Here is a 115,343-nt window from a genome sequence, read left to right as displayed (position 1 = left end):
CGACAGCCCAGCTCCAGAACCTGTTTGAGCTGCCGGGTGATATCCGGCTCGGGCACACCGGCGATTTCGTTCATTGCCCGTAGCGCCTGACGTTGGTGTTCCAGACGCTGAGCTGTGGTGCGCTCTTCCCGGTCCTTGACCAGCGCGTGAATCAGCTGGCCCAGGCTGCTCAGCAGGGGCGCGAGGAAAGCTGTGAGCTGCTCGTCGTAGCCACTGCTGCGGTTGGCCAGGGCAAGCATGCCTATCATTTCTTCGCCGAAGTAGATGGGCAGACCGGCAAAGGTTTCCAGCGGCGGATGGCCGGGCGGCAGCCGATTGTTATTGGGGTCTGACGCTGCGTCGTTGGACAGGTAGGCTTCACCGGTTACCAGAACCTGCCCGAACAGGGTGTCCAGCCGACGAAAGATCATGCCCTGGGGGCCTCTTCCGCGGAATATGGCGGCGCTGTCTTCATCCCAGGCAATGTTGGTAATGGCGTGGGTCTTCAGATAGGGCTCGCCATGTTCGTCGCGCAGTACCTGCCCGACAAAGCCGAACTGGCTTTCCGTCACTCTGAGGATCTGCTCCAGCAGATGATCGAAGCTCTGGTTGAGATTGTTCTCGTTGATGTAGGCCGATTGGGTGGCAACGATAATCTCCGAAAGCTTGCGGTTTGCCTCGCGCAGATCCGCCTCTTCCAGCAAGCTTTGCCGCCAGGCCTGCTCCTGACGTCGCACAACGAACCGGGTGCCCAACATCAACGCGCCCATCAACGCCAATGCAGCCAGGTAACCGAAGCCCCAGTACAGCGGCGACAGGCGCTTGCCGTTGAGGTAACTGTTCCAGAGGGGCGTGATATCGCGTGAGGCCAGCATGACCGCATGTGGCGGGGCGTCAGTGTCGGTATTGCTGAAATGCCGTAGCAGAATCGGCGTAAGCAGGTAATGACGGTCATCGACCTGGACGCGCTGCGCCTGGCCTTGCAGCGCATCGGCTGGCAGCTGGCCGGCCAGGAGCCAGGGCAGAATACGTGGTCGCGAGTAGCTATTGATGAGCCACTCGGTGCCCGCGAGCCGGAACGCACCCGCGCTGGGCTGATCAAGGACTACGTCCTTGATCGCCGATGAATTGACCAACACCGCCAGGCCAGATTCCAGCTCTTCATCGAGCTGATGCAGGCCCGAGCCGAGCCCGAAGCCAACCTCGATACTGGCAATGACCTCCTCGTCATCATAGTCAGTGGCGAACACCGGTACGATCGCACGGATGCCCGCGCCGTAATGTCCTGCACCCAGACCGCTAAGCGGTATGCCGGTGCGTTGCACCCGGTCAGCCATGGGTCGGATAGTTGCCATCGAATCGCCCCATGCGACCGGCTGATGCATGCGCAGCAGGCTGACCACGCCAGGGCTCAGGTGAATATTGAGCTGATCGGCACCGGATTCCTTGAGCACAACCCAGAAACGCCGCAGATCGCTCTCCAGCTGGGCGCGCAGGGTCAAGACTGCGGGGCTGTCCAGGCCGTCGCGCTCGGCGAGTACCTTGATGCGCCTGATCAGGCGCAGGGTATCGGGGTCTGCCGAAACACTGTTGGCTGCCATCAACGCCTTACGGCGGAGCGATTGCTGCGACTGTTGCACAGCCAGACGCTGCATCTGTGAATGGGTGGCGAGCTGCGCATCCCACGACTGGTCCCGTTTCTCCTGGCTGGACCAGGCGAAGAAGGCGAACAGCAATCCCAGCAAGGCTGCGCCGGTTATGCGCAGCAGGCATTCATTAGTGGGTAACAGCTTTGGCAGCATTCAAGAAGGTTTCCGTAATACGCGGCGCGGAAATGAATTCAGCGGAAGACTCGGATCAGAGACTGTTGGTCACATGGCCGCCGTCGACATTGATGATAGTGCCAGTCATGAATGCTCCGGCATCGCTGGCCAGCAGCAAAAGCGGCCCGCTGAGATCTTCCATATCGCCCAGGCGGCGCATGGGTACCTTGCGGCGAATATAGTCCTGGCCCTGATCGGTATCGAAGTAATCAGTGTTCATTTCAGTGCGGAAGTAGCCCGGCGCCAGCGCATTTACCCGGATATCATTGCGTGCGAGTTCCACCGCCATGGCCTTCGTCAGCTGCACTACCCCAGCCTTGGCCACCGCATAATGACTGAGCGCCGGACCCACCCGCAAACCCAGGATTGATGCGATATTGATCACGCTGCCGCCCTTGCCTGCCTTGGCCATCGCGACGGTTGCGCGATGCGCCACGCGCCAGGCACCGTCCAGGTTGGTGTCGAGCATGCTGCGCCAGTTGCCTTCGGTCAGGTCGAGAAAGGGCACCGGATTGCTGATGCCGGCATTGTTGACCAGGATGTCAGCCACGCCCCAGGCCTGCTCAGCCTGTTTGAAGCCGGCATCGACGCTGTCGGAATCGGTCACATCCATCGCAACGGCCAGCGCCTCCTGACCCTGCGCCTGCAGATCCGCCACCAGGGCTTGCAAACGTTCGACCCGGCGCGCGGCGACGATAACCCGCGCACCGGCGCCAGCCAATACCCGCGCGAAATGTTCGCCCAGCCCGCTGGAGGCACCCGTAATTAATGCGGTTTTGCCGGTCAGGTCGAAACGGTCTGCGCTCATGTGATGGGGTACTCCTGTAATCTGGTTGTTGGTAACGCCTGCCAGTATCGACCAAACGCAGCAACGTGGCCATGCGTTGCGCAGGGGAGTTTCGCTTTTATCCCAACGCCATATATTTACGCATTGGCGAAAATAATCATGACCGGACGGCCGATGAAGGCGTATTCGCCTACAATCTATCTATTCATATAGTTAATAATGCGCGTCATGGCACCTACTGGAACCGGAACCTACATGCAGGAACCCATACCAAGCCTGGATACCGACAAACTGCGCGCTGCGGCCGATCAGGCGCAGCGGCTGTTGAAAGCCATGGCAAACCCGGATCGTCTGGTGTTGCTGTGTCGGATTATCGAGGACGAACTCAGCGTAGGTGAGCTGGAGACGGAGCTGGGCATTCTGCAGCCGACCCTCTCGCAGCAGCTGGGCGTCCTGCGCCGGGAGGGGCTGGTTGAGACCCGGCGGGAGGGCAAGCAGATCTATTATCGTATAGCGAGTCCCCAGGCATTGGCAGTGATCGATACCCTGTATCGGTTGTATTGCTCAGCGGAGGCTGGATGAGCATAGCCCGCATGACGCCTTGCCCGACTCCCCTGCAGCAACGGTTGCTGGTATCTGATGCCCCCCAAGCGAGACGCCTATGTTGACCAATCCCAGGCTGCAGCCACCGGGCGGCGATGGTTATTTGGCGTGGCTGCGCAATTACCGTAAGGCCTGGCTGGGGGGCGACGTTACCGCCGGAATTATCGTCAGCATCATGATTATTCCGCAGAGCATGGCCTATGCGATGCTCGCGGGTTTGCCGGTGGAGATCGGTCTGTACGCCAGCATCCTCCCGCTGATCGCTTATGCCCTGTTTGGCAGCAGCATGAATCTGTCGGTCGGGCCCGTCGCCGTTACCGGCTTGATGACAGCGACGCTGCTGGCACCGGTGGCTACGATAGGCACCGAGCATTACCTGCAGATGGCGATCTGGCTTGCCTTGTTGTCAGGCGTCATGTTGTTTGCGCTCGGCCTGCTGCGCATGGGCTTTCTCGCCAATTTTTTGAGTCATCCGGTGATCAGCGGATTCATCAGCGGCGCCTCCATCTTGATCATCCTCAGCCAGTTGCCGCATCTGTTTGGCCTTGGCGGTATGCCCGCCAGCCCACAGGACCTGCTCGATAACTGGACGCCCATCAATTCGCTGATACTGGGCATGGGTTTGCTGGGGCTGCTGTGGCTGATCTACGCGCGCAGCCGCATGGCCGAGCATCTGCAGCAGCTCGGGATGAGAGCAGATATTTCCCGGTTGGCCTCCCGCCTTGCGCCGATACTGGTGGTGGTGCTGGGAATGGCCGTCACGCTCGGTTTTGACCTGGCGGTTCATGGGGTGCCCGTGGTGGGTGAGTTGCCCGCCGGTCTGCCGAGCCTGCAATGGGTGACGCCGGATTTTGCCAGCCTGCGTTCGCTGTTTCTGCCTGCCGCGCTGATCAGCCTGGTCAGCTTTGTCGAGAGCGTGTCACTGGCCCAATCGCTGGCGCGGCGCAAACGCCAACGTATTGATGCCGACCGCGAGCTACTCGGCCTGGGCGCAGCTAATCTGAGCGCCGGCTTGTCCGGTGGTTTTGCGGTATGTGGCGGTTTTTCGCGGTCGATCGTGAATGTCGAGGGCGGAGCTAACACGCCGCTGGCAGGCGTCATCGCTGCCAGCGTGATCGCGCTGATCCTGTTGACCATCGCGCCGCTCTTCGCAAGTCTGCCGCTGGTTGTGCTGGCGGTCATCATATTGGTCGCCGTGACGCCGCTTATTGATATCGCCGGGCTCCGGCGCGCCTGGTGCTATGACCGCGCAGAGGGGCTGACCCTGCTGAGTACCGCGCTGGGGGTGGTATTCATCGGTATCGAAGGCGGCATTGTGCTGGGCGTGAGCCTGTCGATTGCCTCCCAGTTATGGCGCGGCAGTCGCCCTCACGTAGCGGTCGTTGGTCGGGTGCCGGGCACCCAGTATTTCCGCAGTACCCGCCGCCATCTGGTGGAAATCGAGCCGCATCTGCTGGCGCTGCGGGTCGATGAAAGCATCTTCTTCGCCAACAGCAAGGCCATCGAACAGGGCGTGCTGCAGGCACTGGTCGAGTATCCCGATACCCGCCACATGCTATTGATCATGTCGGCGGTCAATCATATCGACGGTACCGGGCTGGATATGCTCAGCGAGCTTACCGAAGGATTGGCCGAGCGGGATATCACTGTGCACCTGGCGGAGGTTAAAGGGCCGGTGATGGATCAGCTGGCCAAGACCGACTGGGTGAGCGGGCAGGTGGGTGAGGTGTTCCCCAGTACTGACATCGCGTTCAACACCCTGGGTGGGCTGAACCGGCTCAATCGCGCCGCCAACGAAGCGCGTGCCGAAGAAGATTGATCCGTTGGGTCTGCGACACCGGGCCGCGCAGGCCTGCGCTGTCGGAGTTTTGTTTCGTATAGTCGTTATAATCCGTCCCGGTTCGGCCTCATCGGTGGTCGTACCGGTTCGTATGCACAGTAAAACCAGCCCTGAATAAGGAGTAAGGATGAAGATCGCAATCGCCGGCGCACTGTGCGCCGCTCTGCTGGCAGCCAGCGTGACTGCCCAAGCAGAGGTTTCACCGGAAGATCAGATCAAGTTGCGCAAGGCCGGTTACAGCTTCATGGGCTGGAACATGGGCAAGATCAAGGAGCAGGTGATTGATGAAACTGTTTCCTACAACCCGGACCAGGTGCTGGCGGCTGCCAATGCCATTTCCGCCATTTCCAAGTCGGGCATGGGTGCGCTATTTGGTCCGGGTACCGAGACGAATGTAGGCGACCAGGTCACCCGCGTGAAGCCTGAGATGTTCGAAAACACGCCTGACGTCATCAAGCTTTCCGGAGACCTGACCCGGGCCGCTGAGAATCTGGTTGCCGCGGCTGACGAAGGCGACCAAAGCAAGGTACGCACTGCCTTTGGCGAAGTCGGTCAGACCTGCAAGGCCTGCCACGACAAGTACCGCCAGAAGTAATCGGGTCCGTTACCAGGCCGGCGTGGCAGGCGCCGGCGCTGGTGCCGGAATCCAGGCGCCTGATGCCGCCCAGACTGCCAGTCCTGCGAGTATCAGCACGACCAGCAGCGCGATCCAGCTGCCACGGCGGGGGTCCGAGACGGGCTCGCTCACATCCTTTTTCCCGTGCAGCATCGCCCCGACCAGCTTTTTACCACGCAGCTGATAAACAGCGATCGCCAGAATGTGCAGCCCAATCACCACGTAGATCAACTCCTCGGTCCAGCGATGCCAGCTGCTCAGGGTGTTGCTGAAACTGGAGGACACCAGACTGCGCAGGGGACCGGTGAAGGCGATATCGTCGGTCGCCACCAGACCCGACAGCGCCTGAAAGCCGAACAGGCCCAGCATGGCGAGCACCGATAAACCGCCAACAGGGGTGTGCCCTGCGCTCTGCTGGTGCCCTCGGAAATGCGCAAGCAGAGCACGTGGTGTGGGGAAAAAATCACTGAAGCGGGCATGCGTCGAGCCAACCAGCCCCCAGAGCACCCGAAACACCAGCAAACCCAGTACAGCCAGGCCGAATCGCTCGTGCCAGACCATCCAGGTGCCGCCCAGGTAAATGGTGGCCAACGAGCCGGTAACGGCCACGACCAACAACCAGTGAAACAAACGCAACGGAAGATCCCACCCTCGAACCTGCATACCACGGACACTCCTGAAATCGACGATGCGAAAGGCTAACCGCGGGAACCTGGGTCGGCAAGCGAAGCGCCCGTCACGTGGCCCCAGGTTTGCTGCCAGTCACCGTTATGTTTGCTGAATTGTGCCCGCTTTGCCCTATAATCGCGGCACGTTCAACGCCAAAAGAAGATGGACCTCATGTCGTGTTTCAACCGCTGGGTTCGCGCCCTGTCAGTATCCCTGGTTGCCGCCCTGGCGACCGCCTGCTCGGACCAGACCACCGAGCCTGAGCAAGCTCCTCGTCCGGTCAAGATCTTCACTGTGGGCGATCCTGCAAGTAATCAGATTCGGGAATTTCCGGCCCGGCTGAAATCACCCGAGGAAGCCGAGCTGTCCTTTCGTATCGGAGGACAATTACACAACCTGGCTGTACGTGAAGGTCAGCGGATTGCCCAGGGCGAGCTGGTGGCCGAGCTGGACGACACCGATTACCGTTTGCGGCTCAATGACGCTCAGTCTTCCTACGATCTGTCCCGCTCGCAGCTGGAGAGGATGAAGCAGCTGGTTGACCGCAAGATGGTCTCGCAGGCGGAAGTCGACGAGCGCCAGGCGCAGTTCAATCAGGCCGAGGCGGCACTTGAACTGTCCCGCCAGCAACTGGCCTACACCCGCTTGCTGGCTCCCTTCGATGGCCTGGTGGCGCGCACCCATGTCGAACGTTATCAGGTGGTGCAGGCCAATCAGCCGATCGCCACCTTGTATGCCGGCGGCAGTATGGATGTGGTGTTCCAGGTGCCGGAAAATTTGCTGTCCTCGTTACGCCGGGATATGAACGTCACCAATTATCACCCTCGTGTGCGTATGGAGAACCTGCCGGATCTCGACCTCGATGCCCGCTACAAGGAGCATGCCAGTCAGCCGGATCCTAAAACCCTGACCTATCAGGTCACACTGAGCGTACAACCGCCCGAAGGTCTGATCCTGCTGCCGGGCATGAGCGCCAAGGTGATTATCGACTTCGCCAAGCTGCGCCACAGCGGTGAACTGTCGGTAACCGTCCCGGTCGAGGCTGTGTTCAGTCCGGATACGGGAACGGCCGATCAGCGCCGGGTCTGGGTGGTCACTGATAGCGAGGACGGACTGAAGGTCAGCGCTCGCGACGTGAAGGTGGGTGAACTGACCCGCAATGGCATCGAGATCCTGGAAGGGCTGCAACCTGGCGAGCAGATCGTCGCCGTCGGCAGTTCAGAGCTGTCGGAGGGTCGCAGCGTGCGGGCCTGGGAACGCGAGCGGGGACTGTAAATGGACGTTGCCGGTTATTTCATCAACCGCCGGGTCAGCAGCTGGCTGATCGCGTTGATTCTCGGTATTGGCGGCTTGATCGCCTTTCTCGGGCTGGGCCGTCTCGAGGATCCCGCCTTCACCCTGAAAATGGCCATGGTGGTGACGCCCTATCCCGGTGCCTCCCCGCAGCAGGTGGAAGAGGAAGTTACCTACCCGCTGGAAAATGCCATCCAGCAGCTGCCCTACATCGAAGAAATTACCTCCATCAGCAGCGCCGGGCTGTCGCAGATCACCATCGAAATCCAGAGCCAGTACGGCGCGGAGGAGCTGGCACAGATCTGGGACGAGATGCGCCGGCACGTCAACGATGCGCGACCCAATTTGCCGCCCGGGGTAGGTGATCCGCAGATAAACGATGACTTCGGCGATGTGTTTGGCACCTTCATGATGCTCAGCGGTGAAGGCTACAGTTTCACCGAGTTACGCGATTTCGCCGATTACCTGCGCCGCGAGCTGGTACTGGTGCCCGGCGTGGCCAAGGTATCGGTAGCCGGCGCGCCGCAGGAGGAGATCCATCTGGAGATTTCCCGCGCCCGTCTCGCCAGTCTGGGCATCGCGCCGCAGCGACTGCAGCAGGTACTCAGCAATCAGAACGTGGTCTCGGACGCAGGCCACATGCTGGTCGGCAGCGAATCGATTCGCTTGCATCCCACGGGCGAATTCCAGAGCGTCAGCGAGCTGGAACAACTGATCATCAGCGAGCCCGGCAGTGCCCAACGGATCTATCTGGGCGATATCGCCGATGTGCGTCGTGGCTTCACCGAGCGGCCGGGCAATCTCTATCGCTCCGCTGGTGAGCCGGCGCTGGGACTGGGCGTATCCTTCGCCGCCCACGTCAATGTTGTGGATGTGGGCGAGGCGGTAGCACAGCGCCTGGCGGAGCTGGATCAGGATCGTCCGGCGGGGATGCGCATGGCGGTTTTCTACAACCAGGCGGATGAAGTGCAGAGCTCGGTGCGCGGCTTTGTGCTCAATTTCCTCGCCTCGGTGGCCATCGTTATCTGTGTTCTGCTGGTGTTCATGGGGCTGCGCAGCGGATTGCTGATCGGCATGGTGCTGGCGCTGACGGTGCTGGGCACTTTTATCTTCATGAAGATACTGGGCATCGAACTGCAGCGCATCTCCCTCGGCGCGCTGGTGATTGCGCTGGGGATGCTTGTGGACAATGCCATCGTCGTGGTGGAAGGCATATTGGTGGGACGCCAACGCGGCGAGAGTACCTTGCAGGCTGCGCGCAATATCGTCAGCCAGACAATGATGCCGCTGCTGGGCGCCACGGTCATTGCGATCATTGCCTTCGCACCAATCGGCCTGTCCGACCACGCAACGGGCGAATACACCATCTCGCTGTTCCAGGTGCTGCTGATTTCGCTGTTTCTCAGCTGGGTCACCGCGATCACCCTCACCCCGTTTTTTGCCAGCCTGCTGTTCAAGAATGCTGCGCCTGGTGCGGACCAGCCTGAAGCGACGGATCCCTACCGCGGCATCATTTTTACTGCGTACCGCGCCATGCTCGGCCTGGCACTGCGTCAGCGCACAGTCACTCTGGTGGTATTGGCGGTCTTGATGGTCGGTTCGATCATCGGCTTCAGTCAGGTCCGCCAGAGCTTCTTTCCTCCGTCCAACACGCCGATGTTCTTCGTCGACCTGTGGTTTCCCAAGGGCAGCGATATTCGTCATACCGAGGAGATCGTTGCGCAGATCGATCGTTATGTCCTGCAGCAGGAAGGTGTGCAACAGGTCAGCACCACCATCGGCCAGGGAGCGCTGCGTTTTATCCTGACCTACTTCCCCCAGCGTAGGCACGCCAACTACGCGCAGCTATTGGTGCGCACCGAGAATCGTGATCAGATCCAGCCGCTGATCAGGCAGCTCGACAGCTATCTGCATGATGAACATCCCGGCGTGCAGGCCAAGATCAAGCAGTTGATGCTGGGGCCGGGAACGGACAGCAAGATCGAGGCGCGCTTTACCGGGCCCGACCCGATCGTGCTGCGCCAGCTGGGCGCCGAGGCGACCACTATCATGCGTGAGGATCCGGTTTCCGATGCGGTGATGCATGACTGGCGCGAGCGGACCAAGCTGGTCCGTCCGCAGTTCGTCGAGTCCCAGGCGCGTGAACTGGGCGTCGACAAGCGCGACATGGACAGCATGCTGAAAATGAATTTCAGTGGCTTGAATGTTGGTCTGTATCGGGACGGCACGCGGATGCTGCCCATCGTTGCCCGCACGCCGGCCGACGAGCGTCTGGATGCCTCCGGACTGGATGACTTGTTGGTATGGAGCAACGGACGCGCAACCTATGTACCGATCGAACAGGTGGTCAGCGGCTTTGTTACCGAGTGGGAAGACCCGCTGATCATGCGCCGGGATCGCAAGCGCACCCTGACCGTACAGGCCGACCCGGCAATCACCAGCGGCGAGACGGCCGCCCAGCTGTTCGAGCGGCTGAAACCCAGGATTGAAGCCATCGAGTTGCCAAGAGGCTACAACCTGGAATGGGGTGGTGAGTTTGAGAGTTCGACAAAAGCCAAGCGCGCCGTATTCGGTTCCTTGCCGCTGGGTTACCTGGTGATGTTCCTGATCACCATCCTGCTGTTCGACTCGTTCAAGCGCGCCATTGTGATCTGGTTGACCGTGCCCTTGGCAATCATCGGTGTCACCGTCGGCTTTTTGCTGACCGGTATCCCCTTCGGCTTCATGGCCCTGCTGGGCTTTCTCAGCCTGAGCGGCATGCTGGTGAAGAACGGCATCGTGCTGGTGGACGAAATCCGCCTGCAACTGGACAGCGGACGGGACCCTTACGATGCGCTGGTCGCCTCCGCCATCAGCCGGGTCCGCCCGGTGTCCATGGCCGCCCTGACCACCATCCTCGGCATGGCCCCGCTGCTCACGGACGGCTTTTTCCAGAGTATGGCGGTGGTAATCATGTTCGGCCTGGGCTTTGCCACGGTACTGACCCTGGTCGTACTGCCGGTGTTGTATAGCCTGTTTTACCGGATCGCGCCGGTCGCGCGCTGATTCGCCGGGACAGGAGCCGGTCAGCCGGCTCCTGTCTGCCCTGCTCCTTTCATCGATCCGTCACTATTCCTCCATTCTGGCACCTCGCGGGTGTCGTCAATGCAGTGCAGGCTCGGTTCTGCCACTTGCATCACTTGTTATAAAAGCTCACCGACCGGTTGCTCACATCTGAGCCCCTCCCTCTTCCGCTGCACCAAAGCCGGGCGGTATGACAGCTTGCGGTCCGCGCCTGCTCTCCTCCAGCGACTTTTCCGTTTCTTTTGTAAAACAGTCAGATAGCTACCGCGTGCAGGAAACTGGCACGCCCGGTGCAACGGTAATGACAGGCGTTATGACCTGTTAATACAAGTTGACCAACCGGCAAGGTGAAGACAATGACGAACCGAAAAGGCCTGATTGCTCTCGCACTAAGCAGTACGTTTCTGTTCGGTGAAATAGCGACGGCAAAGACTCTGGAGATCGGCATTGGCCACCAGAGCATGGTGACCAATACCGTTTCCGGTGGCGTGATTCTGGAGAAGCTCAACCTCATCGAAAAGCACTTGCCCACTACGGGGCAGTACGAAGATACGCAGTTCAAGATCGTTTTCCGGGATTACGACTCCGGCCCACCAATTACCAACCAGATGCTGGCGACCAAGCTCGACTTCGGCGTCATGGGTGATTACCCGCTCATCGTCAACGGCGCCAAATTCCAGGAAACCGGCAAGCAGCAGACCCGCTTCATTGCGGTGACCGGTTACAACCTCAAGGGCACCGGCAACGGCATTGTCGTTCCCTACGACTCCCCGGCCCAGTCGCTGGCCGACCTTGCTGGAAAGACTCTGTCCGTACCGGTGGGCAGCGCTGCCTGGGGCATGACGCTGAAGGCGCTGCGCGATGCTGACCTGTTCGACCAGGTACAGATCGCCAATCAGTCACCGCCGGTAGGCGCAGCCAGTATCGCCGCAGGCCGCATAGATGCCCACGCCGATTTCTGTCCTTGGTCGGAGATCATGGAATTTCGCGGTACTGCCCGCAAAATCTTCGATGGTAGCGAGGCCGGCGTGCCGACCTTCCACGGCACCGTTGTACGCGAGGCTTTTGCCAAGGAGCATCCCGAAATCGTTGAGGCCGTGCTGATGGCAACGCTGGAGGCCCAGCACTGGATTCAGTCCGACCCGGTCCTGGCGGCTACCAAGGTGTCCGAGTGGACCGGCGTCGAGAAGGAGGTGCTCTACCTCTACTTCAGCCAGGGTGGGATTTCCACCATGGAAGCCAGCATCAAGCCCCAGTGGATCGAGGCGCTGAAGTACGACCACGCGCTGCTGCAAAAAGAAATGCAGATCCCCGATCTGGATTTCAATGCCTGGATCGATGACAGCTATCTCAAACGTGCCTATGCCCGCGCCGGCCTGGATTACCCGGCTCTGGTGCAGAAGGTTGTTAGCCCGCAGCCGGGCAACCAGGGGCTGCCCGCCGCAGAGATGTGGGTCGAGGGCAAGGGCATCCAGAGTTTCCCCGCCATTGCCGACATGCTCGCCGCCGCCAAGACAGCGCAGGCCGCCGGGGAAAAGGTCAGCGCCACTTATGTATATGACAACACCACCGGGCTGAAGCTGTTCGGCAAGGCGGCCTACCTGGTACGCGACGATGCCGGCTCAGTGGTGGCCTTCATGAAGAAATCCGACTCCGAAACCCATATCGCCACCCACGGCGGGACTGCGCTGCTCAAAGGCAACACCGTAGCCATGCTGCCCTGACGTTGAAGGAGTAGAGACATGAATATGAAAGCGAACGCAGCCATGGCCACACCGGTGTCACACCCGGCGGACCTGGCCCCGGACTCCCACGCTGAAGCCACGGTTGAAGCCCATGCGCCGGATCAGACACAGGAGCAGGCCGACGATGTGGCACAGGCGGCCCACGCACGGATCGCAGCACGTCATGCCTTGATGGAGAAGAGCAAGCGTTACCTGGTACGCACCGCGGCATTGATCATGGCAGTAGTGTTCTGGCATCTGGCGACGACCCATGACGTCAACCTGTTCGTCAACTTCGAGCATGTGCCAGAGCCCCTGCAGGTAGGTGAAGCCTTCATGGGCGAGCTGGCAGGTAGCGAGTTCTACCTGCATATCGCGCACAGCCTGGAGCGTATCGCCGTCGCATACGGTCTGGCAGTCGTACTGGGCGTGACGCTGGGGGTGTTGATGGGGCGGTCGAAGTGGGCCGAAGACATCATCCTGCCCTATATCGAACTGCTGCGGCCCATCCCGGCGGTGGCCTGGATTCCGCTGGCGATCCTGATGCTCCCCACCGAGCAGTCGAGCATCGTGTTTATCACCTTCCTCGGCGCACTGTTCCCGGTGGTGCTCAACACCGTGCACGGCGTGGAGCAGACCAGCGGTGTGCTGGTGCGGGCGGCGCGCTGCCTGGGTGCCAGCAACCGCTCGATTCTCTGGCACGTGATCATCCCTGGCGCCATGCCGAGCATCGTCACCGGGCTGGCGGTGGCCATGGGCGTGGCCTGGTTCTCGCTGCTGGCCGGCGAGATCATCAGCGGCCAGTACGGCATCGGTTACTTCACCTGGACGTCCTACACGCTGATCCAGTATCCGCAGATCATCATCGGCATGCTCACCATCGGGCTGCTCGGTACGCTCAGCACGCTGCTGGTACGCAAGGCCTGCAGCCCGCTGCTGCGCTGGCAGCCCACAGGAGGTCGCGTATGAACGCAGTGTCCCCCGATAGCCGTCTCGCCGTGCTGGATCACAGCCGGCTCAAGGCGAAATCAACCCGGAACGTGGACGGCCGCGGCAACATCAAGGTCAGTGGCGTAGACATCGAGTTCGGCCACCAGGGCGCCCGCACCGTAGCGGTGAAGCAGGCGAACCTGGAGATCAACTCAGGCGAGTTCGTCTGTTTGCTGGGGCCTTCGGGCTGCGGCAAGTCAACCCTGCTCAACGCCATCGCCGGCTTCGTCAATCCCACCCGCGGCGAGCTGACCGTGGATGGCAAGACGGTCACTGAACCAGGCCCGGACCGCGGCATGGTATTCCAGCAGCACTCGCTGTTTCCCTGGAAGAGCGTGCAGGACAACGTCGCCTTCGGGCCGCTGATGGCTGGTGCCAGCCGCGCGGAGGCCAGTAGTGTGGCGCGCACCTTTCTTTCGCTGGTGGGTCTCGCGGCTTTCGCCGATGCCTACCCAGCCAATTTGTCCGGTGGCATGCAGCAGCGCGTGGGCATCGCCCGGGCGTTGGCCAACTATCCCAGCGTATTGCTGATGGACGAACCCTTCGGCGCACTGGATGCGCAGACGCGGATCATGATGCAGGAGAATCTGCTGGAGATCTGGCGCGAGTTCCGCAACACCGTGGTGTTCGTCACCCACGACATCGATGAGGCAGTGTTTCTCTCTGATCGCATCGTGGTGATGAGTGCCAGCCCCGGGCGGATCATTGCCGACATCAAGGTCTCGCTGCCGCGTCCGCGCGAACAGGCATTGCTCACCAGCCCCGAGTTCATGGTGCTCAAGCGCCAGTGCCTGGAGCTGATCCGCGAGCAGACCCTGAATGCCTTTCAGCAGCAAAACAAGGCGGGCTGATCATGCCTATTTGTGCTCAATCAGCCATGTTCGCGTTTTTCCCCGACATGACATGTCATGACAAGCGGGAGAGCAGCCATGCAGGGAGTTGATCAGCTTATGCCCGGCCAGTCGCCTTTGCCTTTGTATGTGCAGATCCGCGACAGCCTGCGGCGCAAGATCCTGGAGGGCAGTTACGCCATCCACGAGCGGTTGCCGTCCGAAAACGAAATGATGAATGCCTTTGGGGTCAGCCGCATCACCATCCGCCAGGCGCTGCGCGATCTGCACAACGAAGGGCTGGTGTTCAGCGCCCAGGGCAAGGGCACCTACGTCAGCAAACCCAAGGCCGTGCAGAACGTGCAGCGCCTGCAGGGTTTCGGCGAGGCGATGGCCGCCCAGGGTTACGAGGCGACCGCGCGGTTGCTGAGTATTCGCCAGTGCAAGCCGGCCAAGCCGGTCATTGCCGCGCTGCACCTGCCGGCCCACGAGGACGTGGTCGAGGTCAAGCGGGTGCGCTATCTGAACCGCGAGCCGGTGTGCCTGGAGAGCAGCTACTTCCCGCTGGATATAGGCCAGCCGCTGTTCTCCCGGGACCTGTCCGGCGACATCTTTCCCATGCTGGAAAACGCCTTCGGCATCCCCCTGGGCAGCGCCGATATCGGCCTCGATGCGGTGCTGGCCGATGACGAAACCCACGAGCTGCTCGGCGTTAAGACCGGCGAGGCGATCCTCCGTGTGGAGCGCCTTACCCACGACCGCAGCGGCCGCCCCGTTGATTTCGAATACCTGTGTTACCGCGGTGACTCATTCAAATACCAATTTCGCGTAGAGCGGAAATAGGAGATTAGCCATGACTACAACCATCAACGACATCCCCGTAATCGATACCGACGTGCTGGTGATCGGCGGTGGCACCGCTGGCCCGATGGCTGCGGTAACCGTCAAGGAGCAGGACCCATCGCTCAAGGTCATCCTGCTGGAAAAGGCCAACGTAAAACGCTCCGGTGCCATCTCCATGGGCATGGACGGCCTCAACAACGCCGTCGTCCCCGGCCACGCCACGCCCGAGCAATACGTCAAGGAAATCACCATCGCCAACGACGGCATCGTGCACCAGCCGGCGCTGATGGCTTATGCGCAGCGCTCGTTCCCGATGATCGAAAAGCTCGACTCCTGGGGCGTGCATTTCCAAAAGGACGAGACCGGCGACTACGACATGAAGAAGGTGCACCACCTGGGCACCTACGTGCTGCCGATGCCCGAGGGACACAACGTCAAGAAGATCCTCTACCGCCGCCTGCGCCGCGTGCGCGTGGAGATCGAGAACCGCTTCCAGGCGACCCGTCTGCTCAAGGACGCCGACGGCAATATCGCCGGCATGATCGGGGTGAATACCCGCACAGCCGAGCCGATCATCATCCGCGCCAAGGCAGTGATCATGGCTACCGGCGCCGCCGGCCGCATCGGCCTGCCGAACTCCGGTTACCTGTTCGGCACCTACGAGAACCCGGCCAACTGCGGTGACGGCCACGCCATGGCCTACCACGCGGGCGCCGATCTGGTGAATCTTGAGTGCTTCCAGGTCAACCCGCTGCTCAAGGACTACAACGGTCCGGCCTGCGCCTATGTCACCGGCCCGCTTGGTGGCTTCACCGCCAACGCCTACGGTGAGCGTTTCATCGAGTGCGACTACTGGTCCGGGCAGATGATGCTGGAGTTCTTCAAGGAGCTGGAATCCGGTACCGGCCCTGTGTTCCTCAAGCTCGACCACCTGGCCGAGGAAACCATCCAGGAAATCGAGACCGTACTGCATACCAACGAGCGTCCGACGCGTGGCCGCTTCCACGACGGCCGCAAGGTCGACTATCGCCAGCGCATGGTGGAAATGCACATCTCCGAGATCGGCTTCTGCTCCGGGCATTCCGCCTCCGGCGTGTGGACCGACGAGACTGGCGCCACCACCGTGCCCGGTCTGTATGGCGCCGGCGACATGGCCTCGGTTGCGCACAACTACATGCTCGGCGCCTTCGTCTACGGGCAGATCTGCGGTGAAAGCGCGGCTGAATTCGTCAAGGATCGCGCCGTGCCCCAGCTGGATGAAGCCTTTATCTCCGCAGAACTTGCGCGCATTCAGGCGCCCATGAAGGTCAAGGACGGAATCCCGCCCGAGCAGATGGAATACAAGGTGCGCCGCCTGGTGAACGATTACCTGCAGCCGCCAAAGGTCACCAAGAAGATGGAAATCGGCCTGGAGCGCATCCTCGCCGTGCGCGACGACCTGCCCATGCTCTCGGCCGCCGACCCGCACGAGCTGCTGCGCGCGCTGGAAGTGCAATCGATCATCGACTGCGCCGAGATGGCCGCCCGCGCCTCGCTGTACCGCACTGAATCACGTTGGGGCCTGTACCACTACCGCGTCGACTTCCCCGAGCAGGACAACGCCGAGTGGTTCTACCACAGCCGGCTGTTCAAGGACGCGGACGGCAACATGGCCAGCGGCAAGCGCCCGGTTGCCGAGTACATCGTGCCCCTCGGCGAAGAGAAGGACGCCTACAGCAAGATGCGGGTCAAGAAAGCCGCCAACGCCTGACCGACAAAACCTATTAGCTTTGACGAGGAAACAACCATGCCCATAGTCAACCACCACTCCAGCGTCCCGGTCGTCGTCGACGAAGACAAATGCATCGCCGACAAGGGCTGTCGCGTCTGCATCGACGTCTGTCCGCTCGATGTCCTGTGGATCAACGAAGCCACCGGCAAGGCGCACATGAAGTACGACGAATGCTGGTACTGCATGCCCTGTGAAACCGACTGCCCCACCGATGCGGTGAAGGTCAACATCCCCTATCTGCTTCGCTGAGGCCAACGCTATGAAAACCTATGACGATCCAGACCTGCAGGACATTGCCGAAAAACTCGCCTCCAGCGATCCGGGCATCCGCCGCGTGGCGGTGCTCGATCTGGTCGACAGCGGCGAGCCGGAAGCCGCCGAGCTGCTGATCCAGGCACTGAACGACCCGGATCCCTCCGTGCGTCAGGAGGCGGCCAAGGTGGTCGATGAATTCGATGCCGTGGATATCGCCGATGCGCTGATTGCCGCCCTGGGCGACAGCGACGAGGTGGTGCGCAATTCCGCCGCCCACGCCCTGGCCGACCTCAAGGACCCGGCGGCGGCCTACCCGCTGCTCGAAGCGCTGGAAAACAGCCATGACAACTTCGTGGTGGCGGGCATTCTCCGTGCGCTCAAACCCTTGCGTAATACCGCCGCCCAGGCGCCCGCACTGAAGCGACTGACCGACCCGGACCCGCTGGTACGCCGCGAAGCTGTCGGCGTCATTGGCTGGCTGAAGCAACCGGAGAACCTTCCAGCGCTGATGGAACGCACTCAGCAGGACGAGGATTCCGAGGTGCGGCGTGCCGCCACCGGTGCGCTGGTCTATGCCGAGCCCGCCCAGGTAGGGCCAATCCTTGTGCGCCTGCTGGGCGATGAGCACTGGCAGGTACGTATCGAGGCGGCCGTTAGCATCGGCAAGTTGGACTACCAGGACGCGCTATCCGAACTGCTTAAATCCACCCGCGACAGCTTCTGGCAGGTGCGCGAGAAGGCGGTCGATGCGCTCGGCAAGCTCGGCGCCATCGGCGCTATTCCAGTGCTGGGTGAATGTTCCCGCGACCCGATGAGCAACCTGCGCAAGGCCGCGATCGGCGCGCTGGGCAGCATCGGCCACGATGACGGCCGTCCTTTCGTCACCGCAGCCATGGATGATCCTGATCCGGACGTGCGCAAGCTCGCGCGTTGGGCCATGTCGAAACTGGACGCCGCTGCTGCCTGAGCAGCCGGTCCCGGCCACGTGCCGGGTCGGCTGGGGTTGCAGGCTGGCACCTGGAATATTGGAGATTGCGCCATGACATTCGTCGTTACTGAAAACTGTATCCGCTGCAAATACACCGACTGCGTCGAAGTCTGCCCGGTGGATTGCTTCCACGAAGGGCCCAACTTTCTGGTCATCAACCCGGAAACCTGCATCGACTGCAGCCTGTGCGTGCCGGAATGCCCGGCTGATGCCATCTTCGCCGACAAGGATGTGCCGCCGGATCAGGCGCACTTTACCGGGTTGAACGCCGAGCTGGCGTTGCTCTGGCCGGTCATCAGCCAGACAAACGAGCCCATGCTCGGGGCTGATGACTGGGTCGACCAGGGCGAAAAATTGCAGTTTCTGGAGCGCTGAGTCATGCCCGAACTTGTCATGACGAGTGCGCTGAAACAGACGCTGGTGGCCCTGCTGATCGCGGGCGCCGCCAGTGACAGCGCTCGCCCGGTCCTGCTGGAAGAACGGCTGGCCAAGCTGGCCGAAGGGCCCGCATTGGTAGTGCCCGATCGTACCGGGCCGACCACCTGAGGAGTAACGCTATGTCGATGCAAATGATTGTTGAGGCACCAAAGGAAGTGCGTCTGAGAAAGGCGCAGAAAGTGCTCGAAGTGCTGTGGCAGGACGGCGAGCGCAGCAGCTACAGCTGCCTGGCGCTGCGCAAGTCCTGCGCCTGTTCGGGTTGCGCCCGCGCACAACAGGTCGGTTCGCTGACACTGATCGATGCCGACGTCGGTATCGACAAGCTCGAGGTGTCGGGTGTCAGCGGGCTGCAGTTTTACTTCTCCGACGGGCATTACCGCGGGCTGTATCCCTGGGGCTACCTGCGTGAACTGGCGGGCCTGACTGACGGCCAGCCAAGCGAGCAAGTGGCATGACCGAGCGCGCCCAGCCCGGCGAGCTGATGCTGTGGATGGCCGCGCGCAGGCTGTATCCGGGCGTCGCGCTCTGCGTAGTGCTGGCGCTGGCGGGAAGCTTTCTGGCTGAACATTACGGAACACCGGCCCTGCTGCTGGTTCTGCTGTTGGGGTTCGGCTTTGCCAGCCAGGCAAGCGATGAGCGCGTGCATCCAGGAGTCACCTTCTGCAGTCGCCAGGTGCTGCGGATCGGCGTAGCGCTGCTGGGCGCGCGTATTGGTGTCGAGCAGCTGGTCGCCGTTGGCAGCCTGCCACTGCTGGTCGTACTCGGCTGCGTCCCGCTGACCATTGGCGCCGCGCTGGGCCTGGGACGCTGGCTGGGTCTGCCGAGCATGCAAAGTCTGGTGGCCGGCGTGGCGGTTGCGATCTGCGGGGTATCGGCAGCCATCGCCGTGGCCGCAGTGATTCCAGCAGGTCGACTTGAGGAGCGCCGCCTGCTGGCGGTGGTGGTCGGGGTCACTGCGCTGGGAACGCTTTCGATGCTGATATACCCACCGCTGCTGTCTGCGCTGGGCTACTCGGATAGTCAGGCCGGTCTGTTGCTGGGCGCGGCCATCCATGATGTCGCCCAGGCCGCCGGGGCGGGCTATCTGGTCTCGGACACCGCTGGCGATATTGCCACGCTGACCAAGTTGTTGCGTGTGGCGCTGCTGGCGCCGCTGGTAATCCTGCTGGGTTGTGTGCTGCAACGTGGAGAGGGCGGCAAGGCGGAGTTTCCCTGGTTCCTGCTTGGCTTTCTTGCACTGTTCTGCCTCAACAGCCTCGGCTGGCTGCCCGCCATGCTGAAGGACGTTCTGGTATCGGCTTCCACCGCCTGCCTGCTGGCGACCATGGCCGCGCTGGGTATGCGCACCAGCCTCGGCGCGCTGCTCGCCCAGGGCTGGAAGCCGATGTTCCTGTTACTGGTTACAAGCCTGCTGCTGCTGGCATTCGCCACCGGCTCGCTGGCGCTGTTTTCGCACTGATGTATTTCAATCGCTGGAGGATGCCGCTATGGCTGCAATAGGTACGGAAAGTGTTCTGAGTGTTCACCACTGGAATGACACGCTGTTCAGCTTCAAAACCACGCGGGACCAGAGCCTGCGCTTCGAAAACGGACATTTCGTGATGATAGGTCTGCCGGTGGAGGGCAAGCCGCTGATGCGCGCGTACAGCATCGTGAGCGCAAATCATGATGAGTATCTGGAGTTTCTCAGCATCAAGGTGCCGGATGGCCCGCTGACATCCCAGTTGCAGCACCTGCAGGAGGGCGACTCGCTGTTCATCAGCCGCAAGCCGGTCGGCACCCTGGTGATCCATGACCTGCGCCCCGGCAAGAATCTTTTCCTGTTCGGCACTGGCACGGGACTGGCGCCCTTTATGAGTATCATCCGCGACCCGGAGACCTACGAGCGCTTCGAGAAAGTGATATTGGTTCACTGCGTGCGCCAGGTCAGTGAACTGGCCTACCACGACTACCTTACCTACGAGCTTCCGGAACATGAATTCCTTGGCGAAGACGTACGAGAGAAGCTCATCTATTACCCCACCGTAACGCGCGAGCCGTTCCGCAATCAGGGCCGCATCACCACGCTGCTGGAGAGCGGTAAGCTGGCCAGCGACATCGGCTTGCCGCCAATCAATAGCGAAACCGACCGGATGATGATGTGCGGCAGCCCGGCGATGCTTGAGGAGCTGACCGCCATGCTCGACGGTATGGGCTTTCGCGCCTCGGCCCAGCAGGGTGAGCCCGGTGACTACGTGATCGAACGGGCCTTTGTTGAAAAGTGAACAGGGCAGAGTACATCAGGTTGGAAAACTATCAGCCGCCCGGCCGCTCTGGCCGGGCCAGGAGTACACCATGTCCAAACCCGCACTCAAGACAGTCGTAAACGAACTGGCCGTCCAGGCCGAACTTGCGCTGGCCGCTTGGGTCGATCCGGTCCTTGGTACCGATCTGATCAGTGCCGGTGCCATCCGCAAGCTGGAGGCCTTTACCTATCGAATCTATCTCGATATCGAGCTGGGCTTTCCGGCGCAGGGTTACCGCGACCAGCTGGCGCAAACGCTGGAAGCCCATCTGCTCAAACATACCCAGGCTCTGGCCGTGGAGGTTAATGTCAGCTGGCGCATCGAGCGCCCGCCACAAACCAGTCAATCTGTGCCGGGGGTCAAGCATCTCATCGCCGTAGCCTCTGGCAAGGGCGGGGTTGGCAAGTCCACCACCGCGACCAACCTGGCCCTGGCGCTGGCCGCTGATGGCGCTCGGGTAGGCATGCTGGATGCCGATCTTTACGGCCCCAGCCAGCCGCGCATGCTCGGACTGGCCGGGTTGCCGGAAGTGGCTGAAGGTCGCATGCAGCCGATGGTTGGTCATGACATCCAGACCATGTCCATTGGTTTTCTCATCGAAGAAGAATCGCCGGTGATCTGGCGCGGTCCGATGATCACGCAGGCGCTGTCGCGTTTACTCAACGAGACCGACTGGCAGGAGCTGGATTATCTGATCATCGACATGCCCCCCGGCACCGGTGACATCCACCTGACCATGGCCCAGCGCATGCCGGTCTCCGGTGCGGTAATCGTCACCACACCTCAGGATATCGCCCTGCTCGACGCCCGCAAGGGCCTAAAAATGTTCGAGAAAGTGAACATTCCGGTGCTGGGCATCATCGAGAACATGAGTACCCACATTTGCAGCCAATGTGGCCATGAAGAGCATATCTTCGGCGCGGGAGGGGCGCAGCGGATGGCGGAGCAATATGGCAGTGAACTGCTGGGTGAGCTGCCTCTGGATATCCACATTCGCCTGGGTGCCGATGAAGGGCGACCAGTACTGGCCAGTGATCCGCAGGGTACCCTCGCTCAGATGTATGTGAATATCGCACGCCGCATAGGGGCGAAATTAGCAAACCAGGCTACCAGGACGGCATCCCTGTCCCCCACTATCTTGATCGATTGATGGGTCTGTTCATTCCGTAGGCGCAGAACGTCGTTGTCGGGTTCGATTCAGCGTGCCCGTGGGGCGCGCCAGCCGAAGGGGATCGGTTGTGCCAGCGAACCCGATCTAGAGCCAAGATTCAGGATCTGGTTCCCTGATCCGGGTCCGTAAAGGTTGCGCTTGAGGGCCTCATCACAAATCGACACTTGCCTCGCAGGTGTCGATGGTGCAACGAAACAGCCCGCTTATACTGCCTCACTCTCGCCATCCCTTGGTTGGATGAGGAAGCTTTTACTTCCGAAATCTCCTGCATTACCAGGTTGCGCCCAGCCCGTCTGCGACGGGATGAACCAACAGGAGACCTCTCCATGTCAGCTACCCGAACCACGCCTTTTCGACGAACCCTCATTGCCGCGGCGCTACTCTGTGCAACTGCCGGTACAGCCCTCGCGGAGACCGGCAATCCGCGGGTCAACCAGCTTGGTTATATTCCGGTTGGACCGAAGATCGCCGTTTACGCCACGGGCAGTAATGCGCCCTTGGATTGGGAGCTTCGTCGCGGCAACACCGCCCTGGCTAGCGGTCAGACCATTCCCTTTGGGCATGATGGAGCCAGTGGCGAAAATCTCCACCACATCGACCTCAGCGACTTTGACGAATCCGCCGATAACCTCACACTGCACGTGGGCAGCGACCAGAGCCATCCCTTCGCGGTCGACGAGAACCTCTTCAGCGGTGTGCTCTACGACTCGCTGAAATACTTCTATCACAACCGTAGCGGCATTCCGATCGAGACCCGCTTTACCGGTGGCGGCAACTCCAGCTTCGCCGCGGACAGTCGCTGGGCCCGTCCGGCCGGGCATCTGAATCAGGGCGTAAATCAGGGCGATGAAAACGTTCAATGCTGGCCGGGGACCTGCAACTACTCGCTCAACGTAACCAAGGGCTGGTATGACGCGGGCGACCACGGCAAGTACGTAGTCAACGGCGGGATTTCCGTGTGGAAGCTGCTCAATATGTACGAGCGCGCGCTGCACCTGGGCAGCAATGCCGCTGCGTTCGCTGACGGCACGCTGAACATTCCGGAAAGCGGCAACGGCGTGCCGGATATCCTCGATGAAGTGCGCTGGCAGATGGATTTCATGCTGTCGATGCAGGTGCCGGAGGAGCAGCCGAAGGCTGGGATGGCGCATCACAAGGTGCATGATATTGGCTGGACCGGGCTGCCGCTGGCGCCGCATGAAGACGGTAACGAGCGCGCACTGGTGCCGCCGAGCACCACCGCAACGCTCAATCTGGCCGCGACGGGCGCACAGTGCGCGCGGCTCTGGAAGGATATCGACAGTGCCTATGCCAACCGCTGCCTGACTGCAGCGCAGACAGCCTGGGAAGCCGCGCAGCGTAACCCCAATGATCTGTATCACGGAGGCTACGACGATGGCGGCGGTGCCTATGGAGACGGCAACGCTGCGGACGAGTTCTATTGGGCCGCCGCCGAGCTGTATATCACCACCGGAGATGATCGGTACCTGCAGACCATCAACAACTATCAGGTCAATCGTATCGACTTCGGCTGGCCGAATACCGAGTTGCCGGGCCTGATATCTCTCGCCGTGGTACCGACGCCGCATACCACCAGCCTGCGCGCCAGCGCCCAGCGCAAGGTCGCTGAAATCGCCGATAACCACGTCAATACCATCAACAGCGTGGGCTATCTGGTGCCGACCAGCCAGCATGAATATTACTGGGGCTCCAACAACGTCATGGCCAACAAGCTGTTCCTGGTCGGTCTGGCGTACGACTTCACCGAGGATCGCCGCTATGGCGACGCTTTCGGCAAGGCGTTCGACTATCTGTTTGGCCGCAACACCCTGTCCTTCTCCTTTGTATCTAGCCATGGCGAGAACGCATTGAAGCAGCCACACCACCGTTTCTGGGCCGGTGCGCTGAACGGTAATTACCCATGGCTGCCGCCGGGTGCGCTGGCGGGCGGGCCCAATACCGGGCTGGAAGACGGCGTCTCCCAGGCCGCGCTGGGCGGCTGTGGCGCGCGACCGGCAACCTGCTACGTCGACAAGATCGACGCCTGGTCCACTAACGAAATCACCATCAACTGGAACGGCGCGCTGGCCTGGGTGTTGGCCTTCTACAACGATTACGCAGGCGCAGCCGAAGGTGGCCCGGTAAGCCCGCCACCGGATACCGACACGCCACCTGATAATGAAACGCCCACTGACCCGCCGCCGCCCACCGCCGGTGGTCCGGTGCGGTGCGAATACGTGGTGTCGAATGAATGGAACGTCGGCTTTACCGCGGCGGTACGCATCATCAATAACGGCAGCGAACCGGTCCAGGACTGGAGCCTGGAGTGGCGTTACGATGATGGTACCGAGATCACCAATATCTGGAATGCCAAACTATCAGGTAATGATCCCTACCGCGCGACCGATGTCGGCTGGAACGCTGTCGTGCAGCCAGGCCAGACCATGGAATTCGGTTTCCAGGCCAACAAGGGCAGCGGCCCGGCGCAGGTTCCGACTGTGAGTGGGGCGGTGTGTCAGTAGTGGCGAAACCTTCGTGCCGGAGCGCCAGGCGCTCTGGTATGAGCACACAGGTCCCGAAGATGGATGTCTCTCTGGCCCGATAGCCTTGGTTAACGCTTCTGCCGCCGCTCTGCCCGGGCCACTCGCTGACTCTCATCCAGCACGTCAGCCAGCACTTCCTGCACGTAGTGAATATGCTGGTCCGAGAGGTCCCGCGCAGCATCCGCTTCACCGGCCATGATTGCCCGATACAGTGCGTTGTGTTGTTTCATCAGCATATCGCGGGTTTCGGTACGCTGGGCATACATGCCGCCGATATTGGTCACCACGTTGCGCTTGAGCAAGTCGAAAAGGCCACGAATGGTGTGCAGCAGCACGGCGTTGTGACTGGCCTCGGCTATGGCCAGATGAAAGCCGGCATCCGCCGCGCCTTCGTCGGCCCGGCTGGCCTTGCCGGCCCCGGAATAACAGTCCTGTAGAGTCTCAAAGGCTTCGGTCAAACGCTGGCGATCCGGCTCGGTCGCCCGTTGCGCCGCGTAATAGGCACAGGCGCCCTCAAGGGTATGGCGAAATTCCAGCAGGTCGCGCTGTGCTTCGGGATTGTCTTCCAGCAAGGGCAGCAGGGGATCACTGAATGTCGAGCCCAGGGAATCGGCGATATAGTTGCCGCCGCCTTGACGGCTGACCAGCAAGCCCTTGGCCGCCAGCTTCTGGATCGCTTCGCGCAGCGATGGTCGCGAGACGCCGAGCTGCTCTGCCAGCACCCGCTCGGCGGGCAAGCGTTCACCGGCCTTGAGTGTACCTTCGAGGATCATGCCTTCCAGTTTGGCGACGATGTCATCCGACAACCGGCGCACCTTTATCTGACCGAACCCCATTTCTCTCTCCAACTGTGGCTGGCCCTTGCTTCGCGCTCGGTACCGCTGACGAATCAGTTTAACCAGCCGCTGAGGACCGGGCAACGACGCCGCGTAGCGTGCTTCTTCGACCAAAGGGGTATATCCCGCAGATTGACAGCCAAACCTCTGACTCTTAGTGTGAATCCCGTGCTTTGTAAATTGGTCTTACCAATTAATGCGGGGCTCGAGAATAAATCCAATAATGTGCTGAGGTTTTCCCGTGTCGAATCCCATTTTTCCTGATAATCGTGCTGTGGGCTGTATGTGCCACTGCATCCACGGCTAAGGGGAGCATCACCATGTCCACTGGTCTGCTCGCTCTCCTGGCATTTGCTCCCATTCTTCTGGCCGCCATATTGCTGGTTGGCCTCCGCTGGCCGGCGAAACGCGCCATGCCCCTGGTCTACCTGGTTACCGCAGCCGTTGGTCTGTTCGCCTGGGACATGAGTCTCAACCGGGTCCTGGCGTCAACCCTTCAGGGGTTGATCATTACCCTCGGGCTGCTGTGGATTATCTTTGGCGCGATACTGCTGCTCAATACGCTCAAGCATTCGGGCGGCATCACCGCGATCCGCGCTGGCTTCGCCACTATCAGTCCCGACCGCCGTATTCAGGCGATCATCATCGCCTGGCTATTCGGGTGCTTTATTGAAGGTGCCTCGGGTTTTGGCACGCCGGCGGCAATTGCTGCGCCCTTGCTGGTTGCCATCGGTTTTCCGGCCATGGCTGCGGTGCTGATGGGCATGCTGGTACAGAGCACGCCAGTGTCCTTTGGCGCCGTGGGTACGCCCATTGTCGTCGGGGTCAGCACCGGGCTGGATTCTGCCGTCATCGGTGCACAGCTGGTCGAACAGGGGGCATCCTGGGTTCAGTTCCTGCAGCTGGTCACCAGCGAAGTGGCCATCATCCATGCCGTCGTCGGTACCGTTATGCCGCTGATCATGGTGCTGATGCTGACGCGCTTCTTCGGAGCGGAGAAGAGCTGGAAGGCCGGCTTCGAAGTATTGCCTTTCGCTCTTTTTGCCGGCCTGGCGTTTACCCTGCCCTATGCCGCGACTGGCATCTTCCTCGGGCCGGAATTTCCGTCGCTCGGCGGCGGCTTGATCGGCCTGGCAATCATAACCACTGCCGCCCGCAAGGGTTTTCTGCTGCCCAGGACCACCTGGGACTTTGCCCCTGCCAGAGACTGGCCCACCGAGTGGCTGGGCACTGTGGAGATGAAGCTGGATCAGCTCACCGCCAAATCAATGAGCAGTCTGCGAGCCTGGCTCCCCTATGTCCTGGTCGGTGCGCTGCTGGTGATCAGCCGCGTAATGCCGGAGCTGAGCTTCGCTCTGAAAGCGGTGGTTGCCAACTTTCCCGATCTGCTGGGCGAGACCGGCGTGAGTGCCAACTTCATGCCGTTGTATCTGCCGGGCGGCATTCTGGTGGCGGTGGTCATCGCCACCTACTTCCTGCACGGCATGAAGGCACGGGAACTCGGCGCCGCCGTAAAGGAGTCTTCTGGCGTGCTGGTCAGCGCCGGCTTTGTGCTGCTGTTTACCGTGCCCATGGTGCGCATTCTGATCAATTCCGGCGTCAACGGCGCCGACCTGGACAGCATGCCGATTCTGATGGCACGTTGGGTCGCCGATAGCGTGGGTGGCATTTATCCACTGCTGGCGCCGAGTATCGGTGCGCTGGGTGCGTTTATCGCTGGTTCCAATACCATCAGCAACATGATGTTCAGCCAGTTCCAGTTCGGCGTAGCCAGTAGCCTGGGTATTTCCAGTGCGCTGATCGTCGCCGTGCAGGCCATTGGTGCCGCAGCCGGGAATATGATCGCCATTCACAACGTAGTCGCTGCGTCGGCCACCGTGGGGCTGCTCGGACGCGAGGGCAATATCCTGCGCAAGACCATATGGCCAACCTTTTACTATGTGCTATTCACCGGGTTGATTGCATTGTTCGCCGTTTACGTACTGGGTGCTAGCGACCCGTTGGCAGCAGGTTGACCTAAGGTGCGCCTGGCACGGCCGGAGCGCATGGACATTTTCTCGCCCGGAAACACGGGACGCCACTGACTATTCTGGCGTTCCGGTCTCCAGGCGTCTTTTTCCAGCTTTAGAGTAATGCTCATGATCATTTCAGCCTCTACGGATTACCGCGCCGCGGCACAACGCAAACTGCCAGCGTTTCTCTTCCATTACATAGATGGCGGCTCCTACGCGGAACGTACGCTCAGACGTAACGTCGAGGATCTGGCCGGGATCGCCCTGCGCCAGCGCGTGCTACGTGACATGTCCGAGCTGAGCCTGGAGACCCGCCTGTTCAACGAGACACTGTCGATGCCGGTGGCCCTGGCTCCCGTCGGGCTGACCGGCATGTACGCACGGCGAGGCGAAGTGCAGGCGGCGAAAGCGGCAGCGGACAAGGGCATCCCCTTTACCCTGTCCACCGTATCGGTGTGTCCGATCGAGGAAGTCGCGCCGGCTATCAAGCGGCCGATGTGGTTTCAGCTTTACGTGCTCAAGGACCGGGGCTTCATGAAGAATGCGCTGGAGCGGGCCAGGGCGGCTGGCGTCACTACCCTGGTATTCACCGTCGACATGCCGGTGCCGGGGGCGCGCTACCGTGATGCCCATTCCGGTATGAGCGGCGCGAACGCGCCCATGCGCCGAATACTGCAGGCCATGACGCATCCCGCCTGGGCCTGGGATGTTGGCCTGTTCGGCCGGCCCCACGATCTGGGCAACATCTCCACCTACCGTGGCAATCCCACCGGACTGGCGGACTACATCGGCTGGCTGGGCGAGAATTTTGATCCGTCCATATCCTGGAAGGATCTGGAGTGGATCCGCGAATTCTGGGACGGTCCTATGATCATCAAGGGCATCCTCGATCCCGACGATGCGCGTGACGCAGTGCGCTTCGGTGCTGACGGGATCGTGGTATCCAACCACGGCGGACGCCAGCTCGATGGGGTGCTGTCCAGTGCGCGCGCGCTGCCGTCGATTACCGATGCGGTGAAGGGCGATCTGACCATCCTGGCCGACTCCGGCGTTCGCACGGGCCTGGACGTGGTGCGTATGCTAGCGCTGGGCGCCGACACCGTGATGCTGGGACGCGCCTATGTCTACGCTCTGGCCGCGGCCGGTGGCGCCGGGGTGAGCAATCTGTTGGAGCTGATCGACAGGGAGATGCGCGTGGCCATGGTACTGACCGGCGCCCGAACTATTGCAGAGATCAGCGCCGATTCCCTGGTACGCGAGCTCGGCCGCTGAGCCCGGCACCCTTGATGACTACCGGAGCCTCCATGACTACCTCTAGCCTGCCAACAGCCTTTCTGATGGCCGTCGAACGCGTGATCCCGCGCGAGCGGCGCTTTGACGATCCGCTTTCCACGCTGGCCTTTGGCACGGATGCCAGCTTCTACCGGCTGATCCCGAAACTGGTGGTGAGGGTCGAGTCGGAGGCGGAAGTCGTGCAGCTGCTCAGGCTGGCGGGTAGTCATCAGGTACCGGTCACCTTCCGCGCCGCCGGCACCAGCCTGTCCGGCCAGGCGATCTCCGATTCGCTGCTGATCGTGTTGGGAGATCACTGGAACGGCCGCGAGGTACGTGATCAGGGCCGGCAGATCCGCCTGCAACCAGGGGTAATCGGCGCCCAGGCCAATACCGCGCTGGCGCCCTTTCTACGCAAGATCGGGCCCGATCCGGCCTCGATCAATGCGTGCAAGATCGGCGGGATCGTCGCCAACAATGCCAGTGGCATGTGCTGTGGTACCGCCCAGAACACCTACCACACCCTGGCCGGGATTCGCCTGGTGCTGGCCGATGGCAGCGTGTTCGACAGTGAAGATCCGCTGAGCGTCTCAGCCTTCGAGACCAGCCACGCCGAACTGCTTGGACACCTGGCCGAACTCGGCCGCCTGACCCGCGCCAATACCGCCCTGGCCGACAGAATCCGCCACAAGTACCGGCTGAAAAACACCACCGGACTGTCCCTAAACGCCCTGGTCGACTTCGATGCGCCGCTGGATATCCTCAGTCACCTGATGGTCGGCTCCGAGGGCACTCTGGGCTTTATCAGTTCGGTCACCTACCACACGGTGCCGGACCACCCGCACAAGGCCAGCGCGCTGCTGGTGTTCCCCGACGTGCACAGCTGCTGCCGCGCCGTGACGGTACTCAAGCCGCAGCCGGTGTCGGCGGTGGAGCTGCTGGATCGGCGTAGCCTGCGCTCGGTAGAGAACCAGCCGGGCATGCCTGACTGGGTGAAAGGTCTGTCGGCCAATGCCTGCGCCTTGTTGATCGAATCCCGCGCCGCCAGCCAATCGCTGCTGCATGAGCAGCTGGCGTTGATCATGGCGTCGATTGCCGACTTCACGCTGGAAAAGCGCGTCGACTTCAGCGAAGAGCCGGCTGTTTACAACCAGCTGTGGAAAATTCGCAAGGACACCTTCCCCGCCGTCGGCGCGGTGCGCCAGACCGGCACTACGGTGATTATCGAGGACGTGACCTTCCCCATCGAGCAACTGGCCGACGGGGTCAACCGGCTCATCGAGCTGTTCGAGCGCCACGGCTATGACGAGGCGATCATTTTCGGTCATGCGCTGGAAGGTAACCTGCATTTTGTGTTTACCCAGGGCTTTGACGACCCGCAGCAGGTAGCGCGTTACCAAGCCTTTATGCAGGACGTGGCGCAACTGGTGGCGGTGGAATTCGGCGGCTCGCTGAAAGCCGAGCACGGCACCGGACGCAACATGGCGCCCTTCGTGGAGCTCGAATGGGGGAACGACGCCTACCAGCTGATGTGGAAAATCAAACGTCTGCTCGATCCGCAGGGCATTCTCAACCCGGATGTGGTGCTCAGCGATGATCAACAGATTCACCTCAAGCACCTCAAGCCGCTGCCGGCGGCCGACGAGATCATCGACAAGTGCACCGAATGCGGCTTTTGCGAGCCGGTCTGTCCGTCACAGGGGCTGACCCTGAGCCCGCGCCAACGCATTGTTATCTGGCGCGATATCCAGGCGAACAAGCGCGCCGGCATCGATACCACCGTCATGGAACGCGCCTATCAATATCAAGGTGTTGATACCTGCGCCGCCACCGGGCTGTGCGCCCAGCGCTGCCCGGTGGGTATCAACACCGGCGACCTGGTGCGCACGTTGCGCGGCGGCGCTGCGAACAATACGAGGATCGCCGACTGGCTGACGGATCACTTTAGCGGCGCCATGGGCGCTACCCGCTTGATGCTATACGCCGCCAAGGGGGCACGCATGACCCTCGGCGCTCCGTTGCTGGCCAGCGCGACGGCAATGATGAGCAAGGTCAGCGGCGGACGAATACCGCAGTGGACGGCCGCCATGCCGCAACCGGTTCGCGGCATGCGCCTGCCCATCGCTGTCGCTGATTCCCGGCCACGGGTAGTCTATCTGGCCGCGTGCGTCTCCCGCGTCATGGGGCCAGCCGCCGGTGATACAGAGCAGATGCCGCTGCTGGACAAGACGCGGGCCCTGCTGGAAAAAGCCGGCTATCAGGTGGTATTCCCGGCACAACTGAGTGAGCTCTGTTGCGGACAGCCCTTTGCGTCCAAGGGCTACGCCGAGCAGGCCGAACGTAAGCGGCAGGAAATGATCGCGGCCTTGCTCGAAGCCAGTCGCGGCGGGCTGGACCCCATCTACTGCGACACCAGTCCCTGCACCCTGCGTCTGTTGCAGGATGGGGCGGACCCACGGCTGGATCTGTACGATCCGGTGCGTTTTATCCGCGAGCATTTGCTGCAGCGTCTGGAGTTTACTGCGCAGCAGGCTCCGGTCGCGGTGCACGTCACCTGCAGCACCCAGCATCTGGGCGAGGCCCAGGGGCTCATCGACATCGTCAAGCGCTGCACCACCCAGGTGGTCATTCCCGAGGGCATCCACTGCTGCGGCTTCGCCGGCGACAAGGGTTTTACCACGCCCGAGCTGAATGCCCATGCTCTGCGTCATCTCAAGGACGCCGTGCAATATTGCGCGGAGGGCATCAGCACCAGCCGCACCTGCGAGATTGGCCTGAGCCAGCATGGCGAGGTCGATTATCACGGGCTGGTGTATCTGGTGGACCGGGTCACGCGGGCGCGGGCGCGGGCGCAATAGGGCCCTCTGCCAGAACCTTGTGGCCGGGCCCTGACTGCCCGGCCTGATCTCTGGCGGCGGTGCCATCCTCCGCCAGAACCTCCTGCTTTGAAATCCCGAACGCCAGCTGCACCTGCTTACCTGTGCATAAAACGCTCTGGCATGAGGGTTTTGTTCATTTTCCTGGGTTATCAATGCAACACAGCCAGCTCATGCGCTGTCCATAGTGTGCACCCTGCACAGACTTTTCCGGTCCACCCATCCTTTGACGGACAGGCGCATGCGCCGCGCACGGAACAGTGTTTCCGCAACCCAGCAAGTCGAGACTGCCATGAAAAAACAATTGACCGCGGCATTATGCCTGCACCTCTGGTTACTGCCAGGTTATGTTCTGGCCCAATCAGATGAGGTTTCGCAGAGCGATCAGGAGATCGTCGATGTCGTGCTGATAGGCGGCGGGACCATGAGCGTAACGCTGGGCACCTGGCTCAATGAGCTTGAGCCCGATTGGAATATTCAGTTATACGAACGCCTCGACGGCATTGCGCAGGAGAGTTCCGATGGCTGGAATAATGCTGGCACTGGCCACTCCGCCTTTTGCGAAATGAATTACACCCCGACCACGGATGACGGCGGTGTGGATATTGCGCGCGCGATCGGCGTCACCGAACAGTTTGAGATATCGCGGCAATTCTGGGCTCATCAGGTCGAGCGGGGCGTTCTCTCTGATCCACAAAGTTTTATCTCGTCAGTACCGCATATGAGTCTGGTTTGGGGACAGGAGAATATCGACTTTCTGAACGAGCGCTACGAGCGGATGTCGGAAAATCCCCTCTACACCGGCATGCAATACACAGAGGACGAAGCCACCATCGCGGAGTGGCTGCCATTGGTCATGGCGGGCCGCGAGGAAGACACTCCCATGGCCGCCACCCGCATGGATCTGGGCACCGAAGTCAATTGGGGTGTGCTGACGCGTCAGATGGCTGATCACCTGGCACAACAGCCAAACATATCGCTGGCGACCAATAGTGAGATACGTGGGCTAGAGCGTAACGAGGATGGAACATGGCGCGTCACTGTGGCCAATCTTGAAAGCGGAGAAACAGAGACCGTCAATAGCCGCTACGTTTTCAATGGTGCCGGCGGTGCGGCGCTCCTGTTGCTTCAGGAGTCCGGTATCCCTGAGGCCAAGCAATACGCCGGTTTCCCGGTGGGCGGCTCCTTTCTTTACACCACGAACCCCGAAGTAGTGTCCCAACATCAGGCGAAGGCGTACGGCCTGGCGGCTGAAGGGTCGCCACCGATGTCGGTGCCGCATCTCGACCTGCGTTACCTGAATGGCCAGCCGACTCTGTTTTTTGGACCCTTCGCTACTTTTTCGACGAAGTTTCTGAAAGAAGGCTCCTGGACGGATTTGTTCAGTTCAATGACCTTCAGCAATATCCTGCCGATGATGGAAGTGGGGCTGAGTAACTTCAATCTGGTGCGCTATCTGGTTAGCGAAGTGCTTCAGGACCGCGAGGATCGGCTCGACGCACTACGTGCCTATTATCCTGAGCTGAACCCCGACGACTGGGAACTCACGAACGCCGGCCAACGGGTGCAGATCATCAAGAAGACCGATGAAGGCGGAACCCTGCAGTTCGGCACCGAGGTGGTGGTCTCCGAGGACGGCACCTTTTCGACACTCCTGGGCGCCTCTCCAGGGGCATCCACTGCTCCGCCAATCATGCTCAATCTGCTGATAAGGGTCTTCCCCGAGCAGGTCGAGAGCGCTGAGTGGCAGGCGACGCTTAAGGAAATCATTCCATCGTTTGATATGAAGCTGGCCGAAAATCCCGAGTTGCTGCGCGAGGTTCGCCTGAATTCGTCCCAGGTACTAGAGCTGGAAGGCCAGGAAGCTTTTGTTCGAGCCCACCTGCCAGGCGGCGACAGCGGCACCACGCAGGATACCAGCGCCACTAGCGAAGCGTTGGAGGAGACCACCGAACCAGTAGGCGGCCCAACGGGAGACATTGAGAACGCGGACGAGGAAGAGCGTATGGAAAGCGCTACAGACCGCTGAAGCGCTAGATACCGCAATAGGTCTGGTTTGGCCGGCCTTCCCTCTGGAAGAGCCGGCCATTCCATCTGGCCGGTTGCGCTCAGTACGTGGCAGCAGTTCCCCTCAAGTTTCTGGTTGATTCACATCCTGCGTCTGATGCGCTTGGACTCTGAGATCGCCAGATCCGAGACCCGGCTATTGCGCGTTTCAGATGCGCGTTTCAGAACATACGAGTGAAAGATGGCGACAGCCCATACTTGTGAACCGCATCCCGCAGTGCATCAGGAAACGTAGGTATTATCCCCCAGCTTGGACGATCACCCGCCCGGATATAAACAACGCTCAGCGTCAGGGAAGGCCTTTTGAGAACGTTACTTCTAACCTGCACAGCCTTCACCCTGATTGGCTGCGCTGCGCAATCTCCCGAGTCCCAACTTCAGCGCAAGGATACGGTTCGTGTTTGCCAGCATGCGAGCTGCGTCGAGCAGGACGCGAGCAAGGTTACCTTCGAAGCTCAACCGGTCGATGAGGAAAGCGCACGGCGCTTGCAGGCGCTGACGGAACTGGCCGAAAAAGATCCCCGCGCGGCGCATGATCTAAGCCTGCGGCTTTTTCGTGGTGATGGCGTACAGCGCAATAGCTACCAGGCCATCCAGTGGCTACGCAAAGCAGGTGATGCGGGCCTTATGGATGCGCAACTGGGGCTCGGACAACTCTATCTGAATGGGTTCGAGGAAATGGGCCCGGACCCTTCAGAAGCCCAGGCCTGGCTCTCCCGCGCGGCATCGCAGGGCAGCAAGGAAGCGCAGCAATTGCTTCCTCAGGCGCAGGCAGCCCGCAACGTTGAGCACGCAAGATACCGCGCTCGCGAGGCCATGCGCACCCAGTGGGCACCCTGGTACCTGAGCGCCCGCTATTACTGGCACTGGCGCGGCGCGCGTTGGTATCTGCATTGATTGTTGCCAACCGCACCCACTCATTTCCAAAGACAGAAGACAACACGGACATGTACAAGAAAACTCTGCCCCTGATCGCACTCGCTTCAGCCCTGGCTCTGACCGGTTGTGTTACACCCGGCGGGAACATAAAAACCGGCAATAACGCCACCGCGGCAACGGGCGCTGCTGGCGGTGCCAGTAGCGTCGATGCCAACAGCGCGCTGGAGCGCTGTGATGCACCGCTAGGCACCCTCGCAGTGGATGACGGGCGCGGCAAGGAATGGTTCGCCAATTTTGGCCGCGCCACCCAGGTGACCACCATCGAGCCCCTGATCCGCCTGGCCGTGCAACAGTCCAACTGTTTCGTTATTACTTCTGTAGGGAATAACCGTACCGAAAGCCGGCTCAGCGCTATCACGGACAAACAGCGAAACTCCGGCGAGTTCCGCGCTGGTTCCCAGCAACACAAGGGTCAGCGCGTTGCAGCTGACTACTTCCTGGAGCCGGCAATCATCATCAATAACGACTCGGCTGGCGGGCTGGCCGCAGGAATGGGTGGGCTTGTAGGTGGCATTGCCGGTGCGGTGGCGGGTTCGCTACAAAGCAGACAGTCTGTAGTGACCATGAGCATGTTTGATATTCGCTCCGGCGTGCAACTGTCCATCTCCGAAGGTAATGCCACTGCGACCAACTTCGGCGCAGCGCTGGGCGGGTTGACCGGACGTGCTGCGGGCGGTCTGGGCGGCTTCTCCCGCACGCCGGAAGGCAAGGCGACGGTTGCGGCGTTCATGGATGCCTACAACGGTATGGTTATCTCCCTGCGCAACTACCAGGCACAGGAAGTTGAAGGCGGCCTGGGTAAAGGCGGCCAACTGAAAGTTGGTATGTAGTCACTGCCAATTTGATCGAACGGAGGCATCGAGCCTCCGTTTTTGTTCCGCCAGGTCACGGCTGTTATCAAGAGGGCATCCCGGAATCCCACATGTCCAACAGCTCAATCATCTCCTCGCGAACCTTCCCCTGCCCGACAGCTGTCAGCCAGACGTTGTCGTCTGTTGCACACTGGGCCAGCCGCGCCACCGAGGCGGGCGTCAGTGCGCCGAGCCTTGGATAACCGCCAATGGTCTGGCGATCATTCATCAGTACTATGGGCTGCCCGTCCGGGGGCACCTGCACGGCGCCGAGGGGAATTCCTTCCGAGATCAAGGGTGCGCCTGTATAGCGTAAAGGCTTGCCGGACAGCCGGACGCCCATGCGGTCGGAACGGGGGTCGATTCGCCATGGGTGGTTGAAGGCTCTGAACAACGACTCGCCGGTAAATCCGGCAATCTGCGCGCCGGGTATCAACTCCAGGCGGACAGCATGGCCGTATGCGGGTATGTGTTGCTCTGGCATGGTACGCGGAGAGCTTGCCAGGCTTTCGAATTCTAAACAGTCATCCCGTCTGAGCGCCTGGCCCGAGCCGTCGAGCCCACCCAGGCTCTCGCGCGTTACTGTCGAGGCGGATCCAAGCACCCGTGGGGCCCTGAATCCGCCGGGTGCGGCGAGGTAAGCGCGAACGCCGCTGAAGGGCGAATTGAATTCCAGGCGTTGGCCGCGTTGCACTGGAAAACTGCGCCAGGGCGCGATGGCCTGCTCATCAAGCGTGACGCTCAAATCAGCGCCTGCCAGCGCCAGCGTGGTATCGGATTCGCAGCGCAGGGTGACGCCGCCCATCGGGATCTCCAGGGCGCAGGCGGTCGGCACGTTACCCAGCATCCAGTTGGCCCAACCCATGGCAATCCAGTCCAGCGCGCCGCCCTGGGTGACGCCGAGATGGCGAACACCAAAACGTCCGCCATCCTGTAGCTGGGCCAGGCCGAGGCTGCGTTCGACTGTGAGCCTGTTCATGCGTCACCCGATACGGGCGTGTCGTCGCCGCCCAATCGGACAAATTCGGCGTGCTCGACCGGCACGAACCGCACGCGATCGCCGGGCCGCAGCATGCTGTAGCCATCCCGGTTTCGATCAAACAATGGCGCTGGCGTGCGGCCCACCAGATTCCAGCCGCCCGGTGATGCCAACGGATAGGCCGCGGTCTGGCGCTCAGCTATGGCTACGCTGCCAGCCGGCACCCGTTTGCGTGGCGTGGCCAGGCGCGGTGCGGCGAGCCGCTCATCGAGCAAGCCCATGTAGGCGAAACCCGGTGCAAAGCCCAGCGCAAACACCTGATATTCGTGATCACTGTGCAGCGCGATGACCTGACTCACACTCAACCCAGTGAGGCCTGACAGACGTTCGAGATCGGGCCCAACGCTGATGTCGTACCACACTGCAATCTCATGTTCGCGACCGGCGTGCTCGGGTGGGAGAGGCTGCAGCCCTGCCAGTGCCGTGGTGATCAGCTGGCGCGCGGTGATCTCATCCAGCTGACGCAGATCGTAGTGCAGCATCAGGGTGGTGTAGGACGGCACCAGGTCGATCAGCTGGTCACCGAACTGCCGGCGTAATTGCTGGGATGCTGCCAGCAACCAGGGCATGTTGCCTTCCTCGATGCGATCGAACAGACGAATCATCAAGGTATCGACTGCAGCCCGCTCGATGTGCAGTTTCATATCCGCGAGGCAGCGTCCAGCGCCGCGGCGATCTGCCGGACCACGGCCACCGATTCGGCGTTGTCGCCATGTACGCATAGCGTATCGGCGGCCAGCATAAGAGAGGACCCGTCAGAAGCGCGCAGAGGCTCACCGCGGGCGAGTATCAGTGATTGTTGAAGAATCAGTGCGGTGCTCTGGTGCACCGCACCGGATTGATCGCGCGGTACCAGCTGACCGGAGGCGTCGTATGCGCGATCAGCGAAGGCCTCGAAGATGAGCTCCAGACCGAATTCAGCGGCCAGACTGCGGACCGCGCTGTTGTCCTGCTGCGCCAGCACGACCAACGGCAAGGCCGGATCATAATCACTGGCGGCCTGCAGGACGGCGCGGAGCACATCGGGTTGCTGCATCATGTCGTTGTACAGTGCGCCGTGCGGCTTCATATAGCTGACCCGCCCGCCCTCGGCGCGGCAAATGCCGTCCAGCGCGCCGATCTGATACAGCAACATGTCGCGGATTTCCTGGGCCGAGCATTTCATTGAGCGCCGGCCAAAACCCATCAGGTCCGGATAGGACGGATGGGCGCCGATGCGTACGCCATGCTCCAGCGCCAGCAATGCGGTACGACGCATGATCCCAGGGTCGGAGGCGTGATAGCCGCAGGCGATGTTGGCGCAATCAATGTGCGGCATGACCTCTTCATCCAGCCCCATGCGCCAGGCGCCGAAGCTTTCTCCCATATCGCAGTTCAGCAGAAGCTTTCGCATGCGGTTCCTCGTCAGGCAACGCGACGGCGTTCAAGTGACCCGAACCAGTCCAGCGTATCCTCCCAGAGAGGCTGTGCACTGGAGCGGAAATAGCCCATGTGTCCCATGGCAGGCAGACCGCGTTCCGCCGGTACTACCGTGACAGGCTGATAGGGTGCCTGGCTGTAACCGGGCATGAAGGCGTCACGTGAGCGCGGCGAGGCCCACAGATCGTCAGTCGTGTTCAAGGCGACGATGGGCGTTGTGACACTGGCGAAGCTTTGATGCACATGCTCCATCTCCGGATCCTCGAAGAAGTAGCGCGGGTTGCGGCACCAGCGCTTCCACTGACGGTACACGCCCATGGGCAGATCTTCACCCATGCCCAGCCGGCTCCACGCCAGGTAGCCCTTGGTGCGGGTGATCACCGGCGCAACCAGCTCCCACATCGCCTGGACACGAATGCGCTCAAGCGGCGGCATCCAGCCGTGCCAGCCGGCACCCGTGCCGAAGGTATAGAAGCCACTGACCTGCTGGTGATTGGGTAGCAAACCAAACGCATGACCGCCAAAGGAGTGCCCGACCATATACAGCGGGAGCTGATCGGCGCTCATGTGATCCACGGCGGCGGCGAGATCCAGATAGGCCCAGTCCAGGTACTGCATATCGAAACCGCGCAGTGTTTCAGGCGCCGAGCGACCGACGCCGCGGTAATCGAGGGTCAGCGTGGTGTAGCCGCGCTGCGCTGCGTGTTCAGCGAAGCGTCGGTAAAAGCGCTGGGGCACCCCTGTGGCGCCGGCGACAATGAGTTTGCCTATCGGCTGTTCAGCCGGATAGAGCGTGGCGCCGAGAAGATAGCCATCAAGTGCAGGCAGTGTAAAAACATCGTTTTGCATGGGGTTCCCTTTGACCTGCAGGTGTATCTGCGCGCTGGCCCGGTGTGGGGTCGTCAGAAATAGTAGCAGAACCTCTGTTGAAGATGCTGCCCACGCCTGATCGTGCACGCTTTGCTGGATCAGGCGTTCTTGATGCCTGCGAACAGCCCGCGCGGTATCCAGCGCAGGTATACGAGCATGCCGAACAGCTCGACCAGCGACTGCACCACGATGACCAGGGCGGCGACCTCCCAGCCATTGGGCAAGCCGAGGGCGAAGGGCAATACCACGAAGGAATTGCGCGTACCGAGACTGAACGCCAGGGTGCGGCCCTGGCTGTCCGGGAGTTGCCACAGCCTTGCCTGCAGCTTGGCAACGAGCGCGGCGCTCACCAGGTACGCAACATAGATCGGAATCACCCAGGGCAACCAGGCCAGCGCTGCCTGCAGCGTCGACACCTGCACCGCAGCGACCAGCAGAATGACCAGACCGAGCAACGGGATGGGCCACCAGGCCAGCGTATCGCGCAGCACCTCACGGCCCGTCTGCGCCTCGATCCAGCGCTCGCTGATAGCTGCGGCAACGAGCGGCAGCAGCACGATCAGCAATGCCGGCGCGACATCTCCCAGCGATAACACGGCGCTGAGCTGCGAGTCGGTCATCGCCCAGAGATACAGGGGCAGCAAGCACAGTTGAAACAGCAGGTTGAGCGGCGTGACAGCGACGGCGCGGGGCACATCGCCGCCGCCGAGCTGGGTGAAGCTGATAAACCAGTCGGTGCAGGGCACCAACAACACCAGCAGCACGCCGAGCCGCAGGGGCGCGTTATCCGGCAGCCACTGCACCAGCGCCCAGACTACAAGGGGCATCAGCACGAAATTACCGGTCAGCACGGCACTGCCAAAGCGCCGGTCACCAAACGCCTGGCGCACATGCAGCAGCGGTACCTGAAGAAAGGTGCTGTATAGCAAGACCGCCAGTACCGGCCAGATCAGCTTTTCCAGCAACGAGCCGGATCCGGGCAGCAGACCTCCGACCAGGATGCCGATCAGCAGTCCGGTGAGATAGACCCAGACCTGATGCCGCTCAAGCGTAATCCGCTTCAGGACTCTCCGTCCTTGTTCTTCAAAAGCGACGCCAGGTCCGCAAACGCCTTGTGGGTGGCCTTGCCGGCCACCGGCGTCGCGGTGGATGACTCGGTGAAATACTGCTGATCGGTATAGCGGGAGTGCTCGTTGTCGTGGCAATACAGACAGAGCAGTTCCCAGTTGGAGCCGTCCTCAGGGTTGTTGTCATGATTGTGGTCGCGGTGGTGTACGGTCAGCTCGCCGATGCGCTTGCCATCGAATTCGCGGGCGCAACGGCCACAGACCCAGGGGTACATCTTCAGCGCTTTTTCACGATAACTGGCTTCGCGGCTGGCGTAGGTGCTTTTGGTGGATGTCATTGCCCTGCCCTCGTGTGTCTTGATGTGTGAGTTGTCCGTCCCGGCTTTGAAACCGCTCCGCGCGTGGCGACCCAGATGGTATGTTTGGGACCCCGGTTGCCGTGTGCATAGACCTGCCGTTCCTCCGCGTGAAAGCCCGCCTTGCCGAGTCGACTGGAAAATTCGCGGTCGGCGCTGGCGGACCAGACGGTCAGCATGCCGCCGGTTCGTAATGCCCGCGCGCAGGCGCGCAGTCCATCCAGGGAATAGATCCAGCTATTGGTATTGCGGGTCAATCCCTCCGGACCGTTGTCGATGTCCAGCATGATCGCATCGAAGCTCCCGGCGTTGTCCTGCAAGATTACCGCAACGTCTTCATTCAATACCCGGGCGCGCGGGTCGTCCAGCGGATTGCCAGCTTTGGCGCCAAGGGCGCCCCGGTTCCATTCGATCACGCCGGGCACCAGCTCGGCGACGGTCACCTCGGCATCGGGCGGAAGATGGCGCAACGCCGAGGCCAGCGTGAAACCCATACCCAGTCCGCCAATCAGTGCGCGCACCTGACTACGTCCCGCCAGCGAGCGGCAGGGGATCTCTGCCAGGGCGTCTTCGGAGCCGTGCATGCGGGTATTCATCAACTGCCCGCCCTTGCCGCTTTGCAATTTGATGACGAAATCATCCCCGTATTCGAACAGGCAAAGCGCTTCGCTCGTGTTGGGAATGGGGGCGGTATCGAGCAACAGGTGTCGCTTCATGAGTGCTTTCCGTTAAGCGGGCGATGGCCGGATTATGCCCGATTGGCCTGGCTGCGCGGCAATCGCGTAAGCTGTGCGCCCTTCTTTACTTCTCAAGGTGTGTTTCGATGATCATGAAGGCAATCAGAATCGGCCTCGGTAATCTGATCGTGGCGGGTGATTACATCAGCCGTCCGCCCCGTATGAAGCGCTCGCCCGAAGCCCAGGCGGTGGTCAACCAGGCCGCAGCGCATTTGGCGCTGTACCAGTTCAAGGCCTGCCCGTTCTGCGTCAAGGTGCGCCGCACAATGCACAAATTGAACGTCCCGGTGGCGCTGCATGACGCGAAGAACAACCAACAGGACCGACAGACGCTGCTTGAACAGGGCGGGCGTATCAAGGTGCCCTGTCTGCGTATCGAGGAAGATGGTCAGACGACCTGGTTGTACGAATCCAGGGCGATCGTCAGTTACCTCGAGGGCCGTTTCGCTGCCGTCTGAGTGAAACACCTGCTGGCACAGAACTTCTACGGACAATGGTTCTCTACCTGACATTCAGCCGAGGAAGCGATATGTCCGAGATACCCGCAACAGAACTCGATTGTCTGGTCATTGGTGGCGGCCCCGCGGGCCTGACCGCTGCGATCTATCTTGCGCGCTTTCACCGGCGCTGCCTGATAGTCGACGCAGGGGCCAGCCGCGCTTCCTATATCCCTACCAGTCACAATTATCCCGGGTTTCCGCCTGGTATAAGCGGCCCTGAGCTGCTCTCACGGCTGCGCACTCAGGCGCTCGAATACGGTGCGCGCATAGAGACCGGTACGGTCGAGCGTCTTGGGCGCAAGGGTAATGTTTTCGCGGCGCATATAGGCGCACGCGAAATTACCGCCAGCAGCGTGATTCTAGCCACGGGCATTGAAGATATATTGCCGGATATGCCTGATATAGAACGGGCTATCACCTCCGGGATCGTCCGGCTCTGCGCTATCTGTGATGGTTATGAAGTAAATGGCGATGATATTGCGGTATATGGCGAGGCTGAGAATGCGATCAATCATGCGGTATTTTTGCGCACCTTCACCGATCGGGTGACGGTAATCGTTCATGGCGAGCCGGACGCCTGCACCGATGCGCTGGCCAAAGCTGCGCGTTACGATATTACGCTGATCAGCGACGAGGTCCGCCGCATAAGCCTGACCAGGGATGATCGAATAGAGGTGACGACAGCTCAGGGCAGCCGTTACGTGTTCGACATTATCTACCCGAACCTTGGAAATACCTGTCGTGCCACGCTGGTACATCATCTGGATGCAAAGCAAGACGGAAACGGTGCCCTGATCGTGGACGGCCATCAGCAGACGTCGATCGAGGGCCTGTATGCGGTGGGTGATGTGGTGGTGGGTCTCAAGCAGATCAGCGTGGCAGTTGGGCAGGCTGCTCAGGCCGCGACCGCCGTACATAACCGACTGGAAAACAATCCCTGGCGTCGGCCCGCTCCCGCTTGAGGTAACGAGCTGGAAAGCAGGGCCGCTCGGAGGCTGCCCTGCGTTGTTCCGGTCAGGCTCGGGGGACGCGACGGCCCATCACCAGCGAAATGACAAATAGCACAAGGAATACGACGAACAGTATCCTGGCAATGCTGGTGGCGGTGCCGGCTATGCCACCGAAGCCAACATCAAGAGGCTGAAGGAGGTCCTTGGCTGCATGCGAGGCTCTGCTTGATACGACCGGGCGGCCAATATTGTTCCGTGGCCCTCCGGCCTGATGCTGTTACTCGGCCACGCTCAATGCCGAGCTGTCGACTTCCCTTACGCCGCGGATGTTTTTCGCGGTTTGCTCGGCCAGGTCTTTTTCCGCGTCGGTATCCACCGAGCCCTCCAGCACCACCTTGCCGTTATTGGTATCGACGGAAATATCCAGGCCGCTGAGACTGCGGCTGAACAGGTAGCTCGACTTCACTTTGCTGGTGATCCATGCGTCACTGATAGCGTTACCGGCGTCGTCCGCCGTTTCGGCCACCGTGCCCTCTGCTTCGTTGGCATCTTCACCGGTTACCTGCAGTTCGTTTCGAATCTCCCGGACGCCATCGGTATCCTCGGCAAGGCGTTCGGCCAGTTCCTTGGATGCGGATGAATCGGTTTCACCGGTTAACGTGACCACGCCATTCTCGGTGTCGACGTGAATATCCAGGCCTTCGGTGCTGCTGTTCCATAGCAGCTTGGATTTGATAGTGGCGGTAGTGGTGGAATCGCTCATGCGCTCGGCCAGGGACCGTTCGCCAGCCGCCTTGCCGTGCTCTCTTTCTTTACCCACCTGTAGCTGGTTGTCGATGTTATCGATGCCTTCGATGTCCGCTGCGATTTGTTCAGCCAGGTCCTTTTCGACGTCAGACTCGACCTCCCCCGTCAGCACCGCGGTGTCGCCCTCGACTTCGACATCAATCGAGAAAGGACTGAGATTGCGGTTGGTGGCGATTGCGGTGGAGACCGAGCCTTCGGCACGTGCATCGTCCAGCTGGCGATTCAGGTCGCCGTCATCGGCATGGGCAGCCATTGGCGACAGTGCGACCAGACCGGCGGTCGCGGTGGCAACGGCGAGTTGTTTCAACTTATGCATGGCGATTCCTCTTCTATCAGATCCGTTTGAATTGCTTCAGGAACAGGGCAATCCCCGTGCCAATTGGACTTGGGCTTTTTTCATTAAGTTTCAATCGCTTATTGAAGCGCCACAGGTTCGCCCTTATGCACTCTGCACGAAATGGCCGTATGCCTGCATGCAGATTGCACGGAATCGCCAATGCGCGGCGCACGCCGCGCGGCAGCCGCGGGATTTGCTGCTGCGATCATCTCTGCTATATCTCAAGGTTAAGAGCAGGCCATCTGGCCGGCATTGCAGCGGAGTAGGACCATGTTGCGCTTTCTCTATCCGATGACCCTGGTGTTATTGCTTGGCGCTTGCCAGACCACACAGGGCCAGCGCGATTTCGACAGCAACCGCGACTTCACTCAATATCGCGACTGGAGCTGGAGTGAGCCGGCGGTGAGCTATAGGCCCGCTGATGACCCGCGTATCACCAGCGATCTGACCACGCAGCGAATCAAGGAGGCGGTCAGCGGCCAACTGGATGCGCGCGGACTGCGCCCGTCCAACGACGGCGAGCCTGATTTGCTGGTGCGGGTGTACATGATTGTTGAGCAACGGCAGGACAACGTGACCACTCACTACGGTGGCGGCCATTATTACTGGGGCTGGGGCATGATGGGACCGATGAGTCAGACCCGTACCCTGACCTACGATGTGGCCACCATGCAGATCGATCTGACCGATGCTGCGGATGACAAATTGGTCTGGCGCGGGAGCACCAGCGAGGTGCTGAATCAGCGTCAGCGATCACCCACTGACCGCACCCAGAGCACACACGAGATGGCGCGTGAAGTGCTTGAGGGCTATCCACCCTACTGACCCGGCAAACAGGCTGGTTATCCTGCGAACCAGTCAGAAATTGGCCGGCGTGGTTGCGCTGATCAGAATGCAGGATACATCGAAGGGGTTGCGAAAGCGGTGTGGCTGGCTACTTTCGAAATAGTAGCTGTCGCCGGTATCGAGTACATACACCTCGCTGCCGATGGTGATTTCCAGCTTGCCGGCAACCACCGTTCCAGCCTCCTCGCCTTCGTGGTTGAGCATATCCGGCCCGGTGTCAGAGCCGGGTGGGTAGGTTTCGTTCAGGAATGAAAACGCCCGGTTCTGGTGACTCTTGCCGACCAGTTTCATGGACACCTGGCCTGAACCGATTTCCAGCAGTTCATCCTTGCGAAAGATCACCTTGCGCTGGTTGACCTGCTCGGCTTCGGAGGAAAAGAAATCCACCAGCGACATGGGGATGCCCGCGAGCACTTTCTTCAGAGAACTCACAGAGGGACTGACGCTGTTCTTTTCGATCATGGAGATGGTGCTGTTGGTGACGCCGGCGCGTTTGGCCAGTTCACGCTGGGATAAGCCCTTCAGCTTCCGAATGGTTTTGAGACGGGCGCCAACATCCAAGGTTTGGATCCTCCGGGAGCTCAGGAGCCTCTGAATAACTACTGCGCTCGGCCATGCTGCGTTGAAATCCTCCCGAAACTCGGCGTCTCAAAATGCTCATTTACAGCACGTAAACTCCGCTTTTTCGTCGGCTTTCGCCTTGCCTGACCTTCGCTCGCTACGTTCTTCAGAGGCTCCTAAGGCGAATCAATACTAGGGGGCAATTTGAGGCGAATCATTGCACGGCCGTTCGAAATTTTCAACGCAGCTTATTGCTGATAATGACGGGGTACGCGGTTCAGATTACAGAACAGTTGATAGGCAATGGTGCCCGCCCAGCCGGCGACCTCGCTGGCATTCAGCCCTTCACCCCATAACCGCACATGGCTGCCGAGTCCGGACTCCGGCAAGTCGGTCAGATCAACCGTCAGCATATCCATGGATACGCGCCCGGCGAGGGTGGTGCGCAAGCCATCGACCAGCACCGGCGTGCCGTCGGGCGCGTGGCGTGGATAGCCGTCCGCATAGCCCATGGCCACCACGCCCACCCGCGTAGGGCGGGCGGTGACGAAGCGCGAACCGTAACCAATGGGTTCGTTGGCGGGCACGTGGCGCACAGCGATGATTTTCGAATCCAGCTGCATGACGGGTTTCAGGTTGGTTGCGCTGTCCTGTGCGAAATCAAAGGGCGTCGCGCCATACAGCATGATGCCCGGCCGCAGCCAGTCGCCGTGTGCCTGGGGCCAGGCCAGCACGCCGGCTGAATTGCACAGACTGCTTGGCCCATCGAGGTTTTTCGTGGCCTGTTCGAAGACCGCCAGCTGCTGTTCGGTACGTCCCGTAGAGGGCTCGTCGGCGCGTGAGAAGTGAGTGATCTTGGTCAGACTGGTCACGTTAGGATTTGCCTGCAGCCTTTGCCATATCGCCGGGTACTCCTCCGGCGTAAAGCCCACCCGATGCATGCCGCTATCCAGTTTCAGCCATACATGGACAGGTTGGCTCAGGTTGGCCTGCTCGAGGTCCGCCAGTTGCCCATGATGGTGAACCACAACCCACAATTGCTGTTCGGCAATCAGCGGCAGCTCGCTCGCTTCGAACCAGCCTTCCAGCAGCAGTATCGGATGCTCGAGCCCCGCCTGGCGCAGCTGCAGAGCTTCTTCGATGCAGGCGACCGCATAACCGTCTGCCAGATCGGCCAACGCTTCGGCGCAGCGTACCGCGCCATGGCCGTAGGCATTGGCCTTGACCACGGCCAGGGCTTTGCTGGAGGAAAGCTGTTTGGCCAACAGGTAGTTGTAACGCAGGTTGGCGAGGTTGATCAGAGCGTGGGCTGGGCGCATGGCGGCGTATTCCGGAGGACGGCAGGTGCCTAGATTAGCAGACCGGAGCGGGCGCGCGGACGCCGGGAATCAATCGCAGCGGACGTTTTCTGTACCCGGCGCAGCGGGATCGGTTATTTTGGTCAACATGTTTTCTTCAGAAGCCTCTGGAGAACCTGGCGAGCGAAGGTCAGTTGCAACGCAGCATGGCCGAGCGCAGCAGTTGTCCGGAGGTTCCCTGGTCCTAATGGAACGTTCCTATGCTCTGCCATACCGATCATCATGCGCCCTCCTATTACGCCGCCACACCGGGCAAATCCCTGGCATTTCCAGAACTGAAGGGCGAGGCCCAGGCTGACGTCTGCGTGGTAGGCGGCGGCTTTACCGGGCTGAATACGGCTATTGAACTGGCCCAGCGCGGACTCTCGGTTATTTTGCTGGAGGCGCATCAGATCGCCTGGGGCGCGAGTGGACGCAACGGTGGTCAGCTGATCCGCGGCGTTGGGCATGATCTGGAACAGTTCGAAAACCAGGTCGGTGCCGAGGGTGTGCGGGAATTCAAACGCATGGGCATCGAGGCGGTGCAGATCGTGCGGGACCGCGTAGCCGAGTTTGATATCGATTGCGATCTCACCTGGGGCTACTGCGATCTGGCGAACAAGCCGCGCCACCTGGAGCAGTTCCGTGAGGAAAAAGCCGATCTGGAATCCCTGGGTTATCCGCATGAGCTGCGCATTGTCGAGCCGGACAACATGCGCAGCGTGGTGGGCTCGGATGTATATGTAGGCGGCATGAGTGACATGGGCTCCGGCCATCTGCATCCGCTCAATCTGGCGCTGGGCGAGGCCGCAGCGGCTGAGAGCCTGGGTGTCAGGCTGTTCGAGAACTCCCAAGTGACCCGTATTGAACATGGCCCGACGGTTACGGTGCACACTGCTGGCGGCACGGTGCGCGCGCAGCATCTGGTGATCGGCTGTAATGCCTATCTTGGTACGCTGGACAAACACCTGAGCGGCACGGTCATCCCGGCAGGCAGTTACATCATCGCCACCGAACCCTTGAGCGAAGCGCGAGCGCAGCGGTTGATACCGCAGAATATGGCGCTGTGTGATCAGCGCGTGGCGCTGGATTATTACCGCTTGTCCGCAGACCGCCGCCTGCTGTTCGGCGGGGCCTGTCATTATTCCGGGCGTGATCCGGCGGACATCGCCGGCTATATGCGCCCGAAGATGTTGCGGGTATTTCCTGAGTTGGCGGATGTGAAAATCGACTATCAATGGGGCGGCATGATCGGCATCGGCGCCAATCGCTTGCCGCAGATTGGAAAGATGCCGGGGCAGGCTAACGTGTTCTATGCGCAGGCGTATTCCGGGCATGGCGTGAACGCCACGCACCTGGCTGCGAGAATCCTCAGCGAGGCGATTACCGGGCAGGCCAGCCGCGGCTTCGATCTGTTCAGCCGCGTACCGCATATGGCGTTTCCGGGCGGTGATCGTTTCCGCGCACCGCTGCTGGCGCTGGGCATGCTGTGGCAGAAGGTCAAGGAAGTGGTGTGATTGGGCTTTGTTTAAAAGCGAATCCCCCCTAGCCCCCCTTTTTCAAAGTGGGGGACTGGTCCGAGCGGCTGCTGGTTGTTGTATTCTCAGGGATAGCCATTTGACGCGGCGACACAGGTGCAAAAGTGCCATACGAGCTTCCCTCTTCTTTCAAAAAAGGAGCCGGTTACCGGCTTATCATTTCCTGGCAGAAGCTATCCAGCAGGACGGCGCAGATGCGTCAGACCCGCACGAACGTCCCTCCTTTTCAAAGTGGGGGGCTGGTCCGAACGGCCGAGGGTTTTTTATCCTGGGCGATAGCCCGCCGTCAGAATGACGCAGGTAACCCAGACTCGCACGGTAACGTTCCCCACTTTGAAAAACGGGGGCTAGGGGGGATTACGGGGTTAACGGCCATCACACTCAATCCCGCTGAATCTCAACCAACCCCGTCGACATCTGCGCCACCTTGCACGGCCGTCCGCGCAGGTCTATCAGGTCGCCGTTGGCCGGCACCAGGCCGCTCAATCCCAGGCTGCGACTGAACTTGAGGTGAGCTTGCTGATGGTAGGGCTCGCCGTGCACCGGCAGTAAATAGCGCGCGTTCAACCATCCATATAGCTGGCGCAGATCATCCTGAGGCGGGTGGCCGGAGGCGTGGATGGGCGCCATGTCGTCATCGATGACTGTGACGCCCTGCTCCTTCAAACCTGACTTGATCGCAGCCAGCGACTCCTCATTTCCCGGAATCAATCGCGAGGAAAACACCACAGTGTCGCCTTCCTCCAGTGACAGATGCGGATGGCTTCCGCTGGCCAGCCTGCCCAGAGCCGCAGCGGGCTCGCCCTGGCTACCGGTGCAGATCCACAGTTGTTGCTCGCGCGGCAAATAGCCCAGCTCCCAGGGATCGATAAATCCGGGGCGGGCGCTCAGATAGTCATGCGCACGGCCGGCCCGGTGCATGGTCAGCAGGCTGCGCCCGAGCAGGCCTGCGTAACGCGCAGTATCGAAGGCGATTTCCGCAAGACTGTGCAGGCGCGCGAGATTGCTGGCGAAACAGGTCACGATGACCCGTTTGCGGCATGCCCGGATGGTGTCGAGCAGACCGTTCTGTACGCTTGCTTCGGAATAACTGGCTCCAGCCGTCGGCGCATTGGTGGAGTCGCCAATAATCACGTCCACACCACTGCGGCCAATCGCCTGCAGCCGACCCTGTGCGGTCAGGCCACCCACGACCGGCTGCGGATCCAGCTTCCAGTCGCCACTGTGGTAAAGCCGTTTGCCCGCGACGTCGAGCACAATGCCATGCGATTCCGGGATCGAGTGGGTGACCGGTATCCATTCAGCCTGAAAGGCGCCAATGCCCACCGGTTGCAGTGGCTTGATCTCACGCAGGGTTGGCCAGCTGAGGGCTGGATCAAGCTTGTTACGGATAAGCCTTGCGGTGAAAGGGCTGGCATAGAGTGGACAGTCCAGCTGTCGCCAGAGATAAGGGATCGCGCCGATATGATCTTCGTGCCCGTGGGTAATCAGGATCGCCGAAAGTTTGATGTCGTGACGCTCAAGAGCGCCGACGTCCGGAATCGATACCTGTGTTGCGCCCCCGGGGGCCGATTGCAGAGCGAAACCGCAATCCACCGCGATCCATTCGCCAGCCGAGCCGTACAGATAGAAATTGGCACCGAACATGCCGGCGCCCCCAAGGGCGACAAAGAAGGGGCCTGGCTCGCGGTGAAGCTGATCGAATCGGGGTGCAGACATCGGCGCGGTCCTGTGTGAGGCTGTTTTGACAGCTTAACAGATGATTCCGGCCCCGCAGGAAGGGGGTATTGGCCGTCGATCGCGAGCGGTAACCTGGGCGAGCGCACGCCACTCCACGATGAAGCCCGTTTGAGGCAGCTCAGCGCTATGCAAGGGTGCCAACCTTTGTCGGCGCGCAGGCGCACGCCAACCCCAGGGGAGCCCGTTCGGTCCGCTGCGTTGGTTCCTGAATATGAGCTAGGGCGCAACGCACCTGGGAGTTGTGCGCCTGCGCTACGCCGTGCTCGCGCTTGACCTCACGCTTTTGCCTGTCGGCGCGCAGGCGCACGCCAACCCCAGGGGGACCCGTTCGATCCGCTGCGTTGGATCCTGAATATGAGCTATCGCACAACGCACCTGGAGTGTAGCGCGCCTGCGCTACGCCGTGCTCGCGCTTGGCCTCACGCTTTTGCCTGTCGGCGCGCAGGCGCACGCCAACCCCAGGGGGACCCGTTCGATCCGCTGCGTTGGATCATGAGTATGAGCTATCGCGCAACGCACCTGGGGGTGTAGCGCGCCTGCGCTACGCCGTGCTCGCGCTTGGCCTCACGCTTTTGCCTGTCGGCGCGCAGGCGCACGCCAACCCCAGGGGGACCCGTTCGATCCGCTGCGTTGGATCATGAGTATGAGCTATCGCGCAACGCACCTGGGGGTGTAGCGCGCCTGGGCTACGCCGTGCTCGCGCTTGACCTCACGCTTTTGCCTGTCGGCGCGCAGGCGCACGCCAACCCCAGGGGGACCCGTTCGATCCGCTGCGTTGGATCCTGAATATGAGCTATCGCACAACGCACCTGGAGTGTAGCGGGCCTGCGCTACGCCGTGCTCGCGCTTGGCCTCACGCTTTTGCCTGTCGGCGCGCAGGCGCACGCCAACCCCAGGGGGACCCGTTCGATCCGCTGCGTTGGATCATGAGTATGAGCTATCGCGCAACGCACCTGGGGGTGTAGCGCGCCTGGGCTACGCCGTGCTCGCGCTTGACCTCACGCTTTTGCCTGTCGGCGCGCAGGCGCACGCCAACCCCAGGGGGACCCGTTCGATCCGCTGCGTTGGGTCATGAATATGAGCTATCGCACAACGCACCTGGGGGTGTAGCGCGCCTGCGCTACGCCGTGCCCGCACGTGGCATCAAGCTTTGCCTGTCGGCGCGCAGGCGCACGCCAACCCCAGGGCGGCCTGCTGCAGCTAATGCGGCAGATCCCAACTTTCATATCGAGCTGCGGTGAGATGCCAGCAGACCCTACCCAAAAAACCAGTAACAGACTGCTATGGCAGTCAGCATCCCTGCCAGATCAGCCAGCAGCGCGCAGCCCAGCCCGTGGCGGACGCGACGGATACCGACCGCGCCAAAATACACGGCGATGACATAGAAGGTCGTTTCGGTGCTGCCCTGGAAGGTCGCGGCCATCAGAGCCGGGAAGCTGTCGACACCAAAGGTATCCATGGTCTCTATCATCATGGCCCGGGCGCCGCTGCCCGATAGCGGTTTGATAAAGGCCGTGGGCAGCGCATCGATGAAACGCGTATCCCAACCCAGCGCATCAGCCACCCAGCGAATCCCGTCCAGGCCGGCGTCCAGTACGCCGCTGGCGCGCAGCACCCCGACCGCCACCAGCATCGCCACCAGGAACGGCAGCAGTGACATGGTGAAGCTGAAGCCTTCCTTTGCGCCTTCGATAAAGGTGTCGTAGACGTTTACCTTGCGCAGCGCGCCTACCAGCAAAAACGCCATGATGATGCCGAACAGCGTCAGGTTGCCGACCAGTGTCGAGGTGGCGCTCAATGCTTGGGCAGACATGCCGGCGAGCGTGGCCAGCAGCGCGCCCAGGGCGAGTGCGCCACCCAGGAGATAGGCCAGCACGACCGGGTCCCACAGCCGCAGGCGTTGCATCACCGCCACGGACAACAGGCCAACCAGGCTTGAGGCGGTAGTCGCCAGCAGAATCGGCAGAAACACCGCAGTAGGATCCGCTGCGCCCTGTTGCGCCCGGTACATGAAAATAGTGACCGGGAGCAGCGTCAGCGACGAGGTATTCAGCACCAGGAACAGGATCTGTGCGTTGGTGGCGGTTTCCTTGTTCGGGTTCAGGCTCTGCAGGGCGTGCATGGCCTTGAGGCCGATCGGCGTGGCGGCATTGTCCAGCCCCAGCACATTGGCGGCGAAATTCATGGTGATATGCCCCAGCGCCGGATGGCCGCTGGGCACCTCGGGCATCAGGCGCCGGAACAGGGGATCCAGCACGCGTGCCAGTACCCTGATCAGGCCGGCTTTTTCGGCGATGGCCAGGAAACCCAGCCATAGCGTCATGGTGCCGACCAGCACCAATACGATTTCGACGCTCAACCGCGCCATATCAAACAGTGACGCCACCAGACGGCTGAAGACTTCGCTATCGCCGACGCCGAGCCATTGCCAGAGCGCGGCGGCGAACGCAGCGGTAAAAAAGCCGAGCCAGATTCCGTTCAGCATCAGTCAAGAATGTCCTGGTTGGGGCTTGCGTCGGGCAACGGCAGCAGACAGGGCGGCGTCGTGCTTTCAGACGTCTGCTTGTATGCACACCATAGGGGCGATTGTGCTGCTGTGGGTACCAGCGCTGCGAGTAGGGCTGCCGTCTGGGTGTCTGGCTGGCCGTCATGGCGCGCCGGCCGGAAGCGCATCTGAAAGGCCGCGATGACATTCAGTGTGGGCTTGTCCAACAGCCCGGTTTGCGGAACCTCGTAACCGAAGCCGGCCAGCGCCTGCTGGAACCAGCTGATCGATGGGGTGAGTCCGGCTAGTTGCGCCTGGTAGAGGGCTACCGAATCGGCGTCCGGCCAGATTGCCACGCCCGCCTCCGCGAGTTGAAACCACGGAAACAGCGGACCCGGATCGACCTTGCGTTGCGGCGCGACATCGCTGTGTCCCACAACCTGTTCCGGTGCCAGATCGTGGCGCTGAAGAATATCCTCGAGCAGAGTGACCAGGTTGTCGATCTGTTCCTGCTCCCAGGGATACCAGCGCCTGCCCTCGGGCGTCTCAATAAATCCCCGATGTACCAGTTCGATCCCGATCGATATGCCATTGACGTAGGTGCGCCCCTGCCAGCTGCTTTCCCCTGCATGCCAGGCGCGGCGATCTTCGTCCACCAGTCGATAGATGGTGGCCGGACCTTCATCGATCAGGTAGTGACTGCTGACGGGCCCCTGGGTCAGGGCGTTCAGGGACCGGTCGAAGCCGGACGATGTGTAATGCAGCACTACGTAACGTACACGGCTGTCATGGCTTCTGGATTGGTGACTGGTATCGATGCGGGGACCGCCGGTACAGCCAACCAGGAGCATGACGAGAAAAAACAGTGCGGTAAATCTCACCTGGGCCCCTTGCCGGTCTGTCCCCGGTTAACGCACATGGATGTGCTGAACACACTTCACTCCTCGCGTCCTGTTCACGCCAAACGGCTCCTGGGCGCGGCCGCAATGAAACGGCACTGGCCCGGACGCCGATGGAAATCGAAGGCTAGCCTAGCATGTCCGTTACCTAATGCGAGGGGTACCAGCAGGAAGATCTGTCGGTTAGCTATCCGCCTTATGGGCGGGTACGCAGAGGCCGGACGGCAGGCGGATATGCATCGACACCGGTAGGTGATCAGAGATCGGATGGGGCAGTACATCGACCTGTTCGATGGACAGGCTGGGGCTGAGCAGAATGTGGTCCAGCACCCGCGCGGGCTTCCAGCTTGGATAGGTGCCCGGCAGCGTCGCGGTGTGCATTTTCGAGCCGCGCAGGGGCGAATTTTCCAGCAGATCCTCGGCGTGGGTGTTCATGTCGCCCATCAGCACTACGTGCTTGTGATCAGCGATGCGCTCACGGATATATGCCAGCTGATTTGCACGGGTGCGCGGGCTGAGCGCTAGATGCATCATGACCACCAGCAGCGAATCGGGACCTTCACCGAAGCTGGTGAGGATGGCTCCGCGCCCGGGTAGTACACCCGGTAGCTTGTGGTCTTCGAGCAGTTGCGGTGCATAACGGCTGAGCAGGCCATTGGAATGCTGGGCGAAGCGCCCGAGATTGCGGTTAAGTTGCTGGTACCAGTAAGGAAACTTGCCTTCGCGGGCAAGGTGCTCAACCTGGTTGATATAGCCCGAGCGCATACTGCCGCCATCAACCTCCTGCAAGGCAACCAGGTCGAAATCGTTGAGGATGCGGCTGATCAGATCCAGCGTGGTGCTGCGCCCTGCGTGGGGCAACAGATGTTGCCAGCTGCGGGTAACATAGTGTCGATAGCGCTGGGTATTGATACCGACCTGGATATTGAAACTCAGCAGGCGTAGTACTTCAGGCAGCGCTTGCTCGCCGTGCACACAGTGCGGGTTGGTTTGCAGACTGGCAGTCGCCATTGCGCCATGGGTGGAGCGCTTCGCCGGTATGTTTCCCGCTGCAATCATCTAACCCCCTCGTAGCCATCGTGGAAAAACTGCGTGGCCAGTCCCTGGTCAGAAGCGCAAACTGCACAGCGGGGCCCTTTCAGAGCCCCTGGTAATAGCCTGTCCGTTTGTCGGCCATCACCCTCTGTGCGGTACTCGCCAGGCTCCAGAAACGGAGCGGTTAAAGTGCCTCGCGCTCCTGCTCGACCAGATAGTCGGCCACTTTCAGCATATCCTCAAAACTGCCGGCCATGCCGCCTTCGATCCGGTATTTGCCGTTGACGATCAGAGTCGGTACGCCACTGGCGCGGTAGGCCTTGGCCAGGCGTTTGGCTTGCTCGATTTTCGCGCGTACGCCGAAGGATGACCACGCCTTGGTGAACTCTTCTTCGGTGATGCCGTAGGGCTCAAGGAACTTGATCATGGCTTCCTGATCAGCGAGGCGGTTTTTCTGGTTATGCATCGCCTGGAACACAGCAGTGTGTGTTTCATCAAGCTTGTCCAGGCTGTCGAGGGTGTAATACAGCTGGCCGTGGGTATCCCAGGCGCCCCCAAAGAATGCCGGAACAGGACGGAAATGTACGTCCTCTGGCAGGTCTTTCTTCCATTCGCCGATGATCGGCTCGAAGCTGAAGCAATGACCGCAGCCATACCAGAACAGCTCGGCGACTTCGATCTTGTCGGGCTCTTCCACGGGTGCCGGGCTCGGCAGTTTCACGTAATGCTTGCCTTCCTGGTAGTTGGTAGCTTCCTGTGCGGTCGCCATGGCGAAACTGCCCAAGAGCCAGATCAGACCAACTGTTAACATCGCGCGCATGTAGTTCTCCTGTACAGAACGCTGGTATTCAGGGAATTCGATGAGCTCGGAGCTTCCCTGATATCGTCCGGCAACGCAACACGGGCCGGGGGTAATTTAAAACACTGCTTGCATGGTATAGCCACTGTAACGCCCGCAGGGACAAAAAAGGGTGACCGAAGCCACCCTTTTTTTGAAGTCTGCCGTTACAGATGGCAATACATCGAGATCTATCGCAGACCCTGAATGTAATCCGAAACAGCTTCAATATCGCGGTTGCTCAGGCGGCTGGCGATGGTCTGCATGATCTGCGCCTCACCGTCGTTGGTGCGGTCCCCTTCCCGGAAATCAGCCAGCTGCTTGGCGGTGTACTGAGCGTGCTGACCAGCCAGTTGCGGGAAACCAGCTGTATCGATGCCCTGGCCAGTCGGGGAATGGCAGCCGGTACAGGCAGGAAGGCCGACTTCCAGATTGCCGCCGCGATACAGCTCTTCGCCACGCTCGACCAGTGCGGGATCGGCGACGCCCTTGGTCGCGGTCTGTTCTGAGAAATAAGCCGCGATGTCAGCCAGATCCTGTTCGTTGAAAGGCTCCAGCATGCCAGTCATTTCCGGAACTACTCGAGCGCCTTCCTTGATGTCCACTAACTGCTTGAGCAGGTAGCGTTCGCCTTGCCCGGCGATCTTGGGGAAATTCGGGAGAGGGCTATTTCCGTCTGGTCCATGACAGGCGCCACAAACGGCGACCTTGCCCTGTCCAGCTTCGGCGTTGCCTTCCAGTGCATGGGCCGAACCGGCCACACCGAGAGATAACACCAGGCTCACGAGTAATTTATTCATCGGCTAATCCAATTACGGCTAAAAGAATGTGTGGGCTGTACCCGTCGCTACGGTCTGCAACGCGCTCTAGGACAGACCGCCTCGTTTGTTATTGCTCGATAAATGAAGCAGAGGTCGGTTTGCCAACGCCATGCTATCGGTCGCTCTAAAGCGAAGCAATGTCCATACTGTCGCAGTTACGCTTTCAGGATATAAAACCGCAGCAGTATATACTAAGCTACCGGCTCAGGTGAATGTCATCAGCCCTCGTCAGCCCCAATGGATCGTCCATGTCCTCAGCTACACCCCTTGTTTCCCTCTGTCAGCAAGCCACTTTCATCAAGAGCGCCAGCCAGGTCGACCAATGCCCCATGGACGTCGGCTACGAAGTCGCCTTCGCCGGGCGCTCCAACGCGGGCAAATCCAGCGCGCTGAATACCTTGACTCACGCGCGTCTGGCCAGAACATCGAAGACGCCGGGTCGGACCCAGCTGATCAATTTCTTTGCACTGGATGAACAGCGCCGGCTGGTCGATTTACCCGGCTACGGTTATGCCAAGGTGCCGCTGGCGCTGAAGGAACACTGGAAACAACATCTGGATGCCTACCTGACACAGCGGGATTCGCTGGTCGGCCTGGTGCTGGTGATGGATATTCGCCATCCATTATCCGATTTTGACCGGATGATGCTCGAATGGGCGGATGTCAGCGGTCTGCCTGCGCATATCCTGTTGAGCAAGGCGGACAAACTGGCGTATGGCGCAGCAAAGAATGTGCTGCTCAAGGTGCAATCGACGGTTCGCAAGGAATACGGCAACCGGGCGACGGTACAGCTGTTCTCTGCACCCAAGCGTCAGGGCCTGGAAGAGGCGTACGAGGTGCTCGACGTGTGGTTCTTTAGCGAGGATGAGGACGAGAGCGAGGACGTGTCCGCGGAGTAAATCGCAGCCAAAAAAAACCCCGAGCTTCTATGGGGAGGGAAGGATCGGGGTTTAACGACCGGGCTGTGCTAGGAAAGGGTGCCCGGGTTTTTCTGCCAACACTAAAATCACATCTAAGGAGCAAGAAAGGCTTGACTGGCCATTCATAAGCTCTGACCGAAAGGGTTCCGAAAAAGTTCAATCAGCACGCAAAAAAAATCGAACTTTTTTGCAGGCCGCGGCTGGCGCGGCCTGCAGAGCAATGATCAGGGTCAGTGCGCCTCGTCCCAGTTGTTGCCCACGCCCACTTCCACCGCCAGCGGAACATCCAGCGTTGCCGCGGCACTCATGCGTTCGCAGAGGCCGGCGCGGATGTCATCGACCAGATCCTCACGCACTTCCAGTACCAGTTCGTCGTGAACCTGCATGATGACCCGCGCATCCAGCCCGGATTCGGCGAGCCAGTTATCCACCGTGATCATTGCGCGTTTGATGATATCGGCCGCGGTGCCTTGCATCGGTGCGTTGATCGCCGTGCGTTCCGCGCCCTTGCGCAGTGCCTGGTTGCGCGAATGAATCTCCGGCAGGTACAGACGGCGCCCGAACAGGGTTTCGACGAAGCCCTGGTCGCCGGCCTGCTGACGGGTGCGTTCCATGTATCCGAGTACGCCGGGATAACGCGCGAAATAGCGGTCGATGTATTCCTGGGCTTCCTTGCGTCCGACGCCAAGCTGTTTGGCCAGCCCAAAAGCGCTCATGCCATAGATCAGGCCGAAGTTGATCGCCTTGGCGCTGCGCCGCTGATCGTTGCTCACTTCTTCAAGCGACACGCCGAATACTTCCGCAGCAGTGGCGCGGTGCACATCCCGGTCATGTCGGAAGGCATCCAGCAAACCGGCATCCTGGGCGAGGTGCGCCATGATCCGCAACTCGATTTGGGAATAGTCCGCCGCCAGTACCTTATAACCCTGCGGCGCGATGAACGCCTGACGGATTCGGCGGCCTTCGGCGGTGCGAATCGGAATGTTCTGCAGGTTCGGGTCGGATGAAGAAAGCCGACCGGTGGCCGTTACCGCCTGGTGATAGGAAGTATGGATACGACCGGTGCGCGGATTGATCTGCTCGGGCAGGCGGTCGGTATAGGTAGATTTGAGCTTGCTCACCGTGCGGTACTGCATGATTACCTGGGGCAGCTCGTAACCCTGCTCGGCCAGCTCGGCGAGTACCGATTCGGCGGTGCTGGGCTGGCCCTTGGCGGTCTTCGAGATGACCGGCAGGCCCTGCTTTTCATACAACACGACGCCCAGCTGCTTGGGCGAACCCAGATTGAATTGCTGTTCAGCAAGCTCGTGGGCGCGCTGTTCCAGACTGAGCATTTTCTCACCCAGTTCGCGGCTCTGGATGCCAAGCAGTTGGGCATCGACCAGCGCGCCGTAACGCTCGATGCGCGCCAGCACCGGTACCAGCGGCATCTCGATGTCCTTCAGCACGCTGACCAAAGATGGCGTAGCCGAAAGCTTCTGCAGCAGCGTCTGGTGCAGGCGCAGCGTGATGTCCGCATCCTCGCAGGCGTAAGGTCCGGCCTGCTCCAGCGATACCTGATCGAAGGTCAGCTGCTTGGCGCCCTTCCCGGCAACGTCCTCGAAGCGGATGGTGCCGTGGCCCAGATACTTCAGCGCCAGGCTGTCCATGTCGTGGCGGCTGGCGGTCGAATTCAGCACGTAGGACTCGAGCATGGTGTCGTACGACACCCCACAGATATCGATGCCGTAGTGAGCAAGGATATTCATGTCGTATTTGAAATGCTGACCGACCTTGGCGCGCGACGGGTCTTCCAGTAGCGGTTTCAGTGTTGCCAGCACATACTCGCGGTCGAGCTGCTGCGGTACACCCATATAGCTATGCCCGAGCGGAATATAGGCTGCCTCGTGCGGATTGACCGCCAGCGAGATGCCCACCAGTTCGGCCAGCTGTGCATTCAGGTTGGTGGTTTCGGTATCGAAGGCGAACAGCTTGGCGGCCTTGAGCTTGTCGACCCAGCGCTCAAAATCGGCCTTCTCCAGGATGGTTTCGTAATGCGGCTCGACAGTTTCCGCCTTGGCCGGGCCGGGGATGGCGGCATCCGCGGCTTTGGCTTCGCGTTGCAGATCGTCCAGCCAGTTGCGGAATTCCAGTTGCTGATAAAGCTCGATCAATGCGTCGCGGTTCGGTTCGCCGGGCATCAGCGCATCGGCGCGCAGCTCCAGCTCGACGTCGACCTTGATGGTGGCCAGCTGGTAGGAGAGATAGGCCATCTCGCGGTTCTCGACCAGCTTGTCGGCCAGTTTCTTGGCGCCGCGGATCGGCAGCTCGGGTATCTTTTCCAGATTGGCATAGATCACCTCAAGCCCGCCGCCGAGCCCGGTAACCAGGCCCTGGGCAGTCTTTTCGCCGATACCGGGTACGCCCGGGATGTTGTCGGATTTATCGCCCATCAGCGCCAGATAATCGATGATGCACTCCGGGCCGACACCGAATTTCTCATGCACGCCGGCAATATCCAACACCGTGCCGCTCATGGTGTTGACCAGCGTAATGTGCTCGTCGACCAGCTGCGCCATGTCCTTGTCGCCGGTGGAAATAATTACCGGCCGGCCTGCCGCTGCACTCTGCCGCGCCAGCGTACCGATCACATCATCGGCTTCGACGCCCTCTACACACAGCAGTGGCAGACCCAGCGCTCTTACACTGGCGTGCAGCGGCTCGATCTGCACGCGCAGGTCGTCGGGCATGGGTGGACGGTGAGACTTGTAGCTTTCGAACAGCGCGTCGCGAAAGGTCGGTCCCTTGGCATCGAAGACCACCGCAAAGGGGCTGTGGGGATATTGCCTGCGCAGGCTGTTGAGCATGTTCAGCACGCCTTTCACTGCGCCGGTCGGCTTGCCGGTGGAGGTCATCAGCGGCGGTAGGGCGTGGAAGGCGCGGTACAGGTAGGACGAGCCATCCACCAGGATCAGGGGTGCATTATCAGTCATGCGTCAGGTCAACGTATCCATAGGTAAAAAGGGCTAGAATGGTCAGCAGTAGAAGGGACATTCCGAACATTCCGGGCAAAGGGCAAGAGTAACATGTCACGCATATTAAACCGTTGGTTGGGCGCCGCAGTGTTGGCAGTGAGTCTGCCGCTCATGGCCCAGGATCAGATTACCGCAGAGCCTGATGTCACCATTCGTCAGGAAGGTGACCGCACCGTCGAGGAATATCGGGTCAACGGCTTTCTCTATGCCGTCAAGGTTACCCCGAAGGTCGGCCCGCCCTATTTTCTGGTAGCCGTGGATGACGAAGGCAACTTCACCCGTGGCGATCAGCCTGAGGGCATGCGTATCCCATCCTGGAAGATTTTCGAGTGGTGAGATAACTCATGTCGGTATTTACCCCGGTCAGCCGCGCCCAGCTCGAGCAGTTTCTGCAGACCTTCGATCTGGGCAAGCTGATTGAGTTCAGGGGCATCGACGGCGGCAGCGAGAACAGCAATTTCTTCGTGACCTGCGAGACGGGGGAGTTTGTACTGACCCTTGTCGAGCGCGGTCCTGCCGATGAGCTGACGTTTTTCGTCGCGCTACTGGAGTGCCTGCACCAGGCCGCGTTGCCGGTGCCTTACGCCATTCCAGATCGATACGGACAGGCCATAGGCACCTTGAACGGTCGACCGGCACTGCTCCAGCCGCGCCTGCGGGGCTCTCACGTGCAGCAGCCCGACGCCAGGCATTGCAGCGCTGTGGGTGACACGCTGGCGCGCTTGCATCAGGTCAGCGCCGATTGTGGACTTGCCCGCAAGACCGATCGCGGTGTCGAGTGGATGAAGCACGAAGCCGCATTGCTACGCCAGCATGCGTCGGGCGACACATCAGTGCTGCTTGATGAGGCATTGCAGGCGCTGGACCAGTTTGCAACATTCAGGCAAAAGCTACCCCAGGCCGTGCTGCACGCAGACCTGTTCCGCGACAACATCATGTTTGAAGGCGACAAGCTCACCGGCGTGATTGATTTCTACAACGCTGCCAGTGGCTCGACACTCTATGACGTCGCCATATGCGTGAACGACTGGTGCTCGGACGATGCTGATCAACTCGACCCGGTCCGTACCGACGCCTTGCTCAAGGCGTATGCGGCGCGCCGTCCCTTCACTACCGTTGAGGCTCAGTGCTGGCCGCCTATGTTGCGCATCGCCGCGCTGCGGTTCTGGCTATCCAGAGAAATTGCAGCACGGGCGCACGCCGAGCATGCGGGCGTGTTGATCAAGGATCCGGGTCACTTCCAGACAATACTGGCGAATCACCGCCGGGTGGAGATAGCGCTGCCGGTATCCAGCTGATCCTGGCAGGCCTCGCCTCAGAGTTTTTCCAGACAGCCCGCCAGCTGATCGGCAAGCCCTTCGAGTAACGCCTGATAGCCTCGCGCGTCCACCTTGATCTCGCTGCCCAGCGGGTCCAGCTCGGCCTTGCGGATCGGCAGGTCGCGGGTCAGGGTATCGACCAGTCGCGGGGTGAACTGGGGCTCGCTGAACACACAGGCAGGGCCGGCCTGCTGCAGCTGGTCACGTAACGCATTGATATGTCGCGCGCCCGGCTGCACCTCGTGGGACAGACTGAATATCCCCCGCGGCGCCAGATTGTAATGGTCTTCGAAGTAACCGTAGCCGTCATGGAATACAAAGTACGGCTTGTCATGCAGTGGCTCGAAGCGCGCACGCAGGCGGGTGTCCAGTTGCGTCAGGCGGCTTTCGAATGCGGTCAGGTTATCAGTCAGTTTGTCTGCCTGATCAGGGTAGAGAGCCTGCAGATCGGCAGCCATGTAACGCGCGATAGTCAGCGCGTTGTGCGGGTCCAGCCAGATATGCGCGTCCAGACTACCGGGTGTGTGCTCGTGTCCATGTTCGTGCTGATGAGCCTGTGCACCCGGCGAATCGGAATGGTTGTCTGCACCGGGGAGCGTCTGGCGCATGTCTCGTAGTGCCAGTTGCGGAATGTCCATCAGCTCGACGGCAGTCTGGCTGTTGTTCAACAGCCGCTCGACGAACATCTCCAGATCCGGGCCCACCCAGTAAATGCGTTCAGCCTGTAGCACGGCGCGGCGATCCGATGGCCGCAATGCATAACTGTGCGGTGAGGCGCCTGGTGGCAGCAGCACGCCAGGCGCATCGACACCATCCAGCACGGCAGCGGCGATCAATTGCAGCGGCTTGATAGTGGTCAGCACGGTGGGGGCGGTGGCTGAGACGGCGGACCAACTCACACTCAGCCCGGCAAGCAACAACACCAGACGACGGAACAACATGGGAGATACCTCGGACCAGTCAAGTGTTATATGATAACAGCCCATTCCTTCCTGGGCATATAGGCCAGACCAATGACGGACGCATTCATCCAGATCGATCCCCATCACCCGCATGACCACAGCCAGTGTGTCAGCGAGGCGTTGGACGCTGCCGAGCAATTGTGCGCGCAGGCTGGCGTGCGCTTTACGGTGTTGCGCAAACGTGTGCTTGAACTGGTCTGGCAGAGCCACAAACCGCTCGGTGCCTACGATATTCTCGAAGCGCTGGCGCGCGAGGATGACCGCCGCGCGGCACCGCCCACCGTGTACCGCGCGCTGGATTTCCTGCTGGAGCAGGGTCTGGTGCACCGCATTGCCTCGCTGAATGCCTTTATCGGTTGCGCCAGTCCGGAGCATCGACACGAAGGGCAGTTTCTGATCTGCCGGTCCTGCCGCATCGCCATCGAGCTGGATCAGCCGGCTATCCGCGACGCCATTGGCGCCAGTGCTGCGAGTGTGGGCTTTGCGGTGGAAGGCGAAACCGTGGAGATCACCGGGCTCTGCGCTCAGTGCCAGGTGGCTGCATGAGCGACGCACTGCTCACACTGGAGTCCGTCAGTCTGCGACTGCACGGCAACGCCATTCTCGACCAAGTGAATCTTCGCGTTGAACCGGGCGAGATCGTTACGCTGATCGGGCCCAACGGCGCCGGCAAGACCAGCCTGGTGCGCATCGTGCTTGGGCTGCTCAAGGCTGACTCAGGCACGGTCACACGCAAATCGCGACTGCGGATCGGCTATATGCCGCAGAAACTGCAGGTCGATGCAACGCTGCCGCTGACCGTATTGCGTTTCCTGATGCTCGCACCGCGCGTCAAGCGTCCCGCGGCGGTCGAGGCGCTTGAAGAGGTCGGAGCAGGGCATCTGGCCCAGCGTCCGCTGCAACAGGTGTCCGGTGGCGAACTGCAGCGCATATTGCTGGCGCGGGCGCTGCTGCGCAAACCGCATCTGCTGGTGCTCGACGAGCCGGTGCAGGGGGTCGATGTCAACGGCCAGATCGAACTCTACGAACTCATCACCCGGCTGCGCGACCGTTACGGTTGCGGTGTACTGATGGTTTCGCATGATCTGCATCTGGTGATGTCCACGACCAATACCGTGGTCTGCCTCAATCGGCACGTCTGCTGTTCCGGCCGTCCGGAGCAGGTCAGCCTGGATCCGGCCTTCGTCGCGCTGTTTGGCGAACAGGCCAGCGCGCTGGCGGTATATAACCATCACCACGATCATGACCATGATCTGCACGGCGAGGTGGTCGAAACGCCCGCTGGGCATCAACACGGACCGAATTGTAAGCATGCCTGATTTTCTGATTTACGCGCTGGTCGCAGGACTGGGGCTGGCGCTGGTTGCCGGCCCACTGGGATCCTTCGTGGTCTGGCGGCGCATGGCCTATTTTGGCGATACCCTTTCGCACTCGGCACTGCTCGGCATCGCCATGGGCATGCTGCTGGACATCAATCTGACCATCGCGGTTACCGCTGGCTGCGTACTGTTGGCGGTACTGCTGGTGGTGATGCAGAACCGCCAGTGGCTGGCCAGCGATACCCTGCTGGGTATTCTTGCTCACAGCACGCTGTCCCTCGGCCTGGTGGTGTTAGCGCTGACCGATAACGTGCGGGTCGATCTGATGGCCTACCTGTTCGGCGATCTGTTGGCCATCAGTACTGCGGATCTCGGCTGGATGCTTGGCGGCGTCGCGGTGGTCTTAGTATTGCTGGCACTGCTCTGGCGCCGCCTGCTGGCGGTCACCGTGCACGAGGAGCTGGCCCGGGTCGAGGGTCAGCCAGTGACGGCCATTCAGATGGCCTTGATGCTGCTGATCGCGATCGTCATCGCTGTGGCAATGAAGATCGTCGGCGTGCTGCTGATCACCTCACTGCTGATCATTCCGCCGGCCGCTGCCCAGCGTCACGCGCGCACCCCGGAACAAATGGCTCTTGGCGCCAGCGTGCTGGGCTGCCTGGCGGTGCTGGGCGGGCTGAGCATGTCATGGAATCTGGACACTCCGGCCGGCCCGTCGATCGTGGTCTGCGCGGCGGCTCTGTTCATGCTGGTATTGGCAGTGCCCAGACGCGCCTGAGCCGCGCCTGAGCTCGGATTACGCCAACCCCTGTAACACCGTCGCGCTTCGATTGTCCCACTTACAGGTGTCGATATTCGACGTGTCACAGGGGCGCCGTACCGCATGCGTGATCCGATCATCATTCCGACCGATGAAGGGTTGTTCTGCCCGGCGGGCAATTTTCATATCGATCCGTGGCGCCCGGTGGCTACTGCAGTCATCACCCATGCCCACGCCGATCATGCCCGCGCGGGCAGTGAACATTATCTGGCCCAGCACGACAGTCTGCCGATCATGCGCCACCGGCTGGGAGAGCATCGCTTCACCGGTATGGATTACGGCGAGCAGCGCCGGTTCGGCCCCATCACCCTGAGCCTGCACCCGGCCGGCCATGTGCTGGGCAGCGCCCAGGCGCGCCTGGCCCACGATGATGGCCGCGTCTGGGTGGTGACCGGGGATTACAAACGTGACCCGGACCCAACCTGCGCACCCTTCGAAGTCGTCCCCTGCGATACCCTGATCACCGAGGCGACCTTTGCCTTGCCCTGTTACCGCTGGCCCCCGGTGGAGCACGTTGCCGAGCAGATCTGGCAATGGTGGGCGGCGCATCCTGAACGCCCCTGCATTCTCTTCACCTACGCGCTGGGCAAGGCGCAGCGGGTGCTGGCCGCGCTCACCGAACATACTGATCGTCCCGTGTATGTCCACGGCGCGATGGTGGCGATGACCGATATTTACCGGCAGGCCGGCGTGACCATGCTGCCGACAACGCCCATCTCGGAACTGCCCGCTGATCATGATTTTGGCGGTGAGCTGATCCTGGCCCCACCCTCTGCCGCCTGTTCGTCGTGGATGCGACGCTTCCGCAACGCCAGTACCGGCTTTGCCTCCGGCTGGATGCGTATACGCGGCAACCGTCGCCGGCGCGGCTATGACCATGGCTTCGAGCTCAGCGACCATGCCGACTGGCCGGCCTTGCTGCGCACCATCCGCGAATCCGGCGCCAGTACCGTGCTGACCACCCACGGCCGCAGTGATGATCTGGTGCGCTACCTGCGAGAATGCGAGGGCGTCGAGGCCTACGAGCTGGAAACGCTCTACGGCGGCGAGGACGACTGATGCAGGCCTTCGCCGATATGTACACCGCGCTGGACGCGACGACGCGGACCCAGACCAAACTGGATGTGCTCACCGCCTATTTCGACGGCATCGATCCGCACGACGGCGCCTGGGCGGTCTACATACTGACCGGGCGGCGCATGAAACGGCTGGTTGGGCCGAGCAAACTGCGTGAATGGCTGGCCGAGGCCAGCGCCCTGCCGGAATGGCTGGTTGAAGAGACCTATCAGCACGTGGGTGATCTGGCGGAAACCATCAGCCTGTTGATGGAAGGCGACGCCGAGCGGCCGGCGGTGCAGGGCAGCCTCGCCGAGTGGATCGAGCAAAGCATCCTCAGTCTGCGCACCCTGGAAGAAGAGCAGCGCAAGGAACACGTCATCGCGCTATGGCGTGCCCTGCCGCGCCACGCCTGCTTTCTTTACAACAAGCTGCTGACCGGCAGTCTGCGCGTCGGTGTTTCCCGGGGCCTGGTGGAGCGTGCTTTGGCAGCGCTGAGTGGCAAGCCCCGCGCACTGATCGCACGTCGCCTGATGGGCGAGTTTGAGCCCAGCGCCGAGTTCTATTCACGGCTGTTTGACGAGGAGCATCGCGAAGAGCGCAAGGGCCAACCCTACCCGTTTTTTCTTGCGTCCCCGCTGGAGGGCGAGCCTTCGGATCTGGGCGATTTGCACCAGTGGCTGGCGGAATGGAAATGGGATGGCATCCGCGCACAGCTGATTGCCCGGCCCAGCGGCGTGTGGCTCTGGTCGCGTGGCGAAGAGCCGATGGGCGGGCGCTTCCCCGAGGTGGAGGAGGCTGCGCTGGCGCTGCCTGAAGTGGTGCTGGATGGCGAGCTGCTGGCATGGGACGCCGATGTGTTGCCCTTCTCGCAGATGCAGCGACGCATCCAGCGCAAGACGGTGGGCCCGAAACTGCTCAAGGAAGTGTCGGTGGTGTTTCTCGCCTATGACCTGCTCGAATATCAGGGCGAAGACTGGCGGCAAAAGCCGCTGGAAGAGCGGCGCAGTGCGCTCGAACACGTTCTCGCCGAAGCAGCGCAACCCGCGATACGGTTGAGCCCGATGACCGACGCCAGTGACTGGCCGGCCCTGGCGACGCTGCGGGACTCCAGCCGCGAACGCCGCGTCGAGGGCCTGATGCTCAAGCGCCGCGCCAGCCCCTATCGCAGTGGTCGAATACGCGGCGACTGGTGGAAATGGAAGATCGACCCACTGAGCATCGATGCCGTGCTGCTGTATGCCCAACCGGGGCATGGCCGGCGCGCCAATCTGTACACCGATTACACCCTGGCGGTGCGCGACGGCGACAGCTTTGTGCCCATCGCCAAGGCTTATTCCGGCCTGACTGACAAGGAGATCCAGCAGCTCGATCACTGGATTCGCCGCAATACCGTCGAGAAGTTCGGCCCGGTGCGCTCGCTCAAACCTCAGCAAGTGCTGGAAATCGCCTTCGAGGGCATTCAGCCTTCGCCCCGGCACAAGTCCGGCATCGCTCTGCGTTTCCCGCGGATCGCACGCTGGCGTCAGGACAAGCCGGTGGAGGAGGCCGACACCCTCGATCAGGTCAAAGAGCTGCTACGCATCTATGGCAGCTGACGGCATCAAGGCGATTGAAGACTGGTTCGCCAGCCGCGGCTGGAAACCGGCGCCTTTTCAGCGTCGCACCTGGGCGGCCTTTCGTGACGGGCAGTCGGGCCTGATCCATGCGTCCACCGGTTCCGGCAAGACGCTCGCTGCCTGGCTGGGCCCGGTATCCATGGCGCTGGAGCAAGCCAGAGCACCGGCCGGGCTGCGGGTGTTATGGATCACGCCCCTGCGGGCGCTGGCTTCGGATACCGCGGGCAATCTGCAGGAGGCGGTCGACGCGCTGGGACTTAACTGGCGCGTGGAAACCCGCACCGGTGATACCAGCGCAAGCGTGCGTGCCAGGCAGCGGCGCAAGTTACCTGAGGCGCTGGTCACCACGCCCGAGAGCCTGTCTGTGTTGCTGTCCTACCGCAACGTAGAAGACAGTTTTCGCCATCTGGACGCGGTGATCGTCGATGAATGGCATGAGCTGCTGGGTACCAAGCGCGGCGTCCAGCTGCAACTGTGTCTGGCCTGGTTGCGCGCGCGGCGTCCCGGTCTGCCGGTCTGGGGATTGTCCGCCACGCTGGGCAATCTTGATGAGGCGATGCAGGTGTTGCTCGGCCAAGGCGCAGCGCCGGGCGTCAGCGTGGCCGGCGATACGCACAAAACACTGACCGTTCGCGGCCTGCTGCCCCCGACGTTGGAGCGCGTCCCGTGGGCCGGCCACCTGGGTCTGGCGCAGCTTGATGGTGTGCTCGAGTATCTGGAGCAGGGCGCTACTGCATTGCTGTTCACCAACACTCGCTCGCAGGCTGAGCTGTGGTTCGAATCGGTGCTCAAGGCGCGCATGGACTGGCTGACCGAGATTGGCCTGCACCACGGCTCGATCGATCGCAAGCTGCGCAAACGCATCGAGGATGGCCTGCGCGACGGCAGCTTTCGTTGCGTGGTCTGTACCTCGAGTCTGGACCTGGGCGTGGATTTTTCGCCGGTGGATCGCGTGGTCCAGGTCGGCAGCCCCAAGGGCGTTGCGCGTCTGATGCAACGCGCCGGACGCTCCGGCCACCAGCCCGGCGCCAACAGTGAAATCCTTTGTGTACCGAGCCATGCCTTCGAGCTCGTGGAAATAGCCGCCGCGCGCCGCGCCTGGGAGGCCGGTCGAGTGGAAGCCCGCCGACCGCTCCGGCTGTGTCTGGATGTGCTGGTTCAGCATCTGGTCACGCTGGCCGCCGGCCCCGGTTTTAACGCCGAGCAAGCGTTGGCCGAAGCCCAGGCGACCCATGCGTTTGCCGAGCTGACAGAGGAGATGTTCCATTGGTGCCTGGTGTTCATCACCCAGGGCGGGCCGGTGCTGGAACACTATCCGCAGTTTCAGCGGGTGGTCGAGCAGGATGGCCTGTTCCGCGTGGAGAATACCGGCATTGCGCGGCGACACCGCATGGCCATCGGGACCATTACCAGTGACGCGCAGATGCGGGTGAAATTCATGCGCGGCGGCTCGCTCGGCACGGTGGAAGAGTCCTTTGTCGCACGGCTCAATCCCGGCGATGTATTTCTGTTTTCCGGCCGTGCGCTGGAGTTGATCAAGGTTCGTGATCTGGTCGCTTACGTGCGCCCGGCCAGTACCCGGCGACACAGTGTGCCGCGTTGGTACGGCGGCAGGCTGCCGTTGTCTTCGGAGCTGGCCGATACCGTGCTGGAGATTCTCGAAGAGGTGGAGAAGGGTATCTACCGGGACGCCGAAGTCGAAGCCATACGTCCGGTGCTGGAAGTGCAGCGGGACCAGTCCGCCTTGCCCGGCCGGCATCATCTGCTGATTGAGCGCTGCCGATCACGGGAAGGGCACCATCTGTTTATCTATCCCTTCGCCGGCCGGCTGGCCCACGAAGGCCTTGCTGCCCTGTTGGCCTGGCGCATCGGGCAAATTCAGCCGGCGACCTTTTCACTGTCGGTGAATGATTACGGCCTTGAACTGCTGACCTCCACCGAGCCGCCCGAGCTGACCGAAGCGGTGTGGCGCACGCTGCTCAGCCCGGAGCGTTTACTCGATGACGTACTGGCGGCGCTAAATGCCAGCGAGCTGGCGCGCCGGCAGTTTCGCGATATTGCGCGGATCAGCGGGCTGGTATTTCAGGGTTACCCGGGGCGCGGTAAGACCGATCGTCAGCTGCAGGCGTCGACGGGCCTGCTTTACGACACCCTGGCACGTTACGATCCCGATCACCGATTACTCGATCAGGCGCGCCGCGAAGTGCTGGAAGATCAACTCGACATCCGCCGGCTGCGCGATGTGCTTGAGCGCGCCGCCGGACAGGAGCTGACCATCGTCACACCAAAGCATTTTTCGCCACTAGGCTTTCCGCTATGGGTCGACCGTCTGCGCAGCCGCCTGAGTACCGAGAACTGGCGTCAACGGGTGCAACGCATGCTGGCAACACTGGAGCGCAACGCGGACCGCGTCGCGAAGAAACGCAAGTGAGCCGCACGCTGGACTGGCAGTTGGCGGGCGAGAAGGTCGTGCTGCATGGTGACAAGGCCCTGTACTACCCCGCTCACGCGACCCTCATGGTTGCCGATACGCACTTTGGCAAAGGCGCCTTCTTCCGCCGCAAGGGGCTGGCGGTGCCCACCGGGCAAAGTCAGGACGATCTGCGACGCCTCACAGCACTGATTCATCATTTCAACCCCAGGAGGCTGATCGTTCTGGGCGACTTCTTCCACCACCGCCCGAGGGAAGGCGAGCCTTTCCTCGAACAGTTCCCAGCCTGGCTTAAGCGCCATGCGGACGTGCAAGTCGAGGCGGTGATCGGCAATCATGACCGGCATGCCGAAGGAATAGACATCGGCATCACCTGGCACGCCACCCTGGATCTCGGCCCCTTCCGGCTCTGCCATGAGCCAACCAGCGTGCCAGGCAAACACATCCTCGCCGGCCACCTGCACCCCGCGCATACCCTGGCAGTAGGGCGAGACAGACTACGCGCCCCGGTATTCTGGTTCCGCAACGGGATAACAGTACTGCCCTCATTCGGCGCGCTGACGGGGGGTTGGGACATCAGACCGGACACTGCGGAGGACGCTGTTCTGGTGGTCGATGGAGAGCTGTTTCGGTTGTCTGGCGGGATGTAGCGCACCTGCGGTACGCTGGGGTAGAAGTAGCCAGCTTGCCGTCGATGGTAGGCGGTAGCGTGCCCGATATTTACTCACCTCATGGGGCTTGGTAACGCTCGTGTTCTCCTACGCAGCGTACAGCTCATTCCTGTGGTTTTGAAATCGCATGAGGGACGCCAGCAGCCGATATGGCTCCCCACGTAGAAGGATCACTGCCAGCGCCTCGGTAGGGTTCTACCCCGTCACCAATCTCCCCCAATGGTTTATCGAGCATCCGAGCATAGAGAAACACGATTGCATTCAACGCCTGGTTTTGCGTGGCCGCAGCAACGTCTCGGTCCACCGCTAACCAACTGAGAAAAGCGTTAACTTCCGCCGGACCCATTTCGAGAGGATGGCGCAGCTTGTGGAAACGGATAAAGTATCGTAGCCAGTACCAGTAAGACTTCTCCGTGCGAATGCTGTAATGGTTCAGCCGAATAACGGCTCGGAACTGGCCTTGCAGACGCGGCGTGGCGCTCATATCGATTCCGTGGCTGTATAAATGTACAGTGGTATTGAAATCGACAAATGTGGAAGTCAAGCGATTACATACGAGGCTGTGACTCAGTCTTTAAGGACTGATTTTGCATGGGATAACGATATACTCGAGCGGAAGCCTGCGTTGTTATCTGGAAGCCACGAATATGCAATATGATGGAATTCCATCTAATCACTGTTAGGCATATCACTATCACGAGCACAAATTCGCGCCATGAAGATATTTAAAGAAGACGACGGCCTGCTTGATAGAGTATCGAAATCTATAACAATTGCAGGCGTGTGCTTCGGTGCTTGGGCATACTTCCACACGATTCATCCTGTTTTTGAAAAAGAAATAGAACTTCAAAATCTTCGTGGGGAATCTCAAACTTTATCCGTACAGGTTCAAAAACTAAGCTCTACCCTGGCAGTCCTACAGCAAGACAAAATCTCCCTTGAGTCCAACATAGCATCGTTGCATAGTCAGCAATCAAAACTTAAAGACAATATTGTACAAAAAGAAAATGAACTGAAGATAGTTGTCGCAAGCTTTAAAGATGCATCGGACTCTGCAACACTTAACAAGCTTCAGTATTACTCTGAAAAAATAACGTCCGCCTATACGTTGGCGGTAGTTTCTGGAAGAGGCAGTTCATTTGATGTGTTGGGTTTCAGCCAAGAGCTTTTAGCTACTCACATACCGGGTCAGGATGACAAATATGGCACTCAAGCTTATGAATACTTCAAAAAATACGTAAACGAACACGAAGGCAAAATAATCAGTGGTGACAGAGTTATTGAGTTCGCCGTTTCGCTTTTTTTCAAGTATAAAATTGAGTTAATTGAGCAGCGTATTTCATCGCATAAATGAGTTTAATGTTCGAATCAGGCGCCGGTCTAACAAGTGGTTCAAATCGTTCGCTTCGCTCACTGGGACGCGCTAAAGCCCGCCCCTTAACCAAGCGTTAGACGAACCGCGCTCTTAAAAGGACGTTCACATGGAAGATATTATCCGCACCTCTGAAATGCTTTCAGCAGTGAAGTGGTATTTTGAACTTAAAAACCTCTCACTGCGCAACGCCCTAGCTTTGCGATGCCCCCTTTCTATCGATAACCAGAAAGATTTGCGGCAATATTATTCTCAATACTTTGCGGGTCTGCTGTCCGCAACTGAGTTGTTTTTAGAAAAAGAGTACCCCAACAATGCCGGCTTCCGGGATCTACTATATAAAAAGCTAAGTTTTGAAAATTTCCCGGATGGCGAAAAGAACCATTCGTATCTCCGAGAACTCCGAAACAGCATAATACATAGAGGTCTCGATATTAGTTCAGCAGCACATATCAAGGATGATTTCCCGCTTATTATCTCTCCATCTCCTGTAACCAACCGTAGCGGAGTGGTATCCCATACCGCATTTGGCTATTACCTGATTGAGGTAATTGAGAAGTGCGAAAGTGTTGTGAGGGATACCTTCCTCGAGCATTTCGAAGAATTTAACCTACTGGATAAGCGTCTTCCACAAGAAAAAGTCATTGAGCTAAGTGAGAAATTTATATCCAGCTCCACTGCCATGCCGGACTGGGTAAAAAAATCAGCATTAAACTCTATCAAAGATATTAATCACGAAGAAGTCCATCTGGCATCGATGAACAGCTTAATTGAAACATTGAAAACCGATGTACTATCTCAATGCCTCGTCTAACAACTGGTTCAAGTCGTTCGCTTCGCTCACTCGGGACGGGCTAAAGCCCGCCCCTTAACCAAACGTTATATGCCGTTAGCTCCATGGGTATCAGCGTTGGACGCTAAGTATGTGTCCTGGAAAACGAAGCGCGATATTGTTTTATCGCTTCCTAAAAGTCCACTAGATTAGAGTTTGAAAATGGGAAAAAAAATAATACTCGTCCACGGATTAGGCGGTACCTCCGATGGAACATGGGGGAGCTTTCCAAATTTCTTGGAAAAGGACAAAGATCTTGATTGCAGCATTGTTTCATATGGCTATCAGTCGCCCCATATACTTAAACAATTTTATCAACGTGCCCCCAGTATTCTTAATATAGCAAACGGCCTACTCAGCGATATAAAAGCTCGGTGCGACTTGGACAACGATGAAATTATACTCGCTGGCCATAGCTTGGGCGGCTTAGTGGTTAAAAAACTTCTCCTTCGCATGAAGGATAAAAAAATAAACCATAAAATCCGAAAAGTATGCTTTTTTGACGTTCCGCATGATGGGTCAGGGTTCGCAAATGTTGGCAAGTATATTTCATTTAGAAATCGGCATCTTAAAAGTCTGTGCCGTGATTCCAGCGAGCTCGATGAATTGAATGATCAGTGGGTAGATAGTGGGTTGGACAATTCTCTGGAGATTATGAGTATTGTCGCTGCAAATGACGATATTGTATCTTCTTCTAGTTCAAAGAGTATCTTTAGGCGTCATCGGGTTGAAACAATTAACGATGTTGATCACTGCACAATTGTTAAGCCGGAAAGTATGGAGTCCTCTTCATATATTGTTTTTAAAAATTTTATTTTGGAAAAATATACCGTAAAAAGGTACAAAAATACTTCCTCACGAGACCTTGAAGACTGGAAAAGCGTAGAAAGAAATCATAGTTACCATTATGCGACTGATGAAACACGAACAAATAATTTTAAGTCGTTTGTTGCTGCTATGGATTTAGAGCGTGCTGTGATTCGGCTAACAGGAGCATCTGGGTTAGGTAAAACACGCTTATTATTAGAAGCTATTGATGCATCTAGTTCTATCGATGGTTCCTGCGTTCTTATTTTTGATGCGCCTGGTTACGGCACCGTCATAAAAGAAAGTATTCGGGCAATGGTTGAAGATCGTGTTCATGGCTTGGTAGTAATCGAGAATTGTAATATTGATTTGCACAACCATTTGGCGAAGGAGGTCAATAAAACAGATTGCTTACTAAAACTTGTTACAGTTGGATATTCAGATGGACAGGTTGATGAATCTATTCATATTCAACTTTCCCCATTGTCAGATGAGGCCATAAAGCAGGTCCTGTCCCCAATATTAGTTGGAATGGATTCTAGTGACGTTGATCGTGTAGCTAGGTTTGCTCAGGGTTATCCTCTTATGGCTACTCTAATCGCAGAGCAGTATCGGAAAGAGGGCCGATTGCTTGGTTCGATAGAAAGCAGCTCTGTCGTAAGAAAATTGATCGATGGTGACGGTGGCATAACAGATGTTGAGAAGGAAATGTTATCTGCTTGCTCCTTGTTCGATGTCTTTGGTACAGCCGAGGGGACAGCTGGCGAAGAGGCAAAATATATTGCTGAGAATGTTGCTGGGTCTGACCTAAAAATATTTGACAGAGTATTAAAAATATTTACCAGTCGGCAAATCATAAATCGCGCGGGGCGGTACGCAAGACTGGTGCCTAAGCCGCTGGCACTGACACTGGCGTCAGAATGGTGGGAGGAAACGTCATATGACCGTCAAAAACAGCTAATTGATACCCTTCCCGATTCTCTAATGCAGAGTTTTTGTACTCAGGCTTCATATCTTGATGACCAGCCGAGTGTTCAAAGGTTTTCAGATCGACTATTTGGGGGGCAAAGCCCTTTTGTTCGAGCGGAGGAGCTGCTTACAGAAAGGGGTTCGAAACTCTTCCGCGCATTTGTTGAGGTGAACCCCGAGTCAACAAGCGATGCTTTATACAGCGTTCTGTCGGAGTACAATCATGATCAACTTCAGGCTATAGATGGTGATACGCGAAGAAATCTAGTATGGGCATTGGAAAAGCTATGTTTTCATGCGGATGTATTTGAAAAATCAGCATGGTGTATGTTGTTACTGGCATCAGCAGAAAATGAAAGTTGGAGCAACAATGCAACGGGTATGTTTGCTCAGTTATTTCGAGTGAATCTATCTGGAACGCAAGCGAAGCCTAATATCCGCTTTGATATCTTAAAGCGGGCTATTGCAGTCAATCAGACTGATATAGATATGGTGGTACTTAAGGCTTTAGGTCAAGCAATCAGTACTTATGGTGGCACACGAACAGTTGGGGCCGAGTACCAAGGAACTAAAGCACCGCTTGAAGAGTGGCGGCCAGAGCTATGGCAAGATATTTTTGATTTCTGGCAACAAGCTTTTGATTTGATGTTGGTTCTTTTTGTACGGGGTGATGCACAAAAAGTAAAAGTCTTGTCAAAAATAGGTCATTCAATTCGGGGCTTTGTTGCTCATGGCCGTATTGAAATGCTGGATTCGGCGATTAGGAGGGTTGTAAGTATCAATGGCCGCTATTGGCCAGAAGCTCTAGATAGTATCAAAAACACTTTTGAATATGATTCTGAAGATATCAACCAAGAAACGACTGATGCGCTGAATAACTGGTTAGAGCTACTAAGCCCCGATGAAGCAGAACTGCCTGAGAAGTTAAAGATTCTGGTAACGAATCCTCCCTGGGAGCATCATAAAGGTGAGGATGGTCACTACGTTGATGTGGCAGCAGAAAATGCGAAAGTACTCGCGACAGAACTTTCCCATAATGTTGAAGAACTACTCCCTCACCTCAGCTTATTGTTACAGGGAGAGCAAAAGCAGTCCTATGCTTTTGGCCGCCAACTGGCTCATGACTCAACTGATGTTGTGCCAATACTTGGTTTGGCTCTAGAGTGTTTAGCAGCCGTTGAAAGGCCTGACTCTCGGTTAGTCTTAGGTTTGTATCGAGGTTTGTTTGAGCAGTCGCCAGAGCTTTGGCAAGAAAATATCGATCGGTTAGTTACGAATGAGAAGTTGGTTCATCTTTATCCAGACTTTATACGAACGGGAGATATCAAAAAGACACATTTAGATAATCTATTGGAGCTAATTCAGCGAGGTGTGTTATCGCCAAATAGCGCGAATGCACTTAGTTATGGCAGTGTGACTGACAGCATTGAACCGGATGTGATGGTCGGTTTTTGTCTACAGTTAACCGAGCTGGGCGATCAGGCCAGCTGGGCGGCACTTAATGTGATTTATATGTATTGTTTTAGTAATAAAGACAGCGTCAATGAGCTAAGAGATCAGCTTAAGCATTTAGTCACAGCCGTACCTTTACATAAAGGGCAAGAGAACACTGCAACAAATACACATCATTGGCATGACATGGCTGAAAAGCTATTAAAAGAGCGAGATATAGAGTTTGCGGTAGCGCTAACTAATCAGTTAATTTCGGCGAGTAAATACGGCTTAAATCATGGTGATATCTGGTCTTATACCAAACCTTTGATGTTAAACCTAATGAGCGACTATTGTGACGTAATCTGGCCGATATTTGGTGAGGCAATCGTTCGAGCTGAAGGGATGGATAGGTATTGGTTGCAACAGCTCTTAGATAGAGAAACAAGGTTGGTAAGAAATGTGCCAAGTGTACTTTCTGTTATTCCAGTTCAAAGCGTTATGGAATGGTGCTTTAAGCAACCAGATCTTGGCCCAGTTTTTGTTGCCCGTTGTTTAAATGTCATAGAAACAGTTGATGAGATGCAGCAGCCTTCGGCTTTGTTTGTCGCCTTGCTTGAGAACTTTGGAAATGACCAACGTGTAGCGAGTGAACTGAGCGCCAATATGGGAACCCGTGGTTGGTCAGGGTCTTTAGTACCCTACCTAGAATCAGATAAATCAGCACTAAGCCCCTTGATTGAGCATGAAAATTCTAGTGTAAGGCGCTGGGTTAAAGATTATATTGCATATATAAATCGGCAAATAGTCGAAGAATCAAAGCGTGATGAAGAGCATGGATTTGGGCTTTATTAGTATTAGGGGCAGCCTTCTAAAGGCGTCATATAACAAGTTGCTGCACGCGGAAAAATTGCTCGCTGCGCTCCCAATTTTCCGGTGAGCAAAGCGTTATGAATCAGCACGGAGAGTGGGACATTAGGGTCAGGTCTTGCTTTTTGCCCTTCTCCGCAGAGGCCTCGGCGCCAGGGGGTATGACCTTCTAGCCTCTAAAAAGGCTATCATTTGTCCTATTCACGCTCGCAAGAACTCAGCTAAAGGGAAGAATACATGTCGATAAGTCGTTGGTTTTTAGTTGTTTTTTTGGTGGCGGCTCTGGCGGGTTGTCAGTCGGCGTATTACGGCGCAATGGAGAAAGTGGGCGTTCACAAGCGCGATATCATGGTTGATCGCGTTGAGTCGGTCCAAGAGGCGCAGACTGATGCCAAGGAACAATTCGAATCCGCCCTGGCGCAATTCCGATCCATTGTGCAGATCAAAGACCAGGACTTGGCAGCACGCTACGACAGGCTGAACGACGAATACGAAGACAGCAAAGCTGCCGCTCAGTCGGTGACCGATCGCATCGATGCGGTCGAAGACGTGTCCGAGGCATTGTTCGATGAGTGGGAAGAAGAAATCGAGCTGTACAGCAATGCGAACCTCAAGCGCCAAAGTGCAGCGAAGTTAAGCCAGACCCGGCGGCAATACCAGGGACTCATCAGGGCGATGCGTAGCGCGGAGGCCCGCATGGCGCCCGTATTACAGGCCTTCCAGGATCAGGTGCTGTTTCTGAAGCACAATCTGAATGCGCGAGCCATTGACTCGTTACAAGGTGAGCTGGGGACTATAGAAACAGATGTCGCCCAGTTGATCAGGGAAATGGAAAAATCCATTGCTGAATCAGAAGCCTTTATCAGCAGCCTCCAGGATTAAAGGCAGGATACCTCTCATGCAGGCGCTGGAGTCAACCTGACTCCAGCGCCCTGGGATGGCCTTGCGGCCAGACGCTAAACCTTAGCTCTGTGGTTTGATCAGGAACTTCTCTCCGGTAGCCTGTTTGCCGTAAACCGAGATCGCATCCAGTTGTAACGCACCGGCCAGAGATACTTCGTGCGTGTAGTGACTGGCGAATGTGGTTTTGATTTCGGCGGCTATGCGCTTGCGCATGGCGGCGGCGGTGTCCTTACCCAGTTTCCCCAACGCATTGAACAACAGGAAGCCGTTTACACCCCAGGCAAAACCAAAGGTGCGGTTGAGCGTGATGGGGCCACGATCAAGGCCGCCATAGATATACACCTGCTTGTAGATGTCAGATCCGTACACGCTGTATTCAGTCATGTTGCGAGAGACGGCGGCTTCCATGCAGGTGAGGATGTCGCTAGCCAATCGTCCACCACCGATAGGGTCGAAGGCGATGGTGGCGCCGGTGTCGATGAGTGCCTGGGTCAGGTCTGCCATAAAGCTGTCGCTACTGGAATTGACCACGTATTTGGCACCCAGGTCGCGCAGCAATGCTTCCTGTTCCGGCTTACGGACGATATTGACCAGGTCGATGCCGTCGGCGATGCAGATGCGGTTAAGCATTTGTCCGAGATTAGAGGCGGCGGCAGCGTGAACGATGGCCTTGTGACCTTCAGCTCGCATGGTTTCTACCATGGCCAATGCAGTAAGCGGATTAACAAAGCTTGAAGCGCCTTCGGCTGCAGTCGTACCCGGCTCCAGTTCCAGACAGCTTTGAACATTGGCACACAGATATTTGCGGTAGCTACCACCGCCAATGCACGCAACGGTTTTGCCCATCAAGCTTTGCGCAGCGGCTGATGAGCCAGCCGCGACGACTGTACCGGCGCCTTCGTTGCCCACGGGTATAGCCTTACCAACCCGCTTCTTAACGGCACCCATGAATTTGGCCGGGACATCGGCACTGATGACTGGGCGGTCGGCGCTTCCGGATTGCTTGGCAGTTGTCATATCGGCTGCGCTGAACATCACTCCCAGGTCAGACGGGTTGATAGGGGCGGCTTCGATGCGGATGACCACCTGGTTTTCGCCTGGCTGCGGGATCTCGATCTCGCGCAGGGCAAGTTCCAGTTTGTTGTCTTCGCTAATGGTCGACGTTAGTTCGATGTTGGTATCTGACACTTTTTTCTCCTGAAAAAGTTAAGTGGTCTGGTGCTTCGCTAACCGTTGTTACCGCACAAGATGCGGGGCAAGCCCTTGGCGCCTGCGTGATCCGCGTGGCTGGGCTGTCTGATCGTAGAGATCAATGGGGTTAGAGTAGCTGACTTATTCGATCAGCTTCCCTAAGAATTGCAGGCCATCGTCCGCGAAGCCACCCGGGCCGCCAACAAAAAGAAAAGAGCACAGGGTCGGGATTGTGCTTTCTGGCGATCAGCTTTGCAGCAAAGGAATGCCAGTTTCATCCCGCCTAAAGGCAAGGACAGCCTGCGCTCCTTCCCATAACGTAGATGCACGAGAGCACCGATGAAGAGAATTGGAGGCGTGCTGATACACATCCTGACTGTAATTTCAGTCGCTACGGTTCTTGCGGTGACGTATCAGGCAGTGATGGTTTACGTTTTGGGCCAAGTTGATCCAAAGTTTTCGCCCATTGGAACCGTGCAATTAGCGGGCTTAATGATTCTGCCTTCGTCGGCAATGGCTGGCGTAGGTTCAGGTGCGTCTCACTGGTTCTGGCTGCGCAAGCATCTCGGAATGCACGTCAATCGATGCTACATGCTCACAGCTGTGCTCGTCGGCGCGCTCGTCGCGCTCCTGCACAGGTCAGTGTTCGAGTTTCCGCTTCTATACGGTGTAAGCGACGTTACGCAGTATTGCTTCTATTTCTTCGGCTTAGGGCTGCTTCTGCACCGTATAGGTGTGCTAGTACTCGGTCGGGAATTAAAATGGGGGTCAGATGAACATTATCCGTAAACCTTCATCTGACCCCCATTTTCTTTTCGGCACGTGCGCCGCGCGTTAAATCAGTAGTGATACCGGAGCTGGGCGATAAGCAAAGCGTCATCCGTGACTTTGTAAACTATTCGGTGTTCTTCGTTGATCCGGCGAGACCAGTACCCGGCGAGGCTGTGTTTGAGGGGCTCTGGTTTGCCAACACCTTCGAACGGTTCTCGCTTGGTCTCTTTGATCAGCTTGTTGATTCGGTTAAGAATCTTTTTGTCGGTTTTCTGCCAGTACAGATAGTCTTCCCAAGCGTTCTCGGAGAAGATGAGTTTCATTCAAGAAGTTCCTTCTCTTGACCACCGCCTTGCTCCAGCTCGGCGACGGATTCCAGCAATCGCCGTGCGTTTTTTGGTGCGCGCAGAAGGTATGCAGTTTCTTGCAGCGCCTCGTAGTCATCCAGGGAGATCATTACCACGGACTGCGACTTGCTCCGGGTGATGATCACAGGGGAATGGTCTTCACAGACCTGTTCCATGGTTTTTGCTAGATTGGTTCTAGCGGCTGTGTAGCTAATGGCATCCATAAGGTTGCTCCTGTACAGGATGATGGACATGATCAGGATACCGTACATAAATGGATTTAACAATCGGCTGCACAGCGATCGATTTTCCGCTGCTTCGCGGCTTCAGACCGGCGCATGAACCCGGCGTTAGGGACAACCATGCTTCATCTACGCGACATGACATATGGGTTGTTAATTCTGGCGCTAATAGCATTACTGTAAATTGGTGTCAGATGACCATTAATCGCAATTTCCGGCAGACCCCAATGTCCGGCATTGCCTGCACCGGCAACGAATAACCGGATCGTGCGCCCCGTCGTAATGGAGCCAAACAAGGACATTTCACTTCAAGCACAGCCGATGATTGCTGGTCGTCGGGCAGCGGTGGGTCAGGCCTAAAGTTTTACCCTTTTGGGCCGCTACATCGGCCTTTAGTCTTCAGAGTAGCCGTCCATGTCCCGCCCCGTAAGCTTCAAATTCAAGGTTCTGATCGCCGCGTGTGTCGTGGTGACCACGGTCTTCCTTGGGTTTTCCCTTTACAACGACTCTCTCCAGCGCGAAACGATCAAGGACAATCTGCGAACCTACGTCAATGACGCAGGCAATTTAACAGCTGAAAACATCACCAATTGGATATCTGGTCGGGTGCTGTTGCTCGAAAATCTGGCGTACAACCTGAACTCCGGCTCAGCTTGGAATGTGCGGTCTTTCCTTGAGTCCCGCACTCTCGTAAACACCTTCAAAACCAGCTATCTCGGCGAGGCGGACGGAACGTTCACCATGTATCCGCAAATCGATATACCAGCGGATTACGACCCACGAACCCGGCCGTGGTTTATGGGGGTGAAGTCATCTGGTGCAACCGTGCTCACGCAGCCTTATATCGATGCGTCCAGTGGTGGCCTGATCATGTCGATCGCTACCCCGTCGGGCCAAAACGTCGTTGGAGCGGATCTTGATCTGGCTGTCATTTCATCGATCATCAACGCCCTCGATTTCAACGGGCTAGGTTACGCTTTCCTGGTCAGCGGCGACGGAAAAGTGCTGGTTCATCCAGACAAACAACGCCAGATGAAGACGCTGGATGAGCTGTTTCCTACGACAGTGCCGGTGATCTCCGATGCGCTTCAAGAAGCCATTTCAGTTGAAGGTGACCGCCTGTTGACCTTCCTTCCGGTAACAGGCCTGCTTGGCGTTGACTGGCACGTCGGCCTGTCTATCGACAAGGAAAAAGCTTTCGCCAGCGTGTCGGAGTTTCGCATGTCGGCTTTCGTGGCCACGATGATTGCGATCGTCGCTATCGTTGTGTTGCTGGGGATGCTGATGGGCTATCTTCTCCGCCCCCTGACATCGCTTAGCGCGGCGCTGGAAGATATTGCGCAGGGAGAGGGCGACCTTACCCGTCGCCTGCCGATTACCGTGAACGATGAATTCGGCCGCCTGGCCAGTGCCTTCAACCGCTTTGTCGAGCGGATTCATGTGTCCATCGGGCAGACAGCCGAGGCCAGCGTGCAGCTTAATGACGTGGCACTGAGAGTCGTCGATGCCTCGAACGCGAGCATGGCAAGCTCTGATGAGCAGTCGGCGCGAACTAACAATGTGGCGGCGGCTATCAACGAGCTTGGCGCTGCAGCACAAGAGATTGCTCGCAATGCCGGAGAAGCCTCTCGGCTGGCCAGCGGCGCCCGCGAAGGTGCAGAGCAGGGATCTCAAGTAGTGGAGCAGGCGGTGCAGGCAATGGCAGAGCTGTCCTCGAAGATCAGCCAGTCTAGCGAAACCATAGAGTCTCTAAGTAACCGAACAACGGATATTGGCCAGATTCTGGATGTTATCCGCGGAATCTCGGAGCAGACCAACCTACTGGCACTTAACGCTGCGATCGAGGCGGCACGAGCAGGCGAATCCGGCCGGGGCTTTGCCGTAGTGGCAGACGAAGTTCGTAATCTGGCGCACCGAACGCAAACCTCAGCGACCGAGATCCACAGCATGATTGAGAGCTTGCGCACTGACGCCTCGACGGCAGTGCAGCAGATGGGTGAAAGCCAGCAGCTCAGTCGGCGCAGTGTTGAAGTAGTCATGCAAGCTGGTCAGAGGCTCGTTGAGATCACGGCCGGTGTGAGCGAGATCGACAACATGAACCAGTCGGTCGCGACCGCGACTGAGGAACAGACCTCTGTAATTGAGAGCCTGAACGTCGACATCAACGAGATCAACATGCTCAACCAGGAAGGCGTTGATAATCTGAAGTCGACGTTGCGCGCGTGTACGTCACTTGAGCAAGAGGTGAGCCAGCTGCGATCCCTCGTCGGAAGTTTCAAAATTTAACTGGCAAAAAAGAAAGGCCATTCGTTTTGCGCGTGTTGGTAGCGTTAAACGGCATACACGACCAGTCGAAGGAGCCATCAGCAATGTCTTCGGTCGAAATCCGTGCAGCTATCGAAACCGACGTGATAGATATCCGGCTATGCGCACAGCAAGCGGGTTCAATAAACCCGCAGGTGCCGCCTGTATTTCCTCTTTATTTCATCTGTTCATGATGCGCGGCAGCCATTGGCTCAGCTCCGCGGGGCGTAACGGCGCTCTGAGGAAACCAACGTATTCACCCTCAGGGTTGATCATGATCACCTGCCCGCTGTGATCGACCATGTAGTTTTCCTCACTCGTATCCGGCTCGATATAGGCAATCGACAGGGCGCTGGCAAGGCTGGCGAGCTGCTCGGGATCACCGCTGGCACCTTTGAAACCCTCACTGAAGTATTCCAGATATTCGCGCATGCGCTCGGGCGTATCACGGTTCGGATCGACGCTGATCATGGTGATCTGCAACTGATCGGCTTGCTCCGCCGGCAGGTTGTTTTCGATCTTCTGCAGTTCGGCCATGGTGGTCGGACAGATATCGGGACAGTAGGTATAGCCAAAGAAGAGTAAATCCCACTGGTCGTTCAGATCCTCCCGCGTCCAGGCTTCGCCGTCGGCAGATACCAACTCCACCTCTGGAACGCTGCGCGGGGTATCGAACAGAAAGATACCCGAGCGGGACAGTACTTCTCGGTCCAGCGCGGGCTCGCGGGTTGTCTTGTATACCAGCGCCCCAACAATCAGAGCGATAATGGCGACCAGGATGACGACTGTTTTTTGCACGCCGCTTACAGCCATCCAGCAATACCCACGTAGTGATCGACCAGCAGTGCCACGAACAGCCACAGCAGGTACCAGAGGGAGAACTTGAAGGTGCGTATTGCCGCATGTGGGCGGCTATCGCGCCAGAGTGCCCAGGCCCAGTCGATGAAACGCACGCCCAGTATCAGCGCAACGGCCAGGTACAGCGGCCCGCTCATCTGAATAGCATAGGGCAGCAGACTCACCGCGAGCAGGATGAAGGTATAGAGCAGAATGTGCAGCTTGGTATACCGCTCGCCGTGGGTCACCGGCAGCATGGGGATGTCCACCTTGGCGTACTCGGCCTTGCGGTGAATGGCCAGCGCCCAGAAGTGCGGTGGCGTCCAGGCGAAGATGATCAGCACCAACAACAACCCCTCGGCATCGATCTGACCAGTGACAGCGGTCCAGCCAAGCAGGGGTGGCGCCGCGCCTGCCAGGCCGCCAATAACGATATTCTGTGAAGTAGCGCGTTTGAGAAAGGAAGTGTAGATGACCGCATAGCCGAGCAGCGAGCCCAGCGTCAGCCAGGCGGTCAGGGCATTAATCCATTGCAGAAGAATGCCGAGGCCGGCACCGCCGAGTACAGTGGCAAACAACAGCGCATTGATGGGATTGACCCGGCCCTGGGCGAGCGGTCGGCGCTGGGTGCGTGCCATGTGCAGATCAATACGCCGGTCAACGACATGGTTAACCGCCGCTGCGGAGCCCGCACAGAGGGCAATGCCCAGATTGCCGAGCAACAACACGCTCCAGGGTACGAAGCCGTCTGTGGCCAGCAACATGCCGATTGCGGAGGTGATGATCATCAAGGCTACGACCTTGGGCTTGGTCAGCTCAAGATAGTCGCGCCATCCGGCACCGGCTGTTAAAGCACTGCTCACGCTAGCCATTTGAATCCCCCCGGGCGCTCGTGCGCCTTATATGTCTTGTTTTCGGCCAGTATGCGTTACGGCTCAGATGCTTGCCAGCCCTGTGCTATGGCTATTCACCAATCCGCGGTCACGCCTGGCCGACGTGCGTAAACGGTAATTGACCGCCACCATAGTCAGCAGCAGCAAGGCGCCAACGGCATTGTGTGCCACCGCAACCGGCAGTGGCAGGTGTGCCAGCACATTGGTTATACCCAGGCTGACCTGGGTGCCAAGCACCACTACCAGCAATCCCGCCAGGCCGGTCTGGCCGAGCCTGAACAGTCGCCATGCCAGCAGCAGCACCAGAACGCTGGCCACCACTGCGCCGATTCGGTGACTGAAATGAATCGCCGTACGGCCGGGACCGTCGAGCATACCGCCGAGATAATTTGGACCAATCTCCTGAAAGACATTGAAGCCGGCGGCGAAGTTCATGTCCGGCCACCATTCGCCATGGCAGGTGGGCAGGTCCACACAGGCGACGGCGGCGTAGTTACTGCTGGTCCAGCCGCCCAGCGCGATCTGGCCAATAACGACCAGCAGCACCAGCCGTGCAAGCTTTCGTGTTCCATTCACGGCCGGGGAAGGGGTGAGGGGCGGCAAGGAAGAGGACAGGCGCAGATTCAGCAGTAGCAGCAGGCTTAACGTAGCGAAGCCGCCGAGCAGGTGGGTGGTGACGATTTGCGGCCAGAGTTTGAGCGTTACGGTCCACATGCCGAACAACGCCTGGCAGATGACCAGCACCAGCAAGCCCAGGCTGAGCGCAGTCGGGTAACCCGGTTCGTTGCGACGGCGCAGGGCAAGCACCGCGAGCCCGAGAATCAGCAAGCCGAGCAGGCCAGCGGCGTAACGATGGATCATTTCGGCCCAGGCCTTGAACGCCTCCACAGGGTCATCGGGGAAACGCATCTGCGCCATTTCAAGCGCCGAGTCGCTGCGCGGCACGCTGAGAAAGCCATAGCACCCCGGCCAGTCCGGACAGCCCAGCCCGGCGTGCACCAGGCGGGTATAGGCTCCGAGGATCACTACCACGAAGCCCAACGCCAGGGCGACCAGAGCCACGATCGATACATTTCTGCGCATGCTCGCTTATCCTACCTTTGAGACTTTCAACAGATGCTTGAGATCATCCAGCAGTTGCTTGCCGGGTTCGTCCGGGTCCTGGTGCAGCACGATTCTGCCGAGCGGATCGATAACCCACAGCTGAGCGCCCTGACGCCAGGATTCCGGATGTTCGTTCAGACTGCGGAAATAAGCATCAGTGCTCAGGGTGGAATACTCGAGCCTGGGGAAATCATTCTGCAACCGCTCCGAGAGCCCGGCGGGCTGTGCCTGCCCCGAGGCCAGCACATGCACAACGCGGCCGGCTTCGCGGCCCAGCGCCACGTTGATCTGGCGCGCCTCGTGCACCAGTTCCATGCAGGTATCGGTACACTCTTCTGCGCTGGTCACCACCAGACGCCACGGCGCGCCGTAACCGACCGGCTCGAGCGGCATATCCCAGTCTTCTGCGGTGACTACCGGCTCCACCAGGTCCGACTTGTTCTTCTGCGTATCCGGAATACCAATGTCGAACTTCGCCATGACCCAGGCAGTGAATATTGGCAGTGCAACAACACTCATAATTGCCAGCAACTTGAGCTGGCCGCGGGGTTTGTTATTGAGATCGGTCTGTTGGTTCGTTGCGTTCAATGTTTCGCATCCCCGTCGGGTTCAGGCCGAAAACCGGCCCAGATAAACAGAATCAGCAATGCCAGCGCCAGGGCGAACCACTGAACGGCATAGCCGGTGTGTTTGCTGGCTGTCATTGGCAAAGCCGGCCAGTCGAGTGTGAAAGCAGCGGGGCTGCCGCTGCGTAAGCGTGCCACATGGGGCAGTAGTTCGATATCCGCCTGGTCGGTCATGCTCTCCAGCTCAATGCTGGAAATCAACCGAGGCCAGGCCTCCGATACGCTGCCGTTTTGCTGAAGAAAGCCGGCTTCACTCGGCGCCACCATCTGTGCGTCGAGGCGCTGCTCGCCCTGCGGTGTGTCGATCTGTGGAGCAATACGACGATCCGGCCACGGCAGCCAGCCCCGGTTGACCAGTACCTGTTCGCCGCTGGGTAGGTCATGAAAAACCTGCAGAACCTCGACACCGGCCTGGCCATCGCGAATCCGATTGTCGAGCAGCCAGATGTATTGTGAATCGAAGCGGCCTTCAAGGTGGACCGGACGCCAGGCTGGATCGGACAAGCGGATTGCCTCGTGCAGGGGCACAGGAACTGCCGATTCGGCCTGATCGATTACCGCCTGCATCTGGCGTTTTTCCTCGGCGCGTTCCAGCTGCCACCAGCCCAGGCCAAGCAATAAGGGCATGAACGCCAGCACCCACAGGCTCAGCAGCCAGCCGGGACGGAAGCGTGCCGGCATTACCGCGGCAGACATGGCTTCGTGCGGCCTGGATGGAAGGCTATACTCGGGCAAATTCGAATAAACATGGATGGGATGCTTATGTGGTTGAAACTGGCCATTCTGGTCTTGCTGGCGGCACTGGTAGCAAGTCTGTTCAGTGGATTGTTTTTTCTGATGAAGGATACCGGGCGCAGCAGCCGACTGTTCAGTGCTCTGTCGCTACGCATCACCTTGACCGTTGCCGTGGTAGCACTCATTGCGTATGGCTTCTGGTCCGGACAGTTTGGCTGGAACACGCCCTGGCTCAATTAATAGATTCCCTGAATGAGTTGCCAGCGCGGTTGCCCGCGCTGGCGATGCTTCACAGGACGTAGACAAAAATAAACAGACCTACCCACACTACATCGACGAAGTGCCAATACCAGGCAGCGGCTTCGAACCCGAAGTGGTTATCCGGTGTGAAGTGGCCCTTCATTACGCGCAACAGAATGATGGTGAGAATCAACGTACCCATCGCCACGTGGAAGCCGTGGAACCCGGTCAGCATGAAGAAGGTCGCGCCGTAGATTCCCGAATCCAGTGTCAGACCCAGGTCGTTATAGGCATGCATATATTCCATGATCTGCAGCGTCAGGAATACGGCCGCCAGGATTACTGTCAGCAGCAGCCAGAGCGTCAGAGCCGTGCGCTTGGCTGCCCGCAGCGCATGGTGGGCGAAGGTGACCGTGATACTCGATGTAATCAGTATCACGGTGTTGATCAGCGGCAGTTGCCAGGGGCTGATGGTCTCGGTGGGGCCGGGATAAACCGCCGGGTCGGGGTTCTGCAACAGGGGCCAGACGAACTGGAACTCGGGCCATAGCAGTCCGGATTCGCCCTTGTGCCCTTCGCCCGCCAACCAGGGGCCGGCGAGCATGCGCACGTAAAAGAGGGCGCCAAAGAAGGCAGAAAAGAACATCACTTCAGAAAAAATGAACCAGCCCATGCCCATGCGGAACGAGCGATCCATCTGCGCACTGTAGAGACCCTGACGGCTTTCGTTAACGACGTTACTGAACCAGCCGAACATCATATAGGCGATGATCAATATGCCCGCCAACAATATCCAGTAACCGATACTGCTGTCAGAGTCGGCGCTCATGTTGTTCATCATGGTGCCGGCACCGAACACCGTCACCAATAGCCCGATCGAGCCAACAATCGGCCATTTGCTCTGCGGCGGTACATAGTAGGTTTCATGACTCGTGTCGTGACTTGCCATCTTTTGTTCTCCTTATAGGCAGCCTGATTAACGCGGCATGCAGTATCAGTTGGAGTGCTGCATTGAAGCCAGATCAAGGCTGGCTGCCATACGTTCGGTCACATCAAACAGAGTGTAGGCCAGGGTGAGCCGTTGGACCTCACCAGGCAGCGCGGCATCCACGATGAAGCGCACCGGCATTTCGACCCGCTCGCCAGGTTGTAGCACTTGCTGGGTAAAGCAGAAACACTCGGTCTTGTGGAAATACGCCGCGGCCTTGGATGGCGATACGCTGGGAATCGCCTGTGCGACCATCGGCTTGTCGGTAGGGTTGTATGCGGTGAAGATCATCTCGCGGGTTTCGCCAGGGTGCATCACCAGTTGATTCGCGGCGGGGCCAAACGACCAGTTCATGCCTTCGGCATTGGTCGAAACGAACTGCACGCGAACCGAGCGGGTCTCATCAATGGCCGACACGGTGCCTTCATAGGCCGTCCCGCGGGTTTTGCCGTTGATGCCGAAGGCATCGCACATCACGTCATAGATCGGCACCAGCAGGAACCCGAAGCCGAACATGCCTACCACCAGCAAAGCCAGTCGGGACACCAGTCGCTTAGTGCTAATGCCTTCGCTCATGTCGTTACCTCACTTCACTTCCGGTGGGGTGGTGAAGGTGTGATACGGAGCCGGTGAGGGCACGGTCCATTCCAGACCTTCCGCGCCTTCCCAGGGCTTGGCGGCAGCTTTCGGGCCGCCACGGATGCACTTGATGACGATGTACAGGAACAGCAACTGGGTCGCGCCGAACATGAAGGCGCCGATGGAGGACACCATGTTGAAGTTGGCGAACATCATGTTGTAGTCGGGAATCCGCCGCGGCATGCCTGCCAGACCCACAAAGTGCATCGGGAAAAACGCGAGATTCATCCCGATAAAGGACATCCAGAAGTGCGTCTTCGCCAGTACCTCGTCGTACATGTGGCCGGTCCACTTGGGCAGCCAGTAGTAGGCCGAGGCAAAGATGCCGAAGATGGCCCCGGGCACCAGTACGTAGTGGAAATGCGCCACCACGAAGTAGGTGTCGTGATACTGGAAATCCGCTGGTGCCATCGCCAGCATCAGGCCCGAGAAGCCGCCGATGGTGAACAGGATCACGAAGGCCACCGAGAACAGCATGGGCGCTTCGAAGGTCAGTGAGCCGCGGAACATGGTCGACACCCAGTTGAATACCTTCACCCCGGTGGGCACCGCGATCAGCATGGTGGCGTACATGAAGAACAGTTCGCCGGTAAGCGGGATACCCACGGTAAACATGTGGTGAGCCCATACCGCGAAGGACAGGAATGCGATGGCGCCGGTGGCATAGACCATCGAGGTATAGCCGAACAGCGGCTTACGGGCGAATGCCGGGATGATCATGCTGACCGTGCCGAAGGCCGGCAGAATCATGATGTACACCTCGGGATGACCGAAGAACCAGAAAATGTGCTGGAACATCACCGGATCGCCGCCACCCGCCGCGTTGAAGAAGCTGGTGCCGAAGTGGATATCCATCAGCATCATGGTCACCGCACCCGCCAGAACCGGCATCACGGCAATCAGCAGGAAGGCGGTGATCAGCCAGGTCCAGACGAACAGCGGCATCTTCATCAGCGTCATGCCCGGCGCGCGCAGGTTGAGGATGGTGGCGATGATGTTGATCGCCCCCATGATCGAACTGATACCGGCCAGGTGGATGGCGAAGATGAAGAAGGTCACGCTCGGTGGGGCGTAGGTCGTGGATAGCGGCGCGTAGAAGGTCCAGCCAAAGTTCGGGCCACCGCCTTCCATGAACAGCGTGGAAATCAGCAGACCGAAGGCCGCCGGCAACAACCAGAAACTGAAGTTGTTCATCCGCGGCAACGCCATGTCCGGCGCCCCGATCATCAGGGGGATCATCCAGTTGGCCAGGCCGACGAAGGCCGGCATCACGGCGCCGAACACCATGATCAGACCGTGGCTGGTGGTCATCTGGTTGAAGAATTCCGGCTGCACCAGTTGCAGACCGGGTTGGAACAGCTCGGCGCGGATAATCATGGCCATGCTGCCGCCGAGCAGGAACATTGCGAAGCTGAACCACAGGTACATCGAGCCGATGTCCTTGTGGTTGGTAGTCAGCACCCAGCGCATCAGGCCCTTGGCCGGACCATGTCCATGGTCGGCGTGATGGTGATCGATCACTGCACTCATGACAGGTCTCCTATTGATCTTCTTCAAATTCGAGGATGTCGAGCGGTGTCACCATGTCGCCGGTGTCGTTACCCCAGGCGTTACGTTCGTAGGTGATAACCGCTGCCAGATCCACCTCGGAGAGCTGCGGACCGAAAGCCGCCATGGCGGTGCCGGGGCTGCCATTGACCACGATGTCGATGTGACCGGTGAGATCGTTCAGCACCATGTCGCTGCCGACGAGCGAAGGGAAAGCGCCTGGAATACCCTGGCCGGTAGGCTGGTGGCACGACGCGCAGGTGCTGGAATAGACTCGCTCGCCCCGTTCCATCAGCTCTTCGAGCGTCCATTCCTTTTCAGTCAGTTCGGCTTCGCGTGCGGCAAACTCCTTCTTCTCTGCGAGCCAGGCGTCATAGTCTTCCTGCGAACGAGCGTCGACCACGATGGGCATGAAAGCATGGTCGCGGCCGCAGAGTTCGGTGCATTGTCCGCGATAGATGCCGGGCTCTTCCACGCGGGTCCAGGCTTCGTTGACGAACCCGGGGATGGCGTCCTTCTTGACCGCCAGCGAGGGAACCCACCACGAGTGGATCACGTCCGCAGCCGTGACCAGAAAACGAACCTTTTGGCCCACCGGAATGACCACCGGCTCGTCCACCTCAAGCAGGTAGTTCTCGCCCTTGTCGGCCAGGTTGTTGATTGCGTCGCGGGAGGTGGTCATGTGGCTGAAGAAGGAGACGTCTTCGCCGAGATAGCTGTATTGCCAACGCCACTGGTAACCGGTCACCATGATATCGATGTCGGAATCGTCTGCGTCGTAGATATCGATCAACGTTGTGGTGGCCGGTATCGCGATGCCAACCAGAATAAGCAGGGGGATAACGGTCCAGAGAATTTCGACCGTCAGGTTCTCATGGAAGGTGGCCGGAACGGCTCCCCGGGATTTCCGGTGCATGAACATCGACCAGAACATGATCCCGAAGACGATGACGCCAATGGCCACACAGATCCAGAAAATGGTCATATGGAGGTTGAAGACCGAGTGACTGACGTCGGTCACCCCCCTGGTCATGTTTACTTCCCAGTCGGCGCTGGCGGAACTGCTGACTGCTGACAGTGACAGACCACCCAGCCAGGCACTTGCATATCGCAACATTCCCGGTTCCCCTGTTTATTTTTTTTATCAACCAAACTGGCGCAACGGGGAGTTCAACCTATACGGCAACGGTCTCGCAGAAGCTTGCCCACATTTCCCCCAAAGGTCCTGACAGGCAGAAGCCTGGCCCCCCGAACAGCTACCAGACAGATCCGAGTATAGACCTGGCGGAGGTGATCGCAATATCTCGTTGCGGTTTATTTTGATAAAGGTCAAGCAGCGGCCAGAAGTCTTGTGCTAGTCAGTAACCCATTCAAGGCCGTTTGTGACGTGTTCAACAAGCCACGCAAATAGGTTTAATGGCTCATGAATGAGTCACTTTGACGGTGCCAAAAGCCTCTGCTAGCTTTGAATGGCTTACCGTATCCCCACCGCGGGCAGCTTCATTATCCCGCACGGAGTCTCCATGAATATTTCCGCATTAAGAGAGCGTGTCGCCGAGGCGCGCTCAGATCAGCAGGGCGAGGCAGCGCTGAAGGACTGGCTGGAGCACAGGCTGCCGGACCTGCACCCAGCCATAGCACCCGAGCCGAGTGCCACCGCAGCGTTGCTGCGCTTTATCAATGCGTACATTGCCCAGGTGCCGGATATTCTCGAGGCAGCCGAAGCGGTGGCAGAGGCTGCGCGGATCCGCACCCAGTTGCTTCCGGTGTTGAAAGTCGCAGAAGCGTTTTTTCTGCAGCCGCCTGCTTTACCAGCTGACCACCAGGGCATGCTGGCGCTCCTTGATGAGGCGTATCTGTCCCATCGGTTGGTAGAAGAGGTCAATGATCGGTATGTGATACATGAATGCGGTCCGCTGATTCCGTTGGGCATGACCCGCGCCAATCTGATTGTGCATCAGTTGTTGGGCGAGCCTTTCTCCAATGAGCTGGATGCAGAGGTAGAACGCGCAGTGCAGGCCCTGGTGCCGGAAACGCTGTTTGAAGGCGAGGCATTTCAGGCCTACAAGGCGCAGATTGATCCCGAAACCTGTCGCCGGTTATGGGACCAGTGGCCGTGCATGTCCGAGGAGCTGGGGGTTGAGATCAAGTGGCGCGGGGCCGCCTGATCTCCCGCTTCACTTCTTTTTCAGTTTCGGATTCGGAAAAAACTGCACCGTATGAGAGGTTGCGGCCGGCTTCGCCGGCTTGGCCACGGTCACCCGGGTCGGAATTTCGCGGGGCACAGAATTGCCCCGCTCATCCAGCGTGTCGGCGAAGCCGCACTCGACACATTCGCGATGCTGGGCGCCGTCCTCCTCAAACATGACGATGGTGTCCATCTTGCTGCAGGCGGGGCATACCGCCCCGGCGATGAAGCGTTTTTTTACTTCGGTCATGCCGCTTGTTCTCCGGTCAGGCCGCTGTGTCGCAGCAGCGCATCAATCGACGGTTCGCGCCCGCGGAAGGCGACGAACAATGCCATGGGCTCACGGCTGCCGCCCTGCGCCAGAATCGCCTCGCGGAAATCGCGACCGGTTTCGCGGTTGAAAATGCCCTCTTCCTCAAAGCGCGAGAACGCATCCGCAGACAGCACTTCAGCCCACTTGTAACTGTAGTATCCGGCCGCATAGCCGCCGGCAAAGATATGCGCGAATCCGTTCTGGAAACGGTTGAACGCTGGCGGGCGCAGCACCGAGGTTTCGTCACGTACTGCATCCAGTACCTGCTGGACGCTGCGGCCCGGTTCGCGTCTGGCATGTAGCTCGAAGTCGAACAGGGAGAACTCGATCTGCCTGAGCATGCCCATGCCGGACTGGAAGTTGCGTGCCGCGAGCATTTTTTCCAGCAGGTCCTGCGGAAGCGGCTCGCCAGTCTCGTAGTGACCTGAGATGAGCTCCAGCCCTTCCGGCTCCCAGCACCAGTTCTCCATGAATTGACTCGGCAGCTCGACCGCATCCCAGGCGACACCGTTGATCCCGGAGGCAGAGGCATAATCGACCCGGGTCAGCAGATGATGCAACCCATGGCCAAACTCGTGGAACAGTGTGGTGACCTCGTCGTGTGTGAGCAGCGCCGGTTTGTCGCCGGCCACCGGCGGTGTGAAATTGCACACCAGATAGGCCACCGGCCGCTGGATCGCGTCACCCGGTAATAGGCGACGGTCACGCGCGCCGTCCATCCAGGCGCCGCCGCGCTTGTTGCTGCGAGCGTACAGGTCTAGGAAAAAGCGACCGATGACTTCGCCGTCTTCGACGATTTCGAATAGCCGCGCGTCGGGGTGCCAGCGATCGAAGTCCTCGACCTCGCGCATGTCCACGCCATAGAGGCGGCCAGCGACAGCAAACATGCCATCCAGCACCTTGTTCACTGGAAAGTAGGGGCGCAGTGCTTCCTGGGAAATGGCGTAACGATGCTGGCGCAGTTTCTCGCCGTAATAGCCCAGGTCCCATGCCTGGAGATCCTTACAGCCTTGTTCGGCGGCATAGTCGCGAAGCGCCTGCAGATCGGCTTCGGCGGCCGGTTTGCTGCGCTTGGCCAGATCGCGCAGGAAGCCCAGTACCTGGTCAGTGCTTTCGGCCATTTTGGTGGCCAGCGACAGCTCGGCGTAATTGGCGTAACCCAGCAGTTCTGCCAGCTCCTGGCGCAGCGCGAGGATCTCTTCGATCAGCGGGCCGTTGTCGTTGTCGCCAGCATTTGGGCCCTGATCCGAGGCGCGCGTGCTGTAGGCGGTATACACCTCTTCACGTAACGCCCGATTATCGGCGTGGGTCATTACCGCAAAATAGCTGGGGAATTCCAGGGTGATCAGCCAGCCGTCCAGCTCGCGTTCTTCGGCAGCCTGCCGAGCCTGCGCCATGGCAGATTCGGTCAGGCCTTCAAGCTCGGCGGCATCGGTGATGTGTTTGGTCCAGCCCTGCGTGGCGTCCATCAACTGGTTGGAGAATTTGCTCTGCAGCTCGGACAGCCGCATCTGCATCTCGCCGTAGCGCTTCTGCTGTTCCGGGGGCAGGGCTATGCCGGACAGGCGGAAGTCACGCAGGGTGTGCTCGATGATGATCTGCTGGGCAGCGTCCAGTTTGGCAAAGCCATCGCTTTCCGCCAGCTGGGTATAGGCTTCGAACAACGGCTGGTTTTGGCCGAGCTCGGTGAAATATTCACTGAGCAACGGCAGGCAGCTGTTATAGGCATCCCGTATTTCGGGGCTGTTCATTACCGAGTTCAGGTGGCCTACCGGGGACCAGGCGCTGGAGAGCCGGTCCCCCAGGTCATCCAGTGGCTCGATAAGGTCTGACCAGGTCCACTCGGTTGGGTTGGTCGCCAGCAACGCGTGCAGCTGCTTGCGGTTGTCCGCCAGGATCTGTTCGATGGCCGGTTTGACGTGCTCGGCCTTGATGGCACTGAATGGGGGCAGGTCATAGGGTTGCAATAACGGATTCGACATGGCGTTTGGGTATCCTGATTCGAGAAAACACGGACTTTGACCGTCATCTTATTTAATATGACGCCTTTTGGCACGGATGGTGGCTTCACCAACGCTAAACAAGTGCGGCCGGCACATTATTTTTCGACCGGCCGCAGATGAAACGCAGCCGTGCAAGCCTGATAACCCTTCGGCGTCCTGGTGCCGGATATTTGCCGGGAGCTCCCCGCATGAGGTGCAAAGCCATGAATGTAAGACCTTTCGCAGACAAGATTCCGCAGCTCGGGCAGGGCGTATTCGTTGATCCCTCGGCCGTGGTGCTGGGTGACGTGGTGTTGGGTGATGACTGTTCGGTCTGGCCCGCAGTCGTCATACGCGGCGACATGCTGCATATCCGCGTCGGTGCGCGCACCAGCATTCAGGACGGCAGTGTGCTGCATATCACCCACGCCGGCCCGTTCAACCCTACCGGCTATCCATTGATCATCGGTGATGACGTGACCATCGGCCACAAGGTGCTGCTGCACGGCTGCACCATCGGCAGTCGCTCGCTGATTGGCATGGGCAGCATCGTGATGGACGGCGCCGTGATCGAGGATGAGGTGATTCTGGGTGCAGGCAGTCTGGTGCCCGCCAATCGCACGCTCAAGAGCGGGCACCTCTATGTGGGTAGTCCAGCGCGGGCAATCCGGCCGCTGAACGACGACGAAAAAGCCTTCTTTACCTATTCCGCCAACAACTACGTGCGCCTGAAAAACGAACACCTCGCGGAAGACTGGGCAGGCTGATCGCGCCAAGGAATGGTTTCGGTCTGCTAATTACTGCTGAATCAGAGCCATGAATAGTAGCCCGGCGAACCTGTTGCGCTGCTGAACCTGGTTTATGATCCTGGGCTGCTTCCACTCGAAGCTGTTCTCCAACCATTCAGCACGCGAGGCACCATGACCAACCTTACCAATCGCAAAATCATCCTCCAGCAGCGCCCTCAGGGCGAAATTCGCGACGGCGATCTGGTCATGGAGCAAGAGCCGGTACGCGACATCCGCGACGGCGAGGTTCTGCTCCAGACCCTTTGGCTGTCTCTCGACCCCTACATGCGTCCCCGTCTGAACGACGCCAAGGGCTATATGGACCCGGTCGGCATCGGCGAGACCATCGTTGGCGAAAGCGTATGCCGCGTCATCGAATCAAAATCCGATAACTCCAGCGTTGGCGACCTGGTCACTTGCTACACCGGCTGGCAGGAATATTTCATCATCCCCGGCGACGCGCAGATGGTCTACAAGATCGAGCCCAAGGGCGTACCGCTGCAGGCGTATCTGGGCGTCGCGGGCATGCCGGGGCGGACCGGTTATTGTGGTCTGAAATTCGTTGGCAAGCCCAAGGCTGGCGAAACTGTGGTGGTGTCTGCGGCGTCGGGCCCGGTTGGTACAGTAGTCGGTCAGACTGCCAAGCAGATGGGGTGCCGCGTGGTCGGTGTCGCCGGCGGTGAAGAAAAATGCCGCTTCGTGGTCGAAGAGCTGGGCTTTGATGCCTGCGTCGATTACAAGGCCGGCAACCTGCAGGCTGATCTGAAGGCGGCCTGCCCGGATGGCATTGATGTGTACTTCGAAAACGTCGGCGGCGAAGTCACCCGGGCGGTGGCTACCCTGCTGAACCCCGGCTCGCGCGTGCCGATCTGCGGTTATGTGTCAGCCTACAACGCCGAAGATGCGAGCAAGGTCGAGACGCCTTTCCATGTCTTCAAGGCGATGGACAATCCGCCGGAGCACCGCTTCTTCCTGGTGACCGAATGGAAGGACCGTCATCAGGAAATTACCGGCATACTGGCTGATCAGGTGGCTAACCATCAGCTGAAATACCGCGAGACAGTGGCTGAAGGTCTGGAGAATGCAGTCGAGGCGTTCAAGGGAATGCTCAAGGGCAAGAACTTCGGCAAGCAGCTGGTTCACATCGCCGACTGATCTGGCGTCAACAGCGAGCCGACGTCCCACGCCGGCTCAGTCTGGGGGCCCTGGGGGTGTAGCGCGCCCGCGCTACGCCAAGCTCGCAATCAACGCTAAATCTCGTCGGCGCGTCCGAACGCGGCCCGAGCCGCACGCCAACCCCAGGGACGCCCAATCCGCTGCTGAGGCGCAATCCTGGGGGTGTAGCGCGCCTGCGCTACGCCAAGCTCGCAAGCAACACCAAAGCCCGTCAATGAGACCGAACGCAACCCGCGTGCTCATAACACCCTGTCGGCGCGCAGGCGCACGCCAACCCCAGGGAAGCCCCGCTCGGAGCTGCTACGTCAAAATGGATAATGCAGGGTGCGGCAGGCAACGCATCCCTGGGGGTGTAGCGCGCCTGCGCTACGCCAAGCTTGCGGGCAACGATCAACAACCCCAACCTAACCCTTCCAGCTTCCAGCTTCCAGCTTCCAGCTTCCAGCTTCCAGCCCCTACCCCTGAATCAACTGCTCCAACTCATCAATTCGCGCCTGCAGCGTCGCCTTGTCGGCACAACGTAGCGTGGCGTGACCGACCTTGCGGCCTGGCTTGAAGGCCTTGCCGTAGTGATGCAAATGACAATCCTCAATCGCCGTAACCTTCTCGACCGGCGGCACTTCCCCGATCAGATTGACCATGGCGCTTTCGCCGACCCGCGCTGTGGAGCCAAGCGGCAAACCGGCAATCGCGCGCAGATGGTTCTCGAACTGGCTGCACTCCGAGCCTTCAATCGTCCAGTGCCCGGAGTTATGCACCCGTGGGGCGATTTCGTTGGCCTTTAGCCCGCCATCAACCTCGAAGAATTCGAAGGCAATCACGCCGACGTAATCGAGCTCTTTCATTACCCGGCCCAGATAGTCCTCGGCCAGGCTTTGTAAGGAATGCTCACTGCTGGCGACCGAGCGGCGCAGGATGCCATCTTCGTGAACGTTGTGAACCAGCGGATAGAAGCGTGTTTCGCCGTCACGGGCGCGCACTCCGATCAGCGAGACTTCGCCTTCAAAGGGTACGAAGCCTTCGAGTATGCAGGGCACACTGCCCAGCTCGGCGAAGGCGTTGTGTGCATCCTCAGGATAGCGCAGCACCTTCTGTCCCTTGCCGTCGTAACCCAGCGTGCGGGTCTTGAGTACAGCAGGCAGGCCGATTCGCTTGATGGCCGCTTCAAGGTTGTCCTGCGACTGGATGTCGGCGAACTCCGGGGTGGGAATGCCCAGTTCGAGGAACATGGATTTTTCGAACCAGCGATCCCGGGCGATACGCAGCGATTCGGCGTTGGGATAAACCGGAACGAATTGCGACAGAAAGGCCACCGTCTCGGCCGGCACGCTTTCGAATTCAAAAGTCACCACGTCTGCTTCATCCGCCAGCTGGCGAAGGTGATCGTGGTCGTTGTAATCGGCGCGCAGATGTTCGCCTAGCGCCTGTGCGCAGGCATCCGGAGCCGGATCAAGGAATGCAAACTGCTGGCCTAGGGGGGTGCCCGCCAGCGCCAGCATCCGTCCCAGTTGTCCACCGCCGATTACGCCAATCTTCATGATGCTATCCTCACGCCTGACGCGGGTCCGGGTTATCCAGCACCGTCTCGGTCTGCTTGTTGCGAAAATCCTTCAGTGCCTGCTGGAACTGCGGGTGTTTGGCACCGAGAATGCTCGCTGACAACAACGCGGCGTTAATCGCGCCGGCCTTGCCTATCGCCAGCGTGGCAACCGGAACACCGGCAGGCATTTGCACGATCGACAACAGCGAATCGACACCGGACAGCATAGACGACTGCACCGGAACGCCCAGCACCGGCAGGTGGGTCTTGGCCGCGCACATGCCGGGCAGGTGAGCGGCGCCGCCGGCGCCAGCGATGATCACTTCGATGCCGCGACCGTCGGCTTCTTCAGCATACTGGAACAGCAGATCAGGGGTGCGGTGAGCGGAAACCACCTTCACCTCATAGGGAATGCCAAGCTGCTCGAGCATATCGGCCGTATGGCTCAGGGTCGACCAGTCTGACTTGGAGCCCATGATCACGCCAACCAGTGCGGTCATTGTTGTTGCCTCATTCAGTTGTGCCGCTCAATTGCGGTAAAAACCAACAAGCCACGCAAGAATGACTGGCGTGGCTTGGTGGTGCAGTCTGCTGGAGGGAATGCCCCATCAGTGCGCGGAATATGAAGCGGCACAGTATAACCACATTCGACTGCGATCAGAACTGATCTGCGCCGCGCATGAGCGCAGCGCTAAGCTTCAGTTCACCACCAGCCTCACAGGGTGGGGGAGTAGCGTGATTTGGGCGTCGCCATGGGTAGCGGGCCGTCGTCAATCAGGCGGAATTTCCCGGTTTCAGCATCGTAGGCCCGGATCTCGCAGGTTTCGATATCGTATACCCAGCCATGGATGAACAACTGCCCGCTTGCCAGACGCGCCGCCACCGATGGGTGAGTGCTCAGATGGTTCAGCTGCGCCACCACGTTCTCCTCGGTCAGGGCACCCAGGGTGGTGTGATCGGCGCAGCCGCAGTTCTCCTCAACCACCACTCTGGCAACCTCGGAATGGCGCAGCCAGGCTTTTACCGTCGGCATGCGTTTGAGCGAGCCAGGGTTGAGTACTGCCTTCATTGCGCCGCAATCGGAATGGCCACAAATAATGATGTGATGCACATCCAGCGCCATCACGGCGAATTCGATAGCCGTTGAGACGCCACCCATCATCTGACCGTAGGCCGGTACCACGTTGCCGACATTCCGGGTAACGAACAGATCGCCCGGCGCACTCTGGGTAATCAACTCGGGCACCACGCGCGAATCGGCGCAGGTGATGAACATGGCCTTGGGCTTTTGCTCATGCGCGAGCTTCTTGAAAAGCTCCTGCTGCGCTGGATACACCTCGGTACGAAACCGCTTCAGTCCCACGACGATCGATTGCAGGGCTTCCTCAGCTGTTTCCGGCTGGCCTGAATTATCTTCGCTCATCTCTATCCTCCAGTTTTCTGACCCACGCAGCGGCGAATATTGCACCGCTGCACGGGTAATCAGGCTTCAATTTCAATCAGGATCTCGCCGGGATTGACCCGGTCGCCCTTGGCCACATGCACGGCCTTGACGGTGCCGGCGATCGCGGCCTGGATTTCGCTTTCCATCTTCATTGCCTCGCTTACCAGTACAGCCTGGCCGGCCTTGACCGAGTCGCCAACGGCAACCAGTACTTCGACAACGTTGCCCGGCATGCTGGTGGTGACATGGCCCGGGTGGCTGGCCTGACGACGCTGGCCTGACTCGCCGCTGGCGGTAAAGGTATTGAGTGGCTCGAACACGGCCTCCTCAGGCATGCCGTCCAGGCTCAGATAAAAATGACGCTTGCCAGTCGATTTGACGCTAACGCCGGTGATATCCACCCGATAGGATTCGCCGTGCACGTCAATGATGAACTCGGTCGGCACACCGTCCTCGGACATCGGCTTGGCTTGCTCGCCGGTCTGTGGCAGCAGTTCCTCGGGCTTGAGCGTACCGGCGGCGCGCTCTTCGAGGAACTTGCGCCCGATATCGGGGAACATGGCGTAGGTGAGTACATCTTCCTCGCTGCTGGCGATGCTGCCGGCTTCTGCGCGCAGTTTGTCCATCTCCGGCTGGATCAGGTCCGCCGGCCGCACGTCGATCACCTGTTCGTTGCCAATGGCGCGGCGCTGCAGATCCTGATTGATCGGCCCTGGCGCCTTGCCGTAACGGCCTTGCAAGTAGAGCTTCACTTCGTTGGTGATGGTCTTGTAGCGCTCGCCCGCCAACACATTGAAGACCGCCTGGGTGCCGACAATCTGTGAGGTTGGTGTCACCAGCGGAGGAAAGCCCAGATCCTCGCGCACCCGCGGAATTTCCTCGAATACTTCCTGAATGCGGTTAAGCGCGTTCTGTTCCTTTAGCTGGTTGGCCAGGTTGGACATCATGCCGCCCGGCACCTGGTTGACCTGCACCCGAGTATCGACGCCGGTAAATTCGCTTTCGAACTGGTGATACTTCTTGCGCACCTCATGGAAGTACATGCCGATTTCCTGCAGTAATTGCAGATCCAGACCGGTGTCGTAGGGCGTACCTTTAAGGGCGGCAACCATGGATTCGGTGCCCGGATGGCTGGTGCCCCAGGCCAGTGACGAAATGGCCGTGTCGATGTGGTCAGCACCGTTCTCGATGGCCTTGATCTGGCACATTGCGGCGAGGCCGGCGGTGTCATGCGAATGGATATACACCGGCAGCGACTGCTCGCTCTTCAGCGCCTTGACCAATTCACCTGTGGCGAAGGGGGTCAGCAGGCCGGCCATATCCTTGATCGCCAGCGAATCGCAGCCCATGGCCTCCATCTGCTTGGCCTGTGCAACAAACGCCTCGACGGTATGCACCGGCGAGGTGGTGTAGGCGATGGTGCCCTGGGCATGCTTGCCGGCGGCCTTGACCGCTTCGATGGAGGTGCGCAGGTTACGCACATCGTTCATGGCATCGAATATGCGGAACACATCGATGCCGTTAGCGGCGGCCTTGTTGACGAAGGCGCGCACCACGTCATCGCTGTAATGGCGATAGCCAAGCAGGTTCTGGCCGCGCAGGAGCATCTGCAGGCGCGTGTTGGGCAGCGCTTCGCGCAATTGGCGCAACCGCTCCCAGGGGTCCTCCTTGAGAAAGCGGATGCAGGCGTCGAAGGTCGCGCCACCCCAGACTTCAAGGGACCAGTATCCCACCTGATCCAGCTTGGGGCAGATAGGCAGCATGTCTTCGGTGCGCATGCGAGTCGCCAGCAGGGACTGGTGGGCGTCGCGCAGGACGGTATCGGTGATTGTGATGCGTTTGCTCATGGTTTTGTCTCCTCATGAGCTGGAAGCTCGAAGCTTGAAGCGGGGTCTCGACCTGCCGCTTCCGGCTTTCAGCTTTCAGCTGAATTTATAGTCCTGCATGCGCAGCAATGGCCGTGGCGATCACCAGGGCTATTTCCTCTGGCTTGCGCTTGGTCGAGTAACGTGTGAGTTCGGGATGGGTCTCGACGAAACTGGTGTCGAATACGCCCGTGCGGAACTCCGGGTTGCGCAGGATTTCCTGGTAGTACTGCGTCGTGGTCTTGACCCCATGCAGATGCATGTCATCCAGCGCGCGCAACCCACGGTCAAGTGCTTCTTCCCAGGTCAGCGCCCAAACGATCAGCTTCAGGCACATCGAGTCGTAATAGGGCGGGATGCTGTAACCGGTATAGATCGCCGTATCCACTCGCACGCCCGGCCCGCCCGGCGCGTAATAGCGGGTGATCTTGCCGAAGGAGGGCAGGAAGTCATTCTTCGGGTCTTCGGCGTTGATGCGGAACTGGATCGCAAAACCCTGATGTTTGATGTCTTCCTGCTTTACCGAAAGTGGCAAGCCTGAGGCGATGCGGATCTGTTCGCGGACGATATCGATGCCGGTGATCTGTTCGGTAATGGTGTGTTCGACCTGCACGCGGGTGTTCATTTCCATGAAATACACTTCGCCCTCGGCCAGCAGAAACTCCACCGTTCCGGCGTTTTCATAGCCCACCGCCTGCGCCGCGCGCACGGCCAGATCCCCGATATAGGCGCGCTGCTCCGGGGTCAGCTGCGGGCTGGGCGCAATCTCGATGAGCTTCTGGTTACGCCGCTGGATCGAACAGTCACGCTCGAACAGATGCACGGTATTGCCATGACTGTCGGCCAGGATCTGCGCCTCGATGTGCCTGGGGTTGACGATGCACTTTTCCAGGAACACATCCGCCGAACCAAATGCCTTGGTGGCCTCCGAGATGACCCGTGGCCAGGCCTGTTCCAGTTCCTGTTGGCTGTTGCAGCGACGAATCCCGCGTCCGCCGCCGCCGGATGTGGCCTTAAGCATGACCGGATAGCCGACACGCTCGGCCTCCGAGAGCGCCTGTTGCAAATCGCTGAGGTTACCTTCGGTGCCGGGCGTGACCGGAACGCCGGCCTTGATCATGCTGCGCCGGGCCTCGGTTTTGTCGCCCATGCGGCGAATCACTTCGGCGGAGGGGCCGATGAACCGGATGCCGCGTTCGGCGCAGATCTCTGCCAGCTCGGCGTTCTCGGAAAGAAATCCATACCCGGGGTGCAACGCATCACAGCCGGTTTCCACGGCCAGATTGACCAGTTGACGCGGGTTCAGATAGCCGGCCAGCGGGTCGCTGCCAACGTTATAGGCTTCGTCCGCGCGCTTGACGTGCAGCGCGTAGCGATCCGCCTCGGCATAGATGGCGACCGAGCGAATATTCAGCTCGGCGCAGGCGCGGACAATTCTGACGGCAATTTCACCGCGGTTGGCGATGAGTATTTTCTTGATCATGGCCGTTCCTCCTGAGAGTGGTCGGTAGGGTCCTCGCTGCCGTCACGGCCTTGACGGGTGAGCACCTGTAATCAAGCTACGCCTGCACGCGCTCAGAGAGAAACGAATAATATTTGCACTAGGTATTAGTAATTACTAATGTATTACGCTGAGTTCACAACCTTTAAGGAATAGCCATGCGCCGTTCGCTGTGGCGTATCACCTTGCGTCAGCTGCAGGTGTTCCGTGCGGTCTGCCATACGCGTTCGTATAGCCGCGCGGCCGATGAAATGGCATTGACACAGTCTGCGGTCAGCCAGCAGATCCGGCAGCTGGAGGAGCTGGTCGGAGCGCCGCTGTTTGAATATGTTGGCCGCAAGCTGTATCTCACCGAGGCGGCCGACCATTTGCTCGAGGCGAGCGAGGACGTGTTTCAGCGGCTCGATAACCTGGACATGAGTCTGTCTACGCTCAAGGGCAGCCTGCGCGGCGAATTGCGCATTGCGGTTGTCAGCAGCGTTCAGTACCTGACGCCGCATCTACTGGCCGCCTTTCTGAAGCGTTATCCGGACGTCAGCTTCCGTCTCGAAGTGACCCGCCGAACGCAGGTGATACAGCGCTTGCAGGATAACCGTGACGATGTGGTGCTGATGGCACTGGTGCCGGAGGATCGGGCGCTGGAGTTTTTCCCTTTCCTGAATAACCCGATTATCGCTGTGGCGCGGCCGGATCACCCGCTGGCGGGGCGCAAGGACCTGGCGCTCGCGGAGCTGGAACAGCATGTGTTGCTTCAGCGCGAGCCGGGCTCTGGCACGCAGAAAGCGGCGGACGATTTTCTCGATGAAAAGCGTGTGCATCCCCGTCGCGTATTGCAGCTGGGGTCCGGCGATTCAATTATTCAGGGCGCGCTGGCCGGACTGGGCGTTACGCTGGTCACCCAGCATGCCGCGGCGCCCTTTCTGCGTAGCGGTGAGCTGGTACAACTGGACTTCCTAGGGTTGCCACTCTATCGCAGCTGGTGCGCCGTGCATGCGCGGGGCAAGCGCCTGAGCCCCGTGGCGGAAGCCTTTCTGGGCTTCATGCGGGAAGAGCGTGCCTTGATCAGGCGTTTGGCGGAGCACTTCAGTGGGCCGGCCGGCGCTGGAAGCCAGCCCCCAGGCTGACAGTATCGAGGCGGCATGCTTGAATGACTCAAAGCCTGTCCAGTGACGGCTGAATACCCAATAATGACGCGCCTTGGCTGGAACGCTGTTCCGCCGCCGCTCTGCCGTCTTCCAACACACATAAAGGAAACACGATAATGGGTCTGGTCCTGATTCTGATCGCGCTGATTGTCTTTATTGTCCTGGCGACAACGCGACTCAAACTGCATCCCTTCCTGGCCCTGCTCGGTGCCGCGCTGCTGGCCGGCTTCGCCTACCAGTTGCCGACCCTGGAGATTGTCGGGCACATCACCCGAGGCTTCGGTGGCATTCTCGGTTACATCGGCATCGTCATTGTGTTTGGCACCATCATCGGGGTCATCCTCGAACGCAGTGGTGCAGCTATCACCATGGCGGAATCGGTGATTCGCCTGCTGGGTGAACGCTTTCCCACGCTGACGGTGTCGATCATCGGCTATCTGGTGTCGATTCCGGTGTTCTGCGACTCCGGCTACGTCATTCTCAATTCGCTGAAAAACGCCCTGGCGGCGCGGATGAAGGTGTCGGTGGTGGCGATGAGCGTGGCACTGGCGACCGGCCTGTATGCCACCCACACCTTTGTGCCGCCAACGCCCGGGCCTATTGCCGCAGCCGGTAATCTGGGGCTGGAATCCAGTCTGGGGCTGGTGATCCTGGTGGGTCTGGTCGTGTCTTTCGTTACCGCCATGGCCGGCATGCTGTGGGCCAACCGCTTCATCGGCAAGGACATCGAACTGGAAGATAATGGCGCACCGATCATGGACAGCAATGACTATCAGGCGATGCGCGACAGCTATGGTCAACTGCCGAGCCCGGCCAAGGCCTTCGCCCCCATCTTCGTGCCGATTGCGCTGATCTGTCTGGGCACGGTGGCCAACCTGCCTGCCCGCCCCGTGGGTGAAGGGGGGCTGTATACCCTGATCGTTTTCCTCGGCCAGCCGATTTTAGCTCTGGCGATTGGTCTGGCGCTGGCCTGCACGCTGCTCAAATCGGACAACAAGCGACAGGAGCTGCATGACCGGGTGGCGCAAGGCATCGTAGCTTCGGCACCCATTCTACTGATCACCGGCGCCGGTGGTGCCTTTGGTACCGTGCTCAGTGCCACGCCGCTGGGGGATTATCTGGGCCAGACGCTGTCCTCCCTGGGCATCGGTCTGTTCATGCCCTTCCTCGTTGCTGCCGGGTTGAAGACCGCCCAGGGGTCGAGCACGGTATCCCTGGTCACCACCTCGGCGCTGGTGGCGCCGCTGCTCGGGCAACTGGGTCTGGACAGCGAGATGGGCCGGGTACTCACGGTAATGGCAATCGGTGCCGGCGCCATGACGGTATCCCACGCCAATGACAGCTTCTTCTGGGTGGTCACCCAGTTCAGCCGCATGAAGGTGGCCACGGCTTATCAGGCGCAGACGGTCGCCACCCTGATCCAGGGTGTGGTGGGCATGTTCACGGTATGGCTGCTCAGCCTGGTGCTGCTGTGATGAAACTGGTGATCGCCCCCGACTCGTTCAAGGAAAGCCTCAGTGCCGACGATGTGGCCAGCGCCATTGCCCGGGGCTGGCAGACGGTCTATCCCGACGCGGATATCCGCCTGTGTCCGATGGCCGATGGCGGCGAAGGCACCGTGGATGCGGTGCTGGCCGCCAGCGGTGGCGAGCGGCGCGAGCTGAGGGTGTGCGGTCCGCTAGGCCAACCGGTGCAGGCCCATTGGGGCTGGCTGGAGGATGGCCAGGCGGTGATCGAAATGGCGGCCGCCAGTGGTCTGCACTGGATCGAGCCGGCCCAGCGTGATGCCCGTATCACCACCAGCTACGGCACCGGGGAATTGATACTGGCGGCGCTGGATGCCGGAGCCCGGCGTATCATTCTCGGTATCGGTGGCAGTGCCACCAATGACGGCGGAGCCGGGCTGCTGCAGGCGCTAGGTGTGCGGTTGCTGGATGCCGCTGGCGAGCCGCTGGCAACAGGCGGCGCAGCCCTGATCAATCTGCAGCGCATCGAGCTGGACGGCCTGGACCCGCGCCTGACGAGTGTGGAAATGCTGGTGGCCGCGGATGTGGACAATCCGCTGTGCGGCCCGCGTGGCGCTTCCCATGTATTCGGTCCGCAGAAGGGCGCCACGCCGGAGCAGGTGGAGCAACTGGATCGGGCGTTGGGGCATTTCGCCGACGTTATGGCGGTCACCCTGGGTGAAGATTATCGTGAGGTTCCGGGTGTGGGTGCAGCCGGTGGCCTGGGCTTTGCCGCCCGGGCGGTACTGGGTGCCAGCTTCCGGCCGGGTATTGAACTGGTGGCGGAGCTGTCCGGGTTGGCCGCGGCGATGCAGGGCGCCGACCTGGTCATCACCGGTGAAGGTCGGCTGGATGGTCAGAGCCTGCACGGCAAGACGCCGGTGGGCGTGGCACGCGTCGCCCAGGCCGCCGGGGTGCCGGTGATCGCACTGGTCGGTAGCCTGGGTGACGGTTATCAGCGGGTGTACGAGGCCGGTATCGAAGCGGCATTCAGTCTGGCGCCGGGACCGGTCAGCCTGGAGCAGGCCATGGCCGAAGCCGACAGCCAGCTGCAATCACGCGCCGCGGACATCGCCCGGCTCTGGCGCCTGGCTGCGCGCTCCGTCTGATGCGGCGGCATGTGTCCTTCTTTGTCGAGCCCTAGGACCAGTGGCTGGAATCGCGCAGCTGGCTGCCGAGCAGGTCATGAAAGTCGCAGACCTGCTTGTGCAGGACCTGGCTGTCACGGTACTCCTCGATGGCTCGCCGATAGGCCATGCGCTTCTTGTCCTGCTCGAGTCGCCGTTGGCGGCGCAGGCTGCTGGTACTGTCGGTTGCATTGTCTGGATGGAACGCCATGGTGCATCTCCGTGCAGTGAGTAGCTGACGGTTCTATCCTTGATGACATCCATGACGTATCCATGACAAGGGGCCCGCTGGCGACGAACGGCAAGGTTGAAATGCCTCGCAGGGCGGGCCGAAGATCAAGCCTCGCGCAAATGCCTTTCCATCTCCTCTTCACGCTCCTTCGCTTCGATGGACAGGGTGGCTGTCGGGCGTAGAAGCAGTCGTTTGAGGCCGATAGGCTCACCGGTTTCGGCACACCAGCCGTAGCTGCCGTCGGCAATCCGGTCGAGGGCCTGGTCAATCTTGTCGAGGAGCTTTTTTTCCCTTTCCAGCAGGCGCAGCTGCCATTGGCGCTGTTCTTCGGCACTGCCGCTGTCAGCAATGTCGCTGCCCGGTTCGTATTCGCGTAGAGCCTGAAACTCGGCGTCGATGCGCACCTGCAGATCAGCACGCTGTTCCAGCAGCAGCTTCTGAAAGAACGCCAGCTGGCCCTCATTCATGTAATCGTCTTCGGGCTGGGCTAGTAATTGTTCGGTTGTGAGTGCTGTTTCGCTCATGGTAGTTGGCCTTGTTCAGGTGGCTTGAGGCTCATATCTGAAATGAATTGCCGGCTTAAGTTCCACTCGCAGCAGCTCAGCGGCTGGCAGACCGCAGCGATGCCAGCCGCGACTGCCAGTCACCGCCATTCACGCGGGCACATTCTTCCTCCGTATCAAAGCGGACATGGGCTTCGACTGTGTCGAGTGCAACGTCGGCTTCTTTCAGAGCCTCCGCGCTAAGCTGATACATGCGTTTGCCCTGGCCGGTCTCGAGTGCCCGGGTAAGATTCTCGCGGGTATCGAACACCCAGATGATTTGTAGACTGCCGGGGAACGCATAACGCTCCGCTTCATGGGTCAGCCATGAGAAGCCGACAATTTCGGCCTTGGCGGTTTCACATGCTTGAGTCAAAGAAGAAACGAGCCGTCGCTCGATCTGTCCCTGTTCGCGCTGACTGTTGATCATATTCACCTCGGTGACTGTCCTGTCTGATCGATTTTAGACCGTGGCTTTATCCAAAGGTGCCGGCTTGAGAGGTTATAGCGGCGGGGGCTGGTTGGTCGATGCCGCATAACCCGGCGTAGCGCAGGCGCGCTACACCCCCAGGGTGTGCTGCGGGCTGGTTCTCTGGGGTTGGCGTGCGCCTCGGGCCGCGTTCGGACTCGGCGACGGGTTTGCGTGCTGCTTGCGAGCTTGGCGTAGCGCAGGCGCGCTACACCCCCAGGGTTGGCATTAGCTGCCGCACCGTAGATAGACGAACACGAGCCGGATCAGGACGCGACGCCGATTTCGCGCAGGTAGTCTTCATAGGTGCCGCTGAAGTCGGTCACGCCATCTGCGGACAACTCGATAATGCGGGTAGCCAGGCTGGAGACGAATTCCCGGTCGTGGCTGACAAAGATCAATGTGCCGGGATAGTTATCCAGCGCCAGGTTGAGTGCCTCGATGGATTCCATGTCCAGGTGGTTGGTCGGTTCGTCCATGACCATCACGTTGGCCTTTTTCAGGATCATCTTGCCGAACAGCATGCGGCCCTGCTCGCCGCCGGAGATGACCTTTACCGATTTGTCGATGTCGTCATTCGAAAACAGCATCCGGCCGAGCGTGCCGCGTACCAGCTGCTCGCCACCCTGGGTCCACTGTGACATCCATTCGAACAGGTTGCAGTCGTACTTGAAATCATCGCCGTGTTCCTGCGCGAAGTAGCCCACGTCAGCGCTCTCTGCCCACTTGACGGTGCCGGCCAGCGGCTGCATTTCGCCTACCATTGTGCGCAGCAGCGTGGTCTTGCCGATGCCGTTGGGCCCGATAATGGCGACCCGTTCCCCGGCTTCGATCTGCAGGCTGAGGTTCTTGAACAAGGGCACGCCATCAAACCCCTGGCTGACCTGGTCCAGAATGACCGCCTGACGGTGCAGCTTCTTGTGCTGCTCGAAGCGGATGAAAGGGCTGACGCGGCTGGATGGCTTGACCTCGTCCAGCTGGATCTTGTCGATCTGCTTGGCGCGGCTGGTGGCCTGCTTGGCTTTGGACGCGTTGGCAGAAAAGCGGCTGACGAAGGTCTGCAGCTCGGCGATCTGCGCCTTTTTCTTGGCATTGTCCGATAGCAGGCGTTCACGGGCCTGAGTCGAGGCGGTCATGTATTCATCATAGTTGCCCGGGAACAGGCGCAGCTCGCAGAAATCCAGATCAGCCATATGGGTACATACGCTGTTCAGGAAGTGGCGGTCGTGGGAAATGATGATCATGGTGCTGTTGCGTGAAGTCAGCACGCCTTCCAGCCAGCGAATGGTGTTGATATCCAGGTGGTTGGTCGGCTCGTCGAGCAGCAGGACTTCCGGATTGGAAAACAGCGCCTGTGCCAACAATACCCGCAGTTTCCAGCCGGGCGCGATCTCGCTCATCGGGCCGTTATGCTGATCGAGCGGGATGCCCAGGCCGAGCAGCAGTTCGCCGGCGCGGGACTCGGCGGTGTAGCCATCCATCTCGGCAAATTCGGTTTCCAGCTCAGCGACCTTCATGCCGTCCTCTTCGCTCATTTCCGCAAGCGAATAGATGCGGTCCCGCTCGGCATGCACTTTCCACAGTTCTTCATGGCCCATGATCACCGTGTTCAGTACGCTGAAGTCTTCATAGGCGAACTGATCCTGGCGCAGTTTGCCCAGGCGCACATTGGGCTCGAGCATAACCTGGCCGCCAGATGGGTCCAGCTCCCCGCCGAGAATCTTCATGAACGTCGACTTGCCACTGCCGTTGGCGCCGATCAGACCGTAGCGATTGCCGCCGGTGAATTTGACAGAAACGTTCTCGAAAAGGGGTTTTGCCCCGAATTGCATGGTGATATTCGCGGTTGAAATCAAGATGAAGCCCTGCGGGAAAAGAGAGGAGTCGGTGCCGGCCGGCGTACAGAAGGGAGCACCGGAAAAGCGGACCGCGTATTGTACGGGCTAAACCCGATGAGTAACAGGCCGGGCCGATGAGCGCGCATGGCGGCTCGACTCGGGCAGGGGTCAGAGCACTATGCCGATGCCGCCGCACCCGAGAACGACCAGCCATGACGGTAGTTTGCAGCCGGTCAACGCGGTCAACGCAAGCAGTGCCAGGGCAAAATCCGCCGGGCTGTGGATAGCGCTGGTCCATACCGGATCGTACAGCGCCGCCAGCAACAGGCCAACCACCGCCGCGTTTATGCCCATCAGCGCAGCCTGCGCGCGCGGCTGGGTGCGCAGGGCTTCCCAGAACGGCAGTGCGCCAGCGATCAACAAAAACGATGGCAGAAATATCGCAAGCAGGGCAATTACGCCGCCAGGCCAGCCGCTGGGCGCATGGTTCATTGCAGCGCCGAGAAAGCCCGCGAATGTGAATAGCGGTCCGGGAACGGCCTGCGCAGCGCCATAGCCGGCAAGAAAGGTTTCGCCATCAACCCAGCCGGTCGGCACGACCTCCGCTTGCAGCAGGGGCAGCACGACATGGCCACCGCCAAAGACCAGGGATCCGCTGCGGTAGAAGGCATCGATGAGCGCCAGGCTTTGCGACGGAATCGCCCCGGCAAGCACAGGCAACCCGAGCAAAAGCAGCCCGAAAAGCGAAAGCCAGAGGGTGCCTGCGCCTCGACTCAACATGACCGGCAAGGTCTCATGCTTTGTATTCACCGCCGGCTTGAACAACAGCGTACCAATGATTGCTGCCAGTACGATCACCGCTATCTGGCTGAGCGGACTGTTTGCCAGCAATACTATGCAGGTCGCCACCGCCATCATGCCGACCCGCTGCCTATCCGGGCACAGATTGCGCCCCATGCCCCAGACCGCCTGAGCCACCACCGCCACGGCAGCAATCTTCAGTCCGTCCAGCATGCCGCCAGGCACAGCCTCGCCCCACTCACTTAGCCCCAGCGCAAAGGCGATCAGTAACAGCGCCGAGGGCAATGTGAAGCCGCACCAGGCAGCGAACATGCCCGGGTAACCGCCACGCATCAACCCCAGCGCCATGCCCACCTGGCTGCTGGCCGGGCCCGGAAGGAACTGACACAGGGCAACCACGTCAGCGTAGCTTTTTTCGCTGAGCCAGCGACGCCGGATGACGAACGCTTCGCGGAAATAACCGAGATGCGCCACCGGCCCGCCGAAAGAGGTCAGCCCCAGACGCAAAAATATTACGAAAATCTGCCAACTCCGTTCCGGTCGCTGGCGGGTTTCTCCAAGCATGCGTAGCCCCACAATGGTTAGTCGTGTGCCGCGTCCCGGCATCCCATCGCTCGCTCCCCGGCACCTGCGCTTTTGGATAAGCGCGGGTATCCGGATCGTGCAGCGGCTTGACCATGCGGTTGATGTAAACCCGCATACGCCTGTTTTTCAATTAACTGTTCGCAACCACGCCGTTATGAGTGGTGGCAAACCGGGCCAGCGCCTGCTCCATGATGTGCGCCTGTTCGGTTATCGACTCGCTGGCTACGGCGTTTTGCGTAACCTGTACAGCGCTTTGGCCCAGCAGTTGGCTGAAGCTGCCGATGCGTTCATTGATACCTGCGACAGCGACGGTCTGTTGCTCGATAGCAGTCGCGATTTCGCTGGTTTTTCCGCCCAGCTCATGCATTCCATCGGTGATGGCACGAAATGCCTTGAGAATGCCGCCGGCATGGGTCACTGCGGTTTCGCTTTCCGTCAGACTCTGGTTCATCATCGTTGCGGCCTGCCGGGCGGTGCGTTGTAAATCGCTGACCTGGCCGGCGATTTCCGCTGCGGACTGTTGCGAGCGGCGGGCCAGGTTGCGGACCTCGTCGGCGACGACCGCGAAGCCACGGCCATTCTCGCCAGCCCGAGCCGCCTCGATGGAGGCATTCAGTGCAAGCAGGTTGGTCTGCTCGGCAATCGCGCCGAGTATGTCGAGGATGTTGGTGATTTGCGCGCTGTCCTGCTCAAGCTGCTGCACCGCAGCCGACGTATCGCGAGCGGTGTTGGCTAGAACGTGCAGCGAGGCGATATTGGTCTCGACCAGACGAGCACCTTCCTCGACCTGCTGTTGCGCCAAGGCTGCGATACGTTCGCCGTGGCTGCAGTTACGGCTGACGTCCTGCATCGAGTATTCCATTTCGTCGATTGCCCCGGCGAATTGCGTAACGTGCGTTTGTTGCTGGTTCAATGAGCTGGCCGCCTCGCGACTGTTGATCGATAGCTGAGCAGAGGCGCTGGCGACCAACTCGCTGCTATGGCGGATCTGCTGGTTGAGCTGCTGAAAGCCTTCAAGCATTTCATTGAATACGTGCCCGGCCTGATTGATCTCATCGTTCCCGGTTTGCCTGAAGCGAGCGGACATATCCTTGGTGTCACGTACGTGTTGCAGCGTGTGGGTGAGCGCTTCGATGGGGCGCATGATGGCGCGCATCAAGGTCCAGGCCACTGCCAGGAAGGCGAGAACAATCGCTGCGGTCAGACCCAGCTCCAGGGTGCGAAAATGCACTGCACGCTGTTGCATAACCTGCTGGTTGGTCTGTAGCAAGCGATCGACTTCTGTGCGGAACAGGTCCAGGGACGCGTTCAATGCGACCCGGACACCCTTGGAATCATCAATCCCGAGTTGTTCGGTAACCAGCACCAGGTTCATGAAATGGTTTTTATATTGGTCAAACAGACCTTGCAGCAGGGGCAGGTTGGCCGGATCGTCAGCCCTGAAGTCGCGTGTCAGGTAACGCTTGATCTGCTTGTGCGTTTTCAGGAAGCGAGAAGACTGCGCGAGATCGCCATCGAGACGGAACCGTAACAGCGGGGCTGCCAACAGCTCGCTCTTGCTGATCAGCTCCGCGTCAAACTCCTGCTCGGTGACAACGGCGATCTGGCCAGAGACGTGGTCCAGCTCGCCAAGCAGGCCATCCCCCGGCTCGAAACCGATCCGCTCCCAATAACTCCGCATATGTTCGAAATGCGCACCGATCTCCGTCTGATACTGGATCAGACGGCCTATTTCCGCCTCGGCTTCAATCAGCCCCACGTCCTCCTGCAGAGCCTGCAGAACTGGCCAACCGGCATCCAGTTCAAGCAGCGATTGCTCGATCCGCTCGCCCAGGGCGGTGGATGGATCCCTGGCGAAAGCCGCGAGATCGGCTTCCAGACTGGCCATGTTGAACGCTGTTTTGCTGAGGTGCTGTTCGAGGCGCTGGAACCCGCGCTCGAGATGTTTGATATACAGCCCGCAAGCGTATAACAAGCAAATGCCAGCCAGCCCGAGGCATACCAGCATTATCGTTTTTCGCCTGATCGTCATCCTGTCCCCTGACCGCTGATTGAGATGCAGTCGGGATGGCGGCATTATGCCGCCATCCCCAGCCGGGGCAGTCTAGGAAGGCGTTATGACAGAGTGATGACCGACGGAGCGATCCGGTGTCAGGTGAGGTTGACCGACCCCATGGTTTGCCGGGAAAAATGGTAATCGCACAGATCAACCAGGGTCAGTTGATCCGGTGGCTCCCATCCGGCAATGCTGCTACCGGGGGTATAGCTATCAACGGTAACGCCAAGGTTTGCGATTGGCGCATCCACAGCTTCGGTGGACGGGTAGAACGGACCGCTTTCAAGCAAGCCTCTGAACACGACGCTGGCTTTGTTGAAGTCGCCGCGGCTGAGAAGTTTCAGTGCGATCTTGCATTGGTGAAGAACCGATATCACCACCCGGCGGGGGCGGTAGTATTTGCGCGCCACGAAGACTTCGTTGCGCACGTAATGGCGATGGTATTTAACCCGGTTGGGATTACGCTCGGCCATGATATCGATCGCCCCGTTTTCCTGGCGCAGATGTACCACCTTACTGCTTCCCACGACAAATCCAGGGGCATGTTCAGTGATGCGCAAGGTGTATTCGGTATCCTCGCCCCAGATGAACATCGAGGCGATCGGCAGCCCGTAAGTGGCCAGCGTACGCCGCGGAACCAGGATGGAGACGAAGGTGGCTCGGCGCACGGGTGCGATGCCGTGCTCAAGCGTCAGGGGCCAGTTTTCATAGGCGATACGGTTGGGGCGCTGGTCAATGCTCGGGGCGTTGGTTACCAGGCCGTGCTCGGTATAGGCGGTGGACAGCAGGAAGGCGGGTTCAATTGCCTTTTCGGCAAGTAACCTGTCGGCCTTGAGCAGCTGCTCCAGGGCATCTTCAGCGGGAATGACGTCATCATCCATCATCCACACCTGATCGGTGCCGCTCTGATATGCAAGGCGAAACCCTGCATTGAAACCTCCCGAGGCGCCAATGTTCTCGGAGAGACGGTGTATCGTCACATTGGGCAGGGACAGCTGACGAAGCATTTGCTCTGTGCCATCAGTGCTCGCATTATCGACGACTATAATCTCGTCACAGGGCCGGGACTGGCGACTGACCGCATCAAGGCACTGGCTCAGGAGGTCTTTCCGGTTGTACGTCAGAATTACCGCGGTGACCTTCATTTTCTTACCTCCCTATGAGTGCTGCGTGCAGAACGTGACGTCCTATCCTGGTGGCCACTTACCACCGACTGCCGATCTAGAATACCCACCGTTGTTGGCGGGCCGGAGTCTGTACCAATGGGTTGTCGGTCATGCGCAATGCAGGTGTAGCTGCTTCAACAGGCGCTTGAGACTGCCATTCAAAGCCGCTGACATTGGTGCCATGGTAGCTTGGGACCGCTGCTTCGGCCTGGTCGATATTGTTCTGAAAAATGAGCATCAACGCGGCTCCAAGCACGAGAGCAATTGCTGGTGAGACAAGCGAAGCCGGGCGATATTCCATTTTCGAAACTCCTTTGGTCGGATTTGTTAGTTTTATGCGCCCATAACTTTTGCAAGCCTCGTACCAAGTAGTGGTAAGTCATTTTGTGCTTATTTATCAATAAGATAGAAGAAGCGCCAGGTGTTAGGAGTATTGCATTTTGCACGATGGCCAGCGAATGGCCGTGCATTTGGCATGATTTGACTAGCGCGTCTGTGAGCTGTCGCACACTTGAGACGATTTATATGAAGACGAGAATTGAGATTCAGACATTGGAGAGGTGAGAGCGGCGGGAAGGCTTAGCGTTGAAGCGTGGAAAAACGGAGGCCGTGGCCTCCGTTTATGGTTGTGTTAGCTACGGCCGCCACCATGGCTATTCTGGCCGCCTTTCTTGCCGGCTTCTGAAGCCTTTTCGCGATCGTTTGCAAAGTTGCCACCGCTGTTGTGGCCGCCTTTTTTCCCTGCTTCCGACGCTTTCTCTCGATCGTTTGCAAAGTTGCCTGGGTTCTTATTGGTAGTCATGTGTCAATCTCCTCACTTGGTGTCAGGGACATACACGAACGACCGGATATCGATCGCTCTTGCAGAATTCGACCCTCGCGTTGTTTGAAGTTCCTGTTTTTGAAAGCAAAGCTAATTCCAATTCGTCGTTAAAATTCTTCTTGAAATAGCTGAATGGGAGTAGATACAAGCAGTGGCATGATCGAACGTCTGGTCAGATCCATCGGTGATGAGCGCAGCATGCGGCTGCAGCGCGATGTAACCGAGCGACAGCTGGCCGCTCACGCCGCTGAGCACATGGCCGTTACCGACCTGCTCACCGGTGTCGGCAACCGTCGCGGCCTGATGAAGCGGCTCGATCAGTCGATGCGGATCGTCGAAAGCGATCCGGGCTATAGTTGTGGTCTGGTCATGCTCGACCTCGACAGGTTCAAGCAGGCCAACGATACCTACGGCCACGCAGTTGGGGATAAGGTCCTGCAGCACGTTGCGTCGCTGCTGACCGAGCTGGGCCGTCAGTCAGATTATGTCGCCCGGCTCGGCGGCGACGAGTTCGTGGTGCTTCTGGAGGGCACGGCGCGGCGGGAAGATATCGAGCGGGTTCTTGATCGATTCCTGCAGCGAGTCAATGAACCTATCAGAATCGAATCCGGGGTCGAGGTCAGCATTGGCGCCAGCCTCGGCGTGGCCATTCTGAACCGACATGCACAATCCGCTGAGGACCTGCTGCAGCGCGCCGATAGCGCGATGTATCAGGCAAAACACTCCGGTCGCAACTGTTACCGCTTTCACAACGGCTGAAATGCCGTCGCGTGGACCAGGCAGAAAACGCTCAGCCGGGCGCGTGTGCCCTAAAAACGCCTGGTCTGCTGAATGGTTGTGAACTTTCCAGAGGGCTTCCTTTCGTAGTTGGTGAGGGCGGTATAACGCTCGGAAAACAACCGAGGCGGTACCGTATCCCTTTGATATTTAA

Annotated in this window: 104 protein-coding genes and 3 pseudogenes (1 of these 107 running past the window's edge); 54 read left to right on the top strand and 53 right to left on the bottom strand. The window is 59.4% G+C overall.

The window, feature by feature from the left end; all coding sequences use genetic code 11:
* Positions 1-1,781, bottom strand: the 5' portion of a protein-coding gene (locus FZE95_RS06120; protein ID WP_150299952.1) for a PAS domain-containing protein. The gene continues 2,689 nt to the left of window position 1, outside the view; 1,781 of the gene's 4,470 nt are visible here — the first part of the coding sequence; the start codon lies at positions 1,779-1,781; its stop codon lies beyond the left edge, outside the window.
* 55 nt (positions 1,782-1,836) lie between these two features.
* A complete protein-coding gene (locus FZE95_RS06115; protein WP_150299951.1) occupies positions 1,837-2,610 on the bottom strand; it encodes an SDR family NAD(P)-dependent oxidoreductase in 774 nt (257 codons plus the stop codon).
* A 234-nt stretch (positions 2,611-2,844) separates the two neighbouring features.
* Here FZE95_RS06115 and FZE95_RS06110 point away from each other — a divergent pair, with 234 nt between their 5' ends.
* From FZE95_RS06110 to FZE95_RS06100, 3 genes are all read left to right on the top strand, one after another.
* Positions 2,845-3,171, top strand: a complete 327-nt coding sequence (locus tag FZE95_RS06110) for an ArsR/SmtB family transcription factor (protein WP_150299950.1) — start codon at positions 2,845-2,847, stop codon at positions 3,169-3,171.
* Between the two features lie 79 nt (positions 3,172-3,250).
* Positions 3,251-5,011, top strand: a complete 1,761-nt coding sequence (locus FZE95_RS06105) for a SulP family inorganic anion transporter (RefSeq protein WP_150299949.1) — start codon at positions 3,251-3,253, stop codon at positions 5,009-5,011.
* Positions 5,012-5,159: 148 nt separating this feature from the next.
* Positions 5,160-5,627 carry a c-type cytochrome gene (locus FZE95_RS06100; protein ID WP_150299948.1) on the top strand — a complete coding sequence of 156 codons (468 nt, stop codon included), beginning with the start codon at positions 5,160-5,162 and terminating at the stop codon, positions 5,625-5,627.
* Positions 5,628-5,636: 9 nt separating this feature from the next.
* Here FZE95_RS06100 and FZE95_RS06095 read toward each other — a convergent pair whose 3' ends face one another.
* Positions 5,637-6,311, bottom strand: a complete 675-nt coding sequence (locus tag FZE95_RS06095) for a cytochrome b/b6 domain-containing protein (protein ID WP_150299947.1) — start codon at positions 6,309-6,311, stop codon at positions 5,637-5,639.
* Positions 6,312-6,488: 177 nt separating this feature from the next.
* Here FZE95_RS06095 and FZE95_RS06090 point away from each other — a divergent pair, with 177 nt between their 5' ends.
* The 16 genes from FZE95_RS06090 (at position 6,489) to FZE95_RS06020 (ending at position 24,490) form a co-directional block, all read left to right on the top strand.
* Positions 6,489-7,592, top strand: coding sequence for an efflux RND transporter periplasmic adaptor subunit (locus tag FZE95_RS06090; protein WP_163982000.1), 1,104 nt, complete (start codon positions 6,489-6,491; stop codon positions 7,590-7,592).
* Positions 7,593-10,655 (top strand): efflux RND transporter permease subunit, encoded by a 3,063-nt coding sequence (locus FZE95_RS06085; protein WP_150299945.1) that lies wholly within the window; start codon positions 7,593-7,595, stop codon positions 10,653-10,655.
* A 374-nt stretch (positions 10,656-11,029) separates the two neighbouring features.
* Complete coding sequence (locus FZE95_RS06080) at positions 11,030-12,397, top strand: ABC transporter substrate-binding protein (protein WP_150299944.1); 1,368 nt, start codon at positions 11,030-11,032, stop codon at positions 12,395-12,397.
* A 192-nt stretch (positions 12,398-12,589) separates the two neighbouring features.
* Positions 12,590-13,366, top strand: coding sequence for an ABC transporter permease (locus FZE95_RS06075; RefSeq protein WP_190324518.1), 777 nt, complete (start codon positions 12,590-12,592; stop codon positions 13,364-13,366).
* Positions 13,363-14,238 (top strand): ABC transporter ATP-binding protein, encoded by an 876-nt coding sequence (locus FZE95_RS06070; RefSeq protein WP_150299943.1) that lies wholly within the window; start codon positions 13,363-13,365, stop codon positions 14,236-14,238. The genes FZE95_RS06075 and FZE95_RS06070 overlap by 4 nt, the downstream gene beginning before the upstream one ends.
* A gap of 78 nt (positions 14,239-14,316) precedes the next feature.
* Positions 14,317-15,060, top strand: coding sequence for a GntR family transcriptional regulator (locus tag FZE95_RS06065; RefSeq protein WP_150299942.1), 744 nt, complete (start codon positions 14,317-14,319; stop codon positions 15,058-15,060).
* 10 nt (positions 15,061-15,070) lie between these two features.
* Complete coding sequence (locus tag FZE95_RS06060; protein ID WP_150299941.1) at positions 15,071-16,810, top strand: fumarate reductase/succinate dehydrogenase flavoprotein subunit; 1,740 nt, start codon at positions 15,071-15,073, stop codon at positions 16,808-16,810.
* 36 nt (positions 16,811-16,846) lie between these two features.
* The gene (locus FZE95_RS06055; RefSeq protein WP_150299940.1) at positions 16,847-17,080 is read left to right on the top strand and encodes a 4Fe-4S dicluster domain-containing protein; all 234 of its coding nucleotides are present in this window, start codon (positions 16,847-16,849) and stop codon (positions 17,078-17,080) included.
* Between the two features lie 10 nt (positions 17,081-17,090).
* Positions 17,091-18,053, top strand: a complete 963-nt coding sequence (locus FZE95_RS06050; RefSeq protein WP_150299939.1) for a HEAT repeat domain-containing protein — start codon at positions 17,091-17,093, stop codon at positions 18,051-18,053.
* Between the two features lie 72 nt (positions 18,054-18,125).
* Positions 18,126-18,449: a ferredoxin FdxA gene (gene fdxA, locus FZE95_RS06045; protein WP_150299938.1), complete on the top strand. Its 324-nt coding sequence runs from the start codon at positions 18,126-18,128 to the stop codon at positions 18,447-18,449.
* 3 nt (positions 18,450-18,452) lie between these two features.
* Positions 18,453-18,620 carry a hypothetical protein gene (locus tag FZE95_RS19590; RefSeq protein WP_190324510.1) on the top strand — a complete coding sequence of 56 codons (168 nt, stop codon included), beginning with the start codon at positions 18,453-18,455 and terminating at the stop codon, positions 18,618-18,620.
* Positions 18,621-18,631: 11 nt separating this feature from the next.
* Complete coding sequence (locus tag FZE95_RS06040) at positions 18,632-18,967, top strand: DUF971 domain-containing protein (protein WP_150299937.1); 336 nt, start codon at positions 18,632-18,634, stop codon at positions 18,965-18,967.
* The gene (locus FZE95_RS06035; protein ID WP_223824986.1) at positions 18,964-19,971 is read left to right on the top strand and encodes a YeiH family protein; all 1,008 of its coding nucleotides are present in this window, start codon (positions 18,964-18,966) and stop codon (positions 19,969-19,971) included. Before FZE95_RS06040 ends, FZE95_RS06035 begins: the two co-directional genes overlap by 4 nt.
* A gap of 28 nt (positions 19,972-19,999) precedes the next feature.
* Positions 20,000-20,776: a ferredoxin--NADP reductase gene (locus FZE95_RS06030; RefSeq protein WP_150299936.1), complete on the top strand. Its 777-nt coding sequence runs from the start codon at positions 20,000-20,002 to the stop codon at positions 20,774-20,776.
* Between the two features lie 70 nt (positions 20,777-20,846).
* Positions 20,847-21,947 carry an iron-sulfur cluster carrier protein ApbC gene (gene apbC, locus FZE95_RS06025; RefSeq protein WP_150299935.1) on the top strand — a complete coding sequence of 367 codons (1,101 nt, stop codon included), beginning with the start codon at positions 20,847-20,849 and terminating at the stop codon, positions 21,945-21,947.
* Positions 21,948-22,294: 347 nt separating this feature from the next.
* Entirely contained in the window at positions 22,295-24,490 is a 2,196-nt protein-coding gene (locus tag FZE95_RS06020; RefSeq protein WP_150299934.1) for a glycoside hydrolase family 9 protein, read from the top strand.
* An 89-nt stretch (positions 24,491-24,579) separates the two neighbouring features.
* Here FZE95_RS06020 and FZE95_RS06015 read toward each other — a convergent pair whose 3' ends face one another.
* The gene (locus FZE95_RS06015; RefSeq protein WP_150299933.1) at positions 24,580-25,347 is read right to left on the bottom strand and encodes an FCD domain-containing protein; all 768 of its coding nucleotides are present in this window, start codon (positions 25,345-25,347) and stop codon (positions 24,580-24,582) included.
* Positions 25,348-25,667: 320 nt separating this feature from the next.
* Here FZE95_RS06015 and FZE95_RS06010 point away from each other — a divergent pair, with 320 nt between their 5' ends.
* From FZE95_RS06010 to FZE95_RS05985, 6 genes are all read left to right on the top strand, one after another.
* Positions 25,668-27,362 carry an L-lactate permease gene (locus tag FZE95_RS06010; protein ID WP_150299932.1) on the top strand — a complete coding sequence of 565 codons (1,695 nt, stop codon included), beginning with the start codon at positions 25,668-25,670 and terminating at the stop codon, positions 27,360-27,362.
* Between the two features lie 123 nt (positions 27,363-27,485).
* Complete coding sequence (lldD, locus tag FZE95_RS06005) at positions 27,486-28,631, top strand: FMN-dependent L-lactate dehydrogenase LldD (RefSeq protein ID WP_150299931.1); 1,146 nt, start codon at positions 27,486-27,488, stop codon at positions 28,629-28,631.
* Between the two features lie 32 nt (positions 28,632-28,663).
* Entirely contained in the window at positions 28,664-31,489 is a 2,826-nt protein-coding gene (locus FZE95_RS06000; protein ID WP_150299930.1) for an FAD-binding and (Fe-S)-binding domain-containing protein, read from the top strand.
* Positions 31,490-31,799: 310 nt separating this feature from the next.
* Positions 31,800-33,536: a malate dehydrogenase (quinone) gene (mqo, locus tag FZE95_RS05995; RefSeq protein ID WP_150299929.1), complete on the top strand. Its 1,737-nt coding sequence runs from the start codon at positions 31,800-31,802 to the stop codon at positions 33,534-33,536.
* Between the two features lie 341 nt (positions 33,537-33,877).
* Positions 33,878-34,471, top strand: a complete 594-nt coding sequence (locus tag FZE95_RS05990; RefSeq protein ID WP_223824985.1) for a tetratricopeptide repeat protein — start codon at positions 33,878-33,880, stop codon at positions 34,469-34,471.
* Positions 34,472-34,521: 50 nt separating this feature from the next.
* A complete protein-coding gene (locus FZE95_RS05985) occupies positions 34,522-35,343 on the top strand; it encodes a hypothetical protein (RefSeq protein ID WP_150299928.1) in 822 nt (273 codons plus the stop codon).
* A gap of 67 nt (positions 35,344-35,410) precedes the next feature.
* Here the strand turns inward: FZE95_RS05985 and FZE95_RS05980 are convergent, their stop codons facing one another.
* From FZE95_RS05980 to FZE95_RS05950, 7 genes are all read right to left on the bottom strand, one after another.
* The gene (locus FZE95_RS05980) at positions 35,411-36,343 is read right to left on the bottom strand and encodes a 5-oxoprolinase subunit C family protein (RefSeq protein WP_150299927.1); all 933 of its coding nucleotides are present in this window, start codon (positions 36,341-36,343) and stop codon (positions 35,411-35,413) included.
* Positions 36,340-37,047 (bottom strand): 5-oxoprolinase subunit PxpB, encoded by a 708-nt coding sequence (pxpB, locus tag FZE95_RS05975; RefSeq protein ID WP_150299926.1) that lies wholly within the window; start codon positions 37,045-37,047, stop codon positions 36,340-36,342. The genes FZE95_RS05980 and pxpB overlap by 4 nt, the downstream gene beginning before the upstream one ends.
* Positions 37,044-37,796, bottom strand: coding sequence for a 5-oxoprolinase subunit PxpA (locus tag FZE95_RS05970; RefSeq protein WP_150299925.1), 753 nt, complete (start codon positions 37,794-37,796; stop codon positions 37,044-37,046). The genes pxpB and FZE95_RS05970 overlap by 4 nt, the downstream gene beginning before the upstream one ends.
* A gap of 11 nt (positions 37,797-37,807) precedes the next feature.
* Positions 37,808-38,671 (bottom strand): alpha/beta hydrolase family protein, encoded by an 864-nt coding sequence (locus FZE95_RS05965; RefSeq protein WP_150299924.1) that lies wholly within the window; start codon positions 38,669-38,671, stop codon positions 37,808-37,810.
* A gap of 119 nt (positions 38,672-38,790) precedes the next feature.
* Complete coding sequence (locus FZE95_RS05960) at positions 38,791-39,657, bottom strand: arsenic resistance protein (RefSeq protein ID WP_223824984.1); 867 nt, start codon at positions 39,655-39,657, stop codon at positions 38,791-38,793.
* A 95-nt stretch (positions 39,658-39,752) separates the two neighbouring features.
* A complete protein-coding gene (locus FZE95_RS05955; protein ID WP_150299923.1) occupies positions 39,753-40,097 on the bottom strand; it encodes a YajD family HNH nuclease in 345 nt (114 codons plus the stop codon).
* On the bottom strand, positions 40,094-40,831 hold the full coding sequence (locus FZE95_RS05950) for a spermidine synthase (protein ID WP_150299922.1): 738 nt from the start codon (positions 40,829-40,831) through the stop codon (positions 40,094-40,096). The genes FZE95_RS05955 and FZE95_RS05950 overlap by 4 nt, the downstream gene beginning before the upstream one ends.
* A gap of 107 nt (positions 40,832-40,938) precedes the next feature.
* Between FZE95_RS05950 and FZE95_RS05945 the strand changes: the two genes are divergently transcribed.
* Positions 40,939-41,310 (top strand): glutathione S-transferase N-terminal domain-containing protein, encoded by a 372-nt coding sequence (locus FZE95_RS05945; RefSeq protein WP_150299921.1) that lies wholly within the window; start codon positions 40,939-40,941, stop codon positions 41,308-41,310.
* A gap of 71 nt (positions 41,311-41,381) precedes the next feature.
* Positions 41,382-42,314 carry an NAD(P)/FAD-dependent oxidoreductase gene (locus FZE95_RS05940; protein WP_150299920.1) on the top strand — a complete coding sequence of 311 codons (933 nt, stop codon included), beginning with the start codon at positions 41,382-41,384 and terminating at the stop codon, positions 42,312-42,314.
* 52 nt (positions 42,315-42,366) lie between these two features.
* On the opposite strand, the pseudogene FZE95_RS19715 reads toward FZE95_RS05940, so the two are convergent.
* Positions 42,367-42,483: pseudogene (locus tag FZE95_RS19715) on the bottom strand (DUF1328 family protein); the annotation flags it as partial.
* Positions 42,484-42,579: 96 nt separating this feature from the next.
* A complete protein-coding gene (locus FZE95_RS05930; protein WP_150299919.1) occupies positions 42,580-43,425 on the bottom strand; it encodes a BON domain-containing protein in 846 nt (281 codons plus the stop codon).
* Positions 43,426-43,716: 291 nt separating this feature from the next.
* On the opposite strand from FZE95_RS05930, the gene FZE95_RS05925 reads away from it, so the two are divergent.
* The gene (locus FZE95_RS05925) at positions 43,717-44,271 is read left to right on the top strand and encodes a DUF4136 domain-containing protein (protein ID WP_150299918.1); all 555 of its coding nucleotides are present in this window, start codon (positions 43,717-43,719) and stop codon (positions 44,269-44,271) included.
* Positions 44,272-44,304: 33 nt separating this feature from the next.
* On the opposite strand, the gene FZE95_RS05920 is transcribed toward FZE95_RS05925, so the two are convergent.
* The gene (locus tag FZE95_RS05920; RefSeq protein ID WP_150299917.1) at positions 44,305-44,853 is read right to left on the bottom strand and encodes a cupin domain-containing protein; all 549 of its coding nucleotides are present in this window, start codon (positions 44,851-44,853) and stop codon (positions 44,305-44,307) included.
* Positions 44,854-45,101: 248 nt separating this feature from the next.
* A complete protein-coding gene (gene alr / locus FZE95_RS05915; protein WP_150299916.1) occupies positions 45,102-46,172 on the bottom strand; it encodes an alanine racemase in 1,071 nt (356 codons plus the stop codon).
* Positions 46,173-46,411: 239 nt separating this feature from the next.
* On the opposite strand from alr, the gene FZE95_RS05910 reads away from it, so the two are divergent.
* Entirely contained in the window at positions 46,412-47,707 is a 1,296-nt protein-coding gene (locus FZE95_RS05910; RefSeq protein WP_150299915.1) for an NAD(P)/FAD-dependent oxidoreductase, read from the top strand.
* Between the two features lie 402 nt (positions 47,708-48,109).
* Here FZE95_RS05910 and FZE95_RS05905 read toward each other — a convergent pair whose 3' ends face one another.
* From FZE95_RS05905 to FZE95_RS05880, 6 genes are all read right to left on the bottom strand, one after another.
* Positions 48,110-49,447, bottom strand: coding sequence for a ribonuclease J (locus FZE95_RS05905; protein ID WP_150299914.1), 1,338 nt, complete (start codon positions 49,445-49,447; stop codon positions 48,110-48,112).
* Between the two features lie 1,276 nt (positions 49,448-50,723).
* On the bottom strand, positions 50,724-51,953 hold the full coding sequence (locus FZE95_RS05900) for a nucleoside recognition domain-containing protein (protein ID WP_150299913.1): 1,230 nt from the start codon (positions 51,951-51,953) through the stop codon (positions 50,724-50,726).
* The gene (locus FZE95_RS05895) at positions 51,953-52,804 is read right to left on the bottom strand and encodes an N-acetylmuramoyl-L-alanine amidase (RefSeq protein ID WP_150300074.1); all 852 of its coding nucleotides are present in this window, start codon (positions 52,802-52,804) and stop codon (positions 51,953-51,955) included. Before FZE95_RS05895 ends, FZE95_RS05900 begins: the two co-directional genes overlap by 1 nt.
* Before the next feature lie 231 nt (positions 52,805-53,035).
* Positions 53,036-53,863: an endonuclease/exonuclease/phosphatase family protein gene (locus FZE95_RS05890; protein WP_150300073.1), complete on the bottom strand. Its 828-nt coding sequence runs from the start codon at positions 53,861-53,863 to the stop codon at positions 53,036-53,038.
* Positions 53,864-54,071: 208 nt separating this feature from the next.
* The gene (locus tag FZE95_RS05885; RefSeq protein WP_223824983.1) at positions 54,072-54,707 is read right to left on the bottom strand and encodes a thiol:disulfide interchange protein DsbA/DsbL; all 636 of its coding nucleotides are present in this window, start codon (positions 54,705-54,707) and stop codon (positions 54,072-54,074) included.
* Positions 54,708-54,916: 209 nt separating this feature from the next.
* Positions 54,917-55,525, bottom strand: coding sequence for a c-type cytochrome (locus tag FZE95_RS05880; RefSeq protein ID WP_150299912.1), 609 nt, complete (start codon positions 55,523-55,525; stop codon positions 54,917-54,919).
* Positions 55,526-55,794: 269 nt separating this feature from the next.
* Between FZE95_RS05880 and yihA the strand changes: the two genes are divergently transcribed.
* Positions 55,795-56,445, top strand: coding sequence for a ribosome biogenesis GTP-binding protein YihA/YsxC (gene yihA, locus FZE95_RS05875; RefSeq protein ID WP_150299911.1), 651 nt, complete (start codon positions 55,795-55,797; stop codon positions 56,443-56,445).
* Positions 56,446-56,696: 251 nt separating this feature from the next.
* On the opposite strand, the gene polA is transcribed toward yihA, so the two are convergent.
* The gene (polA, locus tag FZE95_RS05870; RefSeq protein WP_150299910.1) at positions 56,697-59,438 is read right to left on the bottom strand and encodes a DNA polymerase I; all 2,742 of its coding nucleotides are present in this window, start codon (positions 59,436-59,438) and stop codon (positions 56,697-56,699) included.
* A gap of 93 nt (positions 59,439-59,531) precedes the next feature.
* On the opposite strand from polA, the gene FZE95_RS05865 reads away from it, so the two are divergent.
* Positions 59,532-59,816: a DUF2782 domain-containing protein gene (locus FZE95_RS05865; RefSeq protein ID WP_150299909.1), complete on the top strand. Its 285-nt coding sequence runs from the start codon at positions 59,532-59,534 to the stop codon at positions 59,814-59,816.
* 8 nt (positions 59,817-59,824) lie between these two features.
* The gene (locus FZE95_RS05860) at positions 59,825-60,778 is read left to right on the top strand and encodes a homoserine kinase (protein ID WP_150299908.1); all 954 of its coding nucleotides are present in this window, start codon (positions 59,825-59,827) and stop codon (positions 60,776-60,778) included.
* A gap of 17 nt (positions 60,779-60,795) precedes the next feature.
* On the opposite strand, the gene znuA is transcribed toward FZE95_RS05860, so the two are convergent.
* Entirely contained in the window at positions 60,796-61,740 is a 945-nt protein-coding gene (znuA, locus tag FZE95_RS05855; protein ID WP_150299907.1) for a zinc ABC transporter substrate-binding protein ZnuA, read from the bottom strand.
* Between the two features lie 72 nt (positions 61,741-61,812).
* Between znuA and FZE95_RS05850 the strand changes: the two genes are divergently transcribed.
* The 7 genes from FZE95_RS05850 (at position 61,813) to pdeM (ending at position 69,656) form a co-directional block, all read left to right on the top strand.
* Complete coding sequence (locus FZE95_RS05850) at positions 61,813-62,307, top strand: Fur family transcriptional regulator (RefSeq protein ID WP_150299906.1); 495 nt, start codon at positions 61,813-61,815, stop codon at positions 62,305-62,307.
* Entirely contained in the window at positions 62,304-63,080 is a 777-nt protein-coding gene (gene znuC / locus FZE95_RS05845; protein ID WP_150299905.1) for a zinc ABC transporter ATP-binding protein ZnuC, read from the top strand. Before FZE95_RS05850 ends, znuC begins: the two co-directional genes overlap by 4 nt.
* Positions 63,073-63,858: a zinc ABC transporter permease subunit ZnuB gene (znuB, locus tag FZE95_RS05840; RefSeq protein WP_150299904.1), complete on the top strand. Its 786-nt coding sequence runs from the start codon at positions 63,073-63,075 to the stop codon at positions 63,856-63,858. Before znuC ends, znuB begins: the two co-directional genes overlap by 8 nt.
* Before the next feature lie 105 nt (positions 63,859-63,963).
* Positions 63,964-64,959: a ligase-associated DNA damage response exonuclease gene (locus FZE95_RS05835; protein ID WP_150299903.1), complete on the top strand. Its 996-nt coding sequence runs from the start codon at positions 63,964-63,966 to the stop codon at positions 64,957-64,959.
* A complete protein-coding gene (locus tag FZE95_RS05830) occupies positions 64,959-66,554 on the top strand; it encodes an ATP-dependent DNA ligase (RefSeq protein WP_150299902.1) in 1,596 nt (531 codons plus the stop codon). Before FZE95_RS05835 ends, FZE95_RS05830 begins: the two co-directional genes overlap by 1 nt.
* The gene (locus FZE95_RS05825; RefSeq protein WP_150299901.1) at positions 66,544-69,006 is read left to right on the top strand and encodes a ligase-associated DNA damage response DEXH box helicase; all 2,463 of its coding nucleotides are present in this window, start codon (positions 66,544-66,546) and stop codon (positions 69,004-69,006) included. The genes FZE95_RS05830 and FZE95_RS05825 overlap by 11 nt, the downstream gene beginning before the upstream one ends.
* On the top strand, positions 69,003-69,656 hold the full coding sequence (pdeM, locus tag FZE95_RS05820) for a ligase-associated DNA damage response endonuclease PdeM (RefSeq protein ID WP_190324509.1): 654 nt from the start codon (positions 69,003-69,005) through the stop codon (positions 69,654-69,656). The genes FZE95_RS05825 and pdeM overlap by 4 nt, the downstream gene beginning before the upstream one ends.
* Before the next feature lie 124 nt (positions 69,657-69,780).
* On the opposite strand, the gene FZE95_RS05815 is transcribed toward pdeM, so the two are convergent.
* Positions 69,781-70,161: a phage integrase N-terminal SAM-like domain-containing protein gene (locus FZE95_RS05815; RefSeq protein WP_223824982.1), complete on the bottom strand. Its 381-nt coding sequence runs from the start codon at positions 70,159-70,161 to the stop codon at positions 69,781-69,783.
* Positions 70,162-70,392: 231 nt separating this feature from the next.
* Between FZE95_RS05815 and FZE95_RS05810 the strand changes: the two genes are divergently transcribed.
* From FZE95_RS05810 to FZE95_RS05795, 4 genes are all read left to right on the top strand, one after another.
* Positions 70,393-71,031 carry a kinetochore Spc7 family protein gene (locus FZE95_RS05810; RefSeq protein ID WP_150299899.1) on the top strand — a complete coding sequence of 213 codons (639 nt, stop codon included), beginning with the start codon at positions 70,393-70,395 and terminating at the stop codon, positions 71,029-71,031.
* Between the two features lie 127 nt (positions 71,032-71,158).
* Positions 71,159-71,863 (top strand): hypothetical protein, encoded by a 705-nt coding sequence (locus FZE95_RS05805; protein ID WP_150299898.1) that lies wholly within the window; start codon positions 71,159-71,161, stop codon positions 71,861-71,863.
* A gap of 180 nt (positions 71,864-72,043) precedes the next feature.
* Positions 72,044-75,943, top strand: a complete 3,900-nt coding sequence (locus FZE95_RS05800; protein ID WP_150299897.1) for an esterase/lipase family protein — start codon at positions 72,044-72,046, stop codon at positions 75,941-75,943.
* A gap of 258 nt (positions 75,944-76,201) precedes the next feature.
* The gene (locus FZE95_RS05795; RefSeq protein WP_397387107.1) at positions 76,202-76,840 is read left to right on the top strand and encodes a DUF2959 domain-containing protein; all 639 of its coding nucleotides are present in this window, start codon (positions 76,202-76,204) and stop codon (positions 76,838-76,840) included.
* A gap of 81 nt (positions 76,841-76,921) precedes the next feature.
* Here FZE95_RS05795 and FZE95_RS05790 read toward each other — a convergent pair whose 3' ends face one another.
* Positions 76,922-78,049 carry a zinc-binding dehydrogenase gene (locus tag FZE95_RS05790; RefSeq protein WP_150299895.1) on the bottom strand — a complete coding sequence of 376 codons (1,128 nt, stop codon included), beginning with the start codon at positions 78,047-78,049 and terminating at the stop codon, positions 76,922-76,924.
* A 342-nt stretch (positions 78,050-78,391) separates the two neighbouring features.
* On the opposite strand from FZE95_RS05790, the gene FZE95_RS05785 reads away from it, so the two are divergent.
* Positions 78,392-78,841 (top strand): hypothetical protein, encoded by a 450-nt coding sequence (locus FZE95_RS05785; protein WP_150299894.1) that lies wholly within the window; start codon positions 78,392-78,394, stop codon positions 78,839-78,841.
* Between the two features lie 50 nt (positions 78,842-78,891).
* On the opposite strand, the gene FZE95_RS05780 is transcribed toward FZE95_RS05785, so the two are convergent.
* The gene (locus tag FZE95_RS05780; RefSeq protein WP_008938367.1) at positions 78,892-79,146 is read right to left on the bottom strand and encodes a Txe/YoeB family addiction module toxin; all 255 of its coding nucleotides are present in this window, start codon (positions 79,144-79,146) and stop codon (positions 78,892-78,894) included.
* Entirely contained in the window at positions 79,143-79,394 is a 252-nt protein-coding gene (locus FZE95_RS05775; RefSeq protein WP_150299893.1) for a type II toxin-antitoxin system Phd/YefM family antitoxin, read from the bottom strand. The genes FZE95_RS05780 and FZE95_RS05775 overlap by 4 nt, the downstream gene beginning before the upstream one ends.
* A 432-nt stretch (positions 79,395-79,826) precedes the next feature.
* Here FZE95_RS05775 and FZE95_RS20060 point away from each other — a divergent pair.
* Positions 79,827-80,840 (top strand): annotated as a pseudogene (locus FZE95_RS20060) (HAMP domain-containing protein); the annotation flags it as partial.
* A 93-nt stretch (positions 80,841-80,933) separates the two neighbouring features.
* Complete coding sequence (locus tag FZE95_RS20055; RefSeq protein ID WP_397387106.1) at positions 80,934-81,698, top strand: methyl-accepting chemotaxis protein; 765 nt, start codon at positions 80,934-80,936, stop codon at positions 81,696-81,698.
* 198 nt (positions 81,699-81,896) lie between these two features.
* Here the strand turns inward: FZE95_RS20055 and FZE95_RS05765 are convergent, their stop codons facing one another.
* The 5 genes from FZE95_RS05765 to FZE95_RS05745 form a co-directional block, all read right to left on the bottom strand.
* Entirely contained in the window at positions 81,897-82,514 is a 618-nt protein-coding gene (locus FZE95_RS05765; RefSeq protein ID WP_190324508.1) for an SCO family protein, read from the bottom strand.
* A gap of 5 nt (positions 82,515-82,519) precedes the next feature.
* Positions 82,520-83,425 (bottom strand): heme o synthase, encoded by a 906-nt coding sequence (gene cyoE, locus FZE95_RS05760; protein ID WP_150299890.1) that lies wholly within the window; start codon positions 83,423-83,425, stop codon positions 82,520-82,522.
* A 63-nt stretch (positions 83,426-83,488) separates the two neighbouring features.
* Positions 83,489-84,529, bottom strand: a complete 1,041-nt coding sequence (locus FZE95_RS05755) for a COX15/CtaA family protein (RefSeq protein ID WP_150299889.1) — start codon at positions 84,527-84,529, stop codon at positions 83,489-83,491.
* Positions 84,530-84,535: 6 nt separating this feature from the next.
* The gene (locus tag FZE95_RS05750; RefSeq protein ID WP_150299888.1) at positions 84,536-85,138 is read right to left on the bottom strand and encodes a hypothetical protein; all 603 of its coding nucleotides are present in this window, start codon (positions 85,136-85,138) and stop codon (positions 84,536-84,538) included.
* Entirely contained in the window at positions 85,135-85,872 is a 738-nt protein-coding gene (locus FZE95_RS05745; RefSeq protein WP_223824981.1) for an SURF1 family protein, read from the bottom strand. Before FZE95_RS05745 ends, FZE95_RS05750 begins: the two co-directional genes overlap by 4 nt.
* 66 nt (positions 85,873-85,938) lie before the next feature.
* Between FZE95_RS05745 and FZE95_RS05740 the strand changes: the two genes are divergently transcribed.
* A complete protein-coding gene (locus FZE95_RS05740) occupies positions 85,939-86,151 on the top strand; it encodes a twin transmembrane helix small protein (protein ID WP_150299887.1) in 213 nt (70 codons plus the stop codon).
* Positions 86,152-86,200: 49 nt separating this feature from the next.
* On the opposite strand, the gene FZE95_RS05735 is transcribed toward FZE95_RS05740, so the two are convergent.
* Genes FZE95_RS05735 through coxB form a run of 4 tightly spaced genes read right to left on the bottom strand, consistent with a single transcriptional unit; the run spans position 86,201 to position 90,443 of the window.
* On the bottom strand, positions 86,201-87,100 hold the full coding sequence (locus tag FZE95_RS05735) for a cytochrome c oxidase subunit 3 (RefSeq protein WP_150299886.1): 900 nt from the start codon (positions 87,098-87,100) through the stop codon (positions 86,201-86,203).
* Positions 87,101-87,145: 45 nt separating this feature from the next.
* Positions 87,146-87,715, bottom strand: a complete 570-nt coding sequence (locus FZE95_RS05730) for a cytochrome c oxidase assembly protein (protein WP_150299885.1) — start codon at positions 87,713-87,715, stop codon at positions 87,146-87,148.
* Positions 87,716-87,724: 9 nt separating this feature from the next.
* The gene (ctaD, locus tag FZE95_RS05725) at positions 87,725-89,308 is read right to left on the bottom strand and encodes a cytochrome c oxidase subunit I (protein WP_150299884.1); all 1,584 of its coding nucleotides are present in this window, start codon (positions 89,306-89,308) and stop codon (positions 87,725-87,727) included.
* Between the two features lie 10 nt (positions 89,309-89,318).
* On the bottom strand, positions 89,319-90,443 hold the full coding sequence (coxB, locus tag FZE95_RS05720) for a cytochrome c oxidase subunit II (RefSeq protein WP_150299883.1): 1,125 nt from the start codon (positions 90,441-90,443) through the stop codon (positions 89,319-89,321).
* A 406-nt stretch (positions 90,444-90,849) separates the two neighbouring features.
* On the opposite strand from coxB, the gene FZE95_RS05715 reads away from it, so the two are divergent.
* A complete protein-coding gene (locus tag FZE95_RS05715) occupies positions 90,850-91,494 on the top strand; it encodes a hypothetical protein (protein WP_150299882.1) in 645 nt (214 codons plus the stop codon).
* A 9-nt stretch (positions 91,495-91,503) separates the two neighbouring features.
* On the opposite strand, the gene FZE95_RS05710 is transcribed toward FZE95_RS05715, so the two are convergent.
* Positions 91,504-91,764, bottom strand: a complete 261-nt coding sequence (locus FZE95_RS05710; protein WP_150299881.1) for a YheV family putative zinc ribbon protein — start codon at positions 91,762-91,764, stop codon at positions 91,504-91,506.
* Positions 91,761-93,809 carry an oligopeptidase A gene (prlC, locus tag FZE95_RS05705; RefSeq protein WP_150299880.1) on the bottom strand — a complete coding sequence of 683 codons (2,049 nt, stop codon included), beginning with the start codon at positions 93,807-93,809 and terminating at the stop codon, positions 91,761-91,763. Before prlC ends, FZE95_RS05710 begins: the two co-directional genes overlap by 4 nt.
* Positions 93,810-94,033: 224 nt before the next feature.
* Between prlC and FZE95_RS05700 the strand changes: the two genes are divergently transcribed.
* Entirely contained in the window at positions 94,034-94,576 is a 543-nt protein-coding gene (locus FZE95_RS05700) for a gamma carbonic anhydrase family protein (protein ID WP_150299879.1), read from the top strand.
* A gap of 153 nt (positions 94,577-94,729) precedes the next feature.
* Entirely contained in the window at positions 94,730-95,752 is a 1,023-nt protein-coding gene (locus FZE95_RS05695) for an NADP-dependent oxidoreductase (protein WP_150299878.1), read from the top strand.
* Positions 95,753-96,228: 476 nt separating this feature from the next.
* Here FZE95_RS05695 and FZE95_RS05690 read toward each other — a convergent pair whose 3' ends face one another.
* The 5 genes from FZE95_RS05690 to FZE95_RS05670 form a co-directional block, all read right to left on the bottom strand.
* A complete protein-coding gene (locus FZE95_RS05690) occupies positions 96,229-97,311 on the bottom strand; it encodes a 5-(carboxyamino)imidazole ribonucleotide synthase (RefSeq protein WP_150299877.1) in 1,083 nt (360 codons plus the stop codon).
* A 10-nt stretch (positions 97,312-97,321) separates the two neighbouring features.
* The gene (gene purE / locus FZE95_RS05685) at positions 97,322-97,813 is read right to left on the bottom strand and encodes a 5-(carboxyamino)imidazole ribonucleotide mutase (RefSeq protein WP_150299876.1); all 492 of its coding nucleotides are present in this window, start codon (positions 97,811-97,813) and stop codon (positions 97,322-97,324) included.
* Positions 97,814-98,028: 215 nt separating this feature from the next.
* Positions 98,029-98,736, bottom strand: a complete 708-nt coding sequence (locus FZE95_RS05680) for a carbonic anhydrase (RefSeq protein WP_150299875.1) — start codon at positions 98,734-98,736, stop codon at positions 98,029-98,031.
* A 59-nt stretch (positions 98,737-98,795) separates the two neighbouring features.
* Complete coding sequence (oadA, locus tag FZE95_RS05675; RefSeq protein ID WP_150299874.1) at positions 98,796-100,604, bottom strand: sodium-extruding oxaloacetate decarboxylase subunit alpha; 1,809 nt, start codon at positions 100,602-100,604, stop codon at positions 98,796-98,798.
* An 85-nt stretch (positions 100,605-100,689) separates the two neighbouring features.
* Positions 100,690-102,105 carry an acetyl-CoA carboxylase biotin carboxylase subunit gene (locus tag FZE95_RS05670; RefSeq protein WP_150299873.1) on the bottom strand — a complete coding sequence of 472 codons (1,416 nt, stop codon included), beginning with the start codon at positions 102,103-102,105 and terminating at the stop codon, positions 100,690-100,692.
* Between the two features lie 176 nt (positions 102,106-102,281).
* On the opposite strand from FZE95_RS05670, the gene FZE95_RS05665 reads away from it, so the two are divergent.
* The 3 genes from FZE95_RS05665 to FZE95_RS05655 all read left to right on the top strand — a co-directional run bounded on the left by FZE95_RS05665 (position 102,282) and on the right by FZE95_RS05655 (position 105,882).
* Entirely contained in the window at positions 102,282-103,247 is a 966-nt protein-coding gene (locus FZE95_RS05665; RefSeq protein ID WP_150299872.1) for a LysR family transcriptional regulator, read from the top strand.
* A 137-nt stretch (positions 103,248-103,384) separates the two neighbouring features.
* Complete coding sequence (locus FZE95_RS05660; protein ID WP_150299871.1) at positions 103,385-104,743, top strand: GntP family permease; 1,359 nt, start codon at positions 103,385-103,387, stop codon at positions 104,741-104,743.
* The gene (locus FZE95_RS05655; protein WP_150299870.1) at positions 104,743-105,882 is read left to right on the top strand and encodes a glycerate kinase; all 1,140 of its coding nucleotides are present in this window, start codon (positions 104,743-104,745) and stop codon (positions 105,880-105,882) included. The genes FZE95_RS05660 and FZE95_RS05655 overlap by 1 nt, the downstream gene beginning before the upstream one ends.
* 31 nt (positions 105,883-105,913) lie before the next feature.
* On the opposite strand, the gene FZE95_RS05650 is transcribed toward FZE95_RS05655, so the two are convergent.
* The 10 genes and pseudogenes from FZE95_RS05650 to FZE95_RS05610 all read right to left on the bottom strand — a co-directional run bounded on the left by FZE95_RS05650 (position 105,914) and on the right by FZE95_RS05610 (position 114,391).
* Complete coding sequence (locus FZE95_RS05650; RefSeq protein ID WP_150299869.1) at positions 105,914-106,111, bottom strand: hypothetical protein; 198 nt, start codon at positions 106,109-106,111, stop codon at positions 105,914-105,916.
* Positions 106,112-106,236: 125 nt separating this feature from the next.
* A complete protein-coding gene (gene dksA, locus FZE95_RS05645) occupies positions 106,237-106,656 on the bottom strand; it encodes an RNA polymerase-binding protein DksA (RefSeq protein WP_150299868.1) in 420 nt (139 codons plus the stop codon).
* A 76-nt stretch (positions 106,657-106,732) separates the two neighbouring features.
* A complete protein-coding gene (locus FZE95_RS05640; protein ID WP_150299867.1) occupies positions 106,733-107,104 on the bottom strand; it encodes a hypothetical protein in 372 nt (123 codons plus the stop codon).
* Between the two features lie 305 nt (positions 107,105-107,409).
* Positions 107,410-108,999 (bottom strand): ABC-F family ATPase, encoded by a 1,590-nt coding sequence (locus FZE95_RS05635; protein ID WP_150299866.1) that lies wholly within the window; start codon positions 108,997-108,999, stop codon positions 107,410-107,412.
* Positions 109,000-109,149: 150 nt separating this feature from the next.
* The gene (gene chrA / locus FZE95_RS05630) at positions 109,150-110,346 is read right to left on the bottom strand and encodes a chromate efflux transporter (RefSeq protein WP_150299865.1); all 1,197 of its coding nucleotides are present in this window, start codon (positions 110,344-110,346) and stop codon (positions 109,150-109,152) included.
* Positions 110,347-110,497: 151 nt separating this feature from the next.
* Positions 110,498-111,388: a methyl-accepting chemotaxis protein gene (locus FZE95_RS20050; RefSeq protein WP_397387105.1), complete on the bottom strand. Its 891-nt coding sequence runs from the start codon at positions 111,386-111,388 to the stop codon at positions 110,498-110,500.
* Positions 111,389-111,523, bottom strand: a pseudogene (locus FZE95_RS20045) (HAMP domain-containing protein); the annotation flags it as partial. It lies immediately after the preceding gene.
* Between the two features lie 995 nt (positions 111,524-112,518).
* Positions 112,519-113,568: a glycosyltransferase family 2 protein gene (locus tag FZE95_RS05620; RefSeq protein WP_150299863.1), complete on the bottom strand. Its 1,050-nt coding sequence runs from the start codon at positions 113,566-113,568 to the stop codon at positions 112,519-112,521.
* A gap of 76 nt (positions 113,569-113,644) precedes the next feature.
* Complete coding sequence (locus FZE95_RS05615; protein WP_150299862.1) at positions 113,645-113,890, bottom strand: hypothetical protein; 246 nt, start codon at positions 113,888-113,890, stop codon at positions 113,645-113,647.
* A gap of 330 nt (positions 113,891-114,220) precedes the next feature.
* Complete coding sequence (locus tag FZE95_RS05610; protein ID WP_150299861.1) at positions 114,221-114,391, bottom strand: con-10 family general stress protein; 171 nt, start codon at positions 114,389-114,391, stop codon at positions 114,221-114,223.
* A 153-nt stretch (positions 114,392-114,544) separates the two neighbouring features.
* On the opposite strand from FZE95_RS05610, the gene FZE95_RS05605 reads away from it, so the two are divergent.
* Positions 114,545-115,171, top strand: a complete 627-nt coding sequence (locus tag FZE95_RS05605; protein ID WP_150299860.1) for a GGDEF domain-containing protein — start codon at positions 114,545-114,547, stop codon at positions 115,169-115,171.
* Positions 115,172-115,343: the final 172 nt, after the last annotated feature.

Source organism: Pseudomonas profundi (genome assembly GCF_008638305.1).
In the GTDB taxonomy this organism is placed as follows: Bacteria; Pseudomonadota; Gammaproteobacteria; order Pseudomonadales; family Pseudomonadaceae; genus Halopseudomonas; species Halopseudomonas profundi.
The sequence above is the reverse complement of the archived record's forward strand: the minus strand, read 5'-3'. Positions and strand labels throughout refer to the sequence as shown.

Coding starts and splice junctions, on each gene's coding strand:
- apbC (WP_150299935.1), top strand. CDS start 20,847: ATGTCCAAACCCGCACTCAAGACAGTCGTAAACGAACTGGCCGTCCAG.
- FZE95_RS06000 (WP_150299930.1), top strand. CDS start 28,664: ATGACTACCTCTAGCCTGCCAACAGCCTTTCTGATGGCCGTCGAACGC.
- FZE95_RS05940 (WP_150299920.1), top strand. CDS start 41,382: ATGTCCGAGATACCCGCAACAGAACTCGATTGTCTGGTCATTGGTGGC.
- FZE95_RS05890 (WP_150300073.1), bottom strand. CDS start 53,863: ATGGCGACTGCCAGTCTGCAAACCAACCCGCACTGTGTGCACGGCGAG.
- FZE95_RS19590 (WP_190324510.1), top strand. CDS start 18,453: ATGCCCGAACTTGTCATGACGAGTGCGCTGAAACAGACGCTGGTGGCC.
- FZE95_RS06070 (WP_150299943.1), top strand. CDS start 13,363: ATGAACGCAGTGTCCCCCGATAGCCGTCTCGCCGTGCTGGATCACAGC.
- FZE95_RS06015 (WP_150299933.1), bottom strand. CDS start 25,347: ATGGGGTTCGGTCAGATAAAGGTGCGCCGGTTGTCGGATGACATCGTC.
- FZE95_RS06060 (WP_150299941.1), top strand. CDS start 15,071: ATGACTACAACCATCAACGACATCCCCGTAATCGATACCGACGTGCTG.
- FZE95_RS05830 (WP_150299902.1), top strand. CDS start 64,959: ATGCAGGCCTTCGCCGATATGTACACCGCGCTGGACGCGACGACGCGG.
- FZE95_RS20055 (WP_397387106.1), top strand. CDS start 80,934: ATGGCAAGCTCTGATGAGCAGTCGGCGCGAACTAACAATGTGGCGGCG.
- FZE95_RS06050 (WP_150299939.1), top strand. CDS start 17,091: ATGAAAACCTATGACGATCCAGACCTGCAGGACATTGCCGAAAAACTC.
- FZE95_RS05805 (WP_150299898.1), top strand. CDS start 71,159: ATGGAAGATATTATCCGCACCTCTGAAATGCTTTCAGCAGTGAAGTGG.
- FZE95_RS05695 (WP_150299878.1), top strand. CDS start 94,730: ATGACCAACCTTACCAATCGCAAAATCATCCTCCAGCAGCGCCCTCAG.
- FZE95_RS06030 (WP_150299936.1), top strand. CDS start 20,000: ATGGCTGCAATAGGTACGGAAAGTGTTCTGAGTGTTCACCACTGGAAT.
- FZE95_RS06035 (WP_223824986.1), top strand. CDS start 18,964: ATGACCGAGCGCGCCCAGCCCGGCGAGCTGATGCTGTGGATGGCCGCG.
- FZE95_RS05945 (WP_150299921.1), top strand. CDS start 40,939: ATGATCATGAAGGCAATCAGAATCGGCCTCGGTAATCTGATCGTGGCG.
- FZE95_RS06085 (WP_150299945.1), top strand. CDS start 7,593: ATGGACGTTGCCGGTTATTTCATCAACCGCCGGGTCAGCAGCTGGCTG.
- FZE95_RS05670 (WP_150299873.1), bottom strand. CDS start 102,105: ATGATCAAGAAAATACTCATCGCCAACCGCGGTGAAATTGCCGTCAGA.
- FZE95_RS06105 (WP_150299949.1), top strand. CDS start 3,251: ATGTTGACCAATCCCAGGCTGCAGCCACCGGGCGGCGATGGTTATTTG.
- FZE95_RS05880 (WP_150299912.1), bottom strand. CDS start 55,525: ATGAATAAATTACTCGTGAGCCTGGTGTTATCTCTCGGTGTGGCCGGT.
- FZE95_RS05755 (WP_150299889.1), bottom strand. CDS start 84,529: ATGCGCAGAAATGTATCGATCGTGGCTCTGGTCGCCCTGGCGTTGGGC.
- coxB (WP_150299883.1), bottom strand. CDS start 90,443: ATGTTGCGATATGCAAGTGCCTGGCTGGGTGGTCTGTCACTGTCAGCA.
- dksA (WP_150299868.1), bottom strand. CDS start 106,656: ATGAGCGAAACAGCACTCACAACCGAACAATTACTAGCCCAGCCCGAA.
- FZE95_RS06110 (WP_150299950.1), top strand. CDS start 2,845: ATGCAGGAACCCATACCAAGCCTGGATACCGACAAACTGCGCGCTGCG.
- FZE95_RS06100 (WP_150299948.1), top strand. CDS start 5,160: ATGAAGATCGCAATCGCCGGCGCACTGTGCGCCGCTCTGCTGGCAGCC.
- FZE95_RS05835 (WP_150299903.1), top strand. CDS start 63,964: ATGCGTGATCCGATCATCATTCCGACCGATGAAGGGTTGTTCTGCCCG.
- FZE95_RS06115 (WP_150299951.1), bottom strand. CDS start 2,610: ATGAGCGCAGACCGTTTCGACCTGACCGGCAAAACCGCATTAATTACG.
- FZE95_RS05745 (WP_223824981.1), bottom strand. CDS start 85,872: ATGTCTGCCGCGGTAATGCCGGCACGCTTCCGTCCCGGCTGGCTGCTG.
- FZE95_RS06090 (WP_163982000.1), top strand. CDS start 6,489: ATGTCGTGTTTCAACCGCTGGGTTCGCGCCCTGTCAGTATCCCTGGTT.
- FZE95_RS05865 (WP_150299909.1), top strand. CDS start 59,532: ATGTCACGCATATTAAACCGTTGGTTGGGCGCCGCAGTGTTGGCAGTG.
- FZE95_RS05665 (WP_150299872.1), top strand. CDS start 102,282: ATGCGCCGTTCGCTGTGGCGTATCACCTTGCGTCAGCTGCAGGTGTTC.
- cyoE (WP_150299890.1), bottom strand. CDS start 83,425: ATGGCTAGCGTGAGCAGTGCTTTAACAGCCGGTGCCGGATGGCGCGAC.
- FZE95_RS05650 (WP_150299869.1), bottom strand. CDS start 106,111: ATGGCGTTCCATCCAGACAATGCAACCGACAGTACCAGCAGCCTGCGC.
- FZE95_RS05615 (WP_150299862.1), bottom strand. CDS start 113,890: ATGGAATATCGCCCGGCTTCGCTTGTCTCACCAGCAATTGCTCTCGTG.
- ctaD (WP_150299884.1), bottom strand. CDS start 89,308: ATGAGTGCAGTGATCGATCACCATCACGCCGACCATGGACATGGTCCG.
- FZE95_RS05815 (WP_223824982.1), bottom strand. CDS start 70,161: ATGAGCGCCACGCCGCGTCTGCAAGGCCAGTTCCGAGCCGTTATTCGG.
- polA (WP_150299910.1), bottom strand. CDS start 59,438: ATGACTGATAATGCACCCCTGATCCTGGTGGATGGCTCGTCCTACCTG.
- FZE95_RS05780 (WP_008938367.1), bottom strand. CDS start 79,146: ATGAAACTCATCTTCTCCGAGAACGCTTGGGAAGACTATCTGTACTGG.
- FZE95_RS05895 (WP_150300074.1), bottom strand. CDS start 52,804: ATGCTCCTGGTTGGCTGTACCGGCGGTCCCCGCATCGATACCAGTCAC.
- lldD (WP_150299931.1), top strand. CDS start 27,486: ATGATCATTTCAGCCTCTACGGATTACCGCGCCGCGGCACAACGCAAA.
- FZE95_RS06020 (WP_150299934.1), top strand. CDS start 22,295: ATGTCAGCTACCCGAACCACGCCTTTTCGACGAACCCTCATTGCCGCG.
- FZE95_RS05800 (WP_150299897.1), top strand. CDS start 72,044: ATGGGAAAAAAAATAATACTCGTCCACGGATTAGGCGGTACCTCCGAT.
- FZE95_RS05735 (WP_150299886.1), bottom strand. CDS start 87,100: ATGGCAAGTCACGACACGAGTCATGAAACCTACTATGTACCGCCGCAG.
- FZE95_RS06080 (WP_150299944.1), top strand. CDS start 11,030: ATGACGAACCGAAAAGGCCTGATTGCTCTCGCACTAAGCAGTACGTTT.
- FZE95_RS06075 (WP_190324518.1), top strand. CDS start 12,590: ATGGAGAAGAGCAAGCGTTACCTGGTACGCACCGCGGCATTGATCATG.
- FZE95_RS05655 (WP_150299870.1), top strand. CDS start 104,743: ATGAAACTGGTGATCGCCCCCGACTCGTTCAAGGAAAGCCTCAGTGCC.
- FZE95_RS05985 (WP_150299928.1), top strand. CDS start 34,522: ATGTACAAGAAAACTCTGCCCCTGATCGCACTCGCTTCAGCCCTGGCT.
- FZE95_RS05885 (WP_223824983.1), bottom strand. CDS start 54,707: ATGCGCGCGATGTTAACAGTTGGTCTGATCTGGCTCTTGGGCAGTTTC.
- FZE95_RS05825 (WP_150299901.1), top strand. CDS start 66,544: ATGGCAGCTGACGGCATCAAGGCGATTGAAGACTGGTTCGCCAGCCGC.
- yihA (WP_150299911.1), top strand. CDS start 55,795: ATGTCCTCAGCTACACCCCTTGTTTCCCTCTGTCAGCAAGCCACTTTC.
- FZE95_RS05970 (WP_150299925.1), bottom strand. CDS start 37,796: ATGCGAAAGCTTCTGCTGAACTGCGATATGGGAGAAAGCTTCGGCGCC.
- FZE95_RS06095 (WP_150299947.1), bottom strand. CDS start 6,311: ATGCAGGTTCGAGGGTGGGATCTTCCGTTGCGTTTGTTTCACTGGTTG.
- FZE95_RS05715 (WP_150299882.1), top strand. CDS start 90,850: ATGAATATTTCCGCATTAAGAGAGCGTGTCGCCGAGGCGCGCTCAGAT.
- FZE95_RS05640 (WP_150299867.1), bottom strand. CDS start 107,104: ATGATCAACAGTCAGCGCGAACAGGGACAGATCGAGCGACGGCTCGTT.
- FZE95_RS05610 (WP_150299861.1), bottom strand. CDS start 114,391: ATGACTACCAATAAGAACCCAGGCAACTTTGCAAACGATCGAGAGAAA.
- chrA (WP_150299865.1), bottom strand. CDS start 110,346: ATGCTTGGAGAAACCCGCCAGCGACCGGAACGGAGTTGGCAGATTTTC.
- FZE95_RS05980 (WP_150299927.1), bottom strand. CDS start 36,343: ATGAACAGGCTCACAGTCGAACGCAGCCTCGGCCTGGCCCAGCTACAG.
- FZE95_RS05955 (WP_150299923.1), bottom strand. CDS start 40,097: ATGACATCCACCAAAAGCACCTACGCCAGCCGCGAAGCCAGTTATCGT.
- FZE95_RS05905 (WP_150299914.1), bottom strand. CDS start 49,447: ATGTCTGCACCCCGATTCGATCAGCTTCACCGCGAGCCAGGCCCCTTC.
- znuB (WP_150299904.1), top strand. CDS start 63,073: ATGCCTGATTTTCTGATTTACGCGCTGGTCGCAGGACTGGGGCTGGCG.
- FZE95_RS05690 (WP_150299877.1), bottom strand. CDS start 97,311: ATGAAGATTGGCGTAATCGGCGGTGGACAACTGGGACGGATGCTGGCG.
- FZE95_RS05900 (WP_150299913.1), bottom strand. CDS start 51,953: ATGCTGAACGGAATCTGGCTCGGCTTTTTTACCGCTGCGTTCGCCGCC.
- FZE95_RS06055 (WP_150299940.1), top strand. CDS start 16,847: ATGCCCATAGTCAACCACCACTCCAGCGTCCCGGTCGTCGTCGACGAA.
- FZE95_RS05775 (WP_150299893.1), bottom strand. CDS start 79,394: ATGGATGCCATTAGCTACACAGCCGCTAGAACCAATCTAGCAAAAACC.
- oadA (WP_150299874.1), bottom strand. CDS start 100,604: ATGAGCAAACGCATCACAATCACCGATACCGTCCTGCGCGACGCCCAC.
- FZE95_RS05785 (WP_150299894.1), top strand. CDS start 78,392: ATGAAGAGAATTGGAGGCGTGCTGATACACATCCTGACTGTAATTTCA.
- FZE95_RS05700 (WP_150299879.1), top strand. CDS start 94,034: ATGAATGTAAGACCTTTCGCAGACAAGATTCCGCAGCTCGGGCAGGGC.
- FZE95_RS06065 (WP_150299942.1), top strand. CDS start 14,317: ATGCAGGGAGTTGATCAGCTTATGCCCGGCCAGTCGCCTTTGCCTTTG.
- znuC (WP_150299905.1), top strand. CDS start 62,304: ATGAGCGACGCACTGCTCACACTGGAGTCCGTCAGTCTGCGACTGCAC.
- FZE95_RS05930 (WP_150299919.1), bottom strand. CDS start 43,425: ATGCATAAGTTGAAACAACTCGCCGTTGCCACCGCGACCGCCGGTCTG.
- FZE95_RS05660 (WP_150299871.1), top strand. CDS start 103,385: ATGGGTCTGGTCCTGATTCTGATCGCGCTGATTGTCTTTATTGTCCTG.
- FZE95_RS05810 (WP_150299899.1), top strand. CDS start 70,393: ATGAAGATATTTAAAGAAGACGACGGCCTGCTTGATAGAGTATCGAAA.
- znuA (WP_150299907.1), bottom strand. CDS start 61,740: ATGTTGTTCCGTCGTCTGGTGTTGTTGCTTGCCGGGCTGAGTGTGAGT.
- FZE95_RS05605 (WP_150299860.1), top strand. CDS start 114,545: ATGGGAGTAGATACAAGCAGTGGCATGATCGAACGTCTGGTCAGATCC.
- FZE95_RS05850 (WP_150299906.1), top strand. CDS start 61,813: ATGACGGACGCATTCATCCAGATCGATCCCCATCACCCGCATGACCAC.
- FZE95_RS05925 (WP_150299918.1), top strand. CDS start 43,717: ATGTTGCGCTTTCTCTATCCGATGACCCTGGTGTTATTGCTTGGCGCT.
- FZE95_RS05860 (WP_150299908.1), top strand. CDS start 59,825: ATGTCGGTATTTACCCCGGTCAGCCGCGCCCAGCTCGAGCAGTTTCTG.
- FZE95_RS05965 (WP_150299924.1), bottom strand. CDS start 38,671: ATGCAAAACGATGTTTTTACACTGCCTGCACTTGATGGCTATCTTCTC.
- FZE95_RS05620 (WP_150299863.1), bottom strand. CDS start 113,568: ATGAAGGTCACCGCGGTAATTCTGACGTACAACCGGAAAGACCTCCTG.
- FZE95_RS06040 (WP_150299937.1), top strand. CDS start 18,632: ATGTCGATGCAAATGATTGTTGAGGCACCAAAGGAAGTGCGTCTGAGA.
- FZE95_RS06010 (WP_150299932.1), top strand. CDS start 25,668: ATGTCCACTGGTCTGCTCGCTCTCCTGGCATTTGCTCCCATTCTTCTG.
- FZE95_RS20050 (WP_397387105.1), bottom strand. CDS start 111,388: ATGCTTGAAGGCTTTCAGCAGCTCAACCAGCAGATCCGCCATAGCAGC.
- FZE95_RS05680 (WP_150299875.1), bottom strand. CDS start 98,736: ATGAGCGAAGATAATTCAGGCCAGCCGGAAACAGCTGAGGAAGCCCTG.
- pxpB (WP_150299926.1), bottom strand. CDS start 37,047: ATGAAACTGCACATCGAGCGGGCTGCAGTCGATACCTTGATGATTCGT.
- FZE95_RS05910 (WP_150299915.1), top strand. CDS start 46,412: ATGCTCTGCCATACCGATCATCATGCGCCCTCCTATTACGCCGCCACA.
- alr (WP_150299916.1), bottom strand. CDS start 46,172: ATGCGCCCAGCCCACGCTCTGATCAACCTCGCCAACCTGCGTTACAAC.
- FZE95_RS05950 (WP_150299922.1), bottom strand. CDS start 40,831: ATGAAGCGACACCTGTTGCTCGATACCGCCCCCATTCCCAACACGAGC.
- FZE95_RS05730 (WP_150299885.1), bottom strand. CDS start 87,715: ATGAGCGAAGGCATTAGCACTAAGCGACTGGTGTCCCGACTGGCTTTG.
- FZE95_RS05710 (WP_150299881.1), bottom strand. CDS start 91,764: ATGACCGAAGTAAAAAAACGCTTCATCGCCGGGGCGGTATGCCCCGCC.
- purE (WP_150299876.1), bottom strand. CDS start 97,813: ATGACCGCACTGGTTGGCGTGATCATGGGCTCCAAGTCAGACTGGTCG.
- mqo (WP_150299929.1), top strand. CDS start 31,800: ATGAAAAAACAATTGACCGCGGCATTATGCCTGCACCTCTGGTTACTG.
- prlC (WP_150299880.1), bottom strand. CDS start 93,809: ATGTCGAATCCGTTATTGCAACCCTATGACCTGCCCCCATTCAGTGCC.
- fdxA (WP_150299938.1), top strand. CDS start 18,126: ATGACATTCGTCGTTACTGAAAACTGTATCCGCTGCAAATACACCGAC.
- FZE95_RS05740 (WP_150299887.1), top strand. CDS start 85,939: ATGTGGTTGAAACTGGCCATTCTGGTCTTGCTGGCGGCACTGGTAGCA.